This window comes from Limnohabitans sp. B9-3 (assembly GCF_002778325.1).
In the GTDB taxonomy this organism is placed as follows: Bacteria; Pseudomonadota; Gammaproteobacteria; order Burkholderiales; family Burkholderiaceae_C; genus Limnohabitans; species Limnohabitans kasalickyi.
Map to the genome: position 1 here is coordinate 1 of NZ_NESI01000002.1, position 113119 is coordinate 113119.

113 protein-coding genes and 1 tRNA gene are annotated in these 113119 nt (G+C 55.9%); 70 read left to right on the forward strand and 44 right to left on the reverse strand.

Annotated features, from left to right (window positions below):
• Positions 1 to 404: 404 nt before the first annotated feature.
• Genes B9Z42_RS02850 through B9Z42_RS02865 form a run of 4 tightly spaced genes read right to left on the reverse strand, consistent with a single transcriptional unit; the run spans position 405 to position 3923 of the window.
• Positions 405 to 1943, reverse strand: a complete 1539-nt coding sequence (locus tag B9Z42_RS02850; protein WP_100131848.1) for a PP2C family protein-serine/threonine phosphatase — start codon at positions 1941 to 1943, stop codon at positions 405 to 407.
• A 32-nt stretch (positions 1944 to 1975) separates the two neighbouring features.
• The gene (locus B9Z42_RS02855) at positions 1976 to 3022 is read right to left on the reverse strand and encodes an adenylate/guanylate cyclase domain-containing protein (protein WP_199171969.1); all 1047 of its coding nucleotides are present in this window, start codon (positions 3020 to 3022) and stop codon (positions 1976 to 1978) included.
• Positions 3019 to 3393, reverse strand: coding sequence for a DUF1987 domain-containing protein (locus tag B9Z42_RS02860; RefSeq protein WP_100131849.1), 375 nt, complete (start codon positions 3391 to 3393; stop codon positions 3019 to 3021). The genes B9Z42_RS02855 and B9Z42_RS02860 overlap by 4 nt, the downstream gene beginning before the upstream one ends.
• A gap of 8 nt (positions 3394 to 3401) precedes the next feature.
• Entirely contained in the window at positions 3402 to 3923 is a 522-nt protein-coding gene (locus B9Z42_RS02865; protein ID WP_100131850.1) for a SiaB family protein kinase, read from the reverse strand.
• Positions 3924 to 4239: 316 nt separating this feature from the next.
• Between B9Z42_RS02865 and B9Z42_RS02870 the strand changes: the two genes are divergently transcribed.
• The 5 genes from B9Z42_RS02870 to arsH are packed head-to-tail and all read left to right on the forward strand — an operon-like array spanning position 4240 to position 6889.
• Entirely contained in the window at positions 4240 to 4566 is a 327-nt protein-coding gene (locus B9Z42_RS02870; RefSeq protein ID WP_100131851.1) for a helix-turn-helix transcriptional regulator, read from the forward strand.
• A gap of 16 nt (positions 4567 to 4582) precedes the next feature.
• On the forward strand, positions 4583 to 5086 hold the full coding sequence (locus tag B9Z42_RS02875) for an arsenate reductase ArsC (protein ID WP_100131852.1): 504 nt from the start codon (positions 4583 to 4585) through the stop codon (positions 5084 to 5086).
• On the forward strand, positions 5083 to 5748 hold the full coding sequence (locus B9Z42_RS02880) for an MIP/aquaporin family protein (protein WP_100131853.1): 666 nt from the start codon (positions 5083 to 5085) through the stop codon (positions 5746 to 5748). The genes B9Z42_RS02875 and B9Z42_RS02880 overlap by 4 nt, the downstream gene beginning before the upstream one ends.
• A gap of 9 nt (positions 5749 to 5757) precedes the next feature.
• Positions 5758 to 6174, forward strand: a complete 417-nt coding sequence (gene arsC / locus B9Z42_RS02885) for an arsenate reductase (glutaredoxin) (RefSeq protein WP_100131854.1) — start codon at positions 5758 to 5760, stop codon at positions 6172 to 6174.
• Positions 6167 to 6889, forward strand: a complete 723-nt coding sequence (gene arsH / locus B9Z42_RS02890; protein WP_100132261.1) for an arsenical resistance protein ArsH — start codon at positions 6167 to 6169, stop codon at positions 6887 to 6889. The genes arsC and arsH overlap by 8 nt, the downstream gene beginning before the upstream one ends.
• A 90-nt stretch (positions 6890 to 6979) precedes the next feature.
• Here the strand turns inward: arsH and B9Z42_RS16480 are convergent, their stop codons facing one another.
• The 3 genes from B9Z42_RS16480 to B9Z42_RS02900 form a co-directional block, all read right to left on the reverse strand.
• On the reverse strand, positions 6980 to 7102 hold the full coding sequence (locus tag B9Z42_RS16480) for a hypothetical protein (protein ID WP_255407978.1): 123 nt from the start codon (positions 7100 to 7102) through the stop codon (positions 6980 to 6982).
• Positions 7103 to 7183: 81 nt separating this feature from the next.
• A complete protein-coding gene (locus B9Z42_RS02895; protein ID WP_100131855.1) occupies positions 7184 to 8380 on the reverse strand; it encodes an amidase in 1197 nt (398 codons plus the stop codon).
• Positions 8377 to 9309: a polysaccharide deacetylase family protein gene (locus B9Z42_RS02900; protein ID WP_100131856.1), complete on the reverse strand. Its 933-nt coding sequence runs from the start codon at positions 9307 to 9309 to the stop codon at positions 8377 to 8379. Before B9Z42_RS02900 ends, B9Z42_RS02895 begins: the two co-directional genes overlap by 4 nt.
• Before the next feature lie 324 nt (positions 9310 to 9633).
• Here B9Z42_RS02900 and B9Z42_RS02905 point away from each other — a divergent pair, with 324 nt between their 5' ends.
• The 6 genes from B9Z42_RS02905 (at position 9634) to B9Z42_RS02930 (ending at position 15199) form a co-directional block, all read left to right on the forward strand.
• Positions 9634 to 10593 (forward strand): ABC transporter ATP-binding protein, encoded by a 960-nt coding sequence (locus B9Z42_RS02905; protein WP_233203505.1) that lies wholly within the window; start codon positions 9634 to 9636, stop codon positions 10591 to 10593.
• Positions 10590 to 11366: an ABC transporter permease gene (locus B9Z42_RS02910; protein WP_100131857.1), complete on the forward strand. Its 777-nt coding sequence runs from the start codon at positions 10590 to 10592 to the stop codon at positions 11364 to 11366. The genes B9Z42_RS02905 and B9Z42_RS02910 overlap by 4 nt, the downstream gene beginning before the upstream one ends.
• Before the next feature lie 46 nt (positions 11367 to 11412).
• On the forward strand, positions 11413 to 12450 hold the full coding sequence (locus B9Z42_RS02915) for an ABC transporter substrate-binding protein (RefSeq protein ID WP_100131858.1): 1038 nt from the start codon (positions 11413 to 11415) through the stop codon (positions 12448 to 12450).
• A gap of 3 nt (positions 12451 to 12453) precedes the next feature.
• Entirely contained in the window at positions 12454 to 13917 is a 1464-nt protein-coding gene (locus B9Z42_RS02920; RefSeq protein WP_100131859.1) for an amidohydrolase family protein, read from the forward strand.
• Between the two features lie 162 nt (positions 13918 to 14079).
• A complete protein-coding gene (locus tag B9Z42_RS02925) occupies positions 14080 to 14613 on the forward strand; it encodes a demethoxyubiquinone hydroxylase family protein (protein WP_233203506.1) in 534 nt (177 codons plus the stop codon).
• 154 nt (positions 14614 to 14767) lie between these two features.
• Complete coding sequence (locus tag B9Z42_RS02930; RefSeq protein ID WP_100131860.1) at positions 14768 to 15199, forward strand: dihydroneopterin aldolase; 432 nt, start codon at positions 14768 to 14770, stop codon at positions 15197 to 15199.
• 139 nt (positions 15200 to 15338) lie between these two features.
• Here the strand turns inward: B9Z42_RS02930 and B9Z42_RS02935 are convergent, their stop codons facing one another.
• The 3 genes from B9Z42_RS02935 to B9Z42_RS02945 all read right to left on the reverse strand — a co-directional run bounded on the left by B9Z42_RS02935 (position 15339) and on the right by B9Z42_RS02945 (position 19133).
• Positions 15339 to 17459, reverse strand: coding sequence for an AAA domain-containing protein (locus tag B9Z42_RS02935; protein ID WP_233203507.1), 2121 nt, complete (start codon positions 17457 to 17459; stop codon positions 15339 to 15341).
• A 159-nt stretch (positions 17460 to 17618) separates the two neighbouring features.
• Positions 17619 to 18395, reverse strand: a complete 777-nt coding sequence (locus B9Z42_RS02940; protein WP_100131862.1) for an SDR family NAD(P)-dependent oxidoreductase — start codon at positions 18393 to 18395, stop codon at positions 17619 to 17621.
• A gap of 36 nt (positions 18396 to 18431) precedes the next feature.
• A complete protein-coding gene (locus B9Z42_RS02945; RefSeq protein ID WP_158235891.1) occupies positions 18432 to 19133 on the reverse strand; it encodes a TetR/AcrR family transcriptional regulator in 702 nt (233 codons plus the stop codon).
• A 162-nt stretch (positions 19134 to 19295) separates the two neighbouring features.
• On the opposite strand from B9Z42_RS02945, the gene B9Z42_RS02950 reads away from it, so the two are divergent.
• Entirely contained in the window at positions 19296 to 20324 is a 1029-nt protein-coding gene (locus B9Z42_RS02950; RefSeq protein ID WP_100131864.1) for an LLM class flavin-dependent oxidoreductase, read from the forward strand.
• 63 nt (positions 20325 to 20387) lie between these two features.
• On the opposite strand, the gene B9Z42_RS02955 is transcribed toward B9Z42_RS02950, so the two are convergent.
• The 9 genes from B9Z42_RS02955 to B9Z42_RS02995 form a co-directional block, all read right to left on the reverse strand.
• A complete protein-coding gene (locus tag B9Z42_RS02955; protein ID WP_100131865.1) occupies positions 20388 to 21584 on the reverse strand; it encodes an ABC transporter substrate-binding protein in 1197 nt (398 codons plus the stop codon).
• A gap of 36 nt (positions 21585 to 21620) precedes the next feature.
• Positions 21621 to 22466, reverse strand: a complete 846-nt coding sequence (locus B9Z42_RS02960) for an SDR family oxidoreductase (RefSeq protein WP_100131866.1) — start codon at positions 22464 to 22466, stop codon at positions 21621 to 21623.
• 20 nt (positions 22467 to 22486) lie between these two features.
• Positions 22487 to 23209, reverse strand: a complete 723-nt coding sequence (locus B9Z42_RS02965; protein WP_100131867.1) for an ABC transporter ATP-binding protein — start codon at positions 23207 to 23209, stop codon at positions 22487 to 22489.
• Positions 23206 to 24000, reverse strand: a complete 795-nt coding sequence (locus B9Z42_RS02970) for an ABC transporter ATP-binding protein (protein WP_100131868.1) — start codon at positions 23998 to 24000, stop codon at positions 23206 to 23208. Before B9Z42_RS02970 ends, B9Z42_RS02965 begins: the two co-directional genes overlap by 4 nt.
• Positions 23997 to 24827, reverse strand: coding sequence for a branched-chain amino acid ABC transporter permease (locus B9Z42_RS02975; RefSeq protein WP_100131869.1), 831 nt, complete (start codon positions 24825 to 24827; stop codon positions 23997 to 23999). Before B9Z42_RS02975 ends, B9Z42_RS02970 begins: the two co-directional genes overlap by 4 nt.
• A complete protein-coding gene (locus B9Z42_RS02980) occupies positions 24824 to 25708 on the reverse strand; it encodes a branched-chain amino acid ABC transporter permease (RefSeq protein ID WP_143474024.1) in 885 nt (294 codons plus the stop codon). The genes B9Z42_RS02975 and B9Z42_RS02980 overlap by 4 nt, the downstream gene beginning before the upstream one ends.
• 64 nt (positions 25709 to 25772) lie before the next feature.
• Positions 25773 to 26546 (reverse strand): alpha/beta fold hydrolase, encoded by a 774-nt coding sequence (locus B9Z42_RS02985; RefSeq protein WP_100131871.1) that lies wholly within the window; start codon positions 26544 to 26546, stop codon positions 25773 to 25775.
• Between the two features lie 42 nt (positions 26547 to 26588).
• Positions 26589 to 27029 carry a MarR family winged helix-turn-helix transcriptional regulator gene (locus B9Z42_RS02990; protein WP_100131872.1) on the reverse strand — a complete coding sequence of 147 codons (441 nt, stop codon included), beginning with the start codon at positions 27027 to 27029 and terminating at the stop codon, positions 26589 to 26591.
• 2 nt (positions 27030 to 27031) lie between these two features.
• On the reverse strand, positions 27032 to 29014 hold the full coding sequence (locus B9Z42_RS02995; RefSeq protein ID WP_158235892.1) for an NAD(P)/FAD-dependent oxidoreductase: 1983 nt from the start codon (positions 29012 to 29014) through the stop codon (positions 27032 to 27034).
• A 208-nt stretch (positions 29015 to 29222) separates the two neighbouring features.
• On the opposite strand from B9Z42_RS02995, the gene B9Z42_RS03000 reads away from it, so the two are divergent.
• The 10 genes from B9Z42_RS03000 (at position 29223) to B9Z42_RS03045 (ending at position 40341) form a co-directional block, all read left to right on the forward strand.
• On the forward strand, positions 29223 to 29762 hold the full coding sequence (locus tag B9Z42_RS03000) for a lipocalin-like domain-containing protein (protein WP_100131874.1): 540 nt from the start codon (positions 29223 to 29225) through the stop codon (positions 29760 to 29762).
• Positions 29763 to 29818: 56 nt separating this feature from the next.
• Complete coding sequence (locus B9Z42_RS03005; RefSeq protein WP_100131875.1) at positions 29819 to 30619, forward strand: 2-keto-4-pentenoate hydratase; 801 nt, start codon at positions 29819 to 29821, stop codon at positions 30617 to 30619.
• 96 nt (positions 30620 to 30715) lie between these two features.
• Positions 30716 to 31990, forward strand: a complete 1275-nt coding sequence (locus B9Z42_RS03010; RefSeq protein WP_100131876.1) for a Rieske 2Fe-2S domain-containing protein — start codon at positions 30716 to 30718, stop codon at positions 31988 to 31990.
• A gap of 29 nt (positions 31991 to 32019) precedes the next feature.
• Entirely contained in the window at positions 32020 to 33006 is a 987-nt protein-coding gene (locus tag B9Z42_RS03015; protein ID WP_100131877.1) for a tripartite tricarboxylate transporter substrate binding protein, read from the forward strand.
• 5 nt (positions 33007 to 33011) lie between these two features.
• Entirely contained in the window at positions 33012 to 33791 is a 780-nt protein-coding gene (locus tag B9Z42_RS03020) for an SDR family NAD(P)-dependent oxidoreductase (protein ID WP_100131878.1), read from the forward strand.
• Complete coding sequence (locus tag B9Z42_RS03025; RefSeq protein WP_143474025.1) at positions 33704 to 34882, forward strand: alpha/beta fold hydrolase; 1179 nt, start codon at positions 33704 to 33706, stop codon at positions 34880 to 34882. The genes B9Z42_RS03020 and B9Z42_RS03025 overlap by 88 nt, the downstream gene beginning before the upstream one ends.
• A 67-nt stretch (positions 34883 to 34949) precedes the next feature.
• A complete protein-coding gene (gene selD, locus B9Z42_RS03030) occupies positions 34950 to 35999 on the forward strand; it encodes a selenide, water dikinase SelD (protein ID WP_100131880.1) in 1050 nt (349 codons plus the stop codon).
• A 72-nt stretch (positions 36000 to 36071) separates the two neighbouring features.
• Positions 36072 to 36710, forward strand: coding sequence for an ABC transporter ATP-binding protein (locus tag B9Z42_RS03035; protein ID WP_233203508.1), 639 nt, complete (start codon positions 36072 to 36074; stop codon positions 36708 to 36710).
• On the forward strand, positions 36707 to 39241 hold the full coding sequence (locus B9Z42_RS03040; protein ID WP_100131882.1) for an FtsX-like permease family protein: 2535 nt from the start codon (positions 36707 to 36709) through the stop codon (positions 39239 to 39241). The genes B9Z42_RS03035 and B9Z42_RS03040 overlap by 4 nt, the downstream gene beginning before the upstream one ends.
• A 5-nt stretch (positions 39242 to 39246) precedes the next feature.
• The gene (locus tag B9Z42_RS03045) at positions 39247 to 40341 is read left to right on the forward strand and encodes a lipocalin-like domain-containing protein (protein WP_100131883.1); all 1095 of its coding nucleotides are present in this window, start codon (positions 39247 to 39249) and stop codon (positions 40339 to 40341) included.
• A 22-nt stretch (positions 40342 to 40363) separates the two neighbouring features.
• Here the strand turns inward: B9Z42_RS03045 and B9Z42_RS03050 are convergent, their stop codons facing one another.
• The 8 genes from B9Z42_RS03050 to B9Z42_RS03085 all read right to left on the reverse strand — a co-directional run bounded on the left by B9Z42_RS03050 (position 40364) and on the right by B9Z42_RS03085 (position 47355).
• Positions 40364 to 40723, reverse strand: a complete 360-nt coding sequence (locus B9Z42_RS03050) for a phosphate-starvation-inducible protein PsiE (protein ID WP_100132264.1) — start codon at positions 40721 to 40723, stop codon at positions 40364 to 40366.
• Between the two features lie 37 nt (positions 40724 to 40760).
• Positions 40761 to 41357 carry an LON peptidase substrate-binding domain-containing protein gene (locus tag B9Z42_RS03055; protein WP_100131884.1) on the reverse strand — a complete coding sequence of 199 codons (597 nt, stop codon included), beginning with the start codon at positions 41355 to 41357 and terminating at the stop codon, positions 40761 to 40763.
• 28 nt (positions 41358 to 41385) lie between these two features.
• Positions 41386 to 42309: an ABC transporter ATP-binding protein gene (locus B9Z42_RS03060; RefSeq protein ID WP_100131885.1), complete on the reverse strand. Its 924-nt coding sequence runs from the start codon at positions 42307 to 42309 to the stop codon at positions 41386 to 41388.
• Positions 42306 to 43085: an ABC transporter permease gene (locus B9Z42_RS03065; protein WP_158235893.1), complete on the reverse strand. Its 780-nt coding sequence runs from the start codon at positions 43083 to 43085 to the stop codon at positions 42306 to 42308. Before B9Z42_RS03065 ends, B9Z42_RS03060 begins: the two co-directional genes overlap by 4 nt.
• Positions 43085 to 44623 (reverse strand): phytoene desaturase family protein, encoded by a 1539-nt coding sequence (gene crtI / locus B9Z42_RS03070; protein WP_100131887.1) that lies wholly within the window; start codon positions 44621 to 44623, stop codon positions 43085 to 43087. Before crtI ends, B9Z42_RS03065 begins: the two co-directional genes overlap by 1 nt.
• A 21-nt stretch (positions 44624 to 44644) precedes the next feature.
• A complete protein-coding gene (locus tag B9Z42_RS03075; protein ID WP_100131888.1) occupies positions 44645 to 46588 on the reverse strand; it encodes a methyl-accepting chemotaxis protein in 1944 nt (647 codons plus the stop codon).
• Between the two features lie 176 nt (positions 46589 to 46764).
• Positions 46765 to 47094 (reverse strand): BON domain-containing protein, encoded by a 330-nt coding sequence (locus tag B9Z42_RS03080; RefSeq protein ID WP_100131889.1) that lies wholly within the window; start codon positions 47092 to 47094, stop codon positions 46765 to 46767.
• Positions 47095 to 47175: 81 nt separating this feature from the next.
• Entirely contained in the window at positions 47176 to 47355 is a 180-nt protein-coding gene (locus B9Z42_RS03085; RefSeq protein ID WP_369806828.1) for a CsbD family protein, read from the reverse strand.
• A gap of 196 nt (positions 47356 to 47551) precedes the next feature.
• Here B9Z42_RS03085 and B9Z42_RS03090 point away from each other — a divergent pair, with 196 nt between their 5' ends.
• Entirely contained in the window at positions 47552 to 48205 is a 654-nt protein-coding gene (locus B9Z42_RS03090) for a cupin domain-containing protein (protein ID WP_100131890.1), read from the forward strand.
• A 10-nt stretch (positions 48206 to 48215) separates the two neighbouring features.
• On the opposite strand, the gene B9Z42_RS03095 is transcribed toward B9Z42_RS03090, so the two are convergent.
• Positions 48216 to 48680, reverse strand: coding sequence for an Lrp/AsnC family transcriptional regulator (locus B9Z42_RS03095; protein ID WP_100131891.1), 465 nt, complete (start codon positions 48678 to 48680; stop codon positions 48216 to 48218).
• Positions 48681 to 48785: 105 nt separating this feature from the next.
• On the opposite strand from B9Z42_RS03095, the gene mdeB reads away from it, so the two are divergent.
• Positions 48786 to 51431: an alpha-ketoglutarate dehydrogenase gene (mdeB, locus tag B9Z42_RS03100; protein WP_100131892.1), complete on the forward strand. Its 2646-nt coding sequence runs from the start codon at positions 48786 to 48788 to the stop codon at positions 51429 to 51431.
• On the opposite strand, the gene B9Z42_RS03105 is transcribed toward mdeB, so the two are convergent.
• The gene (locus B9Z42_RS03105; protein ID WP_158235894.1) at positions 51406 to 52170 is read right to left on the reverse strand and encodes a helix-turn-helix domain-containing protein; all 765 of its coding nucleotides are present in this window, start codon (positions 52168 to 52170) and stop codon (positions 51406 to 51408) included. The two genes, mdeB and B9Z42_RS03105, sit on opposite strands and share 26 nt — an antisense overlap.
• A gap of 93 nt (positions 52171 to 52263) precedes the next feature.
• On the opposite strand from B9Z42_RS03105, the gene B9Z42_RS03110 reads away from it, so the two are divergent.
• From B9Z42_RS03110 to B9Z42_RS03120, 3 genes are all read left to right on the forward strand, one after another.
• A complete protein-coding gene (locus tag B9Z42_RS03110; protein WP_100131894.1) occupies positions 52264 to 53139 on the forward strand; it encodes an AEC family transporter in 876 nt (291 codons plus the stop codon).
• Positions 53140 to 53170: 31 nt separating this feature from the next.
• A complete protein-coding gene (locus B9Z42_RS03115) occupies positions 53171 to 53866 on the forward strand; it encodes a glutathione S-transferase family protein (RefSeq protein WP_100131895.1) in 696 nt (231 codons plus the stop codon).
• A gap of 152 nt (positions 53867 to 54018) precedes the next feature.
• Positions 54019 to 56733: a pitrilysin family protein gene (locus B9Z42_RS03120; protein WP_158235895.1), complete on the forward strand. Its 2715-nt coding sequence runs from the start codon at positions 54019 to 54021 to the stop codon at positions 56731 to 56733.
• Positions 56734 to 56766: 33 nt separating this feature from the next.
• Here the strand turns inward: B9Z42_RS03120 and B9Z42_RS03125 are convergent, their stop codons facing one another.
• A complete protein-coding gene (locus tag B9Z42_RS03125; RefSeq protein WP_100131897.1) occupies positions 56767 to 57744 on the reverse strand; it encodes a fatty acid desaturase family protein in 978 nt (325 codons plus the stop codon).
• 176 nt (positions 57745 to 57920) lie between these two features.
• Between B9Z42_RS03125 and B9Z42_RS03130 the strand changes: the two genes are divergently transcribed.
• Positions 57921 to 58403, forward strand: a complete 483-nt coding sequence (locus B9Z42_RS03130) for a TRAP transporter small permease (RefSeq protein WP_100131898.1) — start codon at positions 57921 to 57923, stop codon at positions 58401 to 58403.
• Positions 58400 to 59719, forward strand: a complete 1320-nt coding sequence (locus tag B9Z42_RS03135; RefSeq protein WP_100131899.1) for a TRAP transporter large permease — start codon at positions 58400 to 58402, stop codon at positions 59717 to 59719. The genes B9Z42_RS03130 and B9Z42_RS03135 overlap by 4 nt, the downstream gene beginning before the upstream one ends.
• Before the next feature lie 109 nt (positions 59720 to 59828).
• Here B9Z42_RS03135 and B9Z42_RS03140 read toward each other — a convergent pair whose 3' ends face one another.
• The 4 genes from B9Z42_RS03140 to B9Z42_RS03155 form a co-directional block, all read right to left on the reverse strand.
• Positions 59829 to 60860 carry a TRAP transporter substrate-binding protein gene (locus B9Z42_RS03140; RefSeq protein ID WP_100131900.1) on the reverse strand — a complete coding sequence of 344 codons (1032 nt, stop codon included), beginning with the start codon at positions 60858 to 60860 and terminating at the stop codon, positions 59829 to 59831.
• Positions 60861 to 60948: 88 nt separating this feature from the next.
• Positions 60949 to 61497, reverse strand: a complete 549-nt coding sequence (locus B9Z42_RS03145; RefSeq protein ID WP_100131901.1) for an NUDIX hydrolase — start codon at positions 61495 to 61497, stop codon at positions 60949 to 60951.
• A gap of 13 nt (positions 61498 to 61510) precedes the next feature.
• Positions 61511 to 62206 (reverse strand): fumarylacetoacetate hydrolase family protein, encoded by a 696-nt coding sequence (locus tag B9Z42_RS03150; protein WP_100131902.1) that lies wholly within the window; start codon positions 62204 to 62206, stop codon positions 61511 to 61513.
• A gap of 42 nt (positions 62207 to 62248) precedes the next feature.
• Entirely contained in the window at positions 62249 to 62554 is a 306-nt protein-coding gene (locus B9Z42_RS03155; protein ID WP_100131903.1) for an antibiotic biosynthesis monooxygenase, read from the reverse strand.
• Between the two features lie 82 nt (positions 62555 to 62636).
• On the opposite strand from B9Z42_RS03155, the gene B9Z42_RS03160 reads away from it, so the two are divergent.
• Positions 62637 to 63503, forward strand: coding sequence for a polyphenol oxidase family protein (locus B9Z42_RS03160; protein WP_100131904.1), 867 nt, complete (start codon positions 62637 to 62639; stop codon positions 63501 to 63503).
• 14 nt (positions 63504 to 63517) lie between these two features.
• Here the strand turns inward: B9Z42_RS03160 and B9Z42_RS03165 are convergent, their stop codons facing one another.
• Positions 63518 to 63769 carry a hypothetical protein gene (locus B9Z42_RS03165; RefSeq protein ID WP_233203509.1) on the reverse strand — a complete coding sequence of 84 codons (252 nt, stop codon included), beginning with the start codon at positions 63767 to 63769 and terminating at the stop codon, positions 63518 to 63520.
• Between the two features lie 105 nt (positions 63770 to 63874).
• On the opposite strand from B9Z42_RS03165, the gene B9Z42_RS03170 reads away from it, so the two are divergent.
• From B9Z42_RS03170 to phbB, 3 genes are all read left to right on the forward strand, one after another.
• On the forward strand, positions 63875 to 65548 hold the full coding sequence (locus B9Z42_RS03170; RefSeq protein ID WP_100131905.1) for an alpha/beta hydrolase: 1674 nt from the start codon (positions 63875 to 63877) through the stop codon (positions 65546 to 65548).
• A gap of 34 nt (positions 65549 to 65582) precedes the next feature.
• Positions 65583 to 66764: an acetyl-CoA C-acetyltransferase gene (locus B9Z42_RS03175; RefSeq protein ID WP_100131906.1), complete on the forward strand. Its 1182-nt coding sequence runs from the start codon at positions 65583 to 65585 to the stop codon at positions 66762 to 66764.
• A gap of 70 nt (positions 66765 to 66834) precedes the next feature.
• Positions 66835 to 67572: an acetoacetyl-CoA reductase gene (gene phbB, locus B9Z42_RS03180; RefSeq protein WP_100131907.1), complete on the forward strand. Its 738-nt coding sequence runs from the start codon at positions 66835 to 66837 to the stop codon at positions 67570 to 67572.
• A gap of 61 nt (positions 67573 to 67633) precedes the next feature.
• Here the strand turns inward: phbB and B9Z42_RS03185 are convergent, their stop codons facing one another.
• On the reverse strand, positions 67634 to 68542 hold the full coding sequence (locus tag B9Z42_RS03185; RefSeq protein WP_100131908.1) for an SPFH domain-containing protein: 909 nt from the start codon (positions 68540 to 68542) through the stop codon (positions 67634 to 67636).
• 20 nt (positions 68543 to 68562) lie between these two features.
• Positions 68563 to 68994 carry an NfeD family protein gene (locus B9Z42_RS03190; protein ID WP_100131909.1) on the reverse strand — a complete coding sequence of 144 codons (432 nt, stop codon included), beginning with the start codon at positions 68992 to 68994 and terminating at the stop codon, positions 68563 to 68565.
• Between the two features lie 84 nt (positions 68995 to 69078).
• Between B9Z42_RS03190 and dusA the strand changes: the two genes are divergently transcribed.
• The gene (gene dusA, locus B9Z42_RS03195) at positions 69079 to 70146 is read left to right on the forward strand and encodes a tRNA dihydrouridine(20/20a) synthase DusA (protein WP_100131910.1); all 1068 of its coding nucleotides are present in this window, start codon (positions 69079 to 69081) and stop codon (positions 70144 to 70146) included.
• The gene (locus B9Z42_RS03200) at positions 70136 to 71053 is read left to right on the forward strand and encodes a DMT family transporter (protein ID WP_100131911.1); all 918 of its coding nucleotides are present in this window, start codon (positions 70136 to 70138) and stop codon (positions 71051 to 71053) included. The genes dusA and B9Z42_RS03200 overlap by 11 nt, the downstream gene beginning before the upstream one ends.
• A gap of 30 nt (positions 71054 to 71083) precedes the next feature.
• Here B9Z42_RS03200 and B9Z42_RS03205 read toward each other — a convergent pair whose 3' ends face one another.
• Complete coding sequence (locus B9Z42_RS03205; protein WP_143474027.1) at positions 71084 to 73036, reverse strand: methyl-accepting chemotaxis protein; 1953 nt, start codon at positions 73034 to 73036, stop codon at positions 71084 to 71086.
• A gap of 133 nt (positions 73037 to 73169) precedes the next feature.
• Positions 73170 to 73805, reverse strand: coding sequence for a GntR family transcriptional regulator (locus tag B9Z42_RS03210; RefSeq protein WP_100131913.1), 636 nt, complete (start codon positions 73803 to 73805; stop codon positions 73170 to 73172).
• A 110-nt stretch (positions 73806 to 73915) separates the two neighbouring features.
• Between B9Z42_RS03210 and scpA the strand changes: the two genes are divergently transcribed.
• Genes scpA through B9Z42_RS03235 form a run of 5 tightly spaced genes read left to right on the forward strand, consistent with a single transcriptional unit; the run spans position 73916 to position 81245 of the window.
• Complete coding sequence (gene scpA / locus B9Z42_RS03215) at positions 73916 to 76093, forward strand: methylmalonyl-CoA mutase (RefSeq protein ID WP_100131914.1); 2178 nt, start codon at positions 73916 to 73918, stop codon at positions 76091 to 76093.
• Positions 76090 to 77121: a methylmalonyl Co-A mutase-associated GTPase MeaB gene (meaB, locus tag B9Z42_RS03220; protein WP_100131915.1), complete on the forward strand. Its 1032-nt coding sequence runs from the start codon at positions 76090 to 76092 to the stop codon at positions 77119 to 77121. Before scpA ends, meaB begins: the two co-directional genes overlap by 4 nt.
• A 30-nt stretch (positions 77122 to 77151) precedes the next feature.
• A complete protein-coding gene (locus B9Z42_RS03225) occupies positions 77152 to 78684 on the forward strand; it encodes an acyl-CoA carboxylase subunit beta (protein ID WP_100131916.1) in 1533 nt (510 codons plus the stop codon).
• Positions 78685 to 78704: 20 nt separating this feature from the next.
• The gene (gene accC / locus B9Z42_RS03230; RefSeq protein WP_100131917.1) at positions 78705 to 80753 is read left to right on the forward strand and encodes an acetyl-CoA carboxylase biotin carboxylase subunit; all 2049 of its coding nucleotides are present in this window, start codon (positions 78705 to 78707) and stop codon (positions 80751 to 80753) included.
• The gene (locus B9Z42_RS03235) at positions 80754 to 81245 is read left to right on the forward strand and encodes a VOC family protein (protein ID WP_100131918.1); all 492 of its coding nucleotides are present in this window, start codon (positions 80754 to 80756) and stop codon (positions 81243 to 81245) included. It abuts the gene before it with no gap.
• Positions 81246 to 81251: 6 nt separating this feature from the next.
• Here B9Z42_RS03235 and B9Z42_RS03240 read toward each other — a convergent pair whose 3' ends face one another.
• The 3 genes from B9Z42_RS03240 to B9Z42_RS03250 form a co-directional block, all read right to left on the reverse strand.
• On the reverse strand, positions 81252 to 82454 hold the full coding sequence (locus tag B9Z42_RS03240) for an MFS transporter (RefSeq protein ID WP_100131919.1): 1203 nt from the start codon (positions 82452 to 82454) through the stop codon (positions 81252 to 81254).
• A gap of 65 nt (positions 82455 to 82519) precedes the next feature.
• On the reverse strand, positions 82520 to 83179 hold the full coding sequence (gene rsxB / locus B9Z42_RS03245; protein ID WP_100131920.1) for an electron transport complex subunit RsxB: 660 nt from the start codon (positions 83177 to 83179) through the stop codon (positions 82520 to 82522).
• The gene (locus tag B9Z42_RS03250; protein ID WP_100132266.1) at positions 83176 to 84525 is read right to left on the reverse strand and encodes a polyhydroxyalkanoate depolymerase; all 1350 of its coding nucleotides are present in this window, start codon (positions 84523 to 84525) and stop codon (positions 83176 to 83178) included. The genes rsxB and B9Z42_RS03250 overlap by 4 nt, the downstream gene beginning before the upstream one ends.
• Positions 84526 to 84631: 106 nt before the next feature.
• On the opposite strand from B9Z42_RS03250, the gene ygiD reads away from it, so the two are divergent.
• Positions 84632 to 85453: a 4,5-DOPA dioxygenase extradiol gene (gene ygiD / locus B9Z42_RS03255; RefSeq protein WP_100131921.1), complete on the forward strand. Its 822-nt coding sequence runs from the start codon at positions 84632 to 84634 to the stop codon at positions 85451 to 85453.
• A gap of 110 nt (positions 85454 to 85563) precedes the next feature.
• On the opposite strand, the gene B9Z42_RS03260 is transcribed toward ygiD, so the two are convergent.
• Positions 85564 to 86760, reverse strand: coding sequence for an amino acid aminotransferase (locus B9Z42_RS03260; RefSeq protein WP_100131922.1), 1197 nt, complete (start codon positions 86758 to 86760; stop codon positions 85564 to 85566).
• Between the two features lie 149 nt (positions 86761 to 86909).
• On the opposite strand from B9Z42_RS03260, the gene uvrB reads away from it, so the two are divergent.
• The 13 genes from uvrB to B9Z42_RS03325 all read left to right on the forward strand — a co-directional run bounded on the left by uvrB (position 86910) and on the right by B9Z42_RS03325 (position 97753).
• Positions 86910 to 89066, forward strand: coding sequence for an excinuclease ABC subunit UvrB (uvrB, locus tag B9Z42_RS03265; protein WP_100131923.1), 2157 nt, complete (start codon positions 86910 to 86912; stop codon positions 89064 to 89066).
• Between the two features lie 134 nt (positions 89067 to 89200).
• The gene (gene iscR / locus B9Z42_RS03270; protein WP_100131924.1) at positions 89201 to 89737 is read left to right on the forward strand and encodes a Fe-S cluster assembly transcriptional regulator IscR; all 537 of its coding nucleotides are present in this window, start codon (positions 89201 to 89203) and stop codon (positions 89735 to 89737) included.
• 56 nt (positions 89738 to 89793) lie between these two features.
• Positions 89794 to 91008 (forward strand): IscS subfamily cysteine desulfurase, encoded by a 1215-nt coding sequence (locus tag B9Z42_RS03275; protein ID WP_100131925.1) that lies wholly within the window; start codon positions 89794 to 89796, stop codon positions 91006 to 91008.
• Between the two features lie 15 nt (positions 91009 to 91023).
• Complete coding sequence (iscU, locus tag B9Z42_RS03280; RefSeq protein ID WP_100131926.1) at positions 91024 to 91416, forward strand: Fe-S cluster assembly scaffold IscU; 393 nt, start codon at positions 91024 to 91026, stop codon at positions 91414 to 91416.
• A 15-nt stretch (positions 91417 to 91431) separates the two neighbouring features.
• Positions 91432 to 91755, forward strand: a complete 324-nt coding sequence (iscA, locus tag B9Z42_RS03285) for an iron-sulfur cluster assembly protein IscA (RefSeq protein ID WP_100131927.1) — start codon at positions 91432 to 91434, stop codon at positions 91753 to 91755.
• A gap of 13 nt (positions 91756 to 91768) precedes the next feature.
• Positions 91769 to 92317 carry a Fe-S protein assembly co-chaperone HscB gene (gene hscB, locus B9Z42_RS03290; protein ID WP_233203510.1) on the forward strand — a complete coding sequence of 183 codons (549 nt, stop codon included), beginning with the start codon at positions 91769 to 91771 and terminating at the stop codon, positions 92315 to 92317.
• 18 nt (positions 92318 to 92335) lie between these two features.
• A complete protein-coding gene (gene hscA, locus B9Z42_RS03295; protein WP_100131928.1) occupies positions 92336 to 94192 on the forward strand; it encodes a Fe-S protein assembly chaperone HscA in 1857 nt (618 codons plus the stop codon).
• A complete protein-coding gene (fdx, locus tag B9Z42_RS03300) occupies positions 94193 to 94531 on the forward strand; it encodes an ISC system 2Fe-2S type ferredoxin (protein ID WP_100131929.1) in 339 nt (112 codons plus the stop codon).
• Positions 94532 to 94533: 2 nt separating this feature from the next.
• Complete coding sequence (gene dnaQ, locus B9Z42_RS03305) at positions 94534 to 95247, forward strand: DNA polymerase III subunit epsilon (protein WP_100131930.1); 714 nt, start codon at positions 94534 to 94536, stop codon at positions 95245 to 95247.
• Positions 95248 to 95272: 25 nt separating this feature from the next.
• A tRNA-Val gene (locus B9Z42_RS03310) sits at positions 95273 to 95347 on the forward strand.
• Positions 95348 to 95506: 159 nt separating this feature from the next.
• Positions 95507 to 96232 (forward strand): SDR family NAD(P)-dependent oxidoreductase, encoded by a 726-nt coding sequence (locus B9Z42_RS03315; RefSeq protein ID WP_100131931.1) that lies wholly within the window; start codon positions 95507 to 95509, stop codon positions 96230 to 96232.
• A gap of 38 nt (positions 96233 to 96270) precedes the next feature.
• Positions 96271 to 96645 (forward strand): MAPEG family protein, encoded by a 375-nt coding sequence (locus B9Z42_RS03320; RefSeq protein ID WP_100131932.1) that lies wholly within the window; start codon positions 96271 to 96273, stop codon positions 96643 to 96645.
• Between the two features lie 154 nt (positions 96646 to 96799).
• Entirely contained in the window at positions 96800 to 97753 is a 954-nt protein-coding gene (locus B9Z42_RS03325; protein ID WP_100131933.1) for a tetratricopeptide repeat protein, read from the forward strand.
• A 30-nt stretch (positions 97754 to 97783) separates the two neighbouring features.
• Here the strand turns inward: B9Z42_RS03325 and B9Z42_RS03330 are convergent, their stop codons facing one another.
• Positions 97784 to 98695: a LysR family transcriptional regulator gene (locus B9Z42_RS03330; RefSeq protein WP_100131934.1), complete on the reverse strand. Its 912-nt coding sequence runs from the start codon at positions 98693 to 98695 to the stop codon at positions 97784 to 97786.
• A 116-nt stretch (positions 98696 to 98811) separates the two neighbouring features.
• Here B9Z42_RS03330 and B9Z42_RS03335 point away from each other — a divergent pair, with 116 nt between their 5' ends.
• The 16 genes from B9Z42_RS03335 (at position 98812) to B9Z42_RS03410 (ending at position 113114) form a co-directional block, all read left to right on the forward strand.
• On the forward strand, positions 98812 to 99534 hold the full coding sequence (locus B9Z42_RS03335) for a substrate-binding domain-containing protein (RefSeq protein ID WP_100131935.1): 723 nt from the start codon (positions 98812 to 98814) through the stop codon (positions 99532 to 99534).
• Between the two features lie 78 nt (positions 99535 to 99612).
• Complete coding sequence (locus B9Z42_RS03340; RefSeq protein ID WP_100131936.1) at positions 99613 to 100647, forward strand: amidohydrolase family protein; 1035 nt, start codon at positions 99613 to 99615, stop codon at positions 100645 to 100647.
• 67 nt (positions 100648 to 100714) lie between these two features.
• On the forward strand, positions 100715 to 101398 hold the full coding sequence (gene ligK / locus B9Z42_RS03345) for a 4-carboxy-4-hydroxy-2-oxoadipate aldolase/oxaloacetate decarboxylase (protein WP_100131937.1): 684 nt from the start codon (positions 100715 to 100717) through the stop codon (positions 101396 to 101398).
• A gap of 15 nt (positions 101399 to 101413) precedes the next feature.
• A complete protein-coding gene (locus tag B9Z42_RS03350; protein WP_100131938.1) occupies positions 101414 to 102250 on the forward strand; it encodes a transporter substrate-binding domain-containing protein in 837 nt (278 codons plus the stop codon).
• A 19-nt stretch (positions 102251 to 102269) separates the two neighbouring features.
• Positions 102270 to 103235 (forward strand): tripartite tricarboxylate transporter substrate binding protein, encoded by a 966-nt coding sequence (locus tag B9Z42_RS03355; protein WP_100131939.1) that lies wholly within the window; start codon positions 102270 to 102272, stop codon positions 103233 to 103235.
• Positions 103236 to 103254: 19 nt separating this feature from the next.
• Positions 103255 to 104172 (forward strand): amidohydrolase family protein, encoded by a 918-nt coding sequence (locus B9Z42_RS03360; RefSeq protein WP_100131940.1) that lies wholly within the window; start codon positions 103255 to 103257, stop codon positions 104170 to 104172.
• The gene (gene ligA / locus B9Z42_RS03365; RefSeq protein ID WP_100131941.1) at positions 104172 to 104624 is read left to right on the forward strand and encodes a protocatechuate 4,5-dioxygenase subunit alpha; all 453 of its coding nucleotides are present in this window, start codon (positions 104172 to 104174) and stop codon (positions 104622 to 104624) included. The genes B9Z42_RS03360 and ligA overlap by 1 nt, the downstream gene beginning before the upstream one ends.
• A 2-nt stretch (positions 104625 to 104626) precedes the next feature.
• Positions 104627 to 105508, forward strand: coding sequence for a class III extradiol dioxygenase subunit beta (locus tag B9Z42_RS03370; RefSeq protein ID WP_100131942.1), 882 nt, complete (start codon positions 104627 to 104629; stop codon positions 105506 to 105508).
• A gap of 48 nt (positions 105509 to 105556) precedes the next feature.
• Complete coding sequence (locus tag B9Z42_RS03375) at positions 105557 to 106513, forward strand: Gfo/Idh/MocA family oxidoreductase (protein WP_100131943.1); 957 nt, start codon at positions 105557 to 105559, stop codon at positions 106511 to 106513.
• Positions 106514 to 106684: 171 nt separating this feature from the next.
• Entirely contained in the window at positions 106685 to 107881 is a 1197-nt protein-coding gene (locus B9Z42_RS03380) for a CaiB/BaiF CoA-transferase family protein (RefSeq protein WP_100131944.1), read from the forward strand.
• A 21-nt stretch (positions 107882 to 107902) separates the two neighbouring features.
• A complete protein-coding gene (locus tag B9Z42_RS03385) occupies positions 107903 to 108916 on the forward strand; it encodes an AraC family transcriptional regulator (RefSeq protein WP_100131945.1) in 1014 nt (337 codons plus the stop codon).
• A gap of 106 nt (positions 108917 to 109022) precedes the next feature.
• Positions 109023 to 110207, forward strand: coding sequence for a lipid-transfer protein (locus B9Z42_RS03390; RefSeq protein WP_199171982.1), 1185 nt, complete (start codon positions 109023 to 109025; stop codon positions 110205 to 110207).
• A 10-nt stretch (positions 110208 to 110217) separates the two neighbouring features.
• Positions 110218 to 110661 carry a MaoC family dehydratase N-terminal domain-containing protein gene (locus tag B9Z42_RS03395; RefSeq protein WP_100131947.1) on the forward strand — a complete coding sequence of 148 codons (444 nt, stop codon included), beginning with the start codon at positions 110218 to 110220 and terminating at the stop codon, positions 110659 to 110661.
• A gap of 10 nt (positions 110662 to 110671) precedes the next feature.
• Complete coding sequence (locus B9Z42_RS03400; protein WP_100131948.1) at positions 110672 to 111091, forward strand: MaoC family dehydratase; 420 nt, start codon at positions 110672 to 110674, stop codon at positions 111089 to 111091.
• 36 nt (positions 111092 to 111127) lie between these two features.
• Positions 111128 to 111955: an SDR family NAD(P)-dependent oxidoreductase gene (locus B9Z42_RS03405; protein ID WP_100131949.1), complete on the forward strand. Its 828-nt coding sequence runs from the start codon at positions 111128 to 111130 to the stop codon at positions 111953 to 111955.
• 7 nt (positions 111956 to 111962) lie between these two features.
• Positions 111963 to 113114, forward strand: a complete 1152-nt coding sequence (locus tag B9Z42_RS03410; protein WP_100131950.1) for an acyl-CoA dehydrogenase family protein — start codon at positions 111963 to 111965, stop codon at positions 113112 to 113114.
• The last annotated feature ends 5 nt before the right edge of the window (positions 113115 to 113119 follow it).

Consider the following 113119-nt stretch of genomic DNA (forward strand, 5'->3'; position numbering starts at 1 on the left):
CGCCAAGAAGTGGACGATGCCGGTGCAAAACTGGAAGCCCGTGCTGAACCGATTTACGATCCAGTTTGAGGGAAGGATGCCGACGAATTAACACTCGCTCCGTTTACACAAAATTCGGGACACCCTCTCTTATGGAGGTTCGAGCCCCATCAGCCACCCCAATATCCATGCGCTCTAGCGACCTTTTTGGTTTCTAGGGCGTTTTTATTTTCGAGCCATTTAGGGCGGATGTAAGACTGATTTTTACTAATTGAGGCACTAAAGTTTTTTCTGTCAAACCCTGTAGCCCAACTGTTGCAAACTTATTGATAGACCAACTTCCATGTATCAGGCATCTCCATATGGCATGGGATGGAGCTTTTCCTAGATCTAAGGCCTCAGTCTTCAGGTTTTAGGAATGCCACTCAAAGGTCAATACAAACAACCGTAACGTCGTCTCTGCGGTCCTGTATGCCGCGCCAAATATTCATCGCCATTGACAAATCTTCCACAACCTCATGAACAGACTTGTCTTGGGTCGACTCAAAAACTGCATTGGTTCGAGCGTAACCAAAAGATCGCAGTCTTTCTCCGCCTCCGACTTGATCGGTCAACCCATCGGTGGTGATGAGCAAGCGGTCTCCGACAGAATAATCGATGTGATGAATCGCCATTGGAAGGTCTGCGCTAGGCTTGGCTGAAATGCCGTTGCGGGGAGACTCTACCCAATCGAGCGCCTTTTGGGCGCTCCGATAATGCATGACATCGATACCTGCAAGTCCCAACTTCAATTGACGAGATTGGGGCACTTGTTGAATCAAAACCAAATCGCAGCCGTTGGCAACATCGCTGTTTTTATCGAAACTGCCAAAGGACTGAGCTAAGGCCTGGCCTATGCCAGCGGCTGCAGCCTCTAACGAGCAAAACGGATTTTCTGCAAACAATCGGGTCAAGGTGTTGCTCACCAGCATGGCGGTCATAGCCCCTGGCACACCGTGTCCAGTGCAATCTATAACTGCTAATGTCACTGGCCCAGACGAATCTTCGGAAGACAACCACCACGTGTCGCCTCCGATGGTGTCCTTGGGCTCCCATAGAACCGCAAAGTCTTTGAATCCATGCTTAGGGCTCACTTTAGGCAATTGATTCAGCTGAACTGCTGCCGCATAACGAATGGACTCCATGGTTTTTTCATGGACCCGTTTCAGAGCCTGTTCTTGTTTGAAAGTTTGGTCTAAAGCGGCTTTAAGTAGGGCTTCTCGGCATTCAAGTCGGTCCGTCAGCGTGCAGAACGCCTGATTTTGGTCAGCGGCCATGGGCTTGATGACCAAGTCATAGAAATACTCAGAGTGAGAATCCAACTCTTGGGTTAGATCTTTGTTGATGGCTATTTGAAAATCCCAGCCTTCTGGCAAATACGTGCGTAAGTTAAATTGATTGACGCCCAGGCTCCACATAGCATAGCTCTTGGGCAATTTAGTGTTAACTTGCAAAAGGTAGTGAAGTGGCAAACCCGATGGATGTCGCAGCGTAAAGGTCCCTACAGGGTAATCGGCGTTCAAAGTGGATGCTGACAGAATCTTGCTCAACCCTTCACAAAAAGCTTCTAAATAGGTTTGAAAAAATTGGTCCAGTTCAAGAGGACTGGTTAGCAGCGTGTCATCGAACTTGATCGCGCTTAGTCGAAGCCAAACCGGAGATTTGTGCATATCTTCGATCGAAAAAAATTGCCTAGGCGATTCCCATCCAACCCAAGTCAATCCAGCTTCACCAAAACGTTCGTAAACGGCTTGAAATAAGTCCACTCGGAGCTGATTTGGGTAAAAACCCGATCTGTCGATCGAGTCAATGTTGTGCTTTGCCAAAACTGTCTCACCCAAGTGGTTGAACTCTTTGAGTGTTGCAACCGCTGATGCAAAGAAGGCCCCAGAGACCATCACCGAAGAGTTTGCTAAATTAATCATGCATTCATTCCTTGGGAGATGGCGGGCAATTTTTACGAAATTTGATTGGCTACAGCACGCAGTTGTTGTGCCAATTGTTGGCGTTCAGAAGCTGTCATGATGGACAAATCAAGATCAATGTTGACCCCAGCCTGGTGGCTCAAGGCGACGGTTTTATGAGTCTGTCTCGGCTTGAGGCCCAATACCGCGAAGGTTTTCACATCACGAGCAATGCCCTTCATTTTTACGGGCTGGCGCTCTTCCACTTCAACTAAATCTTGTACGTAGCAATAGGTCTCATAGCTCATCAAAATACCGCCTGGATCTGAATGGGCTTCCAAGCGCTGGGTCAAATTGACCTCGCCGCCGATGATGGTGTAGCTAAGCCGCTGGTCACTGCCAAAGTTACCGACATTGCAATAACCCGTGTTGATGCCAATTCGAATCACAAAGGGGTTTTCAAAACCCTTGTTTTTCCATCTGACTGCAAGGTCTTTCATTCGCGCTTGCATTGCCATGGCCATCAAAACACAGGCTTGAGCGTCTGCCTGATGGCCTTTACTTTCGGGGTCACCAAAAAAGACCATCATTGCATCGCCAATGTATTTATCAATGGTTGCGCCATGGGCCATCGCAATCTCGGTCATTTCCGAGAAGTACTCATTCAAATACTCGGTTAATGCTTCGGGTTGAAGCAGATCTGACGTAGCCGTGAAGTCGCGAATATCACTGAAAAAAACGGTGAGTTTTTTTCGTTGTGTGGCTACCTTTGACTGGTAGGTCCCTGACAACAAAGCCGACATGATTTGAGGTGGCAAATACTTTGCCAATTGTTGCGAGAGCAATTCTTGTGTCTGCCTTTTAAGTTCTAGCTCCTGGGTTTGGGCCTTTAGGTTCTGGTTCAATTTGACCAGCCGCTGCTCTTGACGGTCAGAGTGCCTCAGCAAATTTTGATTTTCATTGAACAAACTCACAAAACCCTCAAACAGCCTTTGGGCGAAAGGTTTGAGTGTTTTTAAGTCCTGAGACTCAAGAACGGCTGACCCCTCTGAAATCAGAGCCTTTTCTCGGTCATATAAATCAAAAGTATCTTTGTTCAAGCGGAATGCGTGTTGATGGTTAAATTTGGGAAGCGGTCGATGAAATCCTCACCCAGTTCTTGCATGATGTCATCGTCCTCATCTGCCGACCACTGAATGGAAACATTCTGGCCCTTTTTTCGATACTCATCGAAGCCTTCAAAGATTCTGAATATTGCTTTGATGCTGGAACTGTTGATGTAGATGAGTTGGATCTCAACGTCCAAATTGCCTATTGGCGATTCAACCAAGCTGTTAACAGCTTGAATGACTTGTCCATAAAAAGCCGAAACGTCTTCAGGGTAGGACTCTCCTTTGATGCTTAACTTGGCAGGCTGCGAAGTCAAAATAATCTCAGGCGTACGGTCGGTGGCGGCAATGTTCAGCAACATTTTTGTCCTTAAATGGTCGCGGCCAAGATGAAATCAACGGTATGTTTGTCGACATCAACAAAGGCGTAACTGATGGGTTGGCTGGATCGTCGAGCAATTTCTAACAGCCCTAAACCGGCTCCAGGCCCCTCATGTTCGTTCGAGCTGGACATGCCTTCGCGATAAAGTTGGCGGATGGTTTCTTTGTCGGCGTTTTCGATTTGACTGAGTCGCTCTCTTAGTTCAAAGGTGTCCTTTTGAGCGATCCGATTGCTGCACATGATGGTGACCTGACCCTCTTCTTGGGTGATCAAGATCATGCCCGATGTGTCTGAATCGTCCCCACCATGCCAAATCAAGTTTTGCACACCCTCCATGAAAACCGAAAAAATAGTTTTAGAGCGTTTTGGATCATCTTGAGCCAACATTCGGCTCTTTAGCAAATCAGCCAATGTCAACATCAGATCATCAGAAACTGCGCCGTTATAGGCCATGATGACCTTGTGAGTTCTTAGCTGGTTACGCAAACCAATTGCTTGATCGAGATCCATGCTGGTGCCCCTTTGGGTAAACAGGTCTAACAAATCGTTTGCATTTTAGTAGCAACCATCAATGCACTTAAAAACTGTACACACTCAAATGACCTGCCCGCAGATCATTTACTGCGTTGAGTTGAGCATAGCTTGCTTGGCTAATTTGGAATGCCTCACTCACAGTGAATGACTGATCGGGTGCGGTGGCTCATCATTCAGTTTGTCATCTTTCAAGTTTTTACTTAGCTGCAATCAATATGGATGCGGGCTGTGCTGTCTGTGCCGAGTGAATCACTGACATAAAATAGTCATATATTTCCAATATTATTGAACTATGGAAGACAAATTCGTCATCAGAGCATTAGCGGCGCTAGCTCAACCCAATCGTCTGCACATCTTTCGCTCGCTAGTGGTGAAGGGCAGTGAAGGGTTGACGCCTGCACTCTTAGCTGAAGAGCTAGGTATGCCAGCAAACACGCTTTCATTTCACTTGAAAGAGTTGATGCATGCCGATCTGATTTCTCAGGAGCGCAGTGGCCGTCACTTGATTTACCGAGCTCAGTACGACCGCATGAATGCTGTACTGACGTATCTGTCGCAAAACTGTTGCCAAGGGGAAGCCTGCGAGGTGAGTCCTGAGGAAATTTGTAAAACCTGTTAAGTCTGAGGAATCCAAAGTGACTGATGCAAAACCATTGAACGTGCTTTTTCTTTGTACCCACAACTCGGCTCGTAGCATTTTGGCTGAGGCATTGCTTAACCATTTAGGCAAAGGAAAATTCAAAGCCTTTTCTGCTGGTAGCAGTCCTAAGGACAATCAAAAACCGAATCCAATAGCCATTGCCACTCTTGATAAAGCGGGAATCTCAACGGATGGTTTAACCAGCAAAAGCTGGGACGTTTTTGCAACATCTGATGCGCCACATATGGATTTGGTGATCACGGTTTGCGACAACGCAGCAGGCGAAGTTTGTCCCTATTGGCCAGGTCAGCCTGCCACAGCTCATTGGGGATATCCAGATCCATCTGAGACAGTTGGAACTGATGAGCAAAAACTAGAAGCTTTCAAGCAGACGCTGCATCAAATCAAAAGACGTCTTGAACTCTTCACAAGCCTACCTTTGACAAGTCTCAACAAGATGGCTTTGGAAAATACAGCGAGAGAGCTGGCGAAAAAATGATCCATTGGAGACGATACCTTTCGGAACTAGTTGGCACAGCCGCCTTGTTGTGTGCGGTGATCGGCTCAGGCATCATGGCCGAGCAATTGGCAGGTGGGAATGTAGCCATCGCTCTTTTAGCCAACACGCTCGCCACCGTCTTTGCTCTTTATGCATTGATTGAAACACTTGGGCCTATCAGTGGCGCTCACTTCAATCCCGTCGTATCAATGGTTCTTGCGTTTCGCAAAGATTTGGCACGTCATCATTTGATTGGCTATGTGATTGCGCAACTCATAGGTGCTGCATTGGGCGCGTGGGCGGCACATGCAATGTTTGAACTTGAAATACTGCAATGGTCCACGAAAGTGAGAACCGGTCCAGCACAGTGGTTTGCTGAGGCAGTCGCTACGTGTGGCTTGCTGTTCGTGATCTTGCGATCGCCTGAAGGCAAAGCATCTTCTATCGTGGCTTGCTATATCGGAGCGGCATATTGGTTCACTGCCAGTACATCTTTTGCTAATCCAGCTGCTGCCTTCGGACGCATGTTCACCAATACATTTGCCGGTATCGCACCCTCTGACGTACCTGCCTTTGTGGTTGCGCAGATAGTTGGCGGATTCCTTGGACTGATGCTCTATTCGTTATTGAAGTCTGAGCATCATCACAGTCATAGTCATTGAGAAATCTAAATGGTCAAAATTTTTCATAATCCTAAGTGCGGCACATCTCGCAACACATTGGCGCTGATTCGTAACTCAGGCATTGAACCTGAGGTGGTTCTGTACTTGGAGACACCTCCTTCAAAAGAACAACTCAAGAAGTTGATTTCTGACATGTCCACTCCAGTCAGGGATGTGCTTCGTCAAAAGGGCACGCCTTATGAAGAGCTCGATTTGGGAAACGAAAAATGGTCTGATGAACAACTGTTGGACTTCATGATGGCGCACCCCATTTTGATGAACCGTCCAATTGTGGTGACTTCAATAGGCACAAAGTTGTGTCGTCCGTCGGAAGCGGTGCTCGATATTCTTGTGGATCCACAGCGTGGTGCGTTTACCAAAGAAGACGGTGAAGTCGTCATCAACGAAAAGGGTGAGCGTGTCTAAAGTCACTGATGCATTGCCCAATCTTGATCAATCCTGCTTCAAGATACCTCAGCAACAGTTGTCAGTGTCTCCGCAGGTGTCAGAGCATCCTCCAAGAATTTTGATGTTGTATGGTTCTTTGCGTGAGCGTTCTTACAGCAAGTTATTGACGTTGGAAGCAGCTAGGTTGCTTGAGGCTATGGGAGCCGAGGTGAAGGTGTTTGATCCATTGGATTTACCTCAACCTGATGCTGCGCCTGATACACATCCAAAGGTAAAAGAGTTACGTGAGTTGGCTGCTTGGTCTGAGGGTATGGTTTGGTGCTCTCCAGAGCGTCATGGAGCCATGACGGGTATCCTGAAAAGTCAGATTGACTGGATACCTTTGTCATTAGGCGCTGTTCGTCCGACTCAAGGAAAAACCTTAGCTGTGATGGAAGTCTGCGGTGGTTCGCAATCCTTCAACGCCGTGAACCAAATGCGAATCCTAGGGCGCTGGATGCGGATGCTCACGATTCCAAACCAAAGCTCAGTTGCCAAAGCATTCTTAGAGTTTGAGGAAGATGGCCGGATGAAGCCTTCGGCGTATTACGACAGGGTGGTTGACGTGATGGAGGAATTAGTGAAGTTCACGCTCCTGACCCGAGATATCGCACCTTATCTAGTGGACCGCTATAGCGAGCGCAAAGAGTCAGTTGAAGAGCTTTCTAAAAGAGTAAATCAGAAATCCGTTTAGTTTGTCCTGCGTTGCAGGGTAATCGTCCCCTAGAACCAAAAGCGTGAGAAATAGATTTTTTCCCAATGGAAGAGGTTCTGCACGAAGAGATCAAAATTCAGCGATAGCCAGATCATGGACGCCGTCAAACGGGTTGAGGCTGACATCGGCGTTCCGGCCATCTTGCAGACGCGAGATGGCCAAGAAAGCAGTCGTGGAAAGAGGTGTTTGCATACGAGTCGCCTGCTATCGCTACAAGCGCAAGCACGAGGCTGAGAATGCTGATGACAGCTTCGGTGCCAAGGTTGGAGCTGCTCAACAGCAGCGGGCGTTTAGCCGCACCGCCAAGCGTATCAGCGCCAGATCGCTTCCGGCCGGGCCGAGAAGTGAGACGCCCAGAGGTTCGCCGTCAGGCGATGTGAGCGGAATACTCACTTGCGGCAGTCCGGCCAGACCAGCGATGCAGGTGATGGCCATGGTGCGCAGGCGCACGGCGTCCACCGTCGCAGGGTTCGCGTCGCGCCGCGGCGCAAGGCTGGCCGCCGATGGCAGCACCGCCACGCCGTCGTCGCCCAACAGGTCGCGCACATATCGGCGCGCTGAAGCCATTAATCCACGGGCCGCTGAGGCCGCGTCGTCGTTGACCTCAGACGCTGCCTTCCAACGCGCCTGAATGGCCGGGCTGAATGTGGGTTGGTGGCGCGTGATCCATGCGCCGTGAACTTGCCAGCCTTCATGCGCTCCGACGGTGGCATAGATATTTCGCCACATCTCCAGCGGCACGTCCGGGCTGGCATGCAGCTGCTGCGGACTCACCGCGAAATCGTCGGCCAACGCATCGAGAACGCGCTGCAATGGCATTTGGAACACCGGGTCAGCCAGGGCCCAGGCATCGTCGAGGCGCAGCGCTCGGCGCAGTGTGTGTGCCGAGTTGGGCAGAAGTTGCCTGCCCACCCGCTCAAATGTAGACCCGTCATGGGCCAGCCATGTTGGGGTGTCGAAGCCTGGATGCAGCGGTACCAGCCCCATGCTGGACAGCCGGCCATGACTGGTGCGCAGTCCCCACAGGCCGCAGTAGCTGGCGGGCACGCGAGTGGAGCCGCCGGTGTCTGTGCCGAGCGCGAAATCCACCAGACCGGCCGCCACCGCGGCGGCCGATCCGCTCGAGGAGCCGCCGGTCACGCATTCCGGTGCGCGCGCGTTGATTGGTGTTCCGTAATGCAGGTTGTCGCCGTGAAGGCTATAGGCCAGCTCGTCGGTGAGTGTCTTGCCCATTAGGCGGGCACCGGCCGACAGAAGCTGGTCGACCAGCGGGCTGCTGCGATCGGGCGACGCGTGCGTCGCAAGCCAGGTGGGATTTCCGGCACCGGTGGGATGGCCTGCCACGTCATAGACATCTTTGACTGCGAAGGTCAAGGATGTGAGCGGCCCAGTAGACGTGGGTTCCATGACGAACCGGCCGTGCGGCACCCATGCGTTCACGGTGTCGTCGATCGAGAAAGGGGCGCTCATAAGAAGTCCTTTGGATGGTGCTGACGCATTTGTTCGACGTGGTTGCAGATGGCACCAGGCGTGGTGAACCACACGCTACCGCGGTCCCGCTCGGCTGCGATGTGTTGCAGTGCACGGCGCAGATTGCGCAAGCGATAAGGCTGGCCGATCAGGTAAGGATGCAACGCGATCCCCATCACCAGCGGTTGGCTGCGTGACTGGTCCAGCATTTCGTCAAATTGGTCAATGATCATTTGCGCAAAGTCTTTTGCGTCGAGCTGGCGCCCCACGATCATGGGAATGTCATTGAGCTCTTGTGGATAGGGAACTGCCCACAGCGTCTGATCGCCGATGGTGCGCATGCACAAAGGTTGGTCGTCATGGCACCAATTGAGGGTGTAGCGATAGCCAGTCTCGGCCAACAGATCGGGCGTTTGCAGGCTTTCCGAGATCCAGGGCGACAGCCAGCCGTTCACCTGCTGACCGCTTTCATCGCGGATGCGTTGGCGGCAGGCGACCAGCAGCTCGCGTTCCGCAGCCGCGGACATGGTGCCTTGCCGCTCCGCATTGGTGTGCCCATGGCCGATCAGCTCATCGCCGCGCGCCACCATGGCCTCCACCAGCTCCGGACAGTGGTCGTAAAGCGCGGTATTGATCAATGCGCCGCAAGGCATGCCAAGCTGATCGAAGAGCTCCAGGCAGCGCCATGCGCCCACTCGGTTGCCGTATTCGCGCCAGCTGTAATTCAGCACGTCTGGTTGTGGCGATGCTGGGCCGATCCCTGCGCCCAGCCCTTCGCCGAATGCGAAGTGTTCGACGTTAAAGCCCAGATAGACGGCCAGACGTGCACCACCCGGCCATTGGTAGTGAGGTCGGCGCGTGATAGGTCGGTAGCCGAACCGCCCGTGCGATGGCAACGCTCCTTGGTAACGGTGTTGGGCATCGTTCATCGCACGGTCCTGCAGTTGTTGATATTCATCGACGATTTCCGCGTCGGTAAGGGCTTGGTTTGAGGGGACATGTTGTCTTTCGGATCACAGCACCATGGTGGCTGACACCACACCAATTGCAAGTCGCGTGCCGAAATGTGCCTAGAGCGCACGATGAACAAAAAATGTCATGGCTTCTAAGTCTTGGCATGGCACTTGCATGACGCAGCCTACCTCGGCGCCATACCGGCTCACGCGATTGAACGCACAGACATAGGAATCACACCATGACTCGATCGGGCCCTCTTGCCACTCCCAAAAACTGCACATCGGGTTGGGCTATTCGTGGCTGAAACACGCCTCACCTTCGCAGACATCGACATGGAACAAGCAGCCATCAAGATAGGACGCAGTCCCGCCATGGACTCCCGCACCGTTACTGAGGCGCTGCAACAGGTTGAAGCTGCAGATGCGCCAGTGCCGTCGGCGCCCGAGCTGGCTGTTGAGCTCTCGCAAGTCGCGGTGACGTTTGGTCGCGGTGACAAGGCGGTGCCTGCACTGTCGCCGACTTCGCTGCGCATTGCCGATGGCGACTTTGTCGCACTGGTGGGCCCATCAGGCTGTGGCAAATCGACGATCCTCAAACTGGTTGGCGGGCTGGTTGCCCCGACATCCGGCGTCGTGGTGGTGGGGGGGCGCGAAGTTGCGGCCAAAGCGCTGCGCATCGGCATGGCTTTTCAGAACCCGACCATGCTGCCCTGGATGACGATCGAAAAGAACATCATGCTTCCGCTCAAGATTGTTGAGCCATTTCGGTCAGAGTACCGCAACAAGAAAAAAACCGAGTACCGCGACAGGGCGCATGCCCTGTTGGAGCAAGTGGGCCTGCGCGGTTTTGACCAGCATTTCCCATGGCAGCTTTCAGGTGGCATGCTCCAGCGTGCCAACCTCTGCCGTGCGCTGATCCATGAGCCGCGGCTGCTGCTGCTTGACGAGCCTTTCGGTGCGCTCGACCAGTTCACCCGCGAGGAACTTTGGGGTGTGCTGCAGTCGCTGTGGATGAACCGCAAGCCGACGGTGCTGCTGGTCACACATGACCTCAAGGAAGCTGGCTTTTTAGCCAGCCGCATCTGCGTGATGAGCGCCAGGCCTGGCCGCATTTTGGAGGATAGCCCTGTGGCTTTTGCTCGTCCGCGCAACATCGCCATGACCTTCGAGCCGGAATTTGTCAAGCTCAACCAGCAGCTGCGCGATTTGATCGTGGTCGCACGTGCAACCAACCCCACCGGGAGTACAGACCAATGAACAGCCATACATTGCGCCGTCGTGCCTCGTCGGTCGCCTTCGTTATCTTGTTTTTTGCCGCTTGGGAATTTTTTTGTCTTGCCTCGGGTATGTCGGACTTGATACTGCCGCGACCCAGCCAGATATTCCAGACGCTGTGGGAACGAATGCCGATCCTGTGGCCACACATCGTCCAGACCGTGAGCACCACCATGATTGGCTTCGCACTGGGCGTGCTGCTTGGTGTCGTGCTGGGCGCGCTGATTGGCTCCTCCCGCATTGCTTATGACACGGCCTATCCGCTGTTGATCGGGTTCTCATCCATTCCCAAAGTCGCCGTCGTGCCTATCTTTGTGTTGTGGTTCGGCTCGGGCACAGTGCCGGCCGTGCTGACTTCGCTGGCGATCTGCTTCTTCCCGATCGTCGTCAACATCGCCACCGGCCTTGCGACCACCGAGCCGGAGATGGAGGATGTGCTGAAAGCGCTTGGAGCGAATAAGTTCGACATTCTCTGGAACGTTGGCTTGCCACGCACCATGCCGTTCTTCTTTGCCTCGCTGAAGGTGTCGGTGACCTATGCCTTCGTCGGCACGGTGCTGGCAGAGACTGTTGCCTCCAACCGCGGCATCGGCAACGTCATGATGTCCGCCTCTTCCAACTTCAACACCCCGATGGTCTTCGCTGGGCTGTTCATTCTTGCCGGGCTTGGCGTTGTGCTTTATGCGGCGTTTTCTCTGATCGAGATGCGTGTCACCGGCTGGGCCAACCGCAAGAACGACCTGTTAGCTGCCTGACCACCACAGAAATCAACCCCTTTAACCCACTACCTAGGAATCCAGCATGCGCAATGTATTGTTTAAAACTCTTGCAGGCACGCTAGCCGCAACCTTCTTGCTCTGCGGTGCAGCGCAGGCACAAGACACGACGGTCCGGTTCACCCTGGGCTGGAAGACGCAAGGCTCGGATGCGGCCTTCTTCGTGGCGCGTGACAAAGGCTATTACAAGGCCGAGGGGCTTAATGTCGTCATCGACCAAGGCGAAGGCTCGGGGGCTACAGTCACGCGCATCATGGGCGGCGCTTATGACGCCGGCTTTGGCGACGTCAACGCCATCATCCAGAACGCGTCGCTCAAGCCCGGCGAGGCACCGGTGATGGTGTACCAGATGTGGAACCGTCCGCCGTTTGCCATCGTCACCAAAAAGTCCGCCAACATCACAAAGCCCAAGGATCTTGAAGGTAAGACCCTGGGCGGCGCACAGGGCACGCCCACGACGCGCCTTCTGCCGGTGTTCATCCAGAAAAACGGACTTGACGCCAGCAAGATCAAGGTGTCAAACATGGCCCCGAATCTTCAGGAGCCCATGCTGATCAAGGGTGACATCGACGGGGCACTGGTATTCAACATCACCAGCTATTTCAACCTGGTGCTCAACCGCCAGGACCCAGAGAAAGACTTCAACTGGATGTCCTTCGGCGATTACGGTATGGATCTCTACTCGAATGGTCTGATGGTTTCGCAAAAGATGATCCGGGAAAATCCAAAAGCGGTGGCTGGTCTGGTGCGCGCCACGAACAAGGCGATGCTCGAGATCGCCAAAGACCAGAACCTAGGCATGAAGTCCACGATGGCTTACGACAACCTCATCAACGAGGCGGTTGAAAAGCGCAGGATGCAGTATTCATTCACCGAGCTGATCGTCTCGCCCGAGATGAAGGAAATCGGCGTTGGCGATGTGAAGGACACCCGGATGGCGCGTGCCATTGGCATCATCGTCGAAGGCTACCAACTCACGCGCGTGCCATCACCCTCTGAAATCTTCAATCGCCAGTTCCTGCCGCCCCGGGCCGAGCGGTCACTGGTCTACACGGCCAACTGAGCCATGGCACCCATCGCTCTCACTGGCGACCGTGTCATCGAGGCGGCCAGCTGCTTTGCCGGAGAGCGGGCGGGCGTCCTGGCAAACGTCCGCCTCACGATCAAGGGTGGGCTGATTGAGCGCATGGAACCGATGTCCGAGCCAGCTGGCGGCCCACGCAGGCTGCTGCTACCGGCACTTGTCAACGCGCATGACCATGCAAGGCCGACTGGGTCTTCGTTCGGCGCGCTGAACATGCCGCTGGAGACGTGGATATTGCGCACGGCGTTGGGTACACCGCCCGATCCCTACCTGCAGGCCGCAGCTTCGCTGGCGCGGTCGGTGCGCGCCGGTTGCGCGGCCATGATGGTCCACTACACACGCCCCAGCGGGTTGATGTCGATTCCGGATGAGGCCGCTGAAATTGCCAGGGCCGCTAGCGACGTCGGCATCCGCCTGGCCTTCGCCATGGCGGTACGCGACCAAAATCCGCTGGTTTACGGCGACGCCGGTCCGGTGCTGACCGCGTTGTCGGAAAGCGATAGGCGGACGGTGGAGTCGATGTTCATCCCCCCGCCTCCGCGGCCGCAAGACTACCTCGCGCTTGTGGAGGACATTGCGGCGCGGATCGCCGGACCGATGGTGGACGTGCAGCTGGGACCGGCGGGTGTCCAATGGTGCTCGCGAGCGATGCTGTCGGCAATTGCTGGGCATTCGCAAGCGACTGGCCGGCGCATTCACATGCACCTGCTCGAAACGCCTTACCAGCGCGTCTGGGCAGACCGAGCCTTTCCCGAAGGCGTGGTGAGGTATCTCGCCGACATCGGCTTTCTGTCATCGCGCACAACGCTCGCACACTGCACCCATGCCCGCCCCGAGGAGCTTGACCTGATTGCGCAGCACGGGGCCCGCATCGTCACGAATTTTTCATCGAACCTCCATCTTCATTCCGGCCTTGCACCCATTGCCGACGCTCGGCGGCGGGGCTGCGCGGTGGCGGTCGGCACCGACGGTCTCGCGCTGGACGAGGACGACGACGCCTTGCGCGAAATGCGGCTTGTGCAGATGGCGCATGATGGATGCGGTTTTGACCGTACCTGGAGCCATGCGGCGTTTATGGACCAAGCGATCGCTGCAGGTCGGGGTGTGACCGGCGCGCCTGGGCTGGGCGTTCTCGCTGAAGGAGCACCGGCAGATCTGATCACCATAGATCTTGACCGCCTGGACCGCGATGCCATCCTCCCCGTGGACCCGCTTGGACTGCTGTTTGCACGCGGCAACATGAGTCACATCTCCGAAGTGGTTTGCGCCGGCCGTGTGCTCATGCAAGACGGCGTGGTGTTGGGCGTAGATTTGCCTGCCGTTGAGAAGGAATTGCGTCGGCTCTACCGCGCAGCGATGCCTGGGTTTGCCGGCTTGATCGCAGGTTGGGGTCGCATCGAGCCCGAGGTGCAGGGTTGGTATCACGCACACTGCGGCTGCGGATGAGGACGTTTTTATTTACGCCATGGCGTCTACTGATTTGGGGGAATACCAAAGAACAATACCCCATATTTCATTAGGGTAGGTCCCCGTTCTCACGTCAAACCGAGACACCTTGCGTTAGGCTGAGTAGATATTTTTCTTCGCAATTCATATTTTTAGTGCCTTGTGTCTCAAACCTTCTCTATCCACATTCAACGCGAATTGCGCTCAGACCATGCAGGTGAGACAGGCGCTGTTTACATTTACAAAGGCATCGCCGCTGTGGCTCAGTGGCGCGGGGATGAGGAGATGCTTTCATTTGCCAAGGCACATGGTGTCACCGAGGCCGATCACTTAAAACAGATCGAGCTTTGGCTGCCATCCGCTCAGAGAAGTTTGCTGTTGGGGCCTTGGCGGATAGCGGGCTGGTTGACAGGTGCCATACCCGCAATATTTGGCAGGCAGGCCGTTTATGGAACGATTGCAGCTGTAGAGACGTTTGTTGATCAACACTACCAGCAGCAGATCGATCACCTCAAAGAATTTGGCGGGCCAGACGGTTTGCTGCCGCTTTTACTTCGATGCCAAGCCGATGAGCAGCATCATCGGGATGAGTCCGCGGCGTTGGTTGGAGATAAACCCGGTTTGCTTTTGCGAGCTTGGTGTTGGACCGTAGGCTGTGGTTCAGCCGCTGCTGTGGTGTTGGCACGACGCCTTTAAAAAGAGCTGGAAAAACCCAGGCACCGATCCGTTTTTTCAAAAGGTTGGCTGATCCAGATCTTTTGCACAAGATCAAAGTTGATTCAGCTGTCTTGGATCTGATCCAAGACGTCAGCGAAGGTCTGATGAGATTCATCCATCAAAAGGTACAGGTATGAAGCAAGCTAGCTCAGCAGTCGTTGAATTACGAGATCTACATCTCAAAACAGACATTGGAACTTATGGACCCCATGACACCAGGCCAGAGGTTCACCTCCTTGACTTGACACTTGCGATTTCGGTCAATCAAGTGCTCATTTCTCAAGATGGCATGGCGCATGTGTTTGACTATGACCCCCTCATTGCCGAAATTGATCGACTCGCAGCGGACGGTCATTACGAAACGCAAGAGCGGCTCATCACGCGCATTGCAATAGCATGTGCCGCATACCCGGCCATCCGGCGGATTGAGATCTGCCTGAAAAAGTCACCCGTGCGATCGGGCAGTGGATCGTTGGGCGTTCGCCTGATGCTCGATGAAATTGCAACCGATGAACTGCGGCCCAATCCATTACCCCACGCCACAGGCGTTGCGTGCACAGCCTGAGATGGCAAGCTTCATCCACTGGGTTCAAGATAAACCAAGCGACTTTATTTGCGGGGGCACCATTTAGCGATTTTGAACTTCAAAGTGTCCTCCATGGACTGGTTGGCCTTGCGCAAAGACGGGCATCGCCGGGCTAGGCTCACGCCTGCTGGCGGGGTGGAATGGTTGGTGGAATGAACATGCGGTAACCACCCACTCGCTTCACATACGCCAACAACTCCCCAAAAAACGGATGCCTGCACAACGTGGACGAATCGCCCACCAGCAGCAACTTGCGCCGTGCGCGGGTCATGCCCACGTTCATGCGACGGATGTCAGACAAAAAGCCGATCTCGCCTTGGGGGTTGCTGCGCGTCAAGGTGATGGCGATGATGTCGCGCTCTTGGCCCTGAAACGAATCAACGGTGCCCACGCTGAGCCTGCGTTGCAGCAGCCAATCGTTCAGCACGGCGCTGTCTTCGATGGCGTCTTTCAAATAGTTGATTTGGGCGCGGTACGGTGCAATCACGCCAATGCTGAGCGGGCGCTGATCTGGGTCGCTGGGTTCGCCGGGTTCCGACAGTTGGGCCAGCAGCTGCGCCAGGCGCTCCAGCAGCAAGTGGGCTTCTTCGGGGTTGGCGGTTGATCGGCTTTCGGGGATGGCCAGTTCCGAAAAGCCGCAGCCCGCTGTGTCGATGAATTCCACAGGCAGGTCGGGTGCAAAACGCGGGTCATCAAAGCGCGGGTCATACGCGGCCAAGTCGGCATGGCGTACGCTGGGGTGCGCCACCAATTGGCTGCCATAAAACTTCTCAGAGCTGAACCCCATGATCTGCGCGTGCATGCGGTATTGCACCTTCAGCATGCGGGCCGTGTTGGGTTGGCGCTGGATGCACTTTTCAAACAAGGTTTCGCGCAGGCCTTCGCGGGCGGCTTTTTCGCTTTTCACCGTGGGCGGCAGCTGGTGGTGGTCGCCCGCCAACACCAGGCGCTGGCCTTTGGCAATGGGAATCCAGCAACCCGGCTCCAGGGCCTGGGCGGCTTCGTCGATGAAGACGGTCTCAAAGCCCAGGTGGCGAATGGTGCGGTGGCTGGCGCCCACCAGCGTGCAGGTGATGACTTGCACCGATTCGAGCACGTCTTCGGTCATGAAGCGCTCCAAATCGTCGGCGGCTTGGCGCAGCGTGCGGGCTTCTTCTCGCAGCCATTGGCGGCGCTCTCGCTCTTCAAAACCAAAGTTGCGTACACGTCCGCTGGCAGCCTCTCGGTGCTGCTCGGCGGTTTGGCGCATCGCATGCATCTTGGCGTAGCTGGCGTGGGCCATCACCCCGGCGTCCAGCGTGTGCTTGAGCAGCAGCTCCGACACGCGGCTGGGGTTGCCCAGGCGGATCACATTCACACCGCGCTCGGCTAGCTTTTCGGTCAGCAGGTCCACGGCGGTGTTCGAGGGGGCGCACACCAGCACACGCCGTTCGCGCCGGATGGTTTCCAGAATGGCTTGCACCAGCGTGGTGGTTTTGCCCGTGCCGGGCGGGCCGTGGATGATGGCCACGTCTTGCGCCGTGACCACATGGCGCACAGCGGCCAGCTGCGAGTCGTTGAGCGCACAGGGGTAAAACAGGTCGTCGCCTTGGGGCTCGCGAAAGCGGGCAGCCTTCGCGCCCAGCAGCACGTCGCGCAGTTCGGCCAAGCGGTTGCCGTGTGCGGCCATGACCGCGCTCAGGGCCTGGTTCATCTCGCGGTAGCTGACCTCGTCAAAGGTCAGGTCAATGCCTAACGTGTTGCCGTTTGGGGTGCTTCCGTTTAGGGTGCTGCCGTCCCGCACCCAGTCGGGTAGCGCTTCTTTGGTGGTGGCCAGCACCAGCTTGTTGCGCCGCACGCGGGTCACCACGCCGCTCACCACGGGTCGATCTGATGCCGAATGTGTGCCCGAATAGCCGGTCGCATTGCTGAACAGCGCCGCAGCAGCCCCCACCTGGAACAAATGCAGGTCTTGCCGATGCGCCGGGCGCTCCAGCTCCAGCACCACCTTGCCGCCAAAACCGATGTCTTCTTGGGTGATGGTGACGGGGTACCAAGTCAAGCCACGCCGACGGCGCTCTTTGATGCTGGCACTGGCGTTTTTGAGCTTGAACTGCGCCTGGTCTTCCTGTTGCTCCAGTTGCATGAGTGCGCGCACATGGCGTAACTCACTTTGAACATCATGTTGAACAGCGCTAGGGGCGGTGGGTGTCAGATCTTGGTCGGCCAAAGGTGTGGGGGTATTCCGAATTTTTGTCAAAGGAGCGAATGTTTATTCTGTCATGCCCCTGATTCAGTAGACAACAGACAGCACGACTGCTGTTCAGAAATTGGCAAGGCTTCGTAGCCGAGCGGGAACGCCTGATTTCGCGATAGGCTGTGTGATCAACAAAAAAATCAGAACAGCCTAAAAGCGAACTTAAACAAAATAGGCGCCGCCGTCCACCACCAGTGTTTGGCCCGTCATGAATGCCGAGTCGAGTCCCATCAAAAAACTGACCGCACCTTGCAGGTCTTGGGGCAACTGGTCGCGCTTCAAGGCTCGCGCATTTTTTCCGATGTCTCGGAATTTTTCGACGTGCTCTTTGTTCAGCAAAATCCCTTCGCTCAAGGTGAAGCCCGGGGCGACCGCATTCACCCTGATGCCACGATCGCCCAACTCGCGTGCCAAGGTTCTGGTCATGGCAATCACAGCGCCTTTGCTGCAGACATAGTGGGGCATGCCTGTGACGCCCTTGAGCGGGGAGGTGGAGGCGATGTTGACGATGGCGCCGCCGCCATGAGCTGCCAGCAAGGGGGCCACTTTTTGGGTGCCAAGGAAGGGGCCGTAGGTGTTGACTTCCATCACCTGCATCCATTCGTCGCGGGTGACTTGTTCAAAATTCTGCATTTCTAGGCTGGCAAACAGGGCGGCATTGTTGACCAACCCATGCAGGGTTTGGCCGGATACCACGATGTCTTGGAGCAGCCCATCCCAGTCACTGGCTTGGGTGACATTGGCTGTGTAGCCTTTGGCTGAAAAGCCCTCATGTACCAGTTGTTCGGCCGAATGCTCAGCCCCGACCGTATCGACAATGACTACATGAAACCCATCTTGGGCCAGTCGCTGCGCAAATGCGTGCCCAATGCCGCGTGCTCCGCCGGTCACGATCACGGCCAGCGCAGAGCCATTTTTTGTCGTTTTTAATGAAGTCATCCGAACTTTCTGAAGGGTTGAAAAAATCCACCCAAGCTAAATTTTCTTGGGTGGCTGGGAAGTCTGAATGTCGATGGCCCTGAATCCGGCCGCTGCAAATTGAACCAACTGGTCGACCAATTCTGCGGTGTCTTGGTGGTTGATCATGCCGTGCGTCAATTTTTGGACGCTCTTGGTGCGAGGGCGCGATGCGGTCAACGCAGCCCCCACCAAAAAGTACAAGCGCCACACCAAGCTGCTGCGGCTAGCTTTGGGCAAGCAGCGCTCGAGCAGGCACAAAAAGCACTCGTTCATTTCGTCATAAAGATCCAAAATGATTTGTTCAGACAGCTTGTCGTATTCGGCGCTCAGTGTCAGTGACAACGACACCACAGGCGATGCATTCTTGGACTTGGGCATCAAGAACATAGGTGCGACCCAAGCGCGAACCACATCTTCCACGGTGATGTCAGCTTGCTTTTCTAGCGCTGCGAACTGCGCCATCCTGGTGGCATTCAAGGGGCGCACAAAGGATTCCAGAACACCTTTGAACAAGCCTTCCTTGTCACCGAAATAATAGGAAATCAAGGCGGAGTTGGCCTCAGCCTCTCGCGCAATTTCGCGGATTGACACGCCTGAAAAACCTTTGCGAACAAACAACTCTTTGGCCGCTTTCAGTAGGCGTTCTTTGGTGTCCTGCTCAGCAGGCGCCGAGGCGGCTGGCAGTCCTTGGGCTGGCATGGTTTTGTTCTTTCGCATGGTCGAAATCGTACAGGGTCCGCCGCAGGTCAGGGCATGCGCACCAAGCCTCATTCACCGGCTGGGCACCTAGGGAATCCCCTCGTGCTTCAGGGCTATCACACTGAAACAAGTCTATTTATGATCGCATGAATTAATCAGTGATTAAGAAAAGGGTTGACTATGAAATTCGGAATCTTTGACCAAAACGATGACTCGGGTCGCCCGCTGCATCTTCAGTACGAACAGCGTCTGGAATTGACAGAGATGTATGACCAGGGAGGATTTCATTGTTACCACCTGAGCGAGCACCATGCCACGCCTCTGAGCATGGGCCCTTCCCAAAGTGTCTTCCTCTCTGCGGTGGCGCAAAGAACACGTCGCATCAAGCTGTGCCCCTTGGTTTATCTCTTGCCGATTCATCACCCCGTGAAATTGGCCGAAGAAATTTGTATGTTGGACCAGTTGGCGCAAGGTCGTTTCCAGTTCGGTGTGGGTCGCGGTGCGAATCCGCACGAACTCGATGCCTTGGGGTTTGACTCGGCTTCTGCGGGGGAGGCTTATGCCGAGGCTTTTGAGATTTTGATGAAGTACTTTTCATCGGATGTGCTCAATCACCCTGGCAAATTTTGGAACATCCAAAACATGCCAGTCACCATGAAACCCTTCCAGTTGCCCCATCCACCGGTTTGGTATGCGGTGGGCACGGCCGACTCAGCGGTATGGCCTGCCCAAAATAAAGTCAACATCATTTGTGGTGGTCCAGAAAGCAAAGTGGGTGACATCAGTGACCGCTACCGCCAAGAAGCTGCGGCCAGTCAAGGTGCAGGTTCAGAAGAGGCTCTGATTGGCATTTACCGAAACGTCGTGGTGGCCGATACGGACGAAGAAGCCATGGCCATTGCTGAAAGCGCATGGCCCAGTTTTTATGACAGCTTTTACAAACTTTGGCGTGTTCACGGCACAGAGCCGCAGCGTGTCAAATTGAGTCCCTCCTACGCTGACATGGTGGCCAGCGGACACGCGGTGGCAGGGTCGCCGCAAACCGTGGCCAGGGTCTTGAGCCAAAAAGCGCATGATGGCCGGCTCAACTACCTGGTTGGGCAATTCATGTTCGGCAACTTGCCACATGCGCACGCCAAGCGCTCGGTTGAGTTGTTTTCGCGCGAGGTCATGCCACGGGTTGAGGAGGCCTCCAAAGCCTGGCTCTGAACAGCCCATAAAAAAGCGGGTGGATGTTGAACACATCCACCCGCATATTTTTTGCCGATCACATCAGCGAGGAATGTTCAGGAATTTCCAAACTTTTTTGTCAACGTCCGCGGCCAACACCGTGGTGGGCACATGGCCGTCACCGGTATCGCGCATGGTGTATTTGTAGGCGCCGCTGAAGGTTTTGAGTTTCAGGAATTCGCTTTTGATGGACTCGCGTGCACTCTTGGGATCGGTGTTGCCGTCGATGCCAGCGCGCCGCATGATGTCCGCGTAAAGCAACACGCCATCGTAGCCAATGGCCCAGTTCGCGACGTTGAAGGGCGCGCCCAATGAGGCATCGGCACGCTGCAGAGCACGTTTGGCCATGTTGGCGTACACCGCTGGATCGTTGACCCCCGGAGGGCCAGCCTCGTTGGTCGAGAAGCCAATGACGTGCCAATTGCGGCCGTTTTCACCCACGATGTTGATGAAAGGCCCTGACCACAAAATGCTGGTGTTGAGGACCGGAACCTTGACGCCTTGGACGGTCAGATCTTTGGCCAGCAAGGTAGCCTGGGCTGGGAATGCAGCTGCCAAAATGGCATCTGGATTGGCCCCTTTGATCTGAATGGCCGCGGCGGATAGGTCTGTTGCCCGCGATGAAAACTCGATCACTTCCACAACTTCCAGACCCATTTGTTTGGCCAGCGCTGCATAGGCATCGGCACTGGCTTTGCTGGAGGCTTCGCGCACATCGGCAACGATCACGACTTTTTTGACTTTGGGGTAGGCCTTCAAAAAGTCTTTCATGCCTTCTGGCATCAAGGTGTCGTCTGCCGGCTGAAGGCGAATCGTCCAAGGCTTGATCGTGATACCGGGCTTGACCGCGTTCACGCTGATGGCGGGCATGCTGAGTTGGTTGGCCAAGGGACTGACGGTCTCCCATTGGGTGCCGGTCATGGGACCTACAACGCCAAAGTGTCCTTCGCTGGTGAATTTGCGAAACAGCAAAACAGCTTGGCCGGGATCGGTTTGGGAATCACCGACATCCACTTGCAACAAACTGCCATTGATGCCCCCTTTGGCGTTGATGTCCTCCACGGCCATTTTGACGATGAGATCCTGGGACTTGCCATAGCTTCCCAGTGGCCCAGTCAGCGGGGTGATCAGGCCAATTTTGATGGGTGGCTTTGGCTGCGCCATGACGGATAACGAGGTCACTGCCAAAGCGACGCTTGTCAGCGTGATGCTCAGCAGTTTTCTTTTGCTTGGGGTCATCGTGAGTCTCCTGTTTGAGGTGGTTGGGAATTCAAGTCAACGATCCAGCTGAGTTTTGAAAGCATCGGCCATTTCAAAACCCGTCAAGATGCTTTGGTGGCGCTCTTCAATCACCGACTTCATGGCGCTGTCGGTGAAGATGAAGAACTCTTTGTTTTGGATGGCCTGCCAGATGCGACGGGCAACGAATTCGGGGCTGACACCCACCGTACTCAATGTCTGTGCCAAAAATGCTTGTTCGGGTCGGTTTGTGGGACCGCCCAAACGGGGTGGTCTGCTCACGGCGCTGCCGAAGTCACTGTCCACAGCGCCAGGACACAAGACGGAGACGGTGACATGGCTATCTGCAAGCTCATTTCTCAACCCCTCAGACATGGCCACCACGGCATACTTGGTCATGGAGTAGGCGCCTGTTAACCAGTTGGGATTGACTTGCAAACCACCGATCGACGCGGTGTTGATGAAATGCGCTGCTTGTCCGTGTTGGCGCATGCGCGGCAGGATGTGGTGAATGCTGTGAACAATGCTTTTGATGTTGACATCGATGACCCATTGCCAGTCTCGCAAGCTCATCTGTGCCATGGGCACACCGTGCATGGCGACCCCCGCGTTGTTGAAAGACAGGTGGATCTCGCCAAATGCTTGCTCGGTGAAATCGGCCAGGGCTTTGACGGACTCCGGGTCGGACACGTCCGTCAAGAAGGCTTTTGCACTCAAGCCTTCACTCAGGCACTTTTGCAGACTTTGCTCGAGCAAATCCGATTGGATGTCTGCCAAGACCACATGCATGCCCTGGCGCGCCAGCAGCAGTGCGGTGGCGGCCCCGATGCCCGAGGCAGCCCCCGTCACGATCGCTGTTTTTGAGGTTGGAAGGGTAGTCATAGGGAATCAGGCTGCGGCATTCATGCGGCATGCCCCATGTAACTGGCCATGACACGAGGGTCCACCATCAAGTCACGCGCCAAGCCCTGTAAGGTGAATTCGCCGTGTGTCAAAACCATGGCCCGGTGTGACAACGCCAAGGCACGTTTGACATTCTGTTCCACCAACAAAATGGCCACACCAGCATCACGCAGTTCTGCCAAAGCATGGAAGACTTCTTTGGTGATCAATGGCGACAGGCCCATGGAGGGTTCATCGATCAACAGCAATTGCGGGCGATTGATGATGGCACGGGCCACCGACAACATTTGTTGTTCACCGCCTGACAAGTTGCCAGCCCATTGGTCCGCCCGTTCTTTCAGTCTGGGAAACCTGGCGTAAACTTTTTCGAGCGCCAATTCAAAGGGTTCTGCACTTGGGCGAATTTCCCATGCCAGTTGCAAATTCTCTTTCACCATCAGGGTTTGCAAAGTGCCCCGTCCTTCAGGCACATGCAGCATGCCCAGGCGGGCTAATTCATGCGTGGATGTTTTTGAAATGTCATGACCTAAAAATGATGCACGGCCTGATGACAAAGGCAGGAGGCTGGAGATGGCGCGCATCAAACTGGTCTTGCCCGCACCATTGGCACCCACAACAGCCACGGTCTCGCCTTCCCGAACTTCCAGCGATACGCCACGCAGCGCGCGAATGGGGCCATAACTGGCCGACAGGTCCGTGACAGAAAGAAGAATTTTGCTCATGGTTGATCACCTTCTGATTCGATGCCCAGATAGGCGCGCAGAACTTCTGGGTGCTTCAGAACAATCTCGGGACTGCCTTGGGCAATTTTTTTACCGTAGTCCATGGCCAAGATGCGGTCGGACAATTGGCGAATCAAATTCATGTCGTGCTCAATCAGCATGACGGCACCCACATGGGCGCGAATTTTTTGAACGTCATGAATCAGTTGCTGCGTTTCTGAGTCGTTCATGCCGGCCGCAGGCTCATCGAGCAGCAGCAATTTGGGCGAACCGGCCAATGCCCGCACGATCTCCAGTCGTCGTGCATCGCCATACGACAGTGAGGCTGCGGATTGATTCGCTTTGTCAGCCAGTTGAAGCAAGGACAGCCAATGCATGGCCTTCTCCATCACCTCCCGGCGATGCTGCCCCGGCCAAATCGATCGCCAAGGGTGCTCAGTGAACACCTTGAAAGCCACCAGCACGTTTTCAAGAACACTCATGCGCTTGAACAAACGGATGTTCTGAAATGTGCGGCCTACCCCCATGCGACCGATGTGGTGCATGGGCCTGTGTGTGATCTCCGTGTCACCCAAATGGATATGGCCTGAGGTCGCCCGGTAAAAACCGGTGATGGTGTTGATCAATGCCGTCTTGCCCGCCCCGTTGGGACCGATGATGCCCAAAATCTCACCGGGCAAGACTTCCAAATCGATGCCATCGATGGCTTTGACGCCGCCAAAATGTTTGCACAGATCGGTCACCTTCAAAACAGGAGAGATGACCGCTGTGTGGGGGGTGGAGGTGTTCATGATTCAAGACCTCGCTTTTTGAAACGTGTGGTCAGCGTTCGGAATGCCAGCAAGCCTTGCGGCCTGAACAACAACATGATCAGAATCGCCAAACCAAAAACCGTAGGGCGCCAGTCTGCGAGGACCCTGAAATACTCGGGCAGCAGCGTCATGACTGCGGCGCCTAGCAAAGGCCCCCACAGGTTGTTGGCCCCGCCCAGCACAACATAAAGCACCACGTAAACGGACAGCAACACATCGAAACTTTCTGGACGAACAAAGTTCATGTAATGCCCATACAGCGAGCCCGCGACCGCAGCGATGGCAGCGCCTGCAGAGAAACCGATCAAGCGCACGGCCGTCACATTGATGCCCAATGAGGCCGCCACACGATCGTCTTCGCGAACGGCATCACAGATGCGTTGCAGTGGGCTGTAAGACAGTGCCACCAAAAAGCTGCCCACAAACGCCAGTGCAATCAAAACACTGTTGAGGTCAGCCCCAACCATGCCACCAAAGCCCGAAACAGCGCCCACGTATTTGACGTTTTCGATGACGACACGAACGCAGAAGGTGATGCCCAAGGTGACCAAGATGAGGTAGATGCCGCGCTGGCGCAGTGCGGGGTAACCCAAAATTGCCGCCAAGACAGCCGCACCCGCTGCGGCGACCAAGGTCGAGGGCAAAAGGGGCCAGCCAAATTTGACGGTCAAAACGCCCGCGCCGTAACAGCCAATGGCCATGAAGGCGCCTTGGGCAAACGACAAACTGCCGGTCAGCAAGACCGTGTAAACACTCCAGGCCAACAAGACGTTGATGCCCGCAAAAAACAGGTGATCTGCAATCATGCGCGTTGCTCCTGACTATGAACGCCGCCACCGAACAGGCCACCGGGCCTGAAGGTCAGGACCACGATCATGGCGACCCAAACGGTGATCTCGACCAACCGACCAAAACCAAACACATACATCAGCGACTCCAAAACACCGACCAGCAAGCCACCAATCACAGCGCCTCGCAAATCACCCAAACCACCAATGGCCATGATGGCGAGCGCCTTGAGGCCAAAGGTCAAACCGATGTCTGAGCTGGCTGCCCCGCCGCGCAAAGCCAACAGCAATCCAGCCTCTGCAGCCAAGGCGGAAGAGATGAAAAATACCGTTTGCGTGACACGGCGCACATGGATGCCCAGCAGCGATGCCGACACACTGGACTCGGCCAAAGCCCTGATTTGTCGACCCATGCGCGTGCGTTGCAGCAGCAATTGCAAGCCGATCATCAGCACAATCGTGATGCCCAAAATCAAGAACTGCAAGTTGAGCACTTGAACGCCCAACAAAGAGGTGCGGCCCGTCAACCAACCTTCGGGGGGCGTGACGGGTACGGGCTCGGTACCCCACCATTTGTGCACCAAGTCGGCCATGACCAAACCCAACGCCATCGAAGCCAGCGCTGCAGTGATCTTGGCATCTGCCGTTTGAAACCGTCTGAACGCCAAAAACTCGGTCAACACACCGATCAAGCCGCCCACAATGAAGGCCATGGCAAACGCCCAAGGCATGGGCAGGTGCGACATGGACATCAGTCCAATAAAACCGCCGAACATGAAAACTTCTGGATGTGCAAAGTTCAATTTGTCCAGCACACCGATCACAAGTGAGAACCCGATCGCCACCAAGGCGTACATGGCCCCGCTGACAATGCCATTGATGATTTGTCCTGCCAACATGTCTAGCTCCTTGGCTTGAAAAATAGGGCGCCCAATGCGCTTGAAGGCGGATTGAAAAATTCGTTCACGACGGTTGAACCTCACGCATGAATTTCAGAGAGGAGGCCGCAAATTCAGTGGCTTGCTCCATTTGCGGCAAATGTCCACAGTTCGGGTAGACCACCAATTGGGATTGCGGTATCAGTTTTGCAAACGCATGGCCATAGGCCAAAGGCATGATCTTGTCCTGATCGCCCCAAGCGAGCTGCACGGGGCATTGGATGCGGTGCAGCCATTTGTGCAGCATGGGGTCATGCAGGCGGGGCTCGAAAGCCAGTCGTTCAACGGTGCGCCTGTTTTTCTGAGCAGTGGCTGGCTCAAGCGGGTGACTCAGCGCGAAGGCCACCATCTTGTCGTCTACAAAGGTGTTGCGCACCGCTGTAGCCGGGTCCCATTGAAACGTATCGCCAGGGGGTGTTCCTTCTAGGCGGATGCCAGCGCAGCCAATCAACACCATGGATGAAAATCGTTGTGGCTCACGAATGGCCATTTCCATGGCCAACCAGCCGCCAATGGAGCTGCCAATCACATGCACCTTAGACAAACCCAGTTGATGGAGAAAGTCGCTGTAAAAATACGCGAGGTCATGGATGTTCTCTAGCCAGTCCGGCGCGTCAGACTCACCAAATCCTGGATGCTCAGGAACCCAGACATCGAAATGCGCTGTGAAGCTTTCTAGGAATGCAGGAACCTTCGCAGCACCGTTGGCACCATGCAGATAAAGCAAGGTTGGCCCTGAGCCGCCACGGCGCACACGCACCTTGCAGTCGTTGACGGTTAACCATTTTTCTTCAAACATGCGCGGTTACCTTTAGCCAAAAAATCATGCTGAACATGTGTTTCATTTTTCGAGACGGTGCAAAACCTTGAGCATCAGTTGCGTAAAAACTGCCCGCTCTTCTACCGACAGCGGTAAGAGCAGCCACTTCTGTATGCCGACCACGGAGGCCGAGGCCGTCTTGAGCAGCACTGCGCCTTCATCGGTCAGGTAGAGCTGCCGCACGCGCCGGTCGTCTGGGGAATGGCGGCGTTGGATCAGCCCGCGTGCCTCTAACCTATCCAGGACGCCGGCAATGGTGGAGGTGTCGATATAAATTTCGCGTGACAGGGTGCTCTGGTCTAGCCCAGGACGCTGCGACGTGGTCATCAATGCCGCCCATTGGACAGGCGTGAGGCCCGTTTCATCCAGTTCGGCCGTAAAGCGCATGACCGCGAGCTGGTGCAACCTGCGAAACAGGTGCCCCGGCATGTCGTCCAGCTTGATGACTTTCTTGGTTGCCATGGTTAACGCATGAACTCGTAATCAGCGGGCTTGAAAGTGGCCGTGATGTTCCAGTAGTCCATCAGGCTGTGCGGCCAAGTCTGAGATGCACGACCTTGGCTGTTTGTATACCAACTGGTGGTGCGTGCAGCACCCCAGGCGCGTTTGAGGTTGCCTGCGTCGACCCACGCGTTGTATTCCTCGAAGGGTTCGGCCTTGCAGTCCAGCGCCTTCTGACCATTCGCCAGCAAATGGCCGATGGCACGCATGGAGTACTCCACCTGACATTCAGAGGAAAAGATGGCGCTGCCATTGATGACAACGGCTGTGTTGGGGCCTCCGGTCATGAACAGGTTTGGAAAGCCCGGCACCATGATGCCCAAATAAGCGCGGCAGTCGCCGGCCCAGCAATCGCGGTGAAGTTCTCGACCATCCATGCCGGTGATCTTCATCGGTGAGAGAAAGTCGGAAGCTTTAAAACCCGTCGCAAAAACGATCACATCGAATGCATGCAACTCACCGTCTTTGGTCCGAATGCCTGTGGTGGTGAATTCTTCGATGCCTGTTGTGTTCAGCTCCACATGCGGCACCTTCAGCATGGTGGCCCACGCACCGTTGTCGCGCAGCATGCGTTTGGCGGCGGGCGGGTAATTGGGCGTCACTTTGGCCAAGAGGTCGGGTCGGTCGCTGTACTGGCCAGCCATCCAAGCCAAGCAACCCTGACGCAGTTCTTCGTTGGCGCGGCCAACGGAAACGGGATGGTCCCAGCCTTCGTCGACTTCTGTCAGTGGCAAGCGGCCTTCAACCGCGATCCAGAATTGCCAGAAGCGAAACCAGCGGCCGTAGAAAGGCACATGTTTGAGCAGCCACTGCATACCAGGCTTGATGTCGTCGTGGTACGTGGGTGTGGGCAGCATCCAAGGTGGGTTGCGCTGGAACACGGTGAACTGCGACACACTTTGTGCAATCGATGGGCCGATTTGGAAGGCGCTCGCACCGGTGCCCACCATCGCCACCCGTTTGCCCTCCAGGTTTGGAGATTGCGGCCATTTACCGGAGTGGATGATCTGACCTTTGAAGGTGTCGATACCGGGAATGTCTGGAAAACTCGGCCGACTCAGAATGCCAACGGCAGTGATGACGGCATTGAATTCTTCTTCAAGCACAGTGCCATCAGCGTGACGCACGCTGAGTGTCCAGCAGCCACGCGCTTCATCAAAACGCATGGCATCAATTTCGGTATTGAATTGGATCTTGCTGCGGATACCGGCTTGGCCTGCCACCGTTTTTAGGTAGGCATGGATCTCGGGTTGGCGGGAGAACTGTTGTGGCCAGTCGGGCTTTTGCGCGAACGACAGGCTGTAGGCAAAGTTGGGCGTGTCCAGCCGGCAACCTGGGTACCGGTTTTCCCACCAGACGCCACCCACCTCTTCGTTTTTTTCATAAACAGAAAAGTCCACACCTGCCTGCTGCAGCCGGTAAGCTGCTGCGATACCACTGACACCTGCGCCGATGACGGCGACGCGAAAATTTCTGTCTGGTGCAATGTCTGTCAACTTCCAATCGGGGGCGCCCATGTCGCGCGTGATGTTCAATTCATGTTCTAACAGTGGCCGCAGTTCGTCCAGGTCGCCGCGGACAAGATAAGCGACACATTGGTCAATCAGTGATGGGGGAGGGGCGTCCTGCACAGTTTGCCCGCTGTCACGAAACTTGATGAGGGTCGCAGTGGCCAGGCGCCTGGCTTTATCTTGGGCCTCCGTGCTCATCCCACCTTGGGGGGCGATCGTTGTCATCATGGGCGGCGTCGGGGGCTTGAGATCCGGTGTGATCAACGACGTGTCACCGGTGATCATGGCAAGCGTCGCCAGTAGCGCGGGGAGGTCGGCCTGATCCACGGCTTGGCGAATGAAATCATCGGTCGCGTCGATTTTTTCAACGTGATTGAAATGCCCCAAGCCGTTACCGTTGGCAATGTCTGATGTCGTATTTCGCTGTTGCTGCATAGTCTTGAATTTCTTCTGACTCGTACGAATAAGCATTGTTTGCATGCGTACGATTTTTTTCGATAGTAAGACGGCCTTTGCAGCCCGTGCACTATGGAATTCCCTAGTGCCAGTGACAGGCGGTCCACTTGCTGCCGCTTGCGACTTGTCTTGCATTGGAAGGGCATTCAAAACGTAATTGACAGCATAATCATTCAACCTATTCGGCATGACCCACCACACCTCAAGGAAATATCGCCATGAAAATCTTGTTGTTCGTTGCAGCGATTCCCTTCAAACGCTCATGACCCGAGAAGCAGCTGTAACTCAGCCGAACGACACGCCAGCCAGCCGCTTACTCGGCACTTGGCAGCTGGTTTCGGTGATCCGTGAAGAGGTTCCTTCGGGTCTCACCATCGATCTCATGGGGCCGAACCCACAGGGGTTCATCACCTATTCAGCGGATGGCCGAATGGTCGTCATCATCGTCCGCGGCGATCGTCATAAGCCGGCGGCTACCACGGCCACGGCAACTGAGGCTGAGAATTTATTTCGCAGCGTCATCAGCTATGCCGGCACTTACACCATCGCCGGCAACGAGGTGACCCATCACGTGGACATCTCGTGGAATGAAACTTGGACCGGAACCCAGCAAGTGCGCATCTTCAAGCTCGAAGGCCACAGGTTGTCTCTTTCCACACCGGTATCCCCAGACCCGCTTGATGGCAAGGTCAGCATCCGAAGCCTGGTCTGGGAAAAATTGAAATAGGTCGATAGACAGACCGTGTCATGGGTTGCACATTCCTTACTTGGTAAGCTCAGAGGATGAATTCGAAACAACTTCTTGCCTATTACGACAGCGGTGAATGCTGGTCGCAGGCGGTCAGCGCCACTCAGGGCTATGACATCCATTCGGCCTATCAGGACGCACTGGCTGTTCGTGAGCTGAGGCTCGCCAGAGGTGAAACACCGCGTGGCTACAAGATTGGATTTACAAACCGTACGATCTGGCCTCGCTACAACGTCTTTGGTCCAATTTGGGGCACAGTTTGGAATACAACCCTCACGTTTTGTTCTGAGGCTCATGTTTTCTCTCTTTCGGGGATTTGCCAGCCACGAATCGAGCCAGAGATTGTTTTCGGATTCAAGGAGACGCCAAAGCCTGACGCCACCCTGGACGATATCTATCAGTCGTTGGATTGGATGGCGCCTGGTTTTGAGATCGTTCAGTCGCACATGCCAAATTGGAAGTTTGAAGCCGCGGACACCGTTGCAGATGGCGGACTTCATGCCCACCTCATCGTTGGCGAAAAAACCTCTGTGGCATCGGTGGCGAAATCAGCTCAAGAGCTTCATGCCTTGCTAGCGAAAGCAACCGCCACGTTGTACAGAGACGAGAATCTGGTTGAAGTCGGGGCAGGGGCCCATGTGTTGGATAGCCCCCTTCACGCGCTCGAGCATTTCCTGAAAGAATTGAGATGTTGCCCTGGTTCAACAGACATCCAAGCTGGTGACGTCGTGACCACAGGGACTTGGACGGATGCTTATCCAGTGGATGCTGGTGCGTCTTGGAGATCTAGTTTTAGCTTGCCCGCGGCTTCTTTGACCGTCCATTTTGAAGATTGATTGAAGCGATTTCTAATGCCTTACTCAATATCCACATCAGCAGTTGGCATGTGTTGCCACACCTTATAAACCCTTACTAAACTGGAGACTTTTTTCATGAACAAAGAGATGTCTGAAACCCTGACACGCGTTGGGCCCGGCACGCGCATGGGTAATTTGATGCGTCGCTATTGGGTGCCGGCTTTGACGAGCAGCGAAATTCCACAGCCCGATGGCCCGCAAGTGCGCATCGAGTTGTTGGGTGAAAAGCTGCTGGCGTTTCGCAACACCGATGGCCAAGCCTGCATGATCGGCGAGTTTTGTTCTCACCGAGGTGTGTCGCTTTATTTTGGCCGTAACGAAGAAAACGGCATCCGCTGCGCTTACCACGGCGTCAAATTTGACGGTAATGGCCAGTGTGTGGACGTGCCCTCCAACCCCAAAGCCTGCGCGCACATGCACATCAAGGGCTACCCCTGCGTGGAGCGCGGCGGCATTGTTTGGACCTACATGGGCCCACCCGACAAAATGCCCGAGCCGCCCGAACTCGAGTGGTGCACCTTGCCCGACAGCCATGTGTTCGTGTCCAGGCGTCTGCAGTACTCCAGTTACCTGCAGGCCATGGAGGGTGGCATCGACACCGCGCACGTGTCGTATGTGCACCGCTATGAAGTGGACACGGACCCGATGCACCAGGGCGTCAAGGCGCTCGACTACATCAAGGCCGATGGCAATGTGGTGTTTGAAATCGAAAAGACCTCGTTTGGCATGAGCTTGTACGGCCGTCGCATGGGCGAGCCCGACAGTTTTTACTGGCGCATCACCCAGTGGTTGTTCCCTTGGTTCACCATGATTCCGCCGTTTGGCCACCATGCCTTGGGTGGCCATGCCTGGGTGCCGGTCAACGACCACGAGTGCTGGGCCTGGAGCATGAATTGGCAACCCAAGCAGCCGCTGAGCGCCGAAGAAAATGAAGCCATGGCCGCCGGCAAAGGCATCCATGTGGAATACGACGCCCCTGGCAGTTTTGTGCCCAAAGCCAACCGCGACAACGACTACTTGATGGACCGCAAGGCCCAACAGGAGAAGCGCGCTTATAGCGGTGTGTTCGGGTTTTCGGCACAAGACTACTCCTTGCAGGAAAGCATGGGCGCCATTCAGGACCACGCTGCCGAAAAACTGCTGCCCACCGACCGGGCGATTGTCATGGCTCGGCGCATGCTGCACGACGCAGCGGTGGCGCTGGAGCAAGGCATTGAGCCCCCGGCATTGGATGCCGCTGAGCAACATGTTCGCCCTGCCGGCGTGTTGTTGCCCAAAGGCGATGACCCCATGGTTTGGGCCAAAGCACACCTGGCCAATGGACTGGACGAACCGGTTTTTTCGATCTGACCGACCTCCAAAGCTCAACAGGAGACAAGATGAAAAACTTCAACCGTCGACAATTGGGTGCTTTGGTGCTGGCCACCACCGTGTGTCTGGGCGCTGGCACATCGGCTTGGGCGCAAGAATGGGCGCCAACCAAGCCCGTGCGCATCATCGTGCCCATCACGGGCAGCACCAACGATGTGTTGGCGCGGCTGATCGCCCCCAAACTGCAAGAAGTTTTCGGGCAGCCCTTTGTGGTGGAAAACAAACCTGGCGCAGGCGGCAACATTGGTGCTGACATGGTTGCCAAGGCAGCCCAAGACGGCCACACCTTGCTGATTGGCTACAACGGTCCTTTGGCCATCAACGTGGGCTTGTTTGACAAGATGCCCTATGACCCCATCAAAGACTTGGCACCCATCACCCTGATGGTCAAGGCCCCGCAATACTTGGTGGTCAATCCAGCCTCCGGTATCACCAGCGTGAAGGACTTTGTAGAAAAAACCAAAGCCAATCCGACGAAGTATTCCTATGGATCTGTTGCATTGGGTAGCGCGTCTCATCTGACGATGGAAATGTTCAAGTCGGCGGGGGACTTTCACATCACCCATATTCCTTACCGAGGGGCAGGGCCCGCAATCACCGACTTGATCGGGGGCAACATTCAGGCGGGGTTTTTTGTGCCGGGCAACGTGCAGCAGTTCGCCAGCGAGGGGCGACTCAAGTTGTTGGCTACCTCGGGCCTGAAACGCTTTGCCAGCATGCCCCAAGTGCCCACTCTCAGCGAGTCAGGCTATCCCGAGTTTGAGGCGACTTCATGGATTGGCTTTCTTACCTCTGGCGGTACACCCGCGCCCATCATCGATCGCTACAACCGTGAGATCGTGAAGATCTTGCGATCCCCAGAGATCACCAAGCGTTTGTTGGAGATGGAGTTTGAAATTGTGGCTTCCACGCCCAATCAGTTCCGCGACTGGATCGGCTCTGAAATCAAGCGCTGGGGCAAAGTCATCAAAGACACCGGAACCAAGGCGGAGTGAATGGCATGAGTTCTCTGCGTCTCCAGGGCAAAGTCGCGCTCATTACCGGTGCGGGTTCAGGCATTGGTGCGGCGACGGCGCATGTGTTCTGTCAGCAAGGTGCCGCCGTTTTTCTGGTCGACACCAACACCCAGGGGCTAGCGTCCACACGTCAGAGCATTGAGCAGACCGTGCCGCAAGCTCGGGTGCTTTGCCTTGAGGCGGATGTGACTGACGCAGCGCTGGCTTCAAAGGCTGTGGATTTGTGCGTCAACGCTTGGGGCTGCTTAGACATTCTGGTGAACAACGCGGCCATGCGTAACTATTCGCCCGCTGCGGACGCCACTGCTGCCGAATGGCATGCCATCGTTGGTGTTAACTTGGTGGGCATCACGCACTACTGCCATGCCGCCTTGCCGCATTTACGCAACAGCGGGCAGGGAAGCATCGTCAATGTGTCATCCTGCTATGCCGTCAAGGGGCGTAAAGGTATGGCGCTTTACGATGCGACCAAAGCGGCCCAGGTCTCATTGACCCGATCGCTCGCTTTTGAAGAAGCCGTTCATGGTGTCAGAGTGAATGCGGTGTGCCCCGGCTCCACCTTGACCGAGTTTCATGTGGCTCGCGCCCAAAAAATAGGCAAAGGGGTGGATCAACTCAAAACAGAGCGCAAAGACACGTCGTTGCTGGGTCGCTGGGCTTCGCCTGAAGAAATTGCTTGGCCTATTTTGTGGCTGGCTTCTTCGGAGGGATCTTTCATCACGGGGACGACGTTGGTGGTGGATGGTGGCTTGCACATTGTCTGATCGCCCTACAACCTCATCCTTCAAACGGACTCCTATTTGGAAATGCAATGAATACATTTAAATTGAAATCAATTGTCGGGCTAACGCTGCTTGTGATGGCAGGTTGCGCAAGTCAACCGACGCAACTGACGACGTCTTTGGCTGCGCCAACGTATGCACAAGCCGAGCCGCTAGGGGTCGGGATGGAAGGGTGGACTTACCCTTATCCAGTGCAGTACCTTCAGTTTGAACAGCAAGGGCATTTGGTCAGAATGGCCTATATGAATGTCCAGCCAAGTGTCAAATCCAATGGACGCACTGTGGTTTTGTTTCATGGCAAAAACTTTGGCGCCGACTATTGGGAAAACACCATTCGAACGCTGTCTGCGCAGGGCTATCGGGTGATTGCCCCAGATCAAATTGGCTTTGGCAAATCTTCAAAACCCGAGATTCGTTACACCTTTGCAGATTTAGCAGACAACAACGTGCGCTTGCTTGACCAACTGGGCGTGAGTCGCGTAGCCGTTGTCGCTAACAGCATGGGCGGAATGTTGGGCGTTCATTTTGCACGCAGACACCCGCAACGTGTGAGTGCATTGGTTTTGGAGAACCCACTGGGCTTAGAGGAGTATGTGCCTGCAATTCCGAAGCAGTCGACTCAAAGTCTTCAAAAGCAGGAAATGGCACAAACGACGGACAGCTATCGCAGCTTCATCAAGAGCTATTTCAAAGACAACTACCGCCCAGAGTTTGAGCGTTTTGTCGAGCAATTCTCGCGTGTGCAGCGCAGTTCTGAATATCCGCGTTATGCCTTGGTCTCCGCTTTGACGTATCAAATGATTTATGAAGGCGCGACCTACAACGAGTTGCCCAATTTAAAGCTGCCTGTGCTGCTGACGATCGGACAGCTTGACCGTACGGTTTTTGGCAGGCGTTTTGCTCCCCCCGAGGTGGTCAAGGGCATGGGCTATTTCCCTCAACTCGGCAAGGATGCACAAAAGCGCATTCCTGGCTCGATGTTGGTTGAGCTGGATAACGTAGGCCACGTCCCACATCTTGAGGCCCCTGACCGTTTTCATTCAGCGGTGTTGCAGTTTCTCGCTGACAAATAGCCCATTTGTCTTGAACTTTTGCTGCTCCAAGTTACCCATCCGCTCTTTTTCGAATCCATCAAACGCCATGAATCCTTCTGAACCCCGTCTGACCTCTCTTTCCCACGGCGGCGGCTGTGGTTGCAAAATTGCACCAGCGGTTTTGTCTGAAATTCTCAAAGGCACATTGCAGATGCCGATTCCCAAAGAGTTGATGGTGGGAATCGCCACAGCAGATGATGCGGCTGTTTACAAACTCAACGACCAGCAAGCGTTGATTGCAACGACAGATTTCTTCATGCCCATCGTGGACGACCCTTATGAATTTGGGCGGATTGCGGCGACCAATGCCATCAGCGACGTCTACGCCATGGGCGGTAAACCCATTTTGGCGTTGGCTTTGGTGGGTATGCCCATCAACGTGTTGTCAACAGAGACCATCGGCAAAATTCTTGCCGGAGGTGCATCGGTTTGCAATACGGCAGGCATCCCCATTGCTGGCGGGCATACGATTGATTCCGTTGAGCCTATCTACGGACTGGTCGTGCTGGGTTTGGTTCATCCCGAACGTGTGAAACGAAACGACGGCGCAAAAGTTGGCGATGTGTTGGTGCTGGGCAAGCCGATTGGCGTTGGCGTTTTATCGGCGGCACTCAAAAAGGACGTGCTTGATGCGGCAGGTTACGAATCCATGATCTCGAACACCACCAAGCTCAACACCCCGGGCCCCGAGTTGGCTGAATTAAACGGCGTGCACGCCTTGACTGACGTGACGGGTTTTGGTTTGGCGGGCCATGCCCTTGAAGTCGCTCGAGGCGCCAACCTTACTGCCCATATCAAATGGGCCGATGTGCCCTTGTTGCCCAACGTGTCCGCTTTGTTGAAAGATGGCTATGTCACGGGGGCTTCTGGCCGCAACTGGGATGGTTATGGCAGCGACATCAGCCTTGACAGCGGGTTACCTGCTGAGTGCCAAGCCCTGTTGTCAGACCCGCAAACAAGTGGTGGATTGTTGGTCAGTTGTACGGCTGAGACAGTGCCCGAGGTTATGGCTGTTTTTAAGCGTCACGGGTTTGATGATGCCGCAGTCGTGGGCCACATCGGCGAGTTTCAAAACGCACGCTTGATCGTCACCTGATCGTTCAGCTTGCGCACTGCCATGAACCATGCAAAACGTCTTTAGTTGATGGCCGTTTTAAGTTTAATTTCTGTGGGGCACGCCTACGCGTCCGATGAGTGGCTCTTTCAAGGCCTCGACTTTGAGTTGGCACAGGGCGAACATGTGGCGATTCAGGGCACGTCGGGCTGTGGCAAGTCCACTTTGCTCAACATCATGGCTGGTCTGGAAGTGCCCAGCCGTGGCGAAGTGTGTTGGTCAGACCAGCCCACCTCGGCTTGGACGGCCGAGCGGCGGCGTGCTTGCCGTCAGTCCGAGATGGGTTTTGTGTTTCAAGCATTTCATTTACTGCCGCACTTGTCAGCGTTACAAAACGTCATGGTGCCTTGCTTGTTGGGTGGGCAATCTGGTCCAACCAGTGCTGCGGCTGCCCGGTCACTGCTGTGCGACCTGGGCATGCAAAAACGCTTGGATGCCAAGCCGACCAGCCTGTCGGGTGGCGAACAACAACGTGTGGCCCTGGCGCGTGCCTTGGTGCATCACCCCAAAGTGGTGTTTGCGGACGAGCCCACGGGAAATCTGGACACCACAACGGCAGCCAACACCCTGGGCTTGCTGATTGAGTTGTGTACAGCGAGGCAGACCAGTCTGGTCGTCGTCACCCATTCCGACGACGCCGCGCAAGCCATGGGTAGAACTTTGCACTTGACACCTCAGGGTTTGGTTTCTTGAACTTGAAGGGCCAACAGCTGCTGTTTGTTTGGTTGCTCAAAGGCGCCTCGGTCCAGGCCTGGGTGAGATGGTTGGTCGCGCTCACCATGGTGGCCATCGGGGTGATGCTGGCCGTTGCCATTCACACCGTCAACCACTCGGCATTGGCTTCGTTTGGTCAGGCCTTAGACACGGTGAATGGGCAAGCTTCCGCCCAGTTGGTCGCGCCCTTGGGCGACATCGATGACCGTCAAATTGATGTCTGGGACAGCCGCCGCGCTGCTTTAGGCATACGCACGGTCAGCCCTGTGTTGGTGGTGAGGACCGACCGCTTGACGGTGCTTGGCCTTGATTTTTTCAAGGCTGCTTCTGTGTCAGCTTCTTTGATGCCCAGCGTGGCGGATGGGGGCGCAGATTTGTTCAATGCCAAGGCCTTGTTTTTATCCGCGGCGGCTTTCCAAGCCTTGAAGGTGCGTGTGGGTGACACCCTGGTTTTGCAGCATGGCCCCGAGTCAGTTTCTTTGTTGGTGGCGGGTGAGGTGCCTGGTGCAGCCTCTCAAGTCATTGGCGTGATGGACATTGGCAGTGCGCAATGGGCGTTCAATCGGCTGGGTGTGGTGTCGCGCTTAGACCTGCGCTTGGAAGACGGGCAAACCCCGCAAGGCCTGAGAGTCGCCTTGCAAGCACAGTCCGAAACGCTTCAGATGGTGGCCACGCAAGACCGCGACCGCCGCATGTCCTTGCTCTCGCGGGCTTACCGCGTCAACCTTTCCGTGTTGGCCATGGTGGCTTTGTTGACGGGTGGTTTTTTGGTGTCGACCGCGGTCAACTTGTCGATCGTTCGTCAGCGCTCGGAACTGGCCTTGCTGGGGGTGTTGGGCGCGAGCGAGGCTTGGCTGCGCCGGTTCGTTTGGGCGCAGGGTGGTTTGATTGGCGCCATGGGCGGGTTGTTGGGTGTGGGCATGGGCCTGTTGCTTGCATCGGTTTTGATGCACTGGTTTGGTGGCGACTTAGGCGGCAATTACTTTGCCAGCAGCCAGCCGCCTTTGGTGATTGACTGGTCGGTCATGGCTGTTTTGGCGCTGGCTTCCACGCTGATGGGGCTGGCTTCAGCGTGGCTCCCTTTGTTGCAAATCAATTGGCGCCAACCTATGTCGGTGTTGCGTGCGGGCCAAGCTGAAACGCTGGTGTTCACACCGCCCACGCGGAAATGGAGCTTCGTGGCAGTGAGCCTATCTTTTGCTTTGCTGTTGCTGCCCAGTTTGGACGAATTGCCGTGGGCCGCTTACGCCTCGATTGCCGCTTTGCTTTGTGCGGGATTGCTGGCTATGCCCTGGGTGTTGGCCCAGCTTTGGGGTGGACTGTCGCGCGCATTGGCGCGTTCGCATGTGCCTGCTATTTTTCGATTGGCTGCTTGGCGCTTGGCGCAGGCGCCGTCAGCGGCCACGCCGTTGATCACAGGCACGGTGGCCGCGTTTTCACTGACCGTGGCCATGATGGTGATGGTCAGCAGCTTTCGCACCTCGGTTTCAGATTGGTTGAGCATGGTGCTGCCCGCCGACCTCTACACCAGCAGCCAAGCCATGGCGGATCAGCCTGGCTTTGATGCCAAGGTGCAAGCACGAATTGCCGCTGTGCCTCACGTTCAGCGGGTGGAAACCAGCCGACAAAGAAACTTGCGCTTGGGGTATGACCGCCCTGAGGTGGTTTTATTGGCCAAGCCTTTGAATCTGCAGGACCCTATCCAGTCTGTGGCTTTGGTAGGGTTGGCAAAGTTGCCACTACAAGATGGTCAAAGCAGGGTGGTGGTGTTTGGCTCTGAGGCCATGGCGGATGTGTATGGGTGGCGTGCCGGCCAAGAGGCCTCGTTGCCCTTGGCCGGTCAAGGTCAACAAAAGGTGTGGGTGGGAGGACTGTTCAGAGACTACGGTCGCCAGCACGGCACGGTGGTGATGTCTACCCCCGACTATGAGCGGTTAACCGGTGACCGATCTCGCTCTGGCGTTTCCGTGTGGTTGGTCAACGATGCAGACCCTGCCAAGGTCATGGCACAGATTCAAGCCCAAGTGCCTGAACTGGACCACTTGAAATGGATCAGTGCCAGCGATGTGCGGCAGCTTTCACTCAAAATCTTTGACCGCAGTTTCGCGATGACTTACGCACTCGAAGCGGCTGCCTTGTTTGTGGCCTTGTTTTCGGTGGCCGCTGGCGTCACGGGGCAGCTGATTTTGCGTCGCCGTGAGTTTGGCGTGTTGGCGCATTTGGGCATGTCGGCGTCAGACCGTTGGCGCTTGGTGTCGTTGGAGGTGGGCTTCTTGCTGTTGGTGGCCGTCGCATGGGCCAGTTTATTAGGGGGCTTGATCAGCCAGATCTTGATTCACAAAGTCAATCCGGAGTCTTTTCACTGGACCATGAACACCCACTTCGCTGTGGGGCAATGGGCGCTCATCAGTGGTTTGTTGCTGGCGATTGGCGTGTTGACGGCGCGGTGGGCCGCACGTCAGGGACTTGACCATCAACGTTTGGCCGAAAGCCTGCGCGCAGATTGGTAAACCGTATGACACCTCGCAGACACGCGATTCAAACTGCCGCATTTTTGCTGGCAGGGCTTTCACCTTGGGCTCCAGCCTTAGCGGCCACCGAGGGTGCGTTTTATCCACCCGCTAAGCCAAGGCGCTTGGTTTTTCCAAGGGACTACGGCGCGCATCCCGAGTACCGCACCGAGTGGTGGTATTTGACCGGGTGGTTGGGGCAAGGGCCCTCGGCCATCGGATTTCAGCTGACCTTTTTTCGCAGTCGAACCCAGCATGCGATGGACAACCCCAGTCGCCTTGCCCCGCAACAGTTGCTGTTTGCGCATGCGGCATTGGCGGTTGCCAAACAAGATGTGTTCTTGCACGCCAACCGTGCCGGGCGTCTCAGCGGTACATCCTTGCGTGCTGAAACGGCAGACACGAATGTGCAGTTCGAAGATTGGCACTTACGGCGTGTGCAACGCGCGGCCGCAGAAGTCTATGAGGGGCGATTTGCAGGGGAGGGGTTCTCCATGTCCTTTCAAGCCAGTACCCAACGACCCGTCATCTTGCGCGGCCAAGACGGTTTGTCGCAAAAAGGCCCCCAAGCTGACCAAGCGAGCTACTACTACAGCCGCGCGCCTTTGCGCTTGAATGCCCGTGTGCAGTTGGGCCAACAGACGCAAGTGCTGGAGGGTCAAGCGTGGCTGGACCACGAATGGTCCAGCCAATTGTTGATGCCAGGGGCCGTGGGTTGGGACTGGTTGGGCATCAATTTGCTGGATGGCGGCACGCTGATGGCTTTTCAAATCCGCAACAACAAATCAGAGCCGCTTCACGCGCATGTGGATGCACGCGATCGCGATGGGCTGCCCGCCAAAGGGTGGCATGGGCTGAGGTGGCAACCGCGGGGAAGCTGGCGCTCCAAGTCATTGATTGAATACCCCATCCCCATGGACTTAGTGGTAGGTGGCCAACGTTTCAGTCTTGTGCCGCTGATGCTGGCGCAAGAGGTGGACGCCCGCGCCAGCACGGGCGGCTTTTACTGGGAGGGGGCAGTCAGCCTGATGCAAGGTGAGCGCTTGCTGGGCCATGGGTATTTAGAGCTGACCGGATACGGTGCCCCTTTGCGCCTGTGAAGTCACACCGAAAGAACCCCAGTCAATCTCGGTCTTGCAAATGGCTGATCACCCAACAAGCCACCGCAATCAGCAAAATAGAGCCACTTTCATACAGAAGGATGGAAGGGTCTCCGTCTTTGCCTTGAAGGATGATGAGACGACTCAATGCCGTCATGGCAATGATCAAAGGTATGGTGATTGGAATTCGATGGCTGCTGTAGAAAGCGCCAAGCATGCCCAAAACTTCTGCATAGATGAACATCAGCAGTAAGTCCTTCAGCGCAACGCTACGTTGCTCGATCAGCACCATGACTTCTTGAACCATGGCGCCGACTGTAAAAAGGGCGATCGTGACCAGAAAACATTTTTCAGTCATGTCAATCATGCGTTTAATCAGCATCGAAATCTCCTGTTTCAGTGGTGTCGTTTCAACATTGTTACGCCAAGAGCGCATCGACGTCTTGCAATCTTTTTAAGGGATCAAGTTCGCGTAACAGTTCAAGTTTCTTTTCAACATCGATGTCCATGGCTTCTGCGTACCGGTTGGCTACCCAGCCACATTGGTCTAGAAGATAGGGTTGAAAGATGGGTAGCTGTTGGCTTTGTCCTTGCTGCTGAGCGCGGGCGATGACTTTGCCGAGTCGATCAGCGTGCGGCTGAAGGGATGTGGGCAGTTCAATATCAGGGTCGTTAGGTAGGTACGAGAAGTCACCTTGCCAGACACCGAACGGACCCGCTTGTGTGTCATGCAACTCAAAGCGAGCGCCACCTTGGCAGGTGACGAGAAACAAGTTGGGTTGAACTTGCTGAAAATGGCGGATGTGTGCCACGCAGCCGAAGCCGTGCAACAAAGGCACCTCGCCTGGCACCTGGACCTCGCTGCCTTTTTTCAGCCAAACCACACCAAAAGGAAGTCCTTGTTGGTGGCAACGTTTGATCAAGTCCAGATAGCGAACTTCGAAGATTTGCAGCGACAGCATGCCATCCGGAAACAAGCCATGTGACAGGGGGAAAAGTGGAATTTTGTCTCTCATGGTGTTGTTGTATTTTTTCAGTTTGGCGCTAGCCTAGCAACGGACTGTCACCAACAAGCTCAAGATAGGCATCTTCTAGGGTGACGGGTTGAACACTCACGCCGCTCACTTGTGTGCCGTCTAGTGCGTCAAGAATTTCTCGCAAGCCCAAGTTTTGCGGGAGTAAAAGACGCATCTGCCCCGCGTGTTGGCGAACTGTCCATCCCAGATCTAAGGCTCGTTGCATGATGGCTTCGTTGTCTTCAGCTTGCACCTTGGCTACCGCTTGGCCAGGGATGCGGGCCAACAGTTCAGGCACGCTGCCCTCTGCCACGACTTTGCCGCTGCGCATCATCGCAACCCGTCTGCACAGACGCTCGGCCTCGGCAAGGTGATGGCTGGTTAACAAGATGGTGGTGCCACTGTCGCGCAAGCCTTCGATCAGACGCCACAGGTCCATGCGTGCTTCTAAATCTACAGCCGCTGTGGGCTCGTCCAGCACCAGTAACTTGGGTCGGTGTATCAAGGCCACGGCGAGGTGAAGCCGTTGTTGCCACCCCCCTGAGAGTTGACCCACTCGGGTGCTTGCGAATTTTTCCAGCTCGAACCTGTGCATCAGCTCTGCCACCCTTTGTTTGCGCTCCATCTCAGTCAGGCCATAAAGGCGGGCAAAAAAGTGCAGGTTTTCAGCGGGCAACAAATCGGGGTACAGGGCACTGTGCTGCGTACACACGCCGACCAGTCCGCGTGCGCGATAACCCAGTTCGTTCAGTGGCTCACCCATCAGGCGCACCTGCCCAGTGTCAGGGGCGAGTAGCTTGCAAACGATGTTCAGAACCGTCGACTTGCCACACCCATTGGGGCCGAGTAGACCCACCACCTCACCTTGCTCTACCCGCAAGCTAAACCCGTCTAGGACTTGGCGATCGCCAAACCACTTGTGAACATCATCGATGTGGAGGGCTGCTGTCATTTGGATTTCTCCACGCCCAGTAGGTGCCGATACGACTGGATGCCCAAAGCCAGTGACAGCCCGCAAAACACAAACAGAAAAGTCACTTCAAAGCGCAGTTCAGCCCAGCCCATGCCATACGCCGCCACACCTTTGAAGGCTTGGTTCATGTGCAGCATGGGGTTGATGTGTGCCACGGCTTGCATGCCTTGGGGCATGATTTCGAGCGGGAAAAAGGTGCCACCCAACACCAGCAAAGGCACACCAATCGCCGATAACGCCACCACCACTTCTTCGCTGCGTCTGGCAAAGCGTGCGCCCAAGAAAAATCCCATACCCACGTAGGCAAACACGGAGAGCAGCAAAATCAATCCGCCTAAGAAAAGGCTGCCGTGGTACTTGACGCCAATGGCCAGAGCAATGCTGTACAGCATGACCACTTGCATCAAAGCCAACAACAACTGTGCAATGACAACCCCCAAAAAATACGCGGCGGGGTGCAGGGGTGTGGTCAGCAAGCGAGGCAGGGTGCCGCGTTCACGTTCTGCAGCAATCACCGCAACGGTGCCGCCCAAGCAGCTGAAGAAAAGCGCGGCACCCACCAAAATGCCAGCTGCCGCTGCATCCAGGCCTGCACGCATGCTGTCGTTGTGGGCGTAGACCAAACCGAAGAGCAGCATCATCGTCGATGGGAAAACAGCCCAAAAGATCAGCCCCCGCTTTTGCCGCCATTGCTCCAGCAATAGCCGTTGCGCCACAGCAAGTGTTTGTTCGATCAAAAGACGGCTGCTGGACATCATGAAGAAGGTTTGAAAGTCGCTGGATCAGGCAGCACGGTCTCTAGGGCTTTTGCCGACATCAGCACACCGGGTATGCCTGCACCTGGGTGGGTGCAGGCACCCACCATGAACAGGTTTTGAATGTCTTCGCTTCGGTTGTGCGGTCTGAACCAAGCGCTTTGCAAAAGAATAGGTTCAAGCCCAAAGGCGGCGCCTTGGTAAGAGAGCAGGGTGTCTTGAAAGTCTTGCGGTGTGGTCATGAACGAGACCGTCAGATGCTCGCTTAAATTGGGCAGAACCGTCGCTTCCAACGCTTGCGCAATGGCAGCACGGTAAGGCTCTGCTTGGCTAGCCCAGTCTGTGCCGCTTTTCAAGTTGGGGACGGGTGCCAGCACATAAAAGCTATCGCAACCTTGAGGCGCCATGGCTGAATCGGTGGCTGTTGGGCGATGCAAGTAAAGGCTGAAATCGTCGGCCAGATGGTAGTTTTTGAAGATGTCTTCCAACAACGCTTCATAACGCGGGCCCAGCAGCATCATGTGATGGGGCACGTCGTCAAAACGTTTGTTGGTGCCAAAGTACCAAACAAACAGACTCATGGAATATTTGCCCTTCTCGACCTTGGCGTTGGTCCACACTTTGCGGTGTTTCGAGTCGATCAGGTTTTTATAGGTCCAAGCCGCGTCGGCATTGCAAACCACGATATCAGCAGCAATGGTTTCGCCGGTGGCCAGAGTGACGCCATAAGCGCGTCCCTCTGCGACATCGATGCGGCGAACTTCAGCGCCTGTGCGCAGACTGCCACCCATGCCCTCCATCACATCCACCAAGCCTTTCACCAAAGCCCCTGTGCCGCCCATGGCCCAGTGCACACCAAAACGCCTTTCCAGCGCATTGATCAGTGAGTAGACGCAGGTCACAGAAAATGGATTGCCACCAATCAAAAGCGACTGAAGGCTCAAGGCTTGGCGCAGCTTAGGGTGTTGGATATGCGTGGCGACCATCGCATGCAGGCTTCGCCAGCCTCTCATGCGCACAATAGACGGCACAGCTTTCAACAGTTCGCCAATGCTCTCAAACGATTGGCAGCTGAGGGTGTCAAAGCACAGTTCTAAACACAGGTCTGCTTCCGCCAAGAAGGCGGCATATCCGGGACCCGCCGTAGGGTCGATGCGCAGGACTTCAGCGCGCATGCGCTCAGGGTCTCCGCTGTAATTGAAGTGGTCACCATCGTCGAAGCGGATTCGGTAATAAGGGTCGAGCAAACGCAATTCGACATCATCCGCAAGTTTGCGCCCACCTAGGCGCCACAACTCTTCCAACAAGTGTGGCACGGTGACGATCGTCGGGCCAGCATCAAAGATGTGACCGTCGACATGGTGGACGCGGGCACGGCCGCCTGGCTCATCTAACTTCTCGAGCACCTGCACGCGCCAACCTTTGGCGCATAAGCGAACAGCAGCCGCCAAGCCGCCAAAACCGCTGCCAATGACCAGTGCGAAAGGGGCATTGGCATCTGCCTTGCGGAAAGGCTGCTCTGTGGCGCTGGTTTTCATCGGGATCTAACCGATTCGCTGTTAGTTTTTAAAATTTGACAGACTTTGGCGCGTTGAGTCAGCGATCTTTGAGAGCTCCATGACCGAGGCCGTGATTTCCTCACTCGCGCTGGCATTGGATCGAGCAATGGCGTCGAGGTTCTCTAAGTTGGCGGCTATTTCTTGTACAGCGCTGTTTTGCTGCTCGATCGCCGATGAGATTCTCATCAGAAAACCATTGGAAGCGCTGGAGGCGCCATCAATTTTTGACATTTCAGCGGCGACTTCTTGGACCGTTTTGACAGCTTTTTCCGTATCGACAACCGCCTTTTCAATCAGCTGTTTGATCTCTTTGGCGTTTTGCGCACTGATGGTGGCCAATTTGCCAACCTCATCCGCCACGACACTGAAGCCCTTGCCATGCTCACCCGCTCTGGCCGCTTCAATGGCCGCATTGAGCGACAGCAAATTGGTTTTATTGGCAATGTCTTCGATGATGCCGGTGATCTTGTTGATCTTCTTTGAGTTGTCTGAAATGCTGTGAACGACGTCGACCATTTCAGTCATTTTGTCTCGCGAGTGAAGGACAACCTCCATTGAGAATTTGGACTCAATCGACGCAGACTCAGTATTCCTCGAAACATCTTCAATCGCTTGTGATGCTTCTTTGACAGCAATCACGATTTGCGAAATGGCGTGCGTTTGGTTGATCGCGCCATCACTCACCTGATTCAGGGCAATGCTGGATTGGCTGGCAGCAGCAGCAACTTGCTGTGCGTTGTGATTGAGCGCTTTCATCACGCCACCCAAAGCCTCAAGTGACACGTTGGTGTTGTTCTTGAGACGATCCAAGTCACCTGCGGCTGCAACCACAACACGACCTCTCAAATCACCCGTTGCCAAATTGGACATGACTTGGCCCAGCTCGTTGATGAGCGTCTCCATCGATTGCATGGTGACATCCACCGTCAATCTGATGTCGCCTTTGACGTCGCTGGACATGCGTTGACTGAAATCACCCTTTTGCAGGGCTTGCATCACTTCAGTTAAAGCATTCATGGTCACAAAAACACTGGTGGCACATTGATTGACTGCGATCTTCATGGTTTGAAGATCGCCGCTCATCGCCGTCTTGACCTGACGTGAAAAATCACCTTGTGCAATAGCACCAGCGACTTGATTAACCTCGGTGATGGCGGCTTGCTGGCGCGCCAGCATTTCGTTGAATACCGCTGCTGTTTGCCCAAGTTCGTCTTTTGAAACGTTGTTGACCCTGAGGTTGAAATCGAAATTTTTACCCACGTTGGTGATGACGTCTTGAATGTTTTTCAGTGGCCTTGTGATGGATCCAGTGATGACCCAAGATATCAATACCGTAAATAAAATGGCTGCCGTGGAGATGATGAGCATCCACACCTCACCCAGATTTCCGTCAGAAATAGCTTGAGCGGCAAATTGGGTGATGGATTCATTTTGAATGGCAATGAAATCCTCGATGGCATGGATGTACTGAGCTTGTACGGGCAATATCTCGCTGATCAGGTAAGCGCCGCTGGTGGCGGCATCTTTGCTTTTGATCAGGTTGACCAGCTGGTCTTGTTTTTCGCGGTAGGTGTTTCTCAGCGTTTCTAATTTTGCGAGTGCAGCTTTTCCTTCTGCCGTACTAACACTTGCAGTTAACGCATCAATGGCTTGAGCTGTTAATCTTTTGGACTCGGTTACCTTGGCTAACTCGTCGTCAACAATCTTTGGGTCTAACGAGATAATCGCCGTGCGTATGGCGCGTGCCTGACGGTTCATCTCATTTTCGACGGTGTTCGCGAGTTGGACCTTAACCATTCGATCTTTGACGATCAAATTTAAATCATGGTTGATCGAGCGGATTTCGAAAATACCAATCACTGTTACCAAGATTAGAAAAACGACGACGACGAGGAAAGATACCCCCAAGCGAAGGCCTATGAGCGTGTTTTGAATCTTGTTCATAATTAAATGGTTTTCAGTGAAATTTTATTAGTAGTATTAAATGTTTGGTATACAGACCCATATTAATATTATTAATAAAAAATTTATACGAACACACTTTAGCCCATGGCTCGAAAGCTTGAATTACGTAGGGCTAATGGGTTCGGCAGCGGACGAATTGATTGCAAGATTTCCGTCTAACGTGGCGACACAGTCAAATTGTTGTGAACTGCACGGACCGCTTTCACCTTGCTTGCCAAGTCCGTGGCTCTGTTGGATTCTCCCTGGCTGTTGACAGACCCCGTTAAGTCCACAACGCCGTGATCTGTTCTGACACTGATGTCACGCCCCTTGACCAGCTTGTCCTCCGCAAAGGCTGCTTTGACCTTGGCTGTGATGGTTGCATCGTCCACGTACTGACCAGGGGTGTCGGTTGTGGTGTCTTTGGCGGTGGCTTGCATCGGGCTCAATAGCGCGCCCAACAGTGCGCCCGACAAAAACAAAGTGCTTGCAAATTTAGTGATCATGATTGTTCCAATAAGTTGGCTGTCGCCGTTTTGACGACAGCTGGATAAGCGTTGGGTGTTTAGCTTTCACGCAAGAAGGTTTTAGGCCTTGCTGATGCTCGACTTGATGTCGCCGACTTTCGCTTGAACAACGCCAACGTTTTTCTGGATCGCGCCCTTGAGCTCAAGCTCTTTGTTGCCGACGGCTGCCCCAACGACCTCTTTCACTTTGCCCACAGCTTGGTCGGCACGTCCTTTGACTTGGTCTTTGTTGATACTCATGGTGAACCCCTTAGAAAGTTGATCGACTTGATGCCGACATGTGACGAAAATCACACACCTGCAGGCTAGTGAATGAACATCCTTTGGTCTGTGCGCCGGCGAACTCACTTTGAAACGGCAACGCCCCTTGCAGAGCCATGCATAAAGTTGACTAACATGGGTTTTTGTTATCTTTTAAATTGAGCATTTCATACCCATGAATATCCATGCTGATTACAGTCAAAGGGTGGTGATCCATCACCATGATTTGCCTTGGATTCCGAGTCCCCAGTCTGGGGTGGACAGACGAATGCTTGAGCGCCTAGGGGGCGAGGTGGCAAAAGCCACATCCATCGTTCGCTATCAGCCAGGATCCAAATTTCAAGCGCATCAACATGATTTTGGCGAAGAGATCTTGGTTTTAGACGGGGTATTCAGTGACGAGACGGGTGACTATCCCGCTGGCACTTACCTGATGAATCCACCCGGCTCGTCTCATGCGCCGTTCAGTGAGCTGGGCTGCACCCTGTTTGTGAAGTTGCGTCATCTGGGGCCCGACCAAGAGGTGCGAGAAGTCGTTGACACGACAACGGCCACTTGGCACCAAGGCATGGTGCCCGGTCTAAAGGTCATGCCGTTGATGCAGCAGGGCAGTGGCTCGACGTTAGTTCGATGGGCTCCGCAAACATTTTTCAATCCACACAGGCATTTCGGTGGTGAAGAAATCTTTGTGGTCGACGGTGTTTTTGAAGACGAGCACGGTCGCTACCCTGCCGGATCTTGGATTCGAAGCCCCCATTTGAGTTTGCACCAGCCTTTTAGCAAAGAGGGTTGCACGATTTTTGTGAAAACGGGGCATCTGCTGAGTTAGTGGGCCACGCTCAGTTGGGCAGCGGCAAAGCCGTTTTGTAACGCACTTGTTTCAACGCAAAGCTGGAACGGATTTTTTCAATGCCCGGGATCGGGGTGAGCTGCTCCAGGATGAATTTTTCCAAGGCGGTGATATCGGCTATGGCGACGCGAATCAGGTAATCGCTGTCGCCCGTCATCAGGTAACACTCCATCACCTCGTCGTGTTCGGCGATGCGCTGCTCAAACTCGGCCAAGGCAGATTTGGACTGCTCTTTCAAGCTGATCGAAATGAACACCGACAAATTCAACCCCAGTTTCTTGGGGTCGACCAAGGCCACATAACGCCCAATCACGCCACTCGCCTCGAGCGCTTTGACGCGTGTCAAACAAGGGGAGGGAGACAAATGCACCCTGCGCGCCAACTCGATGTTGGTGAGCGAGCTGTCTTGTTGCAATTCCGTCAAGATGCGCAGATCCGTGCTGTCTAAATTCATTTTGTGCTTCTTATGCGGGTATTTGAGGCATTTTATGCTGCGTGGTTGTCTTTTCTCCCCAAAAACGACACCCTATTTGGCGCATTATTTTTTACAGTTGATGCCATGACCGATCACAGCCATCCCCCCTTTTTAGTCACTGCCAACGGCGATGTGGACCCCGCCGAAACTGCCGAATGGCGCGATGCCTTTTTGGCATTGCTGGCCGCAGAAGGGCCTGAGCGCGCGCGCTTCGTGTTGGACAACTTGGTGCAACTCGCCAACACCGCCAACGTGCAGTGGCAGCCCGAGTTGACCACGCCTTATGTGAACACCGTAGCCGTGCATGAGCAGCCTGTCTTTCCGGGTGACTTGGCGATGGAAGAGCGTTTGGGGTCGTTGATGCGATGGAATGCGTTGGCCATGGTGGCGCGGGCCAATGCGGCGTATGGGGAATTGGGCGGGCACATTGCCAGCTATGCCAGCGCTGCCGATTTGTTTGAGGTCGGGTTCAACCATTTCTTTCATGCGCGCGATGCTGCGCATGGGGGTGATTTGGTGTTTTTTCAGCCACATAGCGCACCGGGCGTTTATGCACGCGCTTTTTTGGAAGGGCGCTTGAGTGAGGCCGATTTGTCGTATTACCGCCAAGAGATCACGGCCCCAGACGGCGTGCGCGGACTGAGCAGCTATCCCCATCCTTGTCTGATGCCTGATTTTTGGCAGTTCCCCACGGGCTCCATGGGTATTGGCCCCATCAGCTCGATCTACCACGCGCGCTTCATGCGCTACCTCACACACCGTCAGTTGCAAGACTGCAGTGCACGCAAGGTCTGGGGCGTGTTTGGGGACGGCGAGATGGATGAGCCCGAGAGCATGAGTGCCTTGACCTTAGCTTCACGTGAAAAGCTCGACAACTTGGTGTGGGTGGTGAACTGCAACTTGCAGCGCTTAGATGGCCCTGTGCGTGGCAACGGTCGCATCATTGATGAGTTGGAGCGTTTGTTCCGCGGTGCGGGGTGGAACGTCATCAAACTCGTGTGGGGCAGCGACTGGGATGGCTTGTTTGCACGCGACGTCACAGGCGCTTTGGTACGCGCTTTTGCCGACACGGTCGATGGCCAGATGCAAACCTTCGCGGCCAAAGACGGGCGTTTCAACCGCGACACGTTCTTTGGTCAAAACGAAGAGTTGGCCCGTTTGGCCCAAGGTATGACGGACGAGCAGATCGACCGACTCAAGCGCGGCGGCCACGACTTGGTCAAAATTCATGCGGCCTATGCGGCTGCCGCCAACCACCAAGGTCAGCCCACCGTGATTTTGGCGCACACCAAAAAAGGCTATGGCATGGGCGAGGCAGGGCAGGGCAAGATGACCACCCACAGCCAAAAGAAGCTCGACGAGACGGCCTTGATCGAATTTAGAAACCGTTTCAATCTGCCCTTGACCGACGCGCAGGCCACCCAGTTGGCGTTCTTCAAGCCGGCGGACGATTCGGACGAAATGCGCTACCTGCATGCGCAGCGCCAACGATTGGGCGGCTACATGCCTCAGCGGCTCACCCAAGCCGATGTGGTGCCCGTGCCCGTCATTGGCCAATATGCCAACTTCGCGCTCAACGCGGCGGGCAAAGAAATGTCCACCACCATGGCCTTTGTGCGCATGTTGGCCAACTTGCTCAAAGACCCACAGTTGGGGCCGCGCATTGTGCCCATCGTGGCTGATGAGGCCCGCACCTTTGGCATGGCCAACTTGTTCAAGCAGGTCGGCATTTATTCCAGCGTGGGGCAGCGTTACGAGCCCGAGGACATTGGATCGGTGTTGAGTTACCGCGAAGCCATGGACGGTCAAATTTTGGAAGAAGGCATCAGCGAAGCCGGCGCCATTGCCAGTTGGACTGCGGCTGCCACCAGCTACAGCGTGCATGGATTGGCCATGCTGCCCTTCTATATTTACTACTCGATGTTCGGGTTTCAGCGTGTGGGCGACGCCATTTGGGCGGCGGCCGACCAACGCGCCCGAGGTTTCTTGCTGGGTGCCACGTCGGGGCGCACCACCTTGGGCGGTGAAGGCCTGCAGCACCAAGATGGCAGCAGCCATTTGGTGGCAGCCACCATTCCCAATTGCCGCGCTTATGACCCTGCGTATGCGGGCGAGATGGCGGTCATCGTGGACCACGGCATGCGTGAAATGTTGCAGGAGCAACGCGATGTTTTCTATTACGTCACCTTGATGAATGAAAACTACGCACAACCCGATTTGCCTGCCGGCGTGGAGACCGATGTGATTCGTGGTTGTTACAAGTACAAAACACTCACACCACTCAACCCCACCGGCCAGCGCGTGACCTTGATGGGCTCAGGCGCCATCTTGACCGAGGTTGTCAAAGCGGCAGAGCAATTGGCTGAGCAAGGCATTGCCAGTGATGTGTTCAGTGTCACCAGCTGGAGTGAATTGGCGCGCGACGGCATGGCCTGCGATGCGCGCGAATTGGCCGATGAGCCTGCCAACATCACGTCATTTGTGACGCAGAAATTGGCGCAAAGCGAGGGGCCCATCCTCGCCGCGACAGACTATGTGCGTGCCGTGCCTGAGAGCATCCGCGCTTATGTCCCCGCAGGTCGTCAGTACATGAGCTTGGGTACCGATGGTTTTGGTCGGAGTGACACGCGAGCAGCTTTGCGTGCTTTCTTCCAAGTGGATGCGGCCAGTATTGTGAAAGCCGCGCGCCATGCCTTAAAGCCCACTAAGCACGGCGGCCCAAGGCCCTAGATAAGGTGGAAGGGCTGGCGTAGCCAGTTCGCGCCGCAATCTGTTTCAAACCGATGCCGGTCTGCACCAATTGCCGCGCTGTGGCGAGCCGTAAATTTTCCAAATACTTTCCCGGTGACACCTGCATCACGTTTTTGAAATACGTGGCAAACGAGGTTCGCGACATGCCAGCCAAGTTTGCCAACAGCTCCAAGGTCCACGGGTGAGCGGGTTTGGTATGCATCGCAACCAAGCTTCTTGCAATGCGCGGGTCTGACAAGGCTTGAAACAGTCCGGTGCCTTGTTGCGGCCGAGACGTGAGGTGTCGCATCAAGCTGACCCACAAGATATCGCCCGCCCGATTGATGAAGAAGGGTTGGCCACACCGGCTGGCCTGCATTTCATGGGCAATCAACATCATGACTTGCACAAGCGATGGGTCCGCGTTCTTCATCTCAATAGAAATGGGTTGTGAGATTTCCGCTAAAAAGCCAGGCCCCATAGGGCCATCAAAAACCACGTCAAAACTCATGAAGCATTGCTGATCGGCTTCAAGAGTGTCTTGCAGAGAGTGAGCCGCGGGGCAAACCAGCAGCGACAAGCTGTCGGGTTGAATGCCCGAGGCGCCGTTTAAGGCGTGCTCAGTTTGAGCCGTTTTGATGATGTGTAACGAAAACCCATCGGGCTGGGCTGCCAATGTCACTTTCGGGCTGAGACCTTCCAGCAAGGCCGTGAGTCGATCTAATCGGGGGGCATCCATTTGTACGAATTGCAAATTTATATGTACGAATTGTTGCATTAAGTGCTGGATACTGCCATTGGTTCTAGTTTTTCCACCAAGGAGTGAGGGTCCATGTTTTCAAAAATTGCATCCATCACGCTTCCCATCTTTACCTTGGTGTTGGTCGGCTTTTTTTACAGCCGACGCGTCAAACCGGACTTGGGTGGCGCCAACAAACTGGTCGTCGATGTCGCACTGCCTGTGTTGATTTTTATATCGCTGTCTGCCAAATCGTTTGATCCGATATCTGCCTTGTCATTCACGGGGGCATCCATCTTGTTGATTTTTCTCAGTGGATTGATCGCTTGGCCGTTGGCAAAGTTCTCAGGTGCAAGTGCGCAAGCGTTTTTGCCTTGCGCCATGTTCACCAATGTTGGACCCATTGGCATCCCATTGATTGCCCTGGCCTATGGGCCAGAGGGCATGGCCACCGCCGTGGTCTTGCTGGTGATCTCCAACATCTTGCATTTCACGCTGGGTGCTGGGGTGATGAGCGGCAAAGTTGACTGGCGCATGGTGTATGCCAACCCACTGGTTTGGGCCACGGTGCTGGGTGTGGCCAGTTCTCAGTTGCAGTGGGTGCTCCCGACATGGGTTGAAACCTCTTGCACCATGATTGGTAGTGTGTTGGTCCCCATGATGTTGATGTCGCTTGGGGCACGACTTGCCAGCAGCCAAGTGGCAGACGCTTGGGTGGGCGTGCAGTCAGGCGTACTCATACTGCTTATTAGACTCATGGCTGTCTTTGTGGCCCTGTGGCTCATTCCCTTACAAGGGCTGGAGCGGGGCGCCTTGATTTTGTTTGCCTGTTTGCCGTCTGCGGTGTTCAATTTCATGCTCGCTGACAAATTTCAGGTGGAGCCCAACAAAGTAGCGTCTACCGTCATCGTCGGACATGTGTTGAGCTTGGTGTTTCTACCGCTCGGTATTTGGCTGGCATTCATTTAGTTTTTTCATCCACACCTCAAAGGTATCCGTCATGATCAAGTTTTATTTCCATCCTTCGCCCAACCCGCTGAAGATTGCGTTGTATCTGGAAGAGACAGGCGAGCCCTACGAGCTCATTCCGGTGGACACGCGCAAAGGCGAACAGCACGCCGAAGCCTTCAAGGCCATCAACCCCAATGCCAAGACGCCGGCCATGCTGGACGACGAGGTTCGAGTTTTTGACAGCAATGCCATGTTGCTTTATTTGGCTGAAAAAGTTGGCAAGTTTGTGCCTGCCAACACGCCAAAGAACAAAGCCGAGATGTACTCATGGCTGATGTTGGTGGCCACGGGCATTGGCCCTTACTGTGGTCAGGCCGTTCACTTCAAACACTTCGCACCAGAGCCCAAAGCGTACGCCGTGAATCGCTATGACTTTGAAGCATGGCGTCATTGGCACCTCATCAACGACCACTTGGCCAATCAGCCTTACATGATGGGCGATGACTACACGATGGTTGACATGTCCGTGTGGGGCTGGGCTCGTGTCGTACCTTTTGTCTTGGGTGCAGACGCATGGGAAAAACTCCCCCACGTCAAACGCTTGCTGGATGAGATCAATGCACGTCCCGCGGCGCAACGCGCTGAAGCCTTGAAGACGAAGTTTGCTTTCAAAACCGAAATGGACGAAGACGCGCGCAAAAAGCTTTTCCCGTCGAACGAACGCCTCAAAGCCGCAGAGGCATGACGGACGATTGACTTTGAACATTGCGCCCAACACTCGCAAACCATCCGAACTTGGGCATGCGCCTCAAGTCGGCTGTGAGTCAATTGGTAAAAGGGAGGCTTAGGTGCAATGGTTGCGCAGAATCATCATTGATTGAAGGTAAGCTGCAGACGATGAAACGTTCCCTCCTACTTTGCCTGACGACTTGGTGCTTGCTTTGCGCCACCGCTTTTGCGCCATTGAAGGCAGCGCCACTCGCTCGCCCAGATGCACAAGCCGGTGGTATCTCGTCCTACACCTTAGCCAACGGCTTCAAGGTCATCCTCATTCCTTACTCTTCAGCGCCTAACACCCGCGTTGAGTTGCTGGTCAGGTCTGGCAGCAAGCTCGAAGGTTATGGCGAAACAGGCATGGCGCATTTGTTGGAGCACATGCTTTTCAAAGGGGCAGGGGATCGTCAAAACATCAAGGACGACCTGACCAAGCTTGGCGCGCGTTACAACGGCACGACCTCGCAAGATCGAACCAACTATTTCGAGACCGTGGATGCAGATCCTCAAAAAATAGACCAACTGATTCACCTCGAAGCCGACCGATTTATTCGCGCACGGTTCACGGCGGCCGACTTGGCGAGTGAGATGACGGTGGTTCGCAACGAACTCGAAAACTCGGAAAAAGAACCCTCTCAACTGGTGCTCAGTGCGTTAGCGCGCCATGGTTTCAATTGGCATGGTTATTCACGTTCAACGATTGGGTCTCGCAGTGACATCGAAGGCGCATCGTTCGCTGCGTTGCAAGCGTTTCATCGCAAACATTACCGTCCAGACAATGCCGCGCTGATTATTTCTGGCAAGTTCGAACCTCAAAGAGTGCTTGCTTTAGCAAGTCGACTTTTTGCAGTGGCCAAAAATCCACCGCTCGAAAGACCTGCAAACTGGACCCTAGAAAGTCCGCAGACCGCCATCACCAAATCCGAAATTTCCTTGTCCGCCGGAACGACGATTGCCGCCAGCGCTTGGAAGCTCCCCGGCGTCAAAGAGCGCGATGCCCACGCGCTTGACTTGGCTGCAGCCACGGTGTGCGACGCCGATTGGGGCAGCTTGCGCAAAGACATCGTGCTAGAACGTCAGTTGGCGGTGTCTGCCAGCTGCTTTACGTGGAATCAAACCGACTATGGACGGTTGATTTCGTTTGCAAAAGCAGATCAAAAAGCCAATGCCGATGTGTTGTCTCAAGAGGTGGTTCAACATATTCAAAACGCAGCAGCACGGGGTGTTTCACAAGAGCAGCTGGATCGTGCGCGACTGTCTGAGCTCAATAGATTTCAAAATGCACTGACGTCCCACGAAGCCGTTGCGCGGCTTGTTTCTGAGGCGGAAGCGGCCGGTGACTGGCGCTTGTTTTTGTGGGAGCGTGATGTGATCACGTCTGTGACGCTTGAAGAGGCCAACGTCGCACTTAAAAAGTGGCTCGTGCCTTCCAACAGAAACGACGTGATGCTCAGACACGCCGAAGCTTCGTCGCCTCTGGTGTTTCCAAAGCCCACCAGCGCTGAGGAGCGAGTCAAGGGGCAGGCATGGCCCAATCTCTTGTCTGCCGCCGATCCAGCACCGACGAGCCTGCTCGAGATCGCAAAATCGACGGTTCGTTTTGATCTTGAGGGGCAGAACGTGAAGGTGGCACTCATCCAGCGTCAAACCCAGGGGGACAGGGTGTGGTTGTCGTTTGAAAACGACTTCGGCAATTTCGAACAGCTCAAGAACCGAAAAACTTCTTGCGATGCAGCCGGTGCATTGATGGCTTATGGCGGCAATGGTTTGAACCGCGATGCGTTGAGTGCTCGCATGGAAAAGTTGCAAGCAATTTGGCAAGTGAACTTGGCAGGTCTTTATCTCGAAGTGCCTCGCAAAAACTTTGCCGAGGCGTTTCAAACGTTGATCGCGAGTTGGGCTGATCCTTTGATGCCTGTTGTCGAATTTGAAAGGTACAAGGCTTCCAGAATTGCGGCCCTAGAGGCGGCTCTGACGAACCCGATCGCGATGGCGGACAACGATGTGCGTTTGAGATTTGACAACTTTCCTGAGGGGCATTGGGGGCAGCCTAAAACCTATCCCAAGCTGATTCAAGAGGTGAAAAACCTCAATTACCAAGCGGTGCGCCAGTGCAGCCAAGACTTTGGCAAGTTGTCGCTGGCACGTATCGGTGTTGTTGGGAACATCGGTGCCGATGACATGAAAGACCTATGGGTCAAAACAGGTCTCAAAAATCCAGCACCATCGACTTATGCGCGTGTTCCGACACCTGCAGCACCCGAGAAGGTAGACGTCACGCAGATCCTTGTGGCACTGCCGGATAAAACCAATGCCAAGGTGACAGGCACGACGGTCGTTCCCATTCAATCCAAGTCAGAGGATTTTCCTGCGCTGCAGCTGGCTGTGTTCGCCTTGGGGGGCAACTCCAGCAGTTTGATTTGGCTGCAGTTGCGAGAGACGGAGGGTTTGGCGTACTCGTCTGGCATGCAGCTTGCCGCTTCTTCTTTTGATGACCGTTCGACCATTCAGCTTTATGCGACAGCCTCTAGTTCAAATGCCGACAAAGCGCTTGCCAGTCTTCAATCCGTCCTGTCGAAAGCTTTGGCTGAAGGATTGACGTCCGAGCAAGTTGAAAAAGCCAAATCAGCTTGGATGCAAAAAAGAAAGGTCTCGTTAGGCGATGAAAGTCAATTTGCATCCATTCTTGTGAATTCTTTGTACGACGGGCGTGACTTCGAAGCCATTGCGAATTTGGACAAGAAGATCGGTGGGGTCAATGCCACACAAGCAACAGCAGCAATTCGAAAATACGTCGACCCATCCAAACTGCTGTGGGCTGTGGGCAAAGGCCAATAACGCGGCAACTGCCTCAGCAACCGAAAGAGGGCATCAGATCATGGCCGGGCTTTTTCGAGGCTTTTCCTTGTCTGCGTCGCCTGGTCCACCTGCGATTTTGGCGGTGGCTTTGCGCAGCACCTCTAGGTAGCCATTGGCCAACTCCATGTGCGGGGCCATGCCTTGCTCCACCAGCATGCGGTGTGCGGCCGGCAGTTTCCAGCAGGGTGTGAAGACCAGCAGGTGGTGTTCTAAGTGGTAGTTCACCCAGTATGGTGCGACAACCAAGCGCATGAACCAGTGGGTGCGCGTGGTGCGGGTGTTGCGAAGGCGGTCGTCGTTGTCGCCGACCACTGCGTGCTCTGCAATGTTGCGAACACGGCTGATGACTTGGTACCAAGTCAGCAGAGGCAAAAGCCACAACGCGAAGTAAGCCCACCACACACCCGCAGCGGTGATGACGCCGAAGATGGCCAAGTTAGACAGTAAGAAATATTTTTCTGCGTTGAACAGGTTTTTCCAGCGCTGCCAAGTGCTGGGGTCGTTCCCCATTTCTTGGCGAAAAAACTCCAACCGTCTCTGAACGCCGGTGATGCCTAAGATATCGCGCCGCATCTTGCGCCAAAAACTTTGTTTCGTGATGGGGAAGGGGGCCGACAAAATGAGGTCTGGGTCGTCTTTTTGCTGTGTATGGCGGTGGTGACTCAGGTGGTAGGGCCTGTACAAATGTAGGCTGGCGCCAACGGGCCAGCCGCACAAAAAGGCGCCAAGGCTGTCGTTGAGCCCCGTGTTTTTGAACAACGCACGGTGCGCTGCGTCGTGCATCAGGATGGCAAGTCCCAATTGGCGGTTGCCGATGATGACCACTGCCACCAAGAAGCTCAAGGGGTTGGGCCAGAACACAAACATGGCCATGGTCAAGGCAATCACACCCCAAGCATGCAGCACCAGCCAGGCGCCCATGATGTCGGAGCGTTCTCGCAGGTAGGCGTCTTGCTCAGCGCTTAAAACGTGTTGTGGGGCAGGAGACATGATGAGGGTTGGCCATGGGAAGACGAACATCTTGTGATGAAACCTTGGCCCGCACAGTCACTGACGTGACCTTGAAGCGTGGATAAGTGATCGGTAAAAACCCTAGTTTTTTCTCCCGGCAGGCCGCGACTTCGTGAGTAAACTGGTTATCTTTCATAATTAGGAAATCACGCTTTATGCACTTCTTGGTTTCATTGGCACGGGTGTTTGCCATTCTTGCGGGCATGTTGCTGACCTTCATCACGCTGATGACTTGTTACAGCATCATCGGGCGCGAGTTTTTGGGGTCGGCGTTGCTGGGTGACTTCGAACTTTCGGGGGCTGCCACGGGAGCCGCTATCGCCATGTTCATGCCATGGTGCCAAGCCAAACGGGGCAACATCATTGTTGATTTCTTCACGGCCAAATGTTCGGATGCCAGCAACCAAGTCATGGACCGGTTTGGTGCTTTGTTTTTAGCGCTGTGCTTTGCACTGTTGGCATGGCGTACGTCCCTCGGTGGCATGAGTGCTTACGTTTCTAACTCTGGCACCATGATTTTGGGTTTTCCTGAATGGATTGTGTTTGCGTCGATGGCGCCGCCCTTTGTGTTGACCAGCCTGATCGCTTTGGGTCAAGTATTTTTAGGCTTTGACGATCAGTTGGGAGAGCAGGCATGAGTAGTTTTCAAATCGTAGGGACCATCTTCGGCATCATGCTGGTGTTGATGGCGGTCCGCGTGCCGATTGCGGTGTCGATGTTCTTTGCAGGCGGTTTTGGTTACGTGTTGCAAACCGGCTGGATGCCGTTTGCTAACTTTTTGAACAACCAAGCCTTTGCGCGTTTTGCCAGTTATGACTTGTCCGTCATCCCCTTGTTCATTTTGATGGGGCATTTTGCGACGCAAGGTGGCATCAGCAAGGCTTTGTTTGATTTCGCAGCCGGTGTCATGCGGCGCTTCAAAGGCGGCCTGGCCATGGCGGCTGTTTTGGCTTGCGCGGCGTTTGGTGCCATTTGCGGATCGTCGGTTGCCACGGCCGCCACGATCACGGGTGTGGCTTTGCCAGAGATGAAACGCCACGGCTACTCGGGCCGTTTGGCCACGGGAACCCTAGCGGCTTCGGGAACCTTGGGCATCTTGATTCCTCCTTCCGTGCCTTTGGTGATTTATGCGATTTTGACGGAGCAAAACATTGCCAAGTTGTTTGCGGCGGCCATGGTTCCCGGCATCATTGCAATGCTGGGATACATGCTAGCCATCGCCATTTATGTGCGCTTGGTGCCAGGCCATGCGCCCGAAGTGAACAAATCTGCATCAGGCGTGACGGTGGAGTCGGTCAAAGGCGTTTCTCCCATCCTTGCCATCTTTTTGATTGTGTTTGGCGGTATTTACAGCGGTGTATTCACACCCACTGAAGGTGCCGCGGTGGGGGCTGCTTGCACCTTTGTGGCTTCGCTGTTCAAAGGTGAAATGACTTGGGCCAAGTTCAAGCAGTGCTTTTATGCCACCGCTGACAGCTCTGCCATGATCTTTTTGATCTTCATCGGTGCTGACTTGATGAACGGCGCCTTGGCTTTGTCTCAAGCGTCTACCCAATTGTCTGCCCTGATTGTTGATTTGGGCTGGGCACCGCTGTGGGTGATGGCTGGCATTCTGGTGTTCTACGTGCTGTTGGGTGCGGTGATGGATGAGTTGTCCATGATTTTGCTCACGATTCCCATTTTCTTCCCCATCATCATGGGCTTGGACTTTGGCATGCCCAAAGAGTCCGTGGCCATCTGGTTCGGCATCTTGGTGCTGATGGTGGTCGAATTTGGCTTGTTGGCCCCACCCGTGGGTTTGAACGTGTATGTGGTGAACGGCATGGCCAAAGATGTGCCCATTGCCGAGAGCTACCGGGGCGTCATGCCTTTCTTGGTCAGCGACACCATTCGCACTTTGTTGATCTTGTTTTTCCCCGGTGTCTGTTTGTGGCTGGTCGCTTTGATCACCTAAATTTCCAGCAGATCCGCGTTGATCAACGCGGATGGACAGACGTAAAAAAAGGAGGCCTAGGCCTCCTTTTTTATGTTTCAACCGCCATGTGTTGACGGCTTGAGATTCATCACTTGGTGTACTTGGCGATCAGACCTTGTGCTTCGTGGACCAATTCAGCACCATTGATGCCTTTCTTTTCCATGTCAGCAATCCACTCGTTGCTCAGGCTGGCTGAGGCGCGTTTCCAGTTGTCCAGCTCGCTCTTTGGAATGACGGTGATGGTGTGACCGCCAGCGACCATCTTGGCCTTGCCTGGAACGTCATTGTCAGCTTGGGTCTTGCCCAAGAATGCAGACAGTTCACGGCCTGAGTTTTTGTCGATGACTTTCTTCAAATCAGCAGGCAAGGACTCGTACTTGGCCTTGTTCATGGGCACCACAAACACCGTGGTGTAAAGCGCGTTTTCTGAGCGCTCAGTTTCAGCGGTGTAACGCGCCAGTTCCTCAATCTTCAGTGTTTGGGCCACTTCGTAAGGAATCACAGCGCCGTCAATCACGCCTTTGGACAACGCGTCAGGCACGGCTGGCACGGGCATGCCCACAGGTGTGGCGCCCATGCTGGCCAAGAGCTTGGTGGTCAAGCGGGTTGGGCCACGCAACTTCAGGCCCTTCATGTCGGCCATGGTTTTGATTTGTTTCTTGGCCGTGAAGATGTTTCCAGGGCCATGGACGTGCATCGCCAAAACCTTGACGTCTTTGAACTCGTCTTTGGCAAACTTCTCGTAGTAATCCCAAGTGGCTCGGCTGGTGGCTTCAGCATTGGTCATCATGAACGGCAGCTCGAACGCTTCCATCTTGGGGAAACGGCCGGCTGTGTAACCAGGCAATGTCCACACCACGTCAGCCACGCCGTCACGGGCTTGGTCAAACAATTGGGGTGGTGTGCCGCCCAACTGCATGGCTGGGTAAATTTGGCATCGCAAACGATCTTTGGAGTCGCGCGCGATGTTGTCGCACCAAGTGCGCAGCATTTTGGTGTGCTGAATAGACGTTGGGCCTAAAAAGTGGTGAACTTTCAAGGTGATGGTTTCAGCGTGAGCTGCAATACCTGCGCTCAAAATGGCGGCAGCAATCGCTGCGCGCTTAAAGACGTGTGTCATCTCAGGATCTCCAGTAGAAAAATTACAGGTTCATATTAATCCGACCGAGCGGTCGGTTAATTAAGGGAAAACCCACCGGCCAGTGGGTTCAGCTGATGTCCACGTGGTGCACACCAAATTCGCCAGTCTTGGCGTCTGCGAAGTAATGTTGCAGGGTTTCTTTGACGGTGCGAAAAGCGAGTTCGTCCCACGGCACTTCATGTTCGGCAAACAAGCGCGCTTCCATGGTTTCGTGGCCGGGGTCGAACTGGTCACTGGTGAGTTGGGCGCGGTAGAAAAAGTGCACTTGGCCTACGCGCGTCACATTCATCAGCGCGAACAGTGCCTGCATCTCGAATTGCGCACCGGCTTCTTCCACAGTTTCGCGCGCCGCGCCTTGCGCCACGGTCTCGCCCAGCTCCATGAAGCCAGCAGGCAAGGTCCATTTGCCCAAGCGTGGCTCAATGTTGCGCTTGCACAACAACACTTTGTCACCCCAAACGGGAATGGTGCCCACCACGTTGAGTGGATTTTCGTAATGGACGGTGTGGCATGCGGTACAGACGGCCCGCTCGCGGGTGTCGCCGTCATCGGGCAGGCGGTAGGCCACCGCGCTGCCGCAGGCTTTGCAATGTTGAATCTGAGGACGATGCAGCATGAGCTTGAAGCGGTTAGGCCACGCGAACCGAGAGTTCGCCCAAACCGGCCACGGCACCGACCAGGGTGTCGCCAGAGACCACCGCGTTCACGCCTTCGGGGGTGCCGGTGTAAATCAAGTCGCCCGGTTGCAACTCCCACGCGGCAGACAAGTGCTCGATGGTTTCTGCCACGTTCCAAATCAGCTGGCTGATGTTGCTGCGCTGGCGGTCTTGCCCGTTGACTTGCACATAAATCTCAGCATTCATCACGTCACCGGCTTGTTCGGCGGGGGTGATGGGGCCAATGGGCGCGCTGTGGTCAAAGCCTTTGCCAATGCACCAAGGGCGGCCTTGTTTTTTCATCTCACCCTGCAAGTCACGGCGTGTCATGTCCAAACCCACGGCGTAGCCATAGATGTGGCTCAATGCGTCTCCCGCTTTGATGTTCTTGCCACCCTTTCCAATGGCCACCACCAACTCAATTTCGTGGTGGAAATTTTTGGTCAAGCTGGGGTAGGGCATGGCGCCTGTTTCGCCTGCGTTGACCACCACCAGTGAGTCGGTAGGCTTCAAAAAGAAGAAGGGGGGTTCACGACCGGTGAAGCCCATTTCTTTGGCGTGTTCTTCGTAATTGCGGCCCACGCAGTAAATGCGGTGCACCGGAAAACGCTCGGTTTTGCCAACAACAGGCACGGAGGCCACGGGGGGTGGTGTGAACAGGTAGCTCATGGATGGGGTCTCGCGGGTTGGGTGATTTGGGCGGTGTTGGAATTAGTCAGAAGACTTGGCCAGCAGCGTGAAGTGCTCAACCACAGGGGCTTGGGCGAAGAACGGGCCCACGATGGCACGCCATTCGGCGAAGGCTGCTGATTCACGGAAATCCACGGTGTGGTTTTCGAGCGTGGCCCAAAAAATTTGCAGCACGTAGCGCTCTGGCGACTCGATGCCTCGGTTGATTTTGTAGCCTTCAAAGCCTTTGGCTTTGGAGATCACGGTCTCTACGCCACGTTGAATGGCTTCGTCAAATGCGGCTTGTTGGCCAGGCTGAATACGGATATCGGCGAGTTCGAGGATCATGGTGATGCAGTCAGTTGATACGAGCTTCAAGTCTACCGCCGTCTCTGTCTGCTGAGCGCCGTGTTAGGGATATCCTCCACGCATGTTGCAACTTTTTCAGACCGAAGCGTCGCCTGGACCTATTGACTTGACACGTTCTTTGAACGCTTGGTTGCCGGCAGGTGTAAGTGCGGTGTGCACCACGCGTCAGGGCGGGGTCTCGCACGCACCCTTTGAGAGCTTCAATCTGGGCGATCACGTTCACGATGAACCTGCACATGTGGCTGCGAACCGCCAACATTTGCAAGCGCGCTTGGACGGTGCCGTCCCCATTTTTTTGCAGCAAGTGCATGGCACGCAGGTGGTGGCCTTGGACGCCCATACCCCGCAGGGCACCCTCGCGGATGCTTGCGTCACTACAGACGCTGAGGTGGCTTGCACCATCATGGTGGCCGATTGTTTGCCGCTGCTGTTCACCGATGAGGGCGGGCGAGTGGTGGCCGCAGCGCATGCGGGCTGGCGTGGTTTGGCCGCGGGCGTGATTGAGCAAACTGTGCAGGCTATGAGAGAGGCAAGTGGTGAGACAAGCGGCAAGGCCCAAAGTCCTGCATACAACGAGGCCCATGCGCCGCAGAGGCTGCAAGCCCATGCACTGCGCGCCTGGTTAGGCCCATGTATTGGTGTGGAGGCGTTTGAGGTGGGGCCTGAGGTGCGTGAGGCCTTCATCGCTCAGGACGCGTCATCGACAGCATTTTTTAAGCCGCATCCTCTTCATGCCCACAAGTGGCTGGCTGATTTGGCCGGTTTGGCGCGCGCGCGGTTGCAGGCCTTGGGTGTTCAAACCGTTGCGGGCAATGACAGCACGCAGGCGTGGTGCACGGTCACGCAGGGTACGCAGTTTTTTTCGTATCGACGCGATGGCCAAACGGGGCGCTTTGCTGTGTGCATTTGGCGTCGTTGCAACGCCTAAGCAACGGGTTCCAATTATTTGGAATTCTCTTTGTCAGATGCTTGAGCGTTGCGCTGCGCATGCATCTCTCGCCCCGCCATCTCCTTGGCTTTGAGCGCACGTTTGCGTGCTGGTGAGCCCATGATGTAGCCCACCACCCCCATAGGCAATGCCCCGTACAACAAAAAGGTGACGATAGCGCCCAGCACCGTGCCGATGGGGCTGGTGGCTTCAGCCACGGCCATCATCAGGGCCACATACATCCAAGCAATCAGAACTAAATACATCTAGGGGTTTTCTCTTGAGTTTGATGTTTGTCAGAAATACGAAGTATTTCGCTGACATACTGGTGACAGTTAAAAAAACTGCTGTGACTGTATAGGAGTGTGGTGATGGATCAGAATTCGGCCCTCAAAAGCTTGGGTGATAGCTGGGCCAAAGCCCTGGCCTCGTTTCAAACGTTAGGTGCAGGCGAGGGGGCTGCCCCAAGTTTGAGTTTTGCACCTGACAAGCTCGAAGCTTTGCAAAAGCAGTACATCAGTGACGCCACCACCCTGTGGAACCAGAGTTTGCAAGGTCACACGGCAGTCAAAGACCGCCGCTTTTCAGCCGAGGCGTGGCAGCAAAACCCCATGGCCTCATTCGCTGCGGCTGCTTATTTGCTCAACACCCGCACCATGATGGCCTTGACCGAGGCGGCTGACACCGATGCCAAGACCAAGGCGCGCATCCAATTCGCTGTCGAGCAATGGGCCGCGGCTTCAGCACCCAGCAACTTCTTAGCTTTCAACGCTGACGCTCAGAAAAAAGCCATCGACACCAAGGGCGAAAGCATTTCCAAAGGGATTCAAAACCTGTTGCACGACATGCAGCAGGGCCATGTGTCGATGACCGACGAAAGCCTGTTTGAGGTGGGCAAAAACGTCGCCACCACCGAAGGCAAAGTGGTGTTCGAGAACGAGTTCTTCCAACTCCTCGAATACAAGCCACTCACCGCCAAGGTTTACGAGCGCCCGTTCTTGTTGATTCCCCCCTGCATCAACAAGTTTTACATCCTCGACTTGCAACCCGAAAACTCGCTCATTCGGTACGCCGTCAGTCAAGGACACCGTACCTTTGTGGTGAGCTGGCGCAACCCTGATGAAGATTTGCAGCACACCACCTGGGATGACTTCGTGGAAGACGTGGCCATCAAAGCGATTGAAGTGACGCAAGAAATCGGCGGCGCCAAGCAGATCAACGCCTTGGGCTTTTGCGTAGGCGGCACGATTTTGTCGAACGCCTTGGCCGTCTTGGCCGCCCGCGGTGAAAAGCCTGTGGCCAGCGCCACCTTTCTCACCACCTTGATTGACTTCACCGACACCGGTGTGCTGGACGTCTTCATCGACGAAGCGTTTGTCAAATATCGCGAAGGCCAGTTTGCCGAAGGCGGCTTGATGAAGGGCAAAGACATGGCGTCCACCTTCAGCTTTTTGCGCCCCAACGATTTGGTGTGGAACTACGTGGTGGGCAACTACCTCAAAGGCGAAACACCTCCCCCGTTCGACTTGCTCTACTGGAACAGTGACGCCACCAACTTGCCCGGCCCCATGTACGCCTGGTACTTGCGCAACACCTACCTCGAGAACAACCTCATCAAGCCCGGTACCGCCAAAGTCTGCGGCACCACCATTGATTACCGCAAGGTGGACATTCCCGTCTATATCTACGGTTCGCGTGAAGATCACATCGTGCCCATTGGCGGCTCGTATGCCAGCACGCAAGTGTTCCCCGGCAAGAAACGTTTCGTCATGGGCGCCTCAGGCCACATTGCGGGCGTGATCAACCCACCCGCCGCCAAGAAGCGCTGCTACTGGACGGGCAGCGAAACCACCTTTCCCAAGGACGCACAGCAATGGCTAGGCAAAGCCAAAGAGCATGCTGGCAGCTGGTGGCCCGATTGGGCCGACTGGCTCAAGTCACACGCTGGCAAGCAAATTGCATCGCCTAAAACGTATGGCAAAGGCAAATACAAGGCCATCGAAAACGCACCTGGCCGTTACGTCAAAGAACGCGCCAGTAACTAAGGTTCTGATTTTTTAAAAACAACTGGAGATTCCTATGGAAGACATCGTCATCGTTTCAGCCGCTCGCACAGCGGTCGGTAAGTTTGGTGGTTCACTCGCCAAAATCGCAGCCACCGAGTTGGGTTCTATCGTCATTCGCGAAGCTCTGGCGCGTGCCAATCTTGACCCCGCCTTGGTGGGTGAAGTCATCATGGGCCAAGTGTTGGCCGCTGGCGCAGGTCAAAACCCCGCACGCCAAGCCCTCATGAAATCGGGCATTCCCAACGCCGTGCCCGCGCTCACCATCAACGCCGTGTGCGGTTCGGGCCTCAAAGCCGTGATGTTGGCCGCACAAGCCGTGGCCTATGGTGACAGCGAGATCGTGGTCGCCGGTGGTCAAGAAAACATGAGCGCTTCCGGCCATGTGCTGTTGGGCTCGCGTGACGGCCAACGCATGGGCAACTGGAACATGGTCGATACCATGATCGTCGACGGCTTGTGGGACGTGTACAACCAGTACCACATGGGCATCACCGCTGAAAACGTGGCCAAAGCCCACGGCATTACGCGCGACATGCAAGACGCCTTGGCGCTCGCCAGCCAGCAAAAAGCATCGGCTGCGCAAGACGCTGGCAAGTTTGCCGACGAGATCGTGTCGGTCGCCATTCCCCAGCGCAAGGGCGATCCGGTGATGTTCAACAGCGACGAATACATCAACAAAAAAACCAATGCCGAAGCTCTGGCTGGCCTGCGCCCCGCGTTTGACAAAGCCGGTTCAGTCACGGCTGGCAACGCCTCGGGCATCAATGACGGTGCTGCTGCGGTGGTCGTGATGACCGCCAAAAAGGCAGCCGCTTTGGGCCTCACGCCTTTGGCCCGCATTGCCGCCTTTGGCACCAGTGGTTTGGACCCCGCCTTGATGGGCATGGGCCCCGTGTCTGCTTCGCGCAAAGCCTTGGAGCGGGCTGGCTGGAAAGCGTCTGACATCGATGTGTTCGAACTCAACGAAGCCTTCGCCGCACAAGCTTGTGCCGTGAACCAAGCGCTCGACATTGACCCCGCCAAAGTCAACGTCAACGGTGGTGCGATTGCCATTGGTCACCCCATTGGTGCATCCGGTTGCCGCATTTTGGTGACTTTGCTGCACGAAATGCAGCGCAGCAATGCCAAAAAAGGCTTGGCCGCGCTGTGCATCGGCGGCGGCATGGGGGTGTCGTTGGCCTTAGAACGCGCTTGATCAACGCAATTAAGCATTCCCCTTTCAGAATAAAAAATTTTCACAACACTCATCAATCAGGAGACAAAAAATGAGCCAAAAAGTAGCGTACGTCACAGGTGGCATGGGCGGCATCGGAACCGCGATTTGCCAGCGCCTGCACAAAGAAGGCTTCAAAGTCATCGCGGGCTGCGGCCCCACGCGCGACTTCAACAAATGGTTGGATGAGCAAAAAGCCCTGGGCTACACGTTCTACGCATCGGTAGGCAACGTCGGTGATTGGGACTCCACCGTTGAGGCTTTCACCAAAGCCAAAGCTGAGCACGGCCCCATCGACGTCTTGGTCAACAACGCCGGCATCACCAAGGACCGCATGTTCTTGAAGATGACCCGCGAAGACTGGAGCGCGGTCATGAGCACCAACCTCGACTCCATGTTCAACGTGACCAAACAAGTCGTGCCCGACATGGTCGAGCGCGGTTGGGGCCGCATCATCAACATCTCGTCGGTGAACGGTGAAAAAGGCCAAGCGGGTCAAACCAACTACTCGGCCGCCAAAGCCGGTATGCACGGTTTCTCCATGGCCTTGGCCCAAGAGCTGGCCACCAAAGGCGTGACGGTCAACACCGTGTCGCCCGGCTACATCGGCACCGACATGGTCAACGCCATCCGTCCTGACGTGTTGGAAAAGATTGTGGCCACCGTGCCCGTCAAGCGCTTGGGCAAGCCCAGCGAAATCGCCTCCATCATTGCGTGGATGGCCAGCGACGATGGTGGTTACACCACCGGTGCTGACTTTGCGGTAAACGGCGGTTTGCACATGGGTTAAGCCCGTGCGGCAACTGTAAAAAAGCCCGCTTAAGCGGGCTTTTTTACGTCTGAGAAATCGTTTATTTGTCCAGCTTCACCATCTGCATGGCCGACGCAATCAGCCCCGACACCTCGGTCATGTTGCTGGGCACGATGAGGGTGGTTTTTGCATCTGACGCCACCTTGCCGTAAGCCTGCACCGCTTGCTCAGCCACTTTGAGTTGCACGGCTTGCTCGCCGCCGGGTTGGCGAATGGCTGCGGCAATGCGCTCAATCGCTTGGGCGGTGGCGTCGGCCACTGCGGTGATGGAGGCGGCTTCGCCTTGGGCTTTGTTGATGGCAGCTTGTTTTTCACCTTCTGAGCGGGCAATGAAGGCTTCGCGCTCGCCGGTGGCGATGTTGATTTGCTCTTGGCGACGGCCTTCAGAGGCGGCAATCAAGGCGCGTTTTTCACGCTCGGCCGTGATTTGCGATTGCATGGCGTGCAAGATTTCTTTGGGCGGGGTGAGGTCTTTGATCTCGTAGCGCAGCACTTTCACACCCCAGTTCAGTGCGGCTTCGTCAATGGCGGCCACCACTTGCGCATTGATGATGTCGCGCTCTTCAAAGGTTTTGTCGAGTTCGAGTTTGCCGATCACGCTGCGCAAACTGGTTTGCGCCAACTGTGTGACCGCCATGATGTAGTTGGACGAGCCGTAGCTAGCCAAACGTGGGTCGGTCACTTGGAAATACAAAATGCCGTCGACTTGCAGCTGCGTGTTGTCGCGTGTGATACAAATCTGGCTGGGCACATCAAGTGGAATTTCTTTGAGGCTGTGCTTTTGAATGACGTTGTCAATGAACGGCACCACAAAGTTCAGGCCCGGGGTGAGGCTGGCGTGGTATTTGCCGAGCCGTTCGACCACCCAGGCGTTTTGTTGCGGCACGACTTTGACCGTTTTGACGATGAACAAAACAGCGATGACAAGCAAAAGAAGGGCGATTTCCATAAGTGGTCCTTAGACAGAAGTTAAATTTTTTCGAGCACCAAGCGGCTGCCTTCGATGGCCACGATTTTGTGCAGGCCTGCTTCGAGGGGCTCGCCTTTGGCGTTGGTTTGACAGCTGGCCGCCCACACCGCACCGCGGTGCTTGACGTGGCAAAGGCCTTGTTCATCCCAAGCCTCCACATGGACGTTGGCGCCAATGTCGAGGTGAATGTGGGTGTCGGTTGCATCCGAACCTGCGGGACTGTGTTTGCGTTTGAGGTTCCACAGCACCACGCCCGCACCACCCACCACCGCTGCCGTGATGACTTGCTCTGTCATGCTGAGTCCTGCATGCGCCGCCAAGGCCGCTGCAGCGGCTCCTAAAGAGAGCATCAGCAAATAAAAGGTGCCGCTGAGCAACTCGGCGATCACCAAGGCCCCAGTGGCCATCCACCAAAAGGTTGACGCATCCATTGTTCAATCCCAAAAATGAGTTGTTTTGAATTCACGCTTCATTGTGCCCAAGTTCGGCCAAGCCAAGGACGGGATAATCGTCGTATGAATTTTCCCGATGCCTCGTTTTGGCGCACGTCTGTAGCGCCCATGATGGACTGGACAGACCGCCATTGCCGCTACCTGCACCGACTCCTTAGCCACCACACCTTGCTCTACACCGAGATGGTCACCACCGGCGCCTTGCGTCATGGCGACACGCAGCGTCATTTGCGTTTCAATGCCGAAGAGCACCCTGTGGCTTTGCAATTGGGCGGCAGCGATGCAGCCGATTTGGCGCACGGCGCTAAGTTGGGCGAGCAGTGGGGTTACAACGAGATCAACCTGAATTGCGGTTGTCCGTCTGACCGCGTGCAGCGTGGTGCGTTTGGTGCGTGCTTGATGAACGAGCCGCAAACCGTGGCCGATGGCGTGAAAGCCATGCTGGACGTGGTGAGCGTGCCGGTGACCGTGAAGCACCGCATTGGTTTAGACCGCATTGAAAGCTACGACTTTGTGCGTGACTTCGTGGGCACGGTCAGTGATGCGGGTTGCCAAGTGTTCACCGTACACGCACGCAACGCGTGGCTCGATGGTTTGAGCCCCAAAGAAAACCGCGAGGTGCCACCGTTGCGCTACGAGCTGGCTTACCAGCTGAAAAAAGACTTCCCGAGTTTGGTGATTTCCGTTAACGGCGGCATCACCACCAACGCGCAAATGGCCGAGCATTTGAAGCAGGTCGATGGCGTCATGCTGGGCCGAGAAGCCTATTACAACCCGTGGTTGCTGACCACATGGGATGCTGAGTTTTACAACGACCACCACGCCATTCCCACCCGTGAAGCGGTGGAAGAGATGATGGTGGCTTACATGGAGCGCGCGTTTAAGGAAGACGGCTGTCCTTGGTACCCGATTGCGCGCCATATGTTGGGCCTGTACCACGGCGAACGCGGCTCGCGTTTGTGGCGTCAGGTGTGGAGCAACCACAAACTCAAGCCTTTGCCACCACGCGAAGTCTTGCAAATTGCCCGCGAGGCGCTGGCCCGTGGTGCAGCGATGCCGCCTGATCGTCAAGAGATGCATGGCGATTCAGTCGAACCCCAAAAGCTGCACGAAGAGCCCCATGCCCACTGAAGCCCTGCGCGCGCAAAGCCGCAGCCAATTGGCTTTGGTGTTGATTTGGTTCACCCCTGTGCTGTGGTCCGTCAATTTGATTTCTGCGCGATTGGCCCCCGGCGTGGTCTCGCCCCATGTGCTGGCGCTGGGCCGATGGTTTTTGGCAGGTCTGATCTTGACTTGGCTGGCGCGTGCCGAGCTGTGGCGCATGCGCCGCGAGGTGCGGGCGGCTTGGCGCCAATCGGTGGTGTTGGGTGCTTGCGGCATGTGGATTTGTGGGGCATGGGTGTACCTGGCCGGCGAGAGCACGGGGGCGATGAACATCTCGCTGATTTATGCCTCCTCGCCCGTGATGATCGCTGTGGGCTCAGTGCTTTGGCTGGGCGAGCGTTTTTCTAAACGCCAAAGGGTGGGCGTGCTGGTGGCCATGCTGGGCGTGGTGCATGTGGTGGTGCGTGGCGACTGGTCAAACCTGTCGCAGGTGAATTTGGTCCCCGGCGACTTGTGGGTCGTGGCCGCTGCCGTGGCTTGGGCCGCTTACGCCTTGTTGCAAAAGAAGTGGCACAGCCCCTTGGGCTCGACTGCTCGCTTGGCCACCATTTGTATGGGCGGTGTGGCGGTGTTGTTGCCTTTTGCGCTGTTTGAGTTGGCCTCGCCGAGCACGCCGGTCTTGGGCTGGCACGCCTTGGGGCTGATCGTGGTCACCGCCTTGGTGCCAGGTTTGGCGGCGTATTGGATTTATGGCTGGACACAGAAAATACTGGGTGCAAGCCGCGTCGCCGTGACGATGTATTTGGGGCCTTTGTACTCTGGCTTGGCCGCTTGGTGGGTGTTGGGTGAGCCTTTGGGCCTGCACCACGTGATCGGTGGTGCTTTCATTTTGTCGGGCGTGGCGATGGTGATGGCGATCAAGCGATCCGCTTGAAATCTCCTTTAGATTTGCTTGAATGAAGCCTTAAAAGCTGAATGTTTCCACTTCGCGACGGTTGTTGTCGGCTATTTTGGCCAATTCAATGGCCGTCGCCGTGAGCTCTTCTGAGGCATTGGCGTTGCCAGAAGCGATCTGGCTCAAGTTTGCGACGTTGACATCGATCTCTTGCAAGGCGCTGCTTTGTTCTTCCACAGCGGCCGAGATGCGTTGCAGCATGCCATCTGTTTTGCCTGCGCCTTCTTCGATGCGGTTCATGTCCTCGTTCACGCCGGCTAACGTCTCTACCGCACGTTTGGCTTCTGTGGAGGCCTGTTTCACCAGTGCCGCAATTTCTTTGGTGCTTTCAGCGCTGCTGATGGCGAGTTTGCCCACTTCGTCGGCCACCACCGCAAAACCTTTGCCTTGCTCGCCTGCGCGGGCGGCTTCTATGGCTGCATTCAAGCTCAAGAGGTTGGTACGGTAGGCGATGCTTTCAATCACTTCGGAGATTTTGTTGATCTTTTGTGAGTTGGCTGCGATGTTTTGGACAACCTCGGCCATTTGCATCATCTTCTCTTTGCCGCTGCGCACCCAAGCCACGGATTCCCGCGATTGGTAGCTGGCCGATTCTGTGTTGCTTGACACATCCGCGATGGACTGTGCAGTCATGCCCAACGCGGTTGAGACTTGGCGGATAGCCGTCGTTTGCGTGTCAGCACCGGCCGAGATTTGTTCGACAGCCTGGCTGGTTTGGTTGGCTTGTGAAGCCAGTAAGCGCGTGTTGGTGCTGATTTCTTTCAGAGCACGACCCATTGCATTTAAAGATTGGTTGATGTTGACTTTGAGTTGCTCTAAATCACCACGGCCTTGTGCTTGCACGCGGCGGGTCAAGTCACCCTGCGAAACGCCGGACATGACGTGGCCAATATCGCCCATCATGGTTTGTAGCGCGTCGGTGAGTTGCTTGGCTCGGTCGAGCGTGACTTTGAAATCGCCCTGAACTTGGGCCTCCACTTGCACGCTGAATTGGCCGTTATAGAGCGATTGCATGACCTCGTTCAATGCCGCCATCGTCACTTTGATGCTTTCGGCACTCTCGTTCACAGCGGTTTTCATGGCGGCCAAATCGCCGCGCAACTCGGTTTGGATACGCGTGTTGAAGTTGCCAGCGGCAATGGCTGCAACCACTAAATTCACTTCGCGGATGGCCCGCTGTTGGGCGTCCAGCATTTGGTTGAAGGCCTGCGCGGTGAGGCCTACTTCGTCTCGGCTGGTCTGCGTCATGCGTTTGCTGAAGTCAGAGGTTTTCTCGACGTCGGTCAACAAGGTTTGCAATTGACCCAGCGGCAGCGTGATGGATCGGGTGGTGGCCACCGCCACGATAGCGGCCACTACCACCGCTAAGGCGGCAATGCTCAGCATGAAAGTTTTGCCAAGCGCCGCACTGTGGGCAGCCTCAGCGGCGAAGCGGTCAATGGCTTGTTTTTGGGTCAGGGCCAAAGCTTCTACGCTGGCTAGGTAACGTGTTTGAGGGCCAAGCATTTCGTTGACCAAATACCGTCGACCCTCTTCAATGCGGTTGGCTTGGATCAGCCCGATCAGCTCTAACTCATGGGTTTTGAACACCTGTCGTGCCTGTAGGACCTGGGCCAGTGCAGCTTTGCCCTCAGGCGTTGTGATGGTGGCTTGGAGTTGCTTCAGCGCATCAGTGATGATGGGGACAGATGCGTCAATTTTTTCAAGCTCAGCCGCCACGACTTTCGCTTCTGTGGCGATCAGGGCTGTGCGAATAGCCCGAGATTGGCGGTTGACTTCGTTTTCAATGCTTTGCGCCAAGTTAACTTTTGGTAAACGGTCATGCGCAATCAAATCGGTATCTGCGGCGACGTCGTCGAGTTTGAAGGTCCCGACCACGGCCAGCACGATCAGAAGGGAAACCAGGGCTGCAAAGGCGAGGCCAAGTCGCGTTCCAATCCGTAAATTTTGGATGTTCAGCATTTTCAATTGACGCAACTATTCTTGCGCTTTTAGCAAAAATGTGATTTTAGTGAGAAAGGTCGCCCATTTCAGCCATGTGACCCACAGGATTTAACGCGGTCTCAACGTTGGTCCGTGCGGCTGTGACGTCTCGTCAGCCCGCCGCTTCAAGCCCACTGGCGAAATGCGCCTGCATGCATGCCGCACTGCCCAGCGCATCACGTGCTTGCAGAGCGTCCATCAAAGCTTGGTGCTCATTCAGCGACTCTTCAATGCGCCCGCTTTTGAGCAGCGACTTATGCCGGTTGAGCTTCATCACCTTGCGCAGATCGGCCACCATTTGGTCACGCCAACGGTTGTCGGCAATTTCTAACAAACGCATGTGAAAGCGCTCATTGATTTCAAAGAACTTTTCTCGGTCAGTCACGGCTTGCGCCAGGCCCAAGTGCAAGGCTTGCAAATCTTGCAACTGTTCGGGGGTGGCTTGGGTGGCCACCACGCCCGCCGCATCGGCCTCTAACAAAGAGAGCAGGTGGTAGACATCGCGCTGGTCTTTGTCGTTGACTTCGGTCACATAAGCACCGCGCCGCACCTTCATGGTCACCAAACCTTCGGCGGCCAGCACCTTCAAGGCCTCGCGCATGGGGGTTCGGCTGATGCCGTATTCCTCGGCCAAACGCATCTCGTCGATCCAGCTGCCAGGGGCTAATTCACCCGAAAAAATGCGCTCGCGCAGAAGTTCGGCAACTTCTTGATACAGGGCGCGCGGAGTGAGGGTGAGGGCGGACATGGGACGCGATTGTAAGTTCAGATAATATTTTGCATCAATAATTATGAATGATATGATTTCGCGGATTCCAAAAACCGTGGTTTCAACCCTAATTTTTAGAGTGATTTGACATGAGCCAAAAGCCAACCGAATTCAATGCCGCCAACCTCGACGCGTGGGCGAAAGCCGCCGCCAAGTCCGCCCCCGGAGGCGATGTCAGCGCCTTGAATTGGAAGACGCTGGACGGCATCAGCGTCAAACCGCTCTACACCGCCGAAGACACCCAAAACCTTCCCTACGCCAACACCTTGCCCGGTTTCGAGCCCTATGTGCGTGGCCCACAAGCCACCATGTATGCGGTGCGCCCTTGGACGATTCGCCAATACGCTGGTTTTTCGACCGCTGAAGAATCGAATGCGTTCTACCGCAAGGCCTTGGCCGCAGGCGGTCAAGGCGTGTCGGTCGCGTTTGACTTGGCGACGCACCGTGGCTACGACTCTGACCATCCCCGTGTGACGGGCGACGTGGGCAAGGCCGGTGTGGCGATTGACTCGGTCGAAGACATGAAGATCTTGTTCAACGACATTCCGTTGGACAAAGTCTCGGTCTCCATGACCATGAACGGCGCCGTATTGCCCGTGCTGGCTGGCTACGTGGTGGCGGCTGAAGAGCAGGGCGTGAGCCAAGAGTTGTTGTCTGGAACGATTCAGAACGACATTCTGAAAGAGTTCATGGTGCGCAACACCTACATTTACCCGCCAGAGCCGTCGATGAAGATCATTGGCGACATCATTGGCTACACCGCCCAGCACATGCCCAAGTTCAACTCGATCTCGATTTCGGGTTACCACATGCAAGAGGCAGGTGCCAACCAAGCCTTGGAATTGGCCTTCACCCTGGCCGACGGCAAAGAGTATGTGAAGACCGCTATTGCTTCAGGTTTGGATGTGGACGCCTTCGCGGGCCGCTTGTCGTTCTTCTGGGCGGTGGGCATGAACTTCTATTTGGAAATCGCCAAGATGCGCGCCGCCCGTTTGCTGTGGTGCCGCATCATGAATGGCTTTGATGCCAAGAACCCCAAGAGCAAGATGCTGCGCACGCACAGCCAAACTTCGGGCTGGTCGCTTACCGAGCAAGACCCCTACAACAACGTGGTGCGCACCACCATCGAAGCGATGGCTGCGGTGTTTGGCGGCACGCAGTCGCTGCACACCAACTCCTTTGACGAAGCGATCGCCTTGCCCACTGAATTTTCATCGCGCATCGCCCGCAACACACAGCTCATCATTCAAGAAGAGACCCACATCACCAACGTGATCGACCCATGGGCTGGCTCCTACATGATGGAGTCGCTGACCCAAGAGATGGCCGACAAAGCTTGGGCCATCATCGAAGAAGTCGAGGCCATGGGCGGCATGACCAAAGCCGTGGGCAGCGGCTGGGCCAAGCTCAAGATTGAAGCCGCCGCCGCAGAAAAGCAAGCGCGCATCGACTCTGGCAAAGACGTCATCGTGGGCGTCAACAAATACAAGCTCGCCAAAGAAGACCCGATCGAGACTTTGTCCATCGACAACGTGCGTGTGCGCGATGGTCAGATTGAGCGTTTGCAAAAAATCAAAGCCACACGCGACACAGCCAAAGTGCAAGCCGCGTTGGACGCACTGACAGCCTCCGCCGAGTCTGGCCAAGGCAACTTGCTCGATTTGTCTATCAAGGCCATTCGCCTGCGCGCCACAGTGGGCGAGGTGAGTGATGCCCTCGAAAAAGTGTTTGGCCGCCACCGCGCCGACACGCAAAAGGTCACTGGCGTTTACGCCGCAGCCTATGACGACGGCGAAAACGTAGGCGACACCATGGAATATTGGAACGCCCTCAAGGCTGACATTGCCGCGTTTGCCGAAGACCATGGCCGTCGTCCTCGCGTGATGATTTCTAAGTTGGGCCAAGACGGCCATGACCGTGGCGCCAAAGTGGTGGCCACTGCGTTTGCCGACCTCGGCTACGACGTGGACATGGGCCCCTTGTTCCAAACGCCTGAAGAGTGCGCTCGCCAAGCGATTGAAAACGATGTGCACGCCGTGGGTGTGTCCACCCTCGCTGCTGGCCACAAAACCTTGGTGCCCGCCATCATTGCTGAGCTGAAGAAGCAAGGCGCTGACGACATCATCGTGTTCGTGGGCGGCGTGATTCCGCGTCAAGACTACGACTTCTTGTACGAAGCGGGTGTCAAGGGCATTTACGGTCCAGGTACACCGATTCCTGTCAGCGCCAAAGACGTGTTGACGCAAATCAGCAAGGCCATCGGGTGACACCTGCGCAGTTGCTCGACGGCTTGCTGCGCGGCAACGCTGCCGTGCAGCGGCGTGCCATGGCCAAAGCCATCACGCTTTTAGAGTCGACGCGCACCGATCACCGTGCCCTGGCCGATGACTTGCTGACGGCCATGTTGCCCCACACGGGCAAGTCGTTTCGATTAGGCATCAGTGGCGTGCCGGGCGTGGGCAAGTCCACCTTCATTGAGGCCTTGGGGCTTTACTTGATTGCTCAGGGCCACCGCGTGGCCGTGCTGACCATCGATCCGTCGTCGACCGTGTCTGGCGGCTCCATCTTGGGTGACAAAACCCGCATGGAGTTGTTGAGCGTGCACGCGCAAGCCTACATTCGCCCCAGCCCATCGAGTGGCACTTTGGGTGGTGTGGCCGAGAAAACGCGCGAGTCGATGTTGGTCTGCGAAGCTGCAGGCTACGACGTGGTGATTGTCGAAACCGTGGGTGTGGGCCAAAGCGAAACGGCAGTGGCCAACATGACCGACATGTTTGTGTTGTTGCAGTTGCCCAATGCAGGCGACGATTTGCAAGCCATCAAAAAAGGCGTGATGGAGATTGCCGATTTGGTGGTCATCAACAAAGCCGACATCGACGCCATTGCGGCCACCCGCGCCGAGTTACAGATCACCAGCGCCTTGCAGCTGTTGGGCATGCACGGCAGCGCGGGTCATGCGCACCGCAACAACGAGGTGTGGCACCCGAAAGTCGTGAAGCTCAGTGCTTTGCTAAACCAAGGCGTCGATGCGTTTTGGGCCGCCGTGTGCGAGTTCAAAGTCTTGCAAACCCAGAACGGCCGCTTCTCTGAACGCCGTCAAAACCAAGCCCTGTCGTGGATGTGGGAACGCATCGACGCAGGCCTCAAACAAAACTTCAGGGCGCAGTCCCGTGTGCAAGCGCTGCTGCCCGAATTGAGTCAACAAGTCGCGGCGGGCCAGCTGGCCGCCTCGACGGCTTCCCGTCAACTGCTCAGCGCTTATGAATCGAAAAGTTCAGGCGCAGGGTTAATTTGAAAATCTTCCTGGAGTAAAGAAAGAAAAACCATGCAAGACATCATCGAACAATTGGAAAAGAAGCGCGCTGCGGCCCGCTTAGGTGGCGGCCAAAAGCGCATTGACGCACAGCACGCCAAGGGCAAACTCACCGCCCGTGAGCGCATTGAGGTCTTGCTGGACGAAGGCACCTTCGAAGAGTGGGACATGTTTGTGGAGCACCGTTGCACCGATTTCGGCATGCAAGACAACAAGATCCCCGGCGACGGCGTGGTGACGGGTTACGGCATGATCAACGGCCGTTTGGTCTTTGTGTACAGCCAAGATTTCACCGTGTACGGTGGTGCGTTGTCTGAAACACACGCCGAGAAGATTTGCAAAATCATGGACCAAGCCATGAAAGTGGGCGCACCCGTGATCGGCCTGAACGATTCGGGCGGCGCACGTATTCAAGAAGGCGTCGCCTCACTTGGCGGTTATGCCGACGTGTTCCAACGCAACGTGATGGCCAGCGGTGTGGTGCCGCAGATCAGCATGATCATGGGTCCATCGGCCGGCGGTGCGGTTTACTCGCCTGCTTTGACCGACTTCATCTTCATGGTCAAAGACACGTCCTACATGTTTGTGACCGGTCCTGAAGTGGTCAAGACCGTGACGCACGAAGAAGTGACGGCCGAAGAACTGGGCGGCGCCCTGACACACACCACCAAGAGTGGCGTGGCCGACATGGCGTTTGAGAACGACGTCGAAGCGCTGTTGATGTTGCGCCGTCTGTACAACTACTTGCCGCTCAACAACCGCGAAAAAGCACCCGTGCGTGCAAGTGGTGACCCATCAGGCCGCATGGACATGAGCCTCGACACCTTGGTGCCCGAGAACCCCAACAAAGCCTATGACATGAAAGAACTCATCGTCAAAACGGTGGATGATGGCGACTTCTTTGAGCTGCAACCCGACTACGCCAAAAACATCTTGATTGGTTTCGCCCGCATGGAAGGCCAAACCGTCGGTATCGTGGCCAACCAACCTTTGGTGTTGGCCGGTTGCTTGGACATCAAGAGCTCCATAAAAGCCGCACGTTTTGTGCGCTTCTGCGATGCGTTCAACATCCCCGTGGTCACGTTCGTGGACGTGCCCGGTTTCATGCCCGGTACCTCGCAAGAATACGGCGGCATCATCAAGCACGGTGCGAAGTTGCTCTACGCGTACGCCGAGTGCACGGTGCCAAAAATCACCGTCATCACCCGCAAGGCCTATGGCGGCGCGTATGACGTGATGGCCTCCAAGCACTTGCGCGGCGACGTGAACTTCGCCTGGCCCAACGCTGAAATCGCTGTGATGGGTGCTAAGGGCGCGGTGGAAATCATCTTCCGCGAAGACAAGGGCGACCCCGAAAAACTGGCTGCTCGCGAAGCCGAATACAAAGCCCGTTTTGCCAACCCCTTTGTGGCTGGCGCACGCGGCTTCATCGACGACGTCATTCAACCGCACGAAACACGCAAGCGCATCTGCCGCTCGCTGGTGATGTTGAAAGACAAGAAGATCGAAAACCCATGGCGCAAGCACGGCAACATTCCGCTCTAAGCCGCTAGGAGAAGAAGAACATGTTTACAAAAATTCTGATTGCAAACCGTGGCGAAATCGCTTGCCGCGTCATCGCCACCGCTCACAAGATGGGCATCAAAACCGTGGCCGTTTACTCTGAAGCCGACAAAGAAGCACGTCACGTGCAACTGGCCGACGAAGCGGTGTTGATTGGCCCCGCGGCTTCGCGTGAGTCGTATTTGGTCGCTGACAAAATCATCGCGGCTGCCAAGGCGACTGGCGCACAAGCTATTCACCCTGGTTATGGCTTTTTGAGCGAGAACGCCGAGTTCTCTAAGCGCTGCGAAGACGAGGGCATTGCCTTCATCGGCCCACGCCACTTCTCGATTGCGGCCATGGGCGACAAGATCGAATCCAAAAAGCTGGCGGGCGCTGCGGGTGTGAACTGCATTCCCGGCGTGAACGACGCGATTGAGACGGCCGAAAAAGCGGTTGAAATCGCCAAGGGAATCGGCTACCCCGTGATGATCAAGGCTTCGGCCGGCGGCGGTGGCAAAGGCTTGCGCGTGGCCTTCAACGACAAAGAAGCTTTTGAAGGCTTCACCTCGTGCCGCAACGAAGCCCGCAACAGCTTTGGCGACGACCGCGTGTTCATCGAGAAGTTTGTGGAAGAGCCCCGCCACATCGAAATTCAAGTGCTGGGCGACAGCCACGGCAATGTCATTTATTTGAACGAGCGTGAGTGCTCGATCCAGCGGCGTCACCAAAAAGTGATTGAAGAAGCACCATCGCCTTTCATCAGCGAAGCCACCCGCAAAGCCATGGGCGAGCAAGCGGTGCAACTGGCCAAGGCGGTGAAATACCAATCGGCCGGTACGGTGGAGTTTGTGGTCGGCAAAGACCAAAGCTTCTACTTCCTCGAGATGAACACCCGTTTGCAGGTGGAACATCCCGTGACCGAAGCCATCACAGGCCTCGACTTGGTGGAGCAAATGATCCGCGTGGCAGCGGGTGAAAAACTCACGCTGACCCAAGCCGATGTGAAACGCAACGGCTGGTCCATCGAATGCCGCATCAACGCCGAAGACCCCTTCCGCAACTTCTTGCCTTCAACAGGCCGCTTGGTGCGTTTTCAAACGCCCAAACAAACCATGTTCCAAGGCAACACCGCTGACCTGCTCGGCGTTCGCGTGGACACCGGTGTGCAAGACGGTGGCGAGATCCCGATGTTCTACGACTCGATGATCGCCAAGCTCATCGTGCACGGCAAAGACCGCAACGACGCGATTGCCAAAATGCGCGAAGCCTTGAATGGTTTTGTGATCCGTGGCATCAGCTCGAACATCCCGTTCCAAGCCGCTTTGTTGGCCCACCCCAAGTTCGTTTCGGGTGACTTCAACACGGGCTTCATCGCCGAGCAGTACAGCCAAGGCTTCCGCGCCGAAGATGTGCCGCATGACGACCACGACTTTTTGGCCGCCTTGGCTGCCTTCGTGCGTCGCAAGTCACGCGAACGTGCTGCCAATTTGAGCGGACAGTTGCCGGGCTACGACGTACAAATTGGTCAAGACTATGCGGTGGTCGAACTGGGTCAGGGCGGCAACAACCGTTATGTGCCCGTGCATGTGGACGAGTTTGTAGGCAAGCCTGGTGTGGCGCAAATCACCATCGCTGGCAAGACCTATGCGATTGAAAGCAAGTCACGCTTGAACGACATCCGCATCGAAGGCACTTGCAACGGCAAGACTTTCACCGCGCAAGTCGAGCGCGGCACCTTGAAGAACCCTTTGGCGCTGCAAGTGCAACACAACGGCACACGCATTGACGCCTTGGTCATGTCGCCTCGCATGGCCGAGTTGCACAAACTCATGCCTTTCAAAGCACCGCCAGATTTGAGCAAATACGTGTTGTCGCCCATGCCTGGTTTGTTGGTTGATGTGGCGGTGGCTGTGGGCCAGAAAGTGCAAGCGGGCGAGCGCGTGGCCGTTATTGAAGCGATGAAGATGGAAAACGTGTTGTTTGCTGCCGCAGACGGCGTGGTCAAAAAAGTGGTGGCCGCCAAAGGCGAGTCACTCACCGTGGACCAGATGATTGTGGAGTTCGAATAAATGAGCGCCCCAAGCCGCCCATTCAAAGTGCTGGGCATTCAACAAATCGCCATCGGCGGCCCTGACAAAGGGCGCTTAAAAACACTGTGGGTCGACATGTTCGGTCTCGAGGTCACGGGCACGTTCCAAAGCGAACGCGAGAACGTGGACGAAGACATTTGCGCCATCGGCGTTGGTCCTTTCAAGGTCGAAGTCGATTTGATGCAACCCATGGACATTGACAAAAAGCCTGCGGTTCACGCCACGCCCTTGAACCATGTGGGCTTGTGGATCGATGACTTACCTGTGGCTGTGGAATGGCTCACCGCGCAAGGCGTACGCTTTGCACCCGGCGGCATCCGCAAAGGCGCAGCGGGCTTTGACATCACGTTTTTACACCCGAAGGCGAACGACGAGTTCCCGATTGGCGGCGAGGGCGTGTTGATTGAGTTGGTGCAAGCGCCACCTGAGGTGGTGAAGGCGTTTGCGGCCTTGGCTGCCTCCCACGCCTAACGCGTATTACGTGTGCATGGACACCCGCTTGGACAGCACATACGCCAACAAAGATGCACAGGTTGCCACCACAGCGCACAGCCAATAGTGCGTCACTTGGCCGCTGGGCGCGCTCTGCAACAACATGCCGCCCACCCAAGAGGCGATGCCCATCGAGAACGATTGCACAGCGCCATTGAGTGACATGAAGGTGCCGCGAAATTTGGGGTTGGCGGCGGAGGTGAGCAAAGCCATGCCAGGGATCATGCGCGCGTTCATGGCAAAAAACATGGCGGTGGTGGCCAGCAAGACAAAGAACAGCGGCATGGGTTGAAGCAGGGTGACCACCACCATCGGGATGATCGAGAACAACACGGCGCGTTGAAAGGTTTCACGTTTGCCTAAACGATCGGTCACGCCGCCCATCCAACGGCCGCTGAAGAGTGTGACCACACCGCCGCAAACATAAAGCCATGGAACTTCATCCGGTGTCATGATGGCGTTGTTTTGGATGTAAAGCGTGATGTAAGGCACGATGGTGAAGGCGGCAAACATCATGGTGGCTGACAAGAGCAAGGCCATGCGTTGGTTGGCTTCGCCGAGCACTTGGCCCATGGCATGCAGCACATGTTTGTCTTTGCCATGCGCCACATGCGCGTCAAGCTTGGGCACGCTGAAGTAGGCCAGCGCTCCCACCGCCATGCACATCACACCAATGGCAAAGAAGGCTGAGTGCCACCCCCACAGATTGGCAAATAACAAGCCCACCGGCACGCCTGCCACGGTGGCTACCGAGAAGGACGTCATCACAATGCCCGTGGCACGACCACGCCGCGCGAAGGGCACCACATCGCCAATGATGGTTTGTGTCATGGTGGACAACACGCCGCCAAAAAAGCCAGAGGCAATGCGTGCAGCCATCAGCCAGCCATAGGTTGGGGCAATGCCGCAAGCGACCGTGGTAAGGGCGAACAACACATACAGCGTGAGCAGCAAATGCTTACGATCAAAGCGGTCGATGAAGGTGGTGGCAAACAAGCCCGACAAGCCTGCTGATACCGTGTAAGCCGAAACCAGCAATCCAAATTCAGCAAAGCTGATGCCAAACAAACGGGTGAGCTGGGGGCCCAGCGGCATCATGATCATGAAGTCCACGATGTGTGTGAACTGAATGCCGGCGAGCGACAAAAGGAGCAGAAGTTCTCTGCGAGCAGTGAGTTGGGTGTGCATGGGGTCTTTGAAAATCGCGCATGGGGCAGAAGCTGCCCTTTGGTTGCCATTTGACCGTGCGTTGTTTAAGCCTGGTTGGCCTGACGGGCTTTGGCCTTGGCGAGTGCGGCCTCAATGATCGCACGCTTGCGGTCGACTTCAGGGGCGTTGTCTGTGCCTTTGGTATGGGCGGGCAGGTCGGCCAATTTTTGGATCGCTTTGGCTTGTAAGCGTTCGTCGTTTTCTTGGGCTTCACGCGCTAGGCGCACGGCACGCGCGTCGTAGCGCTGACGCGCCAAATCGGCCAAGTTTTGGGGCCAAGCGGCCCAACCGGTGAGGGCCATGTCCACCGGTTCTAAGGCAATGCAGTCGACGGGGCAGGCGGGAATACACAGCTCACAACCCGTGCAATAGGGCTCGATCACGGTGTGCATGCGTTTGTTGCTGCCCACGATGGCATCGGTGGGGCACACGGCAATGCACAAAGTGCAACCAATGCACCACGCTTCATCGATGATGGCGATCGTGCGTGGGCCTTCGAAGCCGTTCTCAGGGTTCAGCGCCGTGATGGCTTGACCGGTGAGAGCGGACAAACGCACCACCCCTTCGGTGCCACCGGGCGGACACTGGTTGATGCCCGCTTCGCCGTTGGCAATCGCCTCGGCGTAACGTTGACAGTCGGGGTAGCCGCAACGCGTGCATTGCGTTTGCGGCAAGGCGTCATTGATGCGAAGCGCGAGACTCACTTCTTAGCAGCAGCTGTCGTCTTCTTCGCCGCAGGCGCTGCCTTTTTTGCAGGTGCCTTGGTCACTGCCTTTGCAGGTGAGATGTCGTTGTGACTCAAGATAAAGGCTTTAACGTGTGGATACACGATGTCACGCCAGCGGCGGCCACTGAAGATACCGTAGTGGCCTGCGCCTTTGGCTTCTAGGTGGTCGAGTGCTTCACGCTTGACGCCCGTACACAAGTTGTGTGCTGCCAAAGTTTGGCCTGAGCCGGAAATGTCATCCAACTCGCCTTCCACGGTCAGCAAGGCGGTGTTTTTGATGTCTTGCGGGCGAACCAATTCGAGTTTGCCAGCCTCGTTTTTGACTTCCCAAGTGCCATGGACCAGTTTGAACGATTGGAACACCGTGTCGATGGTTTCCAAATAGTAATCGGCGTCCATGTCGAGCACGGCGTTGTACTCGTCGTAGAACTCGCGGTGCGACTCGACGCTGGAGTTGTCGCCCTTGATCAGGTCTTTGAAGTAGTCGTAATGGCTCTTCAAGTGACGGTCGGGGTTCATGGCCACAAAGCCGGTGTGCTGCAAGAAACCAGGGTAGACACGACGGCCGGCGCCAGGGAAGTTGTCAGGCACGCGGTAGATCACGTTGTTTTCAAACCAGCTGAAGCTCTTGTTGGTGGCCAAGTTGTTCACCGAGGTGGGGGACTTGGTGGCGTCAATCGGGCCACCCATCATGGTCATGCTCAACGGCGTGGTTTCGCCACGGCTAGCCATCAACGACACGGCCGCCAACACGGGGACGGTGGGTTGGCACACGCTCATGACGTGGCAGTTGCCATAGCGGCCTTGCAGGTGTCGGATGAACTCTTGCACATAGTTCACGTAATCGTCGAGGTGGAACTCGCCATCGCTCAGGGGCACCAAACGGGCATTCTTCCAGTCGGTGATGTAGACCTTGTGGTCTTTGAGCATGGTTTTGACGGTGTCGCGCAGCAGCGTGGCGTAGTGACCTGACAAGGGCGCCACGATCAAGACAGCGGGTTGGCCCTTGAGCTTGCTCAGTGTGTTGGCATCGTCGGTGAAGCGCTTGAATCGGCGCAGTTCACAAAATGGCTTGTCGATTTCGACCCGTTCATGAATGGCCACGCTGGTGCTGTCCACGTCCACAGACTGGATGCCAAACACGGGCTTGACATAGTCTTTGCCCAAGCGGTACAGCAAGTCGTAGCCCGCTGAAACACGTTGCGCCATGGGGTTTTGGCCCAGGGCAGAGGTGCTGTTGCTGTACATCTTGGCGGCAGCCTGCGCAAAATCTGCGAACGGTTCCATCAAGCTGCGTTGGGTTTCGAAGATTTGGTAAAGCATGGGTGTGGTCTCAAAAATGTTGCAGTGCAATATAGCAGTCGAGTTGGGGTTGAAAATGGAGTTTGTCCCCCAATTTACTGATAAAACATAACTGTCTAAGACGAATATGAATTTACCTTCTTTCTCCACGCGCATGCCCGTTTTGTTTGTTGGGCACGGCAGCCCCATGAACGTGATCGAAGACAGTGCTTATCGCCGGGCCTGGCAAAACTTGGGTGCGCAGTTTGGGGTGCGCTGGCCTAAGCCGAAGCTAATTTTGTGCATTTCGGCGCATTGGCTCACGCAAGGTTGGTGGCTCACAGGCATGGATAAGCCGAAGACCATCCACGACTTTGGTGGTTTTCCGCAAGAACTGTTTGACCAGCAATATCCTGCACCTGGCGCGCCTGAGTGGACTGCGCAAACGGCACGGCTGTTGCGTCAGCCAAATAACGGTCTGCCCGTGGGCATCGACTTGACCGATTGGGGCCTAGACCACGGCGCGTGGGGGGTGCTTAAGCCCATGTTTCCTGCGGCAGATATTCCTGTGGTGCAGCTGAGCATCGACGACCAACGCCCAGCAGCTGAGCACTTCGCGCTGGGCCGGCAGCTAAGGGCCTTGCGTGGACAGGGTGTTTTGATCCTGGCCAGCGGCAACACGGTGCACAACCTGCGCACCATGAACCGATCTGCCGCTGATGCCGACGCCTATGACTGGGTGATGGAATTTGACCAATGGGTGGCTGAGCAGATTAGCTCAGGGCGTTTAGAGACTTTGGTGGAGTTTCAAGCCCAAGGCGAGCTTGCAAAAAAAGCACACCCCAGCGTCGAGCACTTTTTACCCTTGCTTTACGCTGCAGGCGCGGCAGAGGCGGGTGAATCGGTGGCGTTTTTCAACGAGGGCTATCAGTTGGCTTCTATTGCGATGCGCTCTGTCATTTGGGGCTAAGCAGGTTGACGTTGAGTTAGGTCCGCGTACCTTGAGAGTCGCAGCACCATGAAAAAAGGGCCTTCACAGGCCCTTTTCTTATTTGCACGTCACACGTGCAAGCGGAGCTGTTACATCACTGCGGCAATGGCTTTGCACACATAGTCAATGTTCTTGCTGTTCAACGCAGCCACGCACATGCGGCCGGTGTCTGTGCCGTACACGCCAAATTCCGAGCGCAAACGCACCATTTGGTCTTTGTTCAAGCCAGAGTAGCTGAACATGCCGATTTGGGTGGTGATGAAGCTCATGTCTTGCTTCACGCCCGCAGCTTTAAGGCCATCGACCAAGGTCTGGCGCATGGCTTTGATGCGCACACGCATTTCGCCCAATTCTTTTTCCCACAAAGCGCGCAGCTCGGGGTTGTTCAACACCGCAGCCACCACCGCGCCGCCGTGGATGGGTGGGTTGGAGTAGTTGGTGCGAATCACGATTTTGAGTTGAGACAGCACGCGGCTGCACTCTTCTTTGTCGGCGCACAAAACGCTCAAGGCACCCACGCGCTCACCGTACAAGCTGAAGCTCTTGGAGAAAGAGGTGGACACAAAGAAGCACAGGCCAGCGGCCACAAACTTTTGAATCACAGCGCCGTCTTCGGCAATGCCGTGGCCAAAGCCTTGGTAGGCCATGTCCAAGAAAGCGGTCAGGTTTTTGGCCTTAACCACGTCCACCACTTGGTCCCACTGAGCGGCAGTGATGTCGTAGCCGGTGGGGTTGTGGCAGCAAGCGTGCAACACCACCACGGTGCCAGCAGCAGCAGCGTTCAAGGATGCCAACATCCCGTCAAAGTTCACGCCGCGTTTGTCGGCGTCGTAATAAGCGTAGGTGTCGACCTTGAAACCGGCGTTGGTGAACAAAGCGCGGTGGTTTTCCCAGCTCGGGTCAGAGATCAATACCGTGGCGTTGGGGCTCAAGCGCTTCAAGAAGTCAGCACCGATTTTCAAGCCGCCTGTGCCGCCAATGCCTTGAACCGTGGCCACGCGGCCAGAGGTGACGGCTTCAGAGTCAGCACCAAAGACCAAGCCTTTGACAGCGGCGTCGTAGGCCACGATGCCGTCGATGGGCAAGTAACCGCGCGCCGTGGGCGTGGCCATCATGGTTTTTTCAGCGGCTTGCACGCATTGCAGCAGGGGCAGTTTGCCGTTGTCGTCGAAGTACACACCCACGCCGAGGTTGACCTTGTTGGGGTTGGTGTCGGCGTTGTATTGCTCGTTGAGGCCCAAGATGGGGTCGCGGGGTGCCATTTCGACGGCGGTAAACATTGACATCGTCAGTCCTTGATCACGGATAAAGAAAGGAGGTTGGGTGAACACGCGCAGTCTGCGGTAGGCTTGCACGTTCGGCCTGAATTTTAAGGGTCAACCCTGAGTTTTTTAAGCGCCGCACGTTTTTTTCGAGCTATACCGTTTGCCCCACCATGTCTGACACCGCAGAAACACTCCCTGATGCATCGCTTGCCGCCAAGTCTGCATCAGCCGCAACCACCACAGCCACAGACTCGCCAGAACAGCCAAAGGGAACGTTTGTCCGCTACCCCGGCTCGCCGTTTGAGCTGTTTCAGCCTTACCCGCCTGCGGGCGACCAGCCCACAGCCATTGCCCAGTTGATAGAGGGTGTGAACGACGGCGAGGTGTTTCAAACCTTGTTGGGTGTGACCGGCTCAGGCAAAACTTTCACCATGGCCAACGTGATTGCCGAGCTGGGACGTCCCGCCATCATCTTTGCGCCCAACAAAACCTTGGCCGCACAGCTGTACAGCGAGTTTCGGGAGTTTTTTCCAAACAATGCGGTGGAGTATTTCGTCAGTTATTACGATTACTACCAGCCCGAGGCCTATGTGCCGCAGCGCGATTTGTTCATCGAAAAAGACAGCGCCATCAACGAGCACATCGAGCAAATGCGCCTGAGCTGTACCAAGAGCATCTTGGAGCGGCGCGATGTGATCGTGGTGGCCACGGTGTCGGCCATCTACGGTATTGGTGAGCCCGAGAGTTACCACCAGATGATCATGACGCTGCGCACAGGCGACAAAGTGGGCCAGCGCGACGCCATTGCCCAGCTGGTGCGCATGCAGTATGAGCGCAACGACCAAGATTTTTCACGCGGCAAGTTCCGCGTGCGCGGTGACACGATTGACGTGTTCCCCGCAGAACACTCCGAGCTGGCGATTCGCATTGAGCTGTTCGATGACGAGATTGAAAGCCTGCAATTGTTTGACCCCCTCACGGGCCGCATTCGCCAAAAAATTCCGCGCTTCACCGTGTACCCATCCAGCCATTACGTCACGCCACGCGACCGCGTGTTGGCGGCGGTGGAGACCATCAAGGTGGAATTGGCCAGCCGTTTGAAAGAGCTGGTGGGTATGAACAAGCTGGTGGAAGCTCAGCGCTTGGAGCAGCGCACGCGCTTCGATCTAGAGATGCTCAGCGAAGTCGGCCACTGCAAAGGCATTGAGAATTACACGCGCCATTTGTCGGGCGCCCCCGTGGGTGCACCGCCCAGTACCTTGACCGATTACATGCCCAAAGACTCGATCATGTTTTTGGACGAGAGCCACGTCATGATTGGCCAGCTCGGCGGCATGTACAACGGCGACCGCGCGCGTAAAACCACGCTGGTTGAGTATGGCTTCCGTCTGCCCAGTGCTTTGGACAACCGCCCCCTCAAACTGGAAGAGTTTGAAAAGCGCATGCGCCAAGTGGTGTTTGTCTCAGCCACGCCCGCTGATTACGAAAAGACCCACGCCAGCAAAGTGGTGGAGCAATTGGTGCGCCCCACAGGCTTGGTCGATCCGCTGGTCGAAGTGCGCCCCGCCACGCACCAAGTGGATGACGTGCTGCAAGAGATCCGCATCCGTGTGGAGATCAACGAGCGCGTGCTCATCACCACCCTGACCAAACGCATGGCCGAGCAGTTGACCGACTACCTCACCGACAACGGCGTGAAAGTGCGCTACATCCACAGCGATGTGGACACGGTGGAGCGCGTGGAAATCTTGCGTGATTTGCGCTTGGGCACCTTCGATGTGTTGGTGGGCATCAACTTGTTGCGCGAGGGTATTGACTTGCCCGAGGTGTCGCTGGTGGCCATTTTGGATGCCGACAAAGAAGGCTTCTTGCGCTCTGAGCGCAGCTTGATTCAAACCATTGGCCGTGCGGCGCGTAACTTGAGCGGCAAAGCCATTCTGTATGCCGACCGCATGACCGAGTCGATGAAAAAAGCCATTGGCGAAACCGAGCGCCGCCGCACCAAGCAAATTGCGCACAACTTAGAGATGGGCATCACGCCACGCGGTGTGGTCAAAGGCATTCGCGATTTGATCGATGGCGTTTACAGCGAGAAGGCAGGCAAAGAGGCGCAAGAGCGCGAGCTGCAACGCGCCGCCATCGAAGACATGAGCGAGCGCGATGTGGCCAAAGAAATCAAACGCTTAGAAAAACTGATGATGGAACACGCCCGCAACCTCGAGTTTGAAAACGCGGCCCGTGTGCGTGACCAACTGGCTGCTTTGCGCGAGCAAGCCTTTGGCGGGGCGGGGCACGACAACGTGGCAGTGCTGGCGCAAAAGGGATGATGGTTTTTTATCGCAGCCCTGCGTTTTTTGTCTTCGACAAAGCTAGTTTTTACCGAGTACCCGACCAAATTCGTGGGGATTAGGCTATACTTGACTCAATTAGTCGACAAAGCCCAACCAGCAAGGAGCTTGCCATGCGTCTCACCACCAAAGGCCGTTTTGCGGTCACCGCCATGATTGACTTGGCCCTGCGCCAAGCCAACGGTCCGGTCACCTTGGCTGCGATCAGCCAGCGTCAGCAAATTTCTCTGTCTTACCTCGAGCAGCTGTTCGGTAAGCTGCGCCGCCATGACTTGGTGGAGTCCACCCGTGGCCCCGGTGGCGGTTATTCGCTCGGTCGCAAAGCGGCAGACATCACCGTTGCAGACATCATTGTGTCGGTCGACGAGCCCATCGACGCCACCCACTGCGGCGGCAAAGAAAACTGTTTGGGCGAAACCGGTCGCTGCATGACGCACGAGCTGTGGGCCTCTTTGAATCAGCGCATGGTGGAGTTTTTAGACTCGGTGACGTTGCAAAAGCTGGTCGACGACCAAATTGCCAAAGGCATTGAAGTTGAAGATAAGCCTTCGGTTCGCCGTGCGATTTCCCCCATGCCGGTGGTCAAGCCCATCCATATGAACGCGCCTAATTCTGTTTTTGCGCTGGGCAATGCGTTCGCCAAAAGTTGAGCCCTGCCTGTAATTAGACTTTTGTCCATTTCGTTTAAATCTCATTGAGTACGGCCATGACACCTCACTTCCCCATTTACCTCGACTACGCCTCTACCAATCCATGTGACCCGCGCGTTGTGGATGCCATGATTCCTTGGTTGCGTGAGCACTTTGGCAACCCCGCTTCTCGCAGTCACGCATGGGGCTGGGAGGCGGAAGCCGCAGTTGAAAAAGCCCGTGAAGATGTGGCCTCTCTGCTGGGTGCCGATCCACGCGAAATCGTTTGGACTTCAGGTGCGACCGAATCGAACAACCTCGCCATCAAAGGTGCGGCGCATTTCTACAAGTCCAAAGGCAAGCACCTCATCACGGTGAAGACCGAGCACAAAGCGGTGCTTGACACCATGCGCGAACTCGAGCGTCAAGGCTTTGATGTGACTTACCTCGATGTGCAAGAAGACGGCATGCTGAGCATGGACGCGCTCAAAGCCGCGATTCGCCCTGACACGATTTTGATCAGCGTCATGCATGTGAACAACGAAATTGGCGTGATTCAAGACATCGCTGGCATCGGCGCAATGTGCCGTGAAAAAGGCATCATCTTTCACGTCGATGCCGCTCAGTCCACGGGCAAAGTTGAGATTGACATGGCCACCTTGCCGGTGGACTTGATGAGCTTGGCTTCACACAAAACCTACGGCCCTAAAGGCATTGGCGCTTTGTATGTGCGCCGCAAGCCCCGCGTGCGATTGGAAGCGCAAATGCATGGTGGTGGCCACGAGCGTGGCATGCGCAGCGGCACTTTGCCAACGCACCAATGTGTGGGCATGGGCGAAGCCTTTCGCATCGCCAAAGAAGACATGGCCAAAGACTTGGCCAAAGTCAAAACCTTGCAAAAGCGTTTGTTGGACGGTCTCAAAGACATGGAGCAAGTCTTCATCAACGGCAACATGGAGCACCGCGTGCCCCACAACTTGAACATCAGTTTCAACTATGTGGAAGGTGAGTCGCTCATCATGGGCATCAAAGGCTTGGCGGTGTCGTCGGGCTCAGCCTGTACGTCGGCCAGCTTGGAGCCCAGCTACGTGTTGCGCGCCCTAGGCCGCAGCGACGAGTTGGCACACAGCAGCTTGCGCATGACGATTGGTCGCTTCAGCACCGAAGAAGAGATTGACTACGCGATTGAAACCATTCGCCTCAACGTGGCTAAGTTGCGTGAATTGAGCCCCTTGTGGGACATGTACAAAGAAGGCATCGACATCAGCACCATCCAATGGGCTGCTCACTAATTTAGGAGATTTAACATGGCATATTCTGAAAAAGTGGTTGACCACTACGAAAACCCCCGCAACGTTGGCTCCTTCGACAAGGGCGACGATTCTGTGGGCACCGGCATGGTGGGCGCGCCCGCTTGCGGCGATGTGATGAAGTTACAAATCAAGGTCAACCCTGTGACGGGCGTGATTGAAGATGCACGTTTCAAAACCTACGGTTGCGGATCGGCCATTGCCTCATCGTCACTCGTGACCGAGTGGGTCAAGGGCAAAACCTTGGACGAAGCAGCAGCTTTGAAGAACAGCGAAATCGCTGAAGAGCTGGCGCTGCCACCCGTAAAAATTCATTGCTCCATCTTGGCTGAAGACGCCATCAAGGCCGCCGTGGATGATTACAAAAAGAAACACGCTACCGCTGCTTAACCCAAGAAGAACACCATGGCGATCTCATTGACTGAAGCTGCGGCACGACACGTGACCCGCTACCTCGCCAAACGCGGCAAAGGCTTGGGCGTGCGCCTGGGCGTGAAGACCACGGGCTGTTCTGGCTTGGCTTACAAGTTGGAGTACGTGGACGCGTCTGAACCCGAAGATGTTGTTTTCGAAGACCACGGCGTGAAGGTCCTGATTGACCCTAAGAGCTTGGCCTATATCGACGGCACGCAGCTTGACTTCGTGCGCGAAGGCCTGAATGAAGGTTTCAAGTTTTTGAATCCGAACGAACGCGACCGTTGCGGTTGCGGTGAATCGTTCCGTATTTAAAGCGAGGGGTGACGTGAGTGAACCGGCCAAGCCGTTGTCGGCCCAGCTCGCTGTCAGTGACTTTGAGCTCTTTGGCGTGCCTGAGCAGTTTGCACAAGACCGCGCGCAGCTCGATGCACGTTGGAAAGACCTACAACGCGAAGCCCACCCCGACAAATTTGCCTCCCAAGGCACGGCTGCACAGCGTGTGGCCATGCAGTGGTCGGTGCGGATCAACGAGGCGTACCAACGCCTGAAAGACCCGATGCGCCGCGCTGCCTATTTGTGTGAGTTGGGCGACGCCCCCATTCAAGCCGAGAACAACACCGCTATGCCCGCCGCATTTTTGATGCAGCACATGGAATGGCGCGAGGCCATGGACGATGCCACGGATGTGGCCGCGCTAGACGCTTTGTTCGACGAAGTGCAGCAAGCGCACAAAACTGCCTTGCAACAGTGCGCCCAGCTGATCGACACCGCACACGACCTGCCCGCAGCCGCGCAGCAGGTGAGGGGGCTGATGTTCATCGACAAGTTTTTGCGCGACATCGAAGCCCGAATCGAAAAACTAGACGCCTCCTGAAAGCGACAATACACACCTATGGCGTTGTTACAAATTTCCGAACCTGGCCAAGCGCCAGACCCACACCAGCGACGCATCGCGGTGGGCATTGACTTAGGCACCACCCACTCGCTCGTGGCTTCCATGCGCAACGGTTTTGCCGAGTGCTTGCCAGATGCAGAAGGTCATGTCATCTTGCCGTCGGCGGTGCGCTACCTTGAGAACGATGGCCGCCAAATTGGCCGCGCCGCATTGGCCGCTCAAGCCGAAGACCCACAAAACACCTTGGTGTCGGTCAAGCGTTTCATGGGCCGTGGCGTGGCTGACATTGCCAACCGTGACCAACTGCCTTATGTGTTTGTCGACAAGCCTGGCATGTTGGCCATTCAAACCCGTGTGGGTGAGAAGTCGCCGGTCGAAGTGAGTGCCGAGATTTTGGCTACCTTGCGCTTCCGTGCCGAAGACACCTTCAATGACGATTTGTACGGCGCGGTCATCACCGTGCCCGCGTACTTCGACGACGCTCAACGCCAAGCCACCAAAGATGCGGCGCAACTGGCGGGCATCAACGTGCTGCGCCTGATCAACGAGCCTACGGCTGCTGCCATTGCTTATGGCTTAGACCAAGCCAGCGAAGGCGTGTACGCTGTGTACGACTTGGGTGGCGGCACGTTTGACATCTCTGTCTTGCGTCTCACGCGCGGTGTGTTTGAAGTGCTGGCAACAGGAGGCGACTCTGCCTTGGGCGGCGACGATTACGACCGCGCTTTGGTCGATTGGGTGCAAGCCCAAACCGGCTGCGTCATTTCCACTCCCGCTGATAAATCCAATGTGTTGGTGGCAGCGCGAGCTTGTAAAGAAGCACTGTCTGCAGCGGAGAGCGCCACGTTTGAAGTGGTCTTGTCGAGCGGCGCATTGAGCCACGCCGTCACACGCACCGAGTTTGAATCCGCCACCGCAGCCTTGACTCAGCGCACCTTGTCAGCCGTGCGCAAAGCTTTGCGGGATGCCAAGCTGAGCAAAGACGATATTCAAGGCGTGGTCATGGTGGGTGGCTCTACCCGCATGCCGCAAGTTCAAAAAGCCGTGGCCGATTTGTTGGGTTGCGCACCGTTGAACAACCTCAACCCAGACGAAGTGGTGGCGCTTGGTGCATCCATTCAAGCCAACCAGTTGGCAGGCAACAACCCCGATGGTGAATTGCTGTTGTTGGACGTGATTCCTTTGTCGCTGGGCATCGAAACCATGGGCGGTTTGGTGGAGCGCATCGTGCCGCGCAACCAAACCATTCCCACCGCGATGGCGCAAGACTTCACCACCTACCAAGACGGCCAAACCGCTTTGGCCTTGCACGTGGTGCAGGGCGAGCGTGACATGGTGGCAGACTGCCGTAGCTTGGCCCGCTTTGAGTTGCGCGGCATTCCGCCCATGGCCGCAGGTGCAGCGCGCATTCGCGTGACCTTCACGGTCGATACCGATGGCATGGTGAGCGTGGGCGCGTTAGAGCAACTCAGCGGCGTCACAGCCAACATCACTGTTAAACCGTCGTACGGTTTGTCGGACGACCAAATCGCAGCCATGTTGCAAGACAGCTTCAAGACGGCTGAGCAAGACATCAAAGCCCGTGCTTTGGTGGAGGCGCGCGTGGACGCTGACCGCATGTGGCTCGCCACGCAAAGCGCTTTGCAAGCCGATGGTGATCTGTTGTCTAACGAAGACCGCTCGCGTATCGATGCTTTGATGGTGGCAACGCTCGATGCCAAAAAACTCGAAGACGCAGCCGCCATTGAAGCCATCACCGAAGCGCTGGCCAAAGGCACTGAAGCTTTCGCTGCACAGCGCATGAACCGAGGCATTCAACACGCCTTGGCCGGACAAAACATCGAGAACATCTAAATGCCCATCATCAAAATCTTGCCCCATGCCGAACTCTGCCCCAATGGCGCGGAGCTGCAAGCCCCAGCGGGAAGCACCATCTGTGAAGTGCTCTTGGAAAACCACATCAACATCGAACATGCCTGCGACATGAGCTGCGCTTGCACCACCTGCCACGTCATCGTGCGCGAGGGGTTCAAGTCGCTCAACGAAGCTGACGAAAACGAAGATGACTTGCTCGACCGTGCTTGGGGCTTGGAGCCCAACTCGCGTCTGAGCTGCCAAGCTATCGTGGCCCAGCAAAACTTGGTGGTTGAGATTCCAAAGTACACCATCAACCACGCCAAAGAAAACCACTGACCATGCGCCAGATTTTTCTTGACACCGAAACCACCGGCCTCTCCGCTGAGGGGGGAGACCGGATCATCGAAATCGGTTGTGTGGAAATGTTCAACCGCAAGTTGACCGGTAACAACTTGCACATGTACTTGAACCCCGAGCGTGACAGCCACGAAGACGCGCTACGCGTGCATGGCATCACCAACGAATTTCTAAAAGACAAGCCCAAGTTTGCGCAAGTGGTGGACCAGTTCTTGGACTTCATCGCGGGCGCAGAAATCATCATTCACAACGCACCTTTTGACATTGGCTTTTTGAATAAAGAGCTAGAGCTGCAAGGCCGTCCGCGCTTCACCACGTTCATCGATGGTGTCACCGACACCTTGGTGATGGCCAAAGAAATGTTCCCCGGCAAGCGCAACTCGCTGGACTCCTTGTGCGATCGCCTTGAGGTGGACAACTCAGGTCGCACCTTGCACGGCGCGTTGCTCGATGCTGAGCTGTTGGCCGATGTGTACATCAATATGACGCGTGGCCAAGATGCGTTGTTGATGGACGTGGAGAGCGAAGGCTCAGAGACACGCACGCTGGAAGTTGTGGATTTGAGCCGATTCAAATTACCTGTGATCGTGGCCAGCGAGCAGGAGTTGGCTCAGCACGCCGATCTTTTGACGCAACTTGATAAATCAAGCGGTGGCAAGACGGTTTGGCGAAACCCGCAAATTTCTGTGGCATAATTATGGTCTTTCCAGCGATGGATAAGGGCGATTAGCTCAGGGGTAGAGCACTGCATTCACACTGCAGGGGTCGCAAGTTCGAAACTTGCATCGCCCACCAAAATCCCAAAAAAGCACTTACTTAGTTTGTAAGTGCTTTTTTTTCGTCCCATGGAAATCAAGCGTTTCCTTGCCATACCCAGCGTACGTGATTCGTTGCTTATGTGCGACGATGTAACTTAGCAACATCTATCCTTAGCTCATTGTCAGAGGGGCATGCATGCATCAGCAACAACAACGACGCGTCTTCGTCACAGGCGCCACCAGCGGCATTGGTGAGGCGATCGCCAAAGCCTTTGCTGCACAGGGGGCGTGGGTCATGGCCACTGGCGCGACCCAGGCCGAGGTGGCGCGTGCAAGTGACTTAGCCAGTAACCAAGGCATTGACTTTCAAGTGCTTGATGTTCGAGATGATGCGGCCGTGAAGGTGCTGGTGCAGGGGGCGGGGGAGTTGGATGTCGTGGTGAATTGCGCGGGTGTGATTCAGCGCTCTTTAGAGCTGGAGCCCGAGGCCTTTGCACAAACCGTGGACATCAATTTAAACGGCACCATGCGTGTGTGTGCGGCGGCGCGCGACGGGTTGAGAGCCCGTCAGGGATGTATTGTTAACACCGCCTCCATGTTGAGTTTTTTTGGTGGCGGTTTGGTGCCCGGCTACAGCGCTAGCAAAGGTGGTGTGGCGCAATTGACCAAATCTTTGGCGATTGCTTATGCGGAAGATGGCATTCGCGTAAATGCGGTGGCGCCAGGTTGGATCGCTACGCCACTGACACAAGCGCTGCAAGATGACCCGCAGCGCGCAGCGCCTATATTGGCCCGCACCCCTATGAAACGTTGGGGAACTCCCGATGACGTGGCTGGGCCAGTTTTATTTCTTGCAAGTGTGCAAGCTAAATTTGTCACGGGTGTGGTGTTGCCTGTAGACGGCGGGTATTTGATTTCGTGAACAATGGTGCAGTTTTGAATGCATAAAGGAGTAATTCGATGACGATGGCATTTTTGGCGGTGATGGTGGCGGGTGTTTTGCCCTTGATTTGTGCGGGCATCGCCAAGGCGGGCTGGAAAAGCTATGACAACCGCGATCCGCGCGCTTGGTTGGCTAAGCAAACGGGGTTCAGAGCCCGAGCCAACGCAGCGCAAGCCAACTGTTTTGAAGCCTTCCCATTTTTTGCCGTGGGCGTGGTGTTGGCAGTCATGACCAAAGCCGATGCCAGTTTGATCGAGACTTTGTCCCTTGTTTTTGTCGCTGCTCGCGTGGCCTACATTGCGTGCTACTTGGCAGACAAAGCATCGGCACGCTCTTTGTTTTGGGCTGTGGGCTACGGTGCCGTGATTTGGCTTTACGTTTTAGCGCTTTGAACTAGAGATGTTCTAACTTTCAGGGGTGGGGGCTTGAATTTGGCCTTATCACATCGATCTTAGGGTCTTAGAGTTTGCTTTATCGTGCAGTCACACCAGACACGCACAATGAGTGTTAACTTTTTATCTGACACTTTTCTATCAAGGCGCTTTCATGAAAACTTCTTCATTTTTTAAGCCATTCTTAGCGGGCTTGATGGCTTTAGCTGCTGCAGTGGCCTTGGCCCTTCCTACGCCCAAAGAAATTGAGTCTGCCGTCAATGCAGGCAATCTCACGCAGGCAGAGTCCATGCTGCGCGAAGTGATTCAAGAAAAACCGCAAAGCGCCAAAGCGCATTACGAGCTGGGCCAAGTGCTTGCCCGTGCAACACGTTATGCCGATGCACAGACAGAGCTGAAAAAGGCCAAAGAGTTGGATCCGACGTTGAAGTTTGCGGGCAGTCCCGAGAAGTTCAACGACACCTTCGACAAGGTTAGCCGCTTGGCGCAAAACGCTGCCTCGGGCAATGTGACGTCTCCAGCGCTCAATACACCTGCAGCTGCCAAGACTGCGCCTGCAACCAAAGCACCTGCAGCACCTGAACCTGCGTTTCCAATGAGTTACGTTTGGTTCGGCATCGCCGGTTTGGTGGCGCTGGCTTTGTTCCTGCGTCGTAACAAGCCCCAGGCCCCCACCCCTTCCTACGCGCCTGCCGGTGCTGGAATGGCCGTGCCTGCTGCTGCGGGAATGGGATCACCCGCTGCCGCGACCATGGCACCTCGCGGTTTTGGCTCTCAGTTCACACCCAATGCACCCATGAACAACCCCGGCTACCCAGCGGGCTACGGCCCTCAAGGTCAGCCAGCTGGCGGCATGGGCTCTGGCATCGGTGGCGCTGTGGTGGGAGGCTTGGCGGGTGTGGCTGCAGGTTATGCGCTGTCGAAAGCCTTAGAAGGCAATCACAACAGCGATCATGGCAACAATGCCGCAGCCAATTCATCGGCTTCGAACAATGGTGGTTACGTGCCCTTTGACGCGCCTGCGCAGCCCGACTTGGGCAGCTTTGATGCGGGCTCTGGCAGCGATTGGGACGATGGGTCATCCGGTGGTGGCGACGACAGCTGGTAATCAGCAATGACGCTCCTTGACGTGGGGGCGTTAACTCAAAGCCTGCGCCACCTCATCTCGCGTGACCTGCATGGCGGCCTTGTGCGTTGCCGTCATCGGGCGGCGAGCTGACCATACCAACATCAGTTGGCTCGTGAGTTTAGGTTTTTCAATGCGGTGGGTGGTGAAGTCATGCGTGGTGCCGAAATTGCGCAGTGTGTAGGCCGGCAGCACGGCATAGCCCAGGCCCTCTTTGACCAATTCCAAAATTGCGTTCAAGCCGTCAATTTCCAGCACGATCTTGGGTTTGCAGTTGATGCGTAGCATTTCTGTTTCGATCAGTAAACGAAACGCATTGGGTCGACTTGGCAAGATCAAGGGCAACTCGGCCAAGTGGGCCAGTGGCATCACGGCTTTGAGCGCAGGCTCATGGGGTGCTGCTTGGCGTTTTTTGCTAGCAATCAAAATCAGTGCATCCTCATGCAGCACGGTCATCTCTAAATCGGGGGAGGGCGGTGGGTTGTAGAGCACGGCCATGTCCAAGCGACCGGCTCGCAGACTCTCCACCATCAACACCGAAAACCCTTCGGTCAACGACAGCTGTGCATGCGGCAGCGCTTCTCTGAATGACAAGGTCAAAGGCACGGTGACCAGCTTGGACAAGCTAGGCGGCAAGCCAATCGACACCCGACCTGCCAACGCGCCTCGTACGGAAGCCAGTTCTTCTTGCGCCACTGTCACTTGGTGCAAGATGCCGCGGCCATGGGCCAGCATCACCAAACCAGCTTCGGTGACGGTCACGCCACGGCCATTGCGCATCAGCAAGTTCTGGTGCAATTCGACTTCGAGTTGGCGCACATGCCGACTCAACAAGGGCTGCGGAATGCCCAACGCGGCGGCGGCTTTGGTGAAACTGCCTAACTCGGCCACGCGCACAAAAGATTCGATTTGTTTGAGTTCCATGATCTGACCTGTGAGTGAATTTTTTGAATAACCAATTGTGCGTTATTGAATATCGTTATAGCAGCTAGTCCTGAAGGCGCCCTATTTTGAGGGTGCAAATCTTTAGAATCTAGGCCATGCAAACCACCCAAGCTCCTCTCGTGCTGCGCGCTATTTCATCCATGGCCACCAAGGCGCTGCTCGGTGAGCTGGTTCAGGCCTACCAAGCGCAAACGGACGTGATGGTGCAGGTGGAATCGGTGGGTGGTGTAGACGCCGCCAAACGCGTGCAAGCCGGTGAGGTGTTCGACATGGTGCTGCTGGCCTCTGACGCCATCGAGCGCTTGATCGCCTCGGGCCATGTGATGCCCGATAGCCGCAGCGACTGGGTGCGCTCTCCCGTGGCCGTGGCGGTGCAAGCGGGTGCCGCACGCCCAGACCTGAGCCATGAAGCCGCGGTCAAAGCCGCTGTGTTGGCCAGCCCCACACTCAGCTACTCCACTGGCCCAAGCGGCGTGTACCTTGAGAAATTGTTTGGGCGTTGGGGCATTGCTGACGAGGTCAAAGCCCGCATCGTGGTGCCACCACCCGGTACCCCTGTGGGCGCACTGCTGGCCAGCGGCAAAGCCGCCTTGGGGTTTCAGCAGTTGAGCGAACTCATTGCTTTGCCAGGCATTTATGTGCTGGGCACTTTGCCTGCCGATGTGGCGTTCATCACCACGTTTTCTTCAGGCATTCCTACAGTCATTGCCAGCGATGCAGCCCGTGTTGCTGCCGTGCAATCGTTCTTGACATTTTTGGCTTCTGCTGAGGTGGAAGCCGTCAAACGCCAACAAGGCATGGATTGGGCGACGGCTTAAACGCTACGCTTGTTCAACACGTCACACATCCAGTCATCCCTTTTCTTTTCACCTCCAACTTAAATCTGAAGGTCATTTATGTCACTCATCATCGACGTCCACGGTCACTACACCACCGCGCCCAAGGCGCTTGAAGAGTGGCGTAATAAACAGATTGCTGGCATCAAAGACCCCGCGTCTAAGCCTAAAGTGTCCGAGCTCAAAATCAGCGACGACGAGTTGCGCGAAACCATCGAGACCAACCAGCTCGCCAAGATGAAAGAGCGTGGCTCGGACATCACCATCTTCAGCCCACGTGCCAGCTTCATGGCTCACCACATTGGTGACTTTGAGGTGTCGTCCACTTGGGCTGCCATCTGCAACGAGCTCTGCTTCCGCGTGTCTGAGCTGTTCCCCAACAACTTCGTGCCTGCAGCCATGTTGCCCCAGTCGCCCGGTGTGGACCCCGCCACGTGCATTCCTGAACTGGTCAAGTGTGTGGAGCAATACGGCAATGTGGGCATCAACCTCAACCCAGACCCCTCAGGCGGCCACTGGACATCGCCGCCTCTGAGCGACAAGTCGTGGTACCCCATTTACGAAAAAATGGTGGAGTACGACATCCCCGCCATGATTCATGTGTCCACCAGTTGCAACGGCTGCTTCCACACCACCGGCGCGCATTACTTGAACGCCGACACCACCGCTTTCATGCAGTGCTTGACCTCTGACTTGTTCAAAGACTTCCCCACCTTGAAGTTCTTGATTCCCCATGGCGGCGGCGCAGTGCCTTACCACTGGGGCCGTTTCCGTGGTTTGGCACAAGAGCTGAAAAAGCCGTTGCTCACGGAGCACTTGCTGAACAACATCTACTTCGACACCTGCGTGTACCACCAGCCTGGCATTGACTTGTTGACCAAAGTGATTCCCGTCAAGAACATCATGTTTGCCTCCGAGATGATTGGCGCGGTGCGTGGCATTGACCCAGAAACCGGCCACTATTTTGACGACACCAAGCGCTACATCGAGTCGACGCTCAACCTCAATGCCGACGAGCGCCATCAGGTGTACGAAGGCAACGCACGTCGCGTGTTCTCACGTTTGGATACCAAGCTCAAGTCGCAAGGCCGCTAAGCAAAGCTGTTTATCCGTCACTCACCTCGCCACATGGTGGGGTGCTTTAGATTTTTGGAGATTTCTTATGTACGAACTCGGCGTTGTTTACCGCAACATCACTCGCGCAGATCGCGCAACAGCCGACGCTTTGGCGTCTTTGGGCTCTGCGACTGTGCACGAAGCCATGGGTCGCGTCGGCTTGATGAAGCCCTACATGCGCCCCGTCTACGCTGGCGCGCAAGTGTCGGGCACGGCGGTGACCGTGTTGCTGCACCCCGGCGACAACTGGATGATGCATGTCGTTGCTGAGCAAATTCAGCCTGGCGACATCGTGGTGGCTGCCATCACGGCAGAGTGCACCGATGGCTACTTTGGCGACTTGTTGGCCACGTCGTTCATGGCCCGTGGCGCACGCGCCTTGGTCATCGACGCCGGTGTGCGTGACGTGAAAGAGTTGACCAAGATGGGTTTCCCCGTGTGGAGCAAAGCCATCAGCAGCAAAGGCACGATCAAAGCCACCGTGGGTTCGGTGAACATTCCCGTGGTCTGCGCAGGCATGCTTATCACCCCCGGCGACGTGATCGTGGCTGACGACGATGGCGTGGTCTGCGTGCCCGCCGCCATGGCCGCCAAAACACTGGCCACCGCACAAGCCCGCGAAGCCAACGAAGGCGAGAAGCGCGCCAAGTTGGCCTCGGGCGTGTTGGGTTTGGACATGTACAAAATGCGCGAGCCTTTGGCAGCTGCAGGTTTGAAGTACATCGACTGACGCAGCTTGCACACCATGCGCACATCGCGTCGTCTTCTGTGGCCGTTGGCCGTTGCTGCCCTGTTGGGCTTGACGGCGTGCGTCAGCACGTGGCAAATCCCATCGCCTTCCTCGGCGCTAACGGCGTTGTCCGTGGCACCCGAGGTGCAGCAAGCTTTGGCGCCGGCGGGCGTGTTGCGCGTAGGTGTGTACTTGGGCAGCCCCACCTCGCTCGTGCGTGATGCCAAAACAGGGCAGTCGCACGGTGTGGCGTTTGAGTTGGGCCACGCTTTGGGCCAACAGTTGGGGGTGCCCGTGCAAGTGGTGGAATATCCGCGCGTCGCCGAAGTGATCGAAGGGCTTAAAAAGTCTGAGATCGACATGACCTTCACCAACGCCACGGCTGCACGCGCCAAAGACATCGCCTTCACGCCAGCGTTAATTCAGCTGGAGTTGGGCGTGTTGGTGCCTGCCAACAGCCGCCTTCAAAGCTTTGCCGATGTGGACCGTGCGGGCGTGCGTTTGGGCGTGAGCCAGGGCAGCTCGTCGCAAGGCGTGTTGGGTGCGCGTTTGAAACAAGCCACTGTGGTGCCCGTGCCCTCGCTCAGCGTGGCGCAGCAAATGCTGCAGCGCGGTGAGTTAGACGCGTTTGCCACCAACAAAGGCATCTTGTTTGAATTGGCCGAAAAGGTGCCAGGCGCCCAAGTGCTCAAAGATCGCTGGGGCTTAGAGAACTTGGCGATCGCCATTCCCAAAGGTCGCGAGTCTGCCATGCCGTATCTGCGTGATTTCACACAAAGCTTGGTCACTCGTGGTGAGCTTCAAAAAATGGCCACCCGTGCAGGTTTGCGTGGTTTGGCACAAGCCGATTGATTTTTAAAAGGAAACGACGATGAGTGTTTTGAAACGTATCAGTTCGGTCCTGTTGACCTGCCTGATCGCGGGCCAAGCCTTGGCGCAGGCGTATCCCACCAAGCCCATCAAAGTGGTGGTGGGTTATGCCGCTGGCGGTGCGGTGGACGTGGTGGCGCGCACCATCGGCCAAAGCCTCTCCACCAGCATGGGCCAGCCGGTGGTCGTAGAAAACAAACCGGGCGCGGGGACCAACATCGCCGTCAAGTCGGTGATCACCGCAGAGCCCGATGGCTACACCCTGATGATGGCTGCCAACGCTTTGGCCGCCAACATGTCGTTGTACCAACCTGCGCCGTTTGATGCCGAGCGCGATTTGGTGGCGGTGTCATTCATTGGTCGTGTGCCTGTGGTGATCGCCGCCAATCCCAACGCACCTTTCGCCACCGTCAAGCAACTGATTGACGCTGCCAAAGGCAAGCCCAACACCATCGCGTTTGGCTCGCCCGGCAATGGTTCAACACCACACATGGCGATTGAGTTGTTTGCCCGCGCTGCAGGCATCGACTTGCAACACATTCCTTACCGCGGCGGATCGCCGGCCATCACCGATGTGATCGGCGGGCAGTTGCCTTTGGTTGCAGTCAATGCGCTGGAGGTGTTACCCCACGTCAAGAGCGGCAAGCTCAAAGTATTGGCCGTGCTCAGCCCGAACCGTAGCCCCATTTTTCCAGAGGTTCCCACCATCGCCGAGTCTGGTTTTGCCGGCTTTGAAGCCTCGGTGTGGTACGGCCTGGTGGCCCCCGCGGCCACACCCAAACCCATCGTGAACAAGCTGCATGAGGAAGTGCAAAAAGCGCTGCAAACCAAAGAAGTGCGTGAGCGCATGAATGCGGTGGGCGGCGAAGTCGTGCCCGGCAGCGCCGAGATGTTCGCCAACCTGATCCGCTCCGAACGCCAGCGTTATGCCAAGCTGGTGCGCGAAGCCAACATTCAACCTGATTGACACCTGAGAGGACCTCAACATGGAATTTCAAAAGACCCCTGGCTGGCTGGACTGGTACAACGGCCCAAGTAAACCCACCTTTAAATTACCCGCAGGCGCGGTGGATGCCCACTGCCACGTGTTTGGCCCCGGCAACGAGTTCCCTTACGCGCCTGAGCGCAAGTACACCCCGTGCGATGCCTCCAAGGCCCAGCTCTATGCTTTGCGCGACCACCTCGGCTTTGCCCGCAACGTGGTGGTGCAAGCCACCTGTCATGGCGCAGACAACAGTGCCATGGTCGATGCCTTGGTCAGCTCTGGCGGTAAGGCGCGTGGCGTGGCCACCGTCAAGCGCAGCGTGACTGAAGATGAGTTGCAAGCCATGCACGACGCCGGTGTGCGTGGTGTCCGTTTTAACTTTGTGAAGCGCTTGGTGGACTTCACACCGAAAGACGAATTGTTGGAAATTGCCAGACGCGTTCAGATGTACGGCTGGCATGTGGTGATTTACTTTGAAGCCGTCGACTTGCCCGAGTTGTGGGACTTCTTCACCGCCTTGCCCACCAACATCGTGGTCGACCACATGGGCCGCCCCGATGTGACCAAGCCAGTGGACGGTCCCGAGTTTGAGTTGTTCGTGAAGTTCATGCGCGAACACCCCAACGTGTGGAGCAAGGTGACGTGCCCCGAGCGTTTGTCGGTGGCTGGCCCCAAGGCTTTGAATGGCGAACAAAACGCTTACCAAGACGTGATTCCTTTTGCCAAGCGCATCGTCGACGAGTTTCCCAACCGCGTGATCTGGGGCACCGATTGGCCACACCCCAACCTCAAAGACCACATGCCCGATGACGGCTTGTTGGTGGACTTCATCCCGCACATCGCCACCACCGAAGAAAAGCAGCGTAAGTTGTTGGTGGACAACCCCATGCGCCTGTACTGGCCTGAGGAGACTTTCTAATGGCGCTCGACAAACCCTACACCGACGTTCCCGGCACCATCATTTTTGATGCTGAGCAATCGCGCAAAGGTTATTGGCTCAACCAGTTTTGTATGTCGCTCATGAAGGCGGAGAACCGCACGCGGTTCAAAGCCAACGAGCGTGCCTACCTGGACGAGTGGGCCATGACCGAGGAACAGAAGCAGGCCGTGCTAGCCCGCGATTTGAACTGGTGCATGCGCACGGGCGGCAACATTTATTTCCTCGCCAAAATCGGCGCGACCGATGGCAAGAGCTTCCAACAAATGGCGGGCTCCATGACTGGGATGACCGAAGACGAATACCGCAACATGATGATCCAGGGCGGTCGCTCGGTTGAAGGCAATCGCTACATCGGCGAAAACGGCAGTGCGCAAGCGCAGAACCAACCCCAAGGTGCTGCAGGACAAAGCGCCGCAGCAAACAAGGCTTGAACATGGCAAAAATCACCGCATCCGTTTACACCTCCCATGTGCCCGCCATCGGCGCAGCCTTGGACCTCGGCAAGACACAAGAAGATTATTGGAAGCCCGTTTTTGCTGGCTACGAGTTCTCCAAACAATGGATGAAAGACAACAAGCCAGACGTCATCTTCTTGGTCTTCAACGACCACGCCACCGCCTTCAGCTTGGACATGATTCCTACCTTTGCGATTGGTACGGCTGCACAGTTCACGCCCGCAGATGAAGGCTGGGGGCCGCGCCCCGTGCCCGTGGTTCAGGGCCACCCTGAGCTGGCCTCGCACATCGCACAGAGTGTGATTCAGCAGGACTTTGACCTGACCATCGTCAACAAGATGGACGTGGACCACGGACTGACTGTGCCACTGTCGCTGATGTGTGGCCAACAAGACCCCGTGAAAGGCGCTTGGCCTTGTCCAGTGATTCCGTTTGCGGTAAACGTGGTTCAGTACCCGGTGCCCAGTGGTCAGCGTTGTTTCAACTTGGGCCAAGCCATTCGCAAAGCGATTGAGAGTTACGACGAAGACATCAACGTGCACATCTGGGGCACAGGCGGCATGAGCCACCAATTACAAGGCGCCCGTGCGGGCTTGATCAATCGCGAGTGGGACAACGCGTGGTTGGACCAGCTGATCAACGATCCACTCGCTTGTGCAAATAGGCCGCATATGGACTATGTGCGCGAAGCGGGTAGCGAGGGTATTGAGTTGGTGATGTGGCTGATTGCGCGTGGTGCCATGTCTGACATCCAAGACGGCAAAGTCACAGGCCCAACTCCTAAGCTGGCCCACCGCTTCTACCATGTGCCTGCATCGAACACCGCCGTGGGCCACGCCATTCTTGAAAATGCAATTTAATAACTTTGCGGGACAGACCTTTAGCTCTGTCCTCAACTGGAGTAAAACATGAGCAAAACCATCAAAGTCGCCCTGGCTGGCGCAGGTGCCTTCGGCATCAAACACTTGGACGGGATCCAAAACATCGACGGCGTAGAAGTCGTGTCCTTGATTGGCCGTGAGTTGCCCAAGACCCAAGAAGTTGCGGCCAAATACGGCATCCAACACGTCACCACCGACTTGGCGGACAGCTTGGCCTTGCCCGAAGTCGATGCCGTGATTTTGTGCACGCCCACCCAAATGCACGCCGCACAAAGCTTGGCTTGCTTAAAAGCCGGCAAGCACGTGCAAGTGGAAATTCCCTTGGCTGACAGCTGGAAAGATGCTGACGAAGTCGTGCGTGTGGCCCAAGAAAAAGGCCTGGTTGCGATGTGCGGTCACACCCGTCGCTTCAACCCCAGCCACCAATGGGTGCACCACAAAATCAAAGCGGGCGAATTCAACATCCAGCAAATGGATGTGCAAACCTACTTTTTCCGCCGCACCAACATGAACGCCTTGGGCCAAGCCCGCAGCTGGACCGACCACTTGCTGTGGCACCACGCTGCCCACACCGTGGACTTGTTCGCTTACCAAGCGGGCAGCCCGATCGTCAAAGCCAATGCAGTTCAGGGACCCATTCATCCCGCCCTGGGCATCGCCATGGACATGAGCATCCAGCTGCAAGCTGCCAACGGTGCGATTTGTACCTTGAGTTTGTCGTTCAACAACGACGGCCCCTTGGGTACCTACTTCCGCTACATCGGCGACACCGGTACTTACCTGGCCCGTTACGACGATTTGTACACCGGCAAGGAAGAGCAGATCGACGTGTCCAAAGTGGCCGTCTCGATGAACGGCATCGAGTTGCAGGACCGTGAATTTTTCGCTGCGATCAAAGAGGGCCGCGAACCTAACTCTAGCGTTGCGCAAGTGCTGCCTTGTTACAAGGTACTGCACGAGTTGGAGTTGCAACTCAACGCGTGATACCGAGCTAAGCGTCGCTTTTTTGCGAGGCATGCTGCGTATCGAAGGGAGCCGTTAGGCTCCCTTTTTTGTTGCTCATGGACGGTTTGGTTTGAAGTGATTCGGTGATCGTTGCGAATTAAGGGTTTTCATAGCGTCGATGAAAATTCAATTGTCAGACAATTGATTTCTATGTCTACTCACTCATCCCATTCACACGCTGCCGGCGTGACGCACCAAGCGCCTTTACATGGCGTGCGTGTGTTGGACCTCACGCGCTTGCTTCCCGGCCCAATGTGCGGGTTGCATCTCGGGGACCTCGGTGCGGAGGTGATCAAGGTCGAGGACACGGGGGCGGGCGACTATGCCGCTGAGGCCGTGCGTCAGTTGGTGAACCGCAACAAACGCTCGATCTGCATCGACCTCAAGCAAGCCAGTGGCGTGGCGTTGTTACTCAGTCTGTGTGCACAAGCGGATGTGTTGATTGAAGGTTTTCGACCAGGCGTGATGGCACGCTTGGGTGTGGGTTACTCGGCCGTGCAAGCCGTCAATCCCAAATTGGTCTACTGCAGCATCAGTGGTTATGGACAAACGGGGCCAGACAAAGATGCGCCAGGACACGATGTGAACTACAGCGCATTGGCAGGCGTTGCCGATCAAATGGGCACCGCGCAAGATTTGGCGTTGTCCAATGTGCCCGTGGCCGATTTGTTAGGCGGCACCATGACTGCCGTGATGGGCATCTTGGCCGCTTTGTTTGACGCGTCGCGCACGGGCAAAGGACGTCACGTGGATGTGGCCATCGCCGATGGCGTGTTGGCACATGCCGTGGTGCCTTTGGCGGGAGTCAATGTGCGTGGCAGCACAAAGCCCGCAGGGGCTGACAAGCTCACAGGTGAATTGCCGTGTTATGCCACGTACCGCACGCGTGATGCACGTTTTGTCGCGGTGGGCGCTTTGGAAAAAAAGTTTTGGGACACCTTTTGCGATCTGATTGAGCGTGCAGACCTCAAGCCCTTGCACCACCCCCTGACACCTGAACAGTCGCAATGGGTACGAGATGAACTAAGCCGGCTCATTGGCGCACACACGTGGGCGTATTGGCGTGACAAATTAGACGGCGCAGACTGCTGCGTCACGCCTGTTTTGAAGTTGGAAGAAAGTCTTTCGCATCCGCAGTTTGTGGCGCGCGGCATGGTGTTGCCCGGAGTGACCGCAGCGGGGCAGCCCTTTGTGCAGTTTGGCAGTCCCGTTCAAATGACAGACTTTGATTTCGCGATTCGTCACCCCGCACCCAAGCAAGGGCAGCACACCCAAGAGATTCTTTTGCAAGCGGGCTACACGCACGATGAGGTCGATGCCTTGCTTGCGCAAGGGACAGTCGCTTGACGCGTTTGAACGGATTTCGTCATGGCTGCTAACACCCACCACACCGTGGCGATTGCCCAGGTGACGCAGATTTTGCAAGGGGCTGTACAACGTGGTTTGGATGTCAACGCCTTGCTGCAGCGCGCAGGCATCTCGCCCAGCTTGATAGATTCACCCTTGTCACGCGTGACCCAAGGTCAATATGCGGCCCTGATGCTGGTGCTGCGTCGCGTTACTCGCGATGAGCTGTGGGGCTTGTGTAGCCGTCCGTTGAAGCTGGGCAGCTTTGTGCAATCAGCGCGCATGCTGGTGCATTGCCGAACCTTGGGTGAGGTTTTGACAGAAGGTTTTCAGTTCTATCACCTCATGCTCGACGACTTTGTGCCGCGTCTGCAAGTGTCACAAGGCGTGGCCACCGTACGACTGACACATCGCGTTGCGCTCACGCCTCAACTGGCCTATGCCCAACGCACGTTTGGTTTTTATAGTTACGGTTTGGCCTGTTGGTTGGTGGCCAGACGCATTCCTTTGCTCGACGTGATTTATCCAGAAACTGATACGCAATACAAGACAGACGCTGGGCGCTTGTTTCAAGCGCCTTTGCGTTTTGAGCGCGATTCCATGGGCTTTCGATTTGAAGCCTCGTGGTTGGATTTGCCGGTGGTGCAAACGCCACAAAGCTTGACGGAGTTTTTACGGCAAGCGCCCGCGAGCTTGATCATCAAGTACCGCGACCAGACCAGTTTGACCGAGCGCATTCGTCGCTTGCTGCGTCGCAGCTTGGCGCAAGAGTTGCCATCGCTAGAAGACGTAGGACACGCCTTGGCCATGACCCCACAAACCTTGCGACGTCGCTTGCGTGATGAAGGGCAGGGTTATCAAGCCATCAAAGATGACTTGCGTCGTGACGTGGCGATTGAGTATTTGGGGCGGCCCGAATTGACCTTGCTCGACATTGCCAATCGCCTTGGATTTTCTGAGGCCAGCACCTTCCATCGGGCCTTCAAAGCGTGGACTGGGGTTTCCCCGGGGGCATACCGTCAAACGCATTTCTGATCTTTTTTGCCAATCATTTTGGTGTGATCGGTGATTGAAGTTGTGTGTGGTGAGTTTCACACTCGCATCCAACGCAACACACTTTTCAGGAACACAAATGACCCGTATGCAAAGAGCTGTTCACGTCGTAGGTGTCGGCATGATTCCGTTCACCAAGCCTGGTGCTAGCGAGCCCTACACCGTCATGGGGGCCCGCGCAGCCAAGTTGGCCCTTGACGATGCGGGTGTTGGTTATGAGCACGTTCAGCAGGCCTATGTGGGCTATGTGTACGGCGACTCCACCTCTGGTCAAGCGGCCATTTATGGCGTGGGCTTGAGCGGCATACCGGTCTTCAACGTCAACAACAACTGTTCCAGTGGCTCTAGCGCTTTGTTCTTGGCGCGGCAAGCGGTAGAGAGCGGCATGGTCGAATGTGCCATTGCCTTGGGCTTTGACCAAATGGTGCCGGGTGCCTTAAAGGGTGCGTATGACGACCGTCCATCGCCCATGCAACGCTTCGCGGATGTGATGAACACACACCAGGGTTACCAAGCCGACGTGCCGCGTGCTGCCCAGTTTTTTGGTGGTGCGGGTCGTGACTACATGGGTCAATACGGCATTCGCCGCGACACCTTTGGCCGCATCTCCGTCAAGGCGCGTCAACACGCAGCGCGCAACCCCTTGGCTGTGTTTCGCCAAACCTTGACGCTCGATGAAGTCATGGCGTCGCCCAGTGTGTTTGACCCCTTGACCCGTTATCAGTGCTGCCCACCCACCTGTGGTGCGGCAGCGGCCATTGTGTGCTCGGCTGATTTTGCCAAGAAGCACAAGCTCGACATGCGGGTGATCATCGCAGCGCAAGCCATGACGACCGACACCCCTAGCACCTTCGAGACCAACGACATGCGCCGCGTGGTGGGCTACGACATGACTGCTGCTGCTGCCAAGCAGGTGTATGAAGCCGCAGGCATTGGACCCGACGCGCTGGATGTGGTGGAACTGCACGATTGCTTCACCGCCAACGAACTCATCACCTACGAAGCCTTGGGGCTCACACCTGAGGGGACGGCCGAAAAATTCATCTTGGAAGGTGACAACACCTACGGTGGTCGTGTGGTCACCAACCCTTCTGGTGGCCTGCTGTCCAAAGGTCATCCTTTGGGGGCGACGGGCTTGGCGCAATGTGCCGAGTTGGTGTGGCAACTGCGAGGTCAAGCTGATCAACGCCAAGTGGAATGCGCGCGACTGGCTTTGCAGCACAACCTAGGTTTAGGCGGCGCGTGTGTGGTGACTTTGTACCAAGCGGTTTGAAAGGGTATCCATGATTGACAAAAAATACATCGGGCACACCATGCCTATTTTTGAGGTCTTGGTGGAAAAAGGTCGTTTGCGATTTTTCGCCAAGGCCACCGGCCAGACCGACCCGGTCTATACCGACGACGCCACAGCGCGTGCCGCTGGGCACCCAGCCTTGCCTGTGCCGCCCACATTTTTGTTTTGTTTGGAAATGGAGTCGCCTGACCCAGCCGCGATCCGCAACCTGTTGGGCATGGATTACCGCAAGCTGCTGCACGGCGAGCAGGGCTTTACCTACCACCGCATGGCCTATGCGGGTGATGTGCTGCGTTTTGAGCAGCGCATCGAAGACATCTACGACAAAAAAGGCGGTGCACTCGAATTTGTTGTGCGCAAAACCCGCGTGACCAACCAACATGGTGAGCCTGTGGCCGAACTACGCACCGTGAGCGTTTTGCGCCATGGATAAGGAAACTCAAATGACCCTCCCTAGCTTTGACACCCTTCAAGTCGGCGACGCCATTCCTGTGCTGGCGTTGCCCCCTGTCTCGCGTCTCACGTTGGCGCTCTACTGCGGCGCTTCGGGCGACCACAACCCCATCCACGTCGACACCGACTTTGCGCACATCGCAGGCCTGCCCGACGTGATCGCGCACGGCATGTTGTCCATGGGCTGGCTGGCGCGCTTGCTCACCAACTGGGTGCCGCAAACAGCCATTCGCGATTACAGCGTGCGCTTTGCTGCCATGACTCAAGTGCACGAAAACATCACTTGCACTGGCGAAGTGACCGAAAAATTCGAGGTCGATGGAGAGCGCCGCGTGCGCTTGTCGCTGACCACGGTCAATGCTGAAGGCCAGATCAAGCTGGCCGGCGACGCTGTGGTGGCGCTTGCCTGAACCCCATTTCAAACATACATGTCAAAGGATTTATCCATGACCCGCAAACTCGAAGGCCAAGTGGCCCTGGTCTCAGGCTCTGGTCGCGGCATTGGCCGCGAAATCGCGCTCAAGCTCGCCAGCGAAGGCGCACGCGTTGTCATCAACGACCTCGACCAAGCCCCGGCCGAGCAGACCGTGGCCGACATCGTCGCAAGCGGTGGCCAGGCCGTGGCCTGCATTGGTAGCGTGACAGACACCGACTTTGGCGAGCGTTTTGTCCAAACCGCGCTCGACACCTTTGGCGGCATCGACATCATCGTCAACAACGCCGGTTACACCTGGGACAACGTGCTGCAAAAGATGAGCGACGAGCAGTGGGAAGCCATGCTGGCCGTGCACCTGACCGCGCCGTTTCGCATCTTGCGTGCCGCCTCGGGCTTCATCCGAGAAGCGGCCAAGCGCGAAGCCGAAGCGGGCACGCCCAAGCACCGCAAGGTGGTCAACATCTCGTCCACGTCGGGCGTGTACGGCAACGCTGGCCAAGCCAATTACGCAGCGGCCAAGGCCGGCATCAACGGTTTGACCAAAGCCATGGCCAAAGAGTGGGGCCGCTACAAGGTCAACGTCAACAGCGTGGCCTTTGGCCTGATCATGACGCGCCTGACGCAACCCCTGACGGCAGGCGATGCCAGTGTGGAGATTCAGGGCCGCACCATCGCAGTCGGCGTGCAGCCGGATCGCCTGAAGGCCGCCGAGTCCACCATTCCGCTGGGCCGTGGCGGCACCCCCGAAGAAGCGGCAGGCGCCGTCTACATGTTCTGCATCCCCGAGTCCAACTACGTCAGCGGCCAAGTGTTGGTCTGCGGCGGCGGCCGTCCCTGAAGCGCGTATGGACAGCATCCTCACTTTCCCCCGCAGCGTGTTCCGTGATGACCATGAGATGCTGCGCACCACCGTGCGCCGCTTTTTAGAGCGGGAATGCAAACCCCGCCAAGCCCAGTGGGACAAAGACGGCAAGGTCGATCGTGAAACCTGGCTCAAGGCTGGGCGTGAAGGCCTGCTGTGCGCCACCATGGACCCTGAGTGGGGTGGGGGTGGGGGTGACTTTGGCCACGCGGCGGTGATCGTGGAAGAGATTGGCCGCTCTGGCGTGAGCGGCTTGGGCTTTGGTCTGCATTCCGATGTGGTGGCACCCTACATTGAGCGCCTTGGCACGCCCGCACAAAAAGCCCAGTGGTTGCCCCGATGCGCCACGGGTGAAGTCATCCTCGCCATTGCCATGAGCGAACCCGGCGCGGGCAGCGACCTCAAAGCCATCCGCACCACGGCGCGCCGCGAGGGCGATGAGTACGTCATTAACGGGGCCAAGACCTTCATCTCCAACGGCCTGAACTGCGACCTGGTCGTGGTGGTGGCCAAGACCGAGCCCGAGCTGGGTGCCAAGGGTGTGTCGCTGATCCTGGTGGAGGCCGACCGCGCCGGTTTTCGCAAAGGCCGCAAGCTCGACAAAATGGGCCAGGAAGCGGCCGACACCGCCGAGCTGTTTTTTGAAGACGTGCGCGTGCCCGTCACCAACATCTTGGGCGAAGAAAACAAGGGCTTTGCCTACCTGATGCAAGAACTGGCGCAAGAGCGTTTTGTGATCGCGCTGGGTGCCGCCGCCAAGATGGAAGCCATGTTTGACGAGACCGTGCGCTACACCAAGGAGCGCGTGGTCTTTGGCAAGCCGCTGTTTGATTTTCAGAACACCCGCTTCAAGCTGGCCGAAATCAAAGTCCGCACCACCGCCGTGCGCATGATGGTGGACCAATACTTGGGTGAGCATTTGCGACGCAAGCTCACCGTGCAAGAAGGTGCCATGGCCAAGCTGTTTGCCACCGAGGAGCTGGGCAAGGCACTCGACGAGTTGCTGCAGCTCTACGGCGGCTACGGCTACATGATGGAGTACCCCATCACCCGCGCCTTTGTGGACTCACGCGTGACCCGCATTTATGGTGGCACCAGCGAGGTCATGAAAGAGTTGATCTCGCGCAGTTTGTGATCACC

Excerpts from the sequence above, each read along its gene's own strand:
- B9Z42_RS02850 (WP_100131848.1), bottom strand. The coding sequence starts at position 1,943 with ATGATTAATTTAGCAAACTCTTCGGTGATGGTCTCTGGGGCCTTCTTT.
- B9Z42_RS02860 (WP_100131849.1), bottom strand. The coding sequence starts at position 3,393 with ATGTTGCTGAACATTGCCGCCACCGACCGTACGCCTGAGATTATTTTG.
- B9Z42_RS02865 (WP_100131850.1), bottom strand. The coding sequence starts at position 3,923 with ATGGATCTCGATCAAGCAATTGGTTTGCGTAACCAGCTAAGAACTCAC.
- B9Z42_RS02870 (WP_100131851.1), top strand. The coding sequence starts at position 4,240 with ATGGAAGACAAATTCGTCATCAGAGCATTAGCGGCGCTAGCTCAACCC.
- B9Z42_RS02880 (WP_100131853.1), top strand. The coding sequence starts at position 5,083 with ATGATCCATTGGAGACGATACCTTTCGGAACTAGTTGGCACAGCCGCC.
- arsC (WP_100131854.1), top strand. The coding sequence starts at position 5,758 with ATGGTCAAAATTTTTCATAATCCTAAGTGCGGCACATCTCGCAACACA.
- B9Z42_RS16480 (WP_255407978.1), bottom strand. The coding sequence starts at position 7,102 with ATGCAAACACCTCTTTCCACGACTGCTTTCTTGGCCATCTCGCGTCTG.
- B9Z42_RS02895 (WP_100131855.1), bottom strand. The coding sequence starts at position 8,380 with ATGAGCGCCCCTTTCTCGATCGACGACACCGTGAACGCATGGGTGCCG.
- B9Z42_RS02900 (WP_100131856.1), bottom strand. The coding sequence starts at position 9,309 with ATGAACGATGCCCAACACCGTTACCAAGGAGCGTTGCCATCGCACGGG.
- B9Z42_RS02910 (WP_100131857.1), top strand. The coding sequence starts at position 10,590 with ATGAACAGCCATACATTGCGCCGTCGTGCCTCGTCGGTCGCCTTCGTT.
- B9Z42_RS02915 (WP_100131858.1), top strand. The coding sequence starts at position 11,413 with ATGCGCAATGTATTGTTTAAAACTCTTGCAGGCACGCTAGCCGCAACC.
- B9Z42_RS02920 (WP_100131859.1), top strand. The coding sequence starts at position 12,454 with ATGGCACCCATCGCTCTCACTGGCGACCGTGTCATCGAGGCGGCCAGC.
- B9Z42_RS02930 (WP_100131860.1), top strand. The coding sequence starts at position 14,768 with ATGAAGCAAGCTAGCTCAGCAGTCGTTGAATTACGAGATCTACATCTC.
- B9Z42_RS02940 (WP_100131862.1), bottom strand. The coding sequence starts at position 18,395 with ATGACTTCATTAAAAACGACAAAAAATGGCTCTGCGCTGGCCGTGATC.
- B9Z42_RS02945 (WP_158235891.1), bottom strand. The coding sequence starts at position 19,133 with ATGCGAAAGAACAAAACCATGCCAGCCCAAGGACTGCCAGCCGCCTCG.
- B9Z42_RS02950 (WP_100131864.1), top strand. The coding sequence starts at position 19,296 with ATGAAATTCGGAATCTTTGACCAAAACGATGACTCGGGTCGCCCGCTG.
- B9Z42_RS02955 (WP_100131865.1), bottom strand. The coding sequence starts at position 21,584 with ATGACCCCAAGCAAAAGAAAACTGCTGAGCATCACGCTGACAAGCGTC.
- B9Z42_RS02960 (WP_100131866.1), bottom strand. The coding sequence starts at position 22,466 with ATGACTACCCTTCCAACCTCAAAAACAGCGATCGTGACGGGGGCTGCC.
- B9Z42_RS02965 (WP_100131867.1), bottom strand. The coding sequence starts at position 23,209 with ATGAGCAAAATTCTTCTTTCTGTCACGGACCTGTCGGCCAGTTATGGC.
- B9Z42_RS02970 (WP_100131868.1), bottom strand. The coding sequence starts at position 24,000 with ATGAACACCTCCACCCCCCACACAGCGGTCATCTCTCCTGTTTTGAAG.
- B9Z42_RS02975 (WP_100131869.1), bottom strand. The coding sequence starts at position 24,827 with ATGATTGCAGATCACCTGTTTTTTGCGGGCATCAACGTCTTGTTGGCC.
- B9Z42_RS02980 (WP_143474024.1), bottom strand. The coding sequence starts at position 25,708 with ATGTTGGCAGGACAAATCATCAATGGCATTGTCAGCGGGGCCATGTAC.
- B9Z42_RS02985 (WP_100131871.1), bottom strand. The coding sequence starts at position 26,546 with ATGTTTGAAGAAAAATGGTTAACCGTCAACGACTGCAAGGTGCGTGTG.
- B9Z42_RS02990 (WP_100131872.1), bottom strand. The coding sequence starts at position 27,029 with ATGGCAACCAAGAAAGTCATCAAGCTGGACGACATGCCGGGGCACCTG.
- B9Z42_RS02995 (WP_158235892.1), bottom strand. The coding sequence starts at position 29,014 with ATGCAGCAACAGCGAAATACGACATCAGACATTGCCAACGGTAACGGC.
- B9Z42_RS03000 (WP_100131874.1), top strand. The coding sequence starts at position 29,223 with ATGACCCACCACACCTCAAGGAAATATCGCCATGAAAATCTTGTTGTT.
- B9Z42_RS03005 (WP_100131875.1), top strand. The coding sequence starts at position 29,819 with ATGAATTCGAAACAACTTCTTGCCTATTACGACAGCGGTGAATGCTGG.
- B9Z42_RS03010 (WP_100131876.1), top strand. The coding sequence starts at position 30,716 with ATGAACAAAGAGATGTCTGAAACCCTGACACGCGTTGGGCCCGGCACG.
- B9Z42_RS03015 (WP_100131877.1), top strand. The coding sequence starts at position 32,020 with ATGAAAAACTTCAACCGTCGACAATTGGGTGCTTTGGTGCTGGCCACC.
- B9Z42_RS03020 (WP_100131878.1), top strand. The coding sequence starts at position 33,012 with ATGAGTTCTCTGCGTCTCCAGGGCAAAGTCGCGCTCATTACCGGTGCG.
- selD (WP_100131880.1), top strand. The coding sequence starts at position 34,950 with ATGAATCCTTCTGAACCCCGTCTGACCTCTCTTTCCCACGGCGGCGGC.
- B9Z42_RS03045 (WP_100131883.1), top strand. The coding sequence starts at position 39,247 with ATGACACCTCGCAGACACGCGATTCAAACTGCCGCATTTTTGCTGGCA.
- B9Z42_RS03050 (WP_100132264.1), bottom strand. The coding sequence starts at position 40,723 with ATGCTGATTAAACGCATGATTGACATGACTGAAAAATGTTTTCTGGTC.
- B9Z42_RS03055 (WP_100131884.1), bottom strand. The coding sequence starts at position 41,357 with ATGAGAGACAAAATTCCACTTTTCCCCCTGTCACATGGCTTGTTTCCG.
- B9Z42_RS03060 (WP_100131885.1), bottom strand. The coding sequence starts at position 42,309 with ATGACAGCAGCCCTCCACATCGATGATGTTCACAAGTGGTTTGGCGAT.
- B9Z42_RS03065 (WP_158235893.1), bottom strand. The coding sequence starts at position 43,085 with ATGTCCAGCAGCCGTCTTTTGATCGAACAAACACTTGCTGTGGCGCAA.
- crtI (WP_100131887.1), bottom strand. The coding sequence starts at position 44,623 with ATGAAAACCAGCGCCACAGAGCAGCCTTTCCGCAAGGCAGATGCCAAT.
- B9Z42_RS03075 (WP_100131888.1), bottom strand. The coding sequence starts at position 46,588 with ATGAACAAGATTCAAAACACGCTCATAGGCCTTCGCTTGGGGGTATCT.
- B9Z42_RS03080 (WP_100131889.1), bottom strand. The coding sequence starts at position 47,094 with ATGATCACTAAATTTGCAAGCACTTTGTTTTTGTCGGGCGCACTGTTG.
- B9Z42_RS03085 (WP_369806828.1), bottom strand. The coding sequence starts at position 47,355 with ATGAGTATCAACAAAGACCAAGTCAAAGGACGTGCCGACCAAGCTGTG.
- B9Z42_RS03090 (WP_100131890.1), top strand. The coding sequence starts at position 47,552 with ATGAATATCCATGCTGATTACAGTCAAAGGGTGGTGATCCATCACCAT.
- B9Z42_RS03095 (WP_100131891.1), bottom strand. The coding sequence starts at position 48,680 with ATGAATTTAGACAGCACGGATCTGCGCATCTTGACGGAATTGCAACAA.
- mdeB (WP_100131892.1), top strand. The coding sequence starts at position 48,786 with ATGACCGATCACAGCCATCCCCCCTTTTTAGTCACTGCCAACGGCGAT.
- B9Z42_RS03105 (WP_158235894.1), bottom strand. The coding sequence starts at position 52,170 with ATGGATGCCCCCCGATTAGATCGACTCACGGCCTTGCTGGAAGGTCTC.
- B9Z42_RS03110 (WP_100131894.1), top strand. The coding sequence starts at position 52,264 with ATGTTTTCAAAAATTGCATCCATCACGCTTCCCATCTTTACCTTGGTG.
- B9Z42_RS03115 (WP_100131895.1), top strand. The coding sequence starts at position 53,171 with ATGATCAAGTTTTATTTCCATCCTTCGCCCAACCCGCTGAAGATTGCG.
- B9Z42_RS03120 (WP_158235895.1), top strand. The coding sequence starts at position 54,019 with ATGAAACGTTCCCTCCTACTTTGCCTGACGACTTGGTGCTTGCTTTGC.
- B9Z42_RS03125 (WP_100131897.1), bottom strand. The coding sequence starts at position 57,744 with ATGTCTCCTGCCCCACAACACGTTTTAAGCGCTGAGCAAGACGCCTAC.
- B9Z42_RS03130 (WP_100131898.1), top strand. The coding sequence starts at position 57,921 with ATGCACTTCTTGGTTTCATTGGCACGGGTGTTTGCCATTCTTGCGGGC.
- B9Z42_RS03135 (WP_100131899.1), top strand. The coding sequence starts at position 58,400 with ATGAGTAGTTTTCAAATCGTAGGGACCATCTTCGGCATCATGCTGGTG.
- B9Z42_RS03140 (WP_100131900.1), bottom strand. The coding sequence starts at position 60,860 with ATGACACACGTCTTTAAGCGCGCAGCGATTGCTGCCGCCATTTTGAGC.
- B9Z42_RS03145 (WP_100131901.1), bottom strand. The coding sequence starts at position 61,497 with ATGCTGCATCGTCCTCAGATTCAACATTGCAAAGCCTGCGGCAGCGCG.
- B9Z42_RS03150 (WP_100131902.1), bottom strand. The coding sequence starts at position 62,206 with ATGAGCTACCTGTTCACACCACCCCCCGTGGCCTCCGTGCCTGTTGTT.
- B9Z42_RS03155 (WP_100131903.1), bottom strand. The coding sequence starts at position 62,554 with ATGATCCTCGAACTCGCCGATATCCGTATTCAGCCTGGCCAACAAGCC.
- B9Z42_RS03160 (WP_100131904.1), top strand. The coding sequence starts at position 62,637 with ATGTTGCAACTTTTTCAGACCGAAGCGTCGCCTGGACCTATTGACTTG.
- B9Z42_RS03165 (WP_233203509.1), bottom strand. The coding sequence starts at position 63,769 with ATGTATTTAGTTCTGATTGCTTGGATGTATGTGGCCCTGATGATGGCC.
- B9Z42_RS03170 (WP_100131905.1), top strand. The coding sequence starts at position 63,875 with ATGGATCAGAATTCGGCCCTCAAAAGCTTGGGTGATAGCTGGGCCAAA.
- B9Z42_RS03175 (WP_100131906.1), top strand. The coding sequence starts at position 65,583 with ATGGAAGACATCGTCATCGTTTCAGCCGCTCGCACAGCGGTCGGTAAG.
- phbB (WP_100131907.1), top strand. The coding sequence starts at position 66,835 with ATGAGCCAAAAAGTAGCGTACGTCACAGGTGGCATGGGCGGCATCGGA.
- B9Z42_RS03185 (WP_100131908.1), bottom strand. The coding sequence starts at position 68,542 with ATGGAAATCGCCCTTCTTTTGCTTGTCATCGCTGTTTTGTTCATCGTC.
- B9Z42_RS03190 (WP_100131909.1), bottom strand. The coding sequence starts at position 68,994 with ATGGATGCGTCAACCTTTTGGTGGATGGCCACTGGGGCCTTGGTGATC.
- dusA (WP_100131910.1), top strand. The coding sequence starts at position 69,079 with ATGAATTTTCCCGATGCCTCGTTTTGGCGCACGTCTGTAGCGCCCATG.
- B9Z42_RS03200 (WP_100131911.1), top strand. The coding sequence starts at position 70,136 with ATGCCCACTGAAGCCCTGCGCGCGCAAAGCCGCAGCCAATTGGCTTTG.
- B9Z42_RS03205 (WP_143474027.1), bottom strand. The coding sequence starts at position 73,036 with ATGCTGAACATCCAAAATTTACGGATTGGAACGCGACTTGGCCTCGCC.
- B9Z42_RS03210 (WP_100131913.1), bottom strand. The coding sequence starts at position 73,805 with ATGTCCGCCCTCACCCTCACTCCGCGCGCCCTGTATCAAGAAGTTGCC.
- scpA (WP_100131914.1), top strand. The coding sequence starts at position 73,916 with ATGAGCCAAAAGCCAACCGAATTCAATGCCGCCAACCTCGACGCGTGG.
- B9Z42_RS03225 (WP_100131916.1), top strand. The coding sequence starts at position 77,152 with ATGCAAGACATCATCGAACAATTGGAAAAGAAGCGCGCTGCGGCCCGC.
- accC (WP_100131917.1), top strand. The coding sequence starts at position 78,705 with ATGTTTACAAAAATTCTGATTGCAAACCGTGGCGAAATCGCTTGCCGC.
- B9Z42_RS03235 (WP_100131918.1), top strand. The coding sequence starts at position 80,754 with ATGAGCGCCCCAAGCCGCCCATTCAAAGTGCTGGGCATTCAACAAATC.
- B9Z42_RS03240 (WP_100131919.1), bottom strand. The coding sequence starts at position 82,454 with ATGCACACCCAACTCACTGCTCGCAGAGAACTTCTGCTCCTTTTGTCG.
- B9Z42_RS03250 (WP_100132266.1), bottom strand. The coding sequence starts at position 84,525 with ATGCTTTACCAAATCTTCGAAACCCAACGCAGCTTGATGGAACCGTTC.
- ygiD (WP_100131921.1), top strand. The coding sequence starts at position 84,632 with ATGAATTTACCTTCTTTCTCCACGCGCATGCCCGTTTTGTTTGTTGGG.
- B9Z42_RS03260 (WP_100131922.1), bottom strand. The coding sequence starts at position 86,760 with ATGTCAATGTTTACCGCCGTCGAAATGGCACCCCGCGACCCCATCTTG.
- uvrB (WP_100131923.1), top strand. The coding sequence starts at position 86,910 with ATGTCTGACACCGCAGAAACACTCCCTGATGCATCGCTTGCCGCCAAG.
- iscR (WP_100131924.1), top strand. The coding sequence starts at position 89,201 with ATGCGTCTCACCACCAAAGGCCGTTTTGCGGTCACCGCCATGATTGAC.
- B9Z42_RS03275 (WP_100131925.1), top strand. The coding sequence starts at position 89,794 with ATGACACCTCACTTCCCCATTTACCTCGACTACGCCTCTACCAATCCA.
- iscU (WP_100131926.1), top strand. The coding sequence starts at position 91,024 with ATGGCATATTCTGAAAAAGTGGTTGACCACTACGAAAACCCCCGCAAC.
- iscA (WP_100131927.1), top strand. The coding sequence starts at position 91,432 with ATGGCGATCTCATTGACTGAAGCTGCGGCACGACACGTGACCCGCTAC.
- hscA (WP_100131928.1), top strand. The coding sequence starts at position 92,336 with ATGGCGTTGTTACAAATTTCCGAACCTGGCCAAGCGCCAGACCCACAC.
- fdx (WP_100131929.1), top strand. The coding sequence starts at position 94,193 with ATGCCCATCATCAAAATCTTGCCCCATGCCGAACTCTGCCCCAATGGC.
- dnaQ (WP_100131930.1), top strand. The coding sequence starts at position 94,534 with ATGCGCCAGATTTTTCTTGACACCGAAACCACCGGCCTCTCCGCTGAG.
- B9Z42_RS03315 (WP_100131931.1), top strand. The coding sequence starts at position 95,507 with ATGCATCAGCAACAACAACGACGCGTCTTCGTCACAGGCGCCACCAGC.
- B9Z42_RS03320 (WP_100131932.1), top strand. The coding sequence starts at position 96,271 with ATGACGATGGCATTTTTGGCGGTGATGGTGGCGGGTGTTTTGCCCTTG.
- B9Z42_RS03325 (WP_100131933.1), top strand. The coding sequence starts at position 96,800 with ATGAAAACTTCTTCATTTTTTAAGCCATTCTTAGCGGGCTTGATGGCT.
- B9Z42_RS03330 (WP_100131934.1), bottom strand. The coding sequence starts at position 98,695 with ATGGAACTCAAACAAATCGAATCTTTTGTGCGCGTGGCCGAGTTAGGC.
- B9Z42_RS03335 (WP_100131935.1), top strand. The coding sequence starts at position 98,812 with ATGCAAACCACCCAAGCTCCTCTCGTGCTGCGCGCTATTTCATCCATG.
- B9Z42_RS03340 (WP_100131936.1), top strand. The coding sequence starts at position 99,613 with ATGTCACTCATCATCGACGTCCACGGTCACTACACCACCGCGCCCAAG.
- ligK (WP_100131937.1), top strand. The coding sequence starts at position 100,715 with ATGTACGAACTCGGCGTTGTTTACCGCAACATCACTCGCGCAGATCGC.
- B9Z42_RS03350 (WP_100131938.1), top strand. The coding sequence starts at position 101,414 with ATGCGCACATCGCGTCGTCTTCTGTGGCCGTTGGCCGTTGCTGCCCTG.
- B9Z42_RS03355 (WP_100131939.1), top strand. The coding sequence starts at position 102,270 with ATGAGTGTTTTGAAACGTATCAGTTCGGTCCTGTTGACCTGCCTGATC.
- B9Z42_RS03360 (WP_100131940.1), top strand. The coding sequence starts at position 103,255 with ATGGAATTTCAAAAGACCCCTGGCTGGCTGGACTGGTACAACGGCCCA.
- ligA (WP_100131941.1), top strand. The coding sequence starts at position 104,172 with ATGGCGCTCGACAAACCCTACACCGACGTTCCCGGCACCATCATTTTT.
- B9Z42_RS03370 (WP_100131942.1), top strand. The coding sequence starts at position 104,627 with ATGGCAAAAATCACCGCATCCGTTTACACCTCCCATGTGCCCGCCATC.
- B9Z42_RS03375 (WP_100131943.1), top strand. The coding sequence starts at position 105,557 with ATGAGCAAAACCATCAAAGTCGCCCTGGCTGGCGCAGGTGCCTTCGGC.
- B9Z42_RS03380 (WP_100131944.1), top strand. The coding sequence starts at position 106,685 with ATGTCTACTCACTCATCCCATTCACACGCTGCCGGCGTGACGCACCAA.
- B9Z42_RS03385 (WP_100131945.1), top strand. The coding sequence starts at position 107,903 with ATGGCTGCTAACACCCACCACACCGTGGCGATTGCCCAGGTGACGCAG.
- B9Z42_RS03390 (WP_199171982.1), top strand. The coding sequence starts at position 109,023 with ATGCAAAGAGCTGTTCACGTCGTAGGTGTCGGCATGATTCCGTTCACC.
- B9Z42_RS03395 (WP_100131947.1), top strand. The coding sequence starts at position 110,218 with ATGATTGACAAAAAATACATCGGGCACACCATGCCTATTTTTGAGGTC.
- B9Z42_RS03400 (WP_100131948.1), top strand. The coding sequence starts at position 110,672 with ATGACCCTCCCTAGCTTTGACACCCTTCAAGTCGGCGACGCCATTCCT.
- B9Z42_RS03405 (WP_100131949.1), top strand. The coding sequence starts at position 111,128 with ATGACCCGCAAACTCGAAGGCCAAGTGGCCCTGGTCTCAGGCTCTGGT.
- B9Z42_RS03410 (WP_100131950.1), top strand. The coding sequence starts at position 111,963 with ATGGACAGCATCCTCACTTTCCCCCGCAGCGTGTTCCGTGATGACCAT.